Source organism: Serratia sp. CC22-02 (assembly GCF_900182895.1).
Taxonomy (GTDB): domain Bacteria; phylum Pseudomonadota; class Gammaproteobacteria; order Enterobacterales; family Enterobacteriaceae; genus Serratia; species Serratia nevei.
Window position 1 is genome coordinate 1 of the sequence record NZ_FXUD01000010.1, and the last position, 87689, is coordinate 87689.

The following is an 87689-nucleotide window of genomic DNA, read 5'->3' on the forward strand; positions in this document are numbered from 1 at the left end:
CAGGCAGGAACTGTGGGGCGTGGCGTTGGCTTATAACCTGCTGCGCTTCATGATGGCGCAGATGGCTAACAGCCTGAAGCATGTAGAGCCTTATCAAATCGGTTTTAAACAGGCTGCGTTATATCTGACGGCCCAACTGAGCCTGCTTCCGGCAGTTGCCCCAGGGAAAGTCCCGAAGATAATGAATGATATCCTGGCAATGGCGGGGAGCTTCGTACTTCCTTCTCGACGGCAAAGGCATTACCCACGGGCAGTAAAAAAGAAGCCGCAACGTTATACGTTGCGGCTTCCTCAAAAGCTTAACTGACAAGCATTACGCCTGAGGCGCCCTTTTCGTTGCTGCATGGCGTGAGGAATTAGACCTCTTCCATTTTGCCCAGCAGAGCGCGCAGGCGATCTTGCCATACGTGCTGTTCTTCTTTCAGCTGTTGGTTTTCGCGCACCAGCGCTTCGTGGTTGCCGGAGGCAGCCTGAACTTCCTGCGACAGAGAGTTGTTTTTGTCTTTCAGCTCTTCAATTTCCATCTGCAACAAGGTGATGGTATCAATCGCCTGCTGTACTTTTGCTTCCAGTTTCTCAAATACTTCAAATGACATGCTTCAGTCCCCTCATGATAGCAAGGCGTACATCTATAAGTAGCGGCCGCAACGTCGGCTGCAGCTACTGCGAATATTGCATCGCGCTCAGTGACGCGCGCCGTTACGGAAGGCGCGCCAGTCTCGATTCGTTAAAAACGATTGTAAGTAGCCAGTCTCCGCCTGTCTAGCAACATACCGGATCATCGCGCAGTCTGTTGCAATTTTCCTGCCCCCGCCATCAGCAAAAACTGAAAATCCCCGCCGCCACTGCAGCGAGTTGTTAACAACCCTCGTCAAACCACTGGTCAGATCACACTTTTATGGCTCAGAAAGAACACTAAACGACGCGAAATCGCTCAATTTTATGACGCGCCACACACATTTTGATTTCGCTATTTCTCGTTTATGTTCGTTAACGATAAATTTACATCACGTCCTTATTCAATAATTGGACGAGATGAAAAAAACTGTGCCCATAGGCCGGATGTATACCCAACTGAGCCTATAAACCAACAACCGCCGTTTTGCAGGACAACAACATTATGAGCCAAACCACCAGTCCGACATTAAAAGGCCAGTGCATCGCCGAGTTCCTCGGCACGGCGCTGCTGATCTTCTTTGGCGTAGGCTGCGTTGCCGCGCTGAAACTGGCGGGCGCCAGCTTCGGCCAGTGGGAAATCAGCATCATTTGGGGCCTGGGCGTCGCCATGGCCATCTATCTGACCGCCGCCATTTCCGGCGCGCATCTCAACCCTGCGGTCACCCTCGCTCTGTGGCTGTTCGCCTGCTTCGACGGGCGCAAAGTGGTGCCTTACATCATTGCTCAGGTCGCCGGAGCCTTCTGCGCCGCTGCCCTGGTCTATGGGCTGTACTACAACCTGTTCTTCGACTTCGAAGCGGCCCACCACATGGTGCGCGGCAGCAACGAAAGCCTCGAACTGGCGGGCATCTTCTCGACTTACCCTAACGCGCACATCTCCGTCGGCCAGGCCTTCCTGGTAGAAACGGTGATCGCCGCCATTCTGATGTGCCTGATCCTGGCGCTGACCGACGACGGCAACGGCATTCCGCGCGGCCCGCTGGCCCCGCTGCTGATCGGTATTCTGATTGCCGTGATCGGCGCCTCCATGGGACCATTGACCGGCTTTGCGTTGAACCCGGCGCGTGACTTCGGGCCGAAACTGTTTGCCTACCTGGCCGGCTGGGGCAAAGTCGCCTTCACCGGCGCACGGGACATCCCGTACTTCCTGGTGCCGATCTTCGCCCCTATCGTCGGCTGTGGCCTGGGCGCTTTCGGTTACCGCGCGCTGATTGGCCGCCACCTGCCGTGCGACGTCTGCGTGACGGAAGAAGAGCCTGATGCCAAGACCCAGCAGCGCAAAGCGTGATGGGTGCAGTTTTACACGGTTAACAACAGCAGGATAATTACCATGACTGTAGAAAAAAAATACATTGTCGCACTCGACCAAGGGACCACCAGTTCACGCGCCGTCGTGCTCGATCACGACGCCAACATCGTTGCGGTATCGCAGCGCGAATTCCCGCAGATCTATCCAAAGGCCGGCTGGGTTGAGCACGACCCGATGGAGATCTGGGCGTCGCAAAGCTCGACGCTGGTAGAAGTGCTGGCGAAAGCCGACATCAGTTCCGATCAGATCGCCGGCATTGGCATCACCAACCAGCGCGAAACCACCATCGTCTGGGAAAAAGAGACCGGCAAGCCGATTTACAACGCCATCGTCTGGCAGTGCCGCCGCACCGCCGACATCTGCGAGAAGCTCAAGCGCGACGGCCTGGAAGAGTACATCCGTCACAACACCGGCCTGGTGGTTGACCCGTACTTCTCCGGCACCAAGGTGAAGTGGATCCTGGACAACGTCGAAGGCGCCCGCGAGCGCGCCAAGCGCGGCGAACTGCTGTTCGGCACCGTCGATACCTGGCTGGTGTGGAAAATGACCCAGGGGCGCGTACACGTTACCGATTACACCAACGCCTCACGCACCATGATGTTCAACATCCACGAGCTGGACTGGGATGAGCGCATGCTGGAAGTGCTGGATATCCCGCGTGCCATGCTGCCGAAAGTCCGCCCTTCCTCCGAGGTGTACGGCCAGACCAACATCGGCGGTAAAGGCGGCACGCGTATTCCTATCGCCGGTATCGCCGGTGACCAGCAGGCAGCGCTGTACGGCCAGCTGTGCGTTCAACCGGGCATGGCGAAGAACACCTACGGCACCGGCTGCTTCCTGCTGATGAACACCGGCAAAGAAGCGGTGCGCTCGAAAAATGGCCTGCTGACCACCATCGCCTGCGGCCCGCGCGGTGAAGTGAACTATGCGCTGGAAGGCGCGGTGTTCATCGGCGGTGCGTCTATCCAGTGGCTGCGCGATGAGCTGAAACTGATCAGCGACGCCGCCGACTCCGAATACTTCGCCACCAAGGTGAAAGACAGCAACGGCGTCTATGTGGTGCCGGCCTTTACCGGCCTGGGCGCCCCTTACTGGGATCCGTATGCCCGCGGCGCCATCTTCGGCCTGACCCGTGGCGCCAACAGCAACCACATCATCCGCGCCACGCTGGAATCCATCGCCTTCCAGACCCGTGACGTACTGGACGCCATGCAGGCCGACGCCAACACCCGCCTGCAATCGCTGCGCGTGGACGGTGGCGCGGTCGCCAACAACTTCCTGATGCAGTTCCAGTCCGATATCCTCGGCACCCGCGTAGAACGCCCTGAGGTGCGTGAATCGACGGCGCTGGGTGCCGCGTTCCTGGCGGGCCTGGCCATCGGCTACTGGAACGATCTGGATGAAGTGAAGAGCAAAGCGGTGATTGAGCGCGAATTCCGCCCAAGCATCGAAACCACCGAACGCAACTACCGCTACAGCGGCTGGAAAAAAGCGGTGGCTCGTGCTCAGGCATGGGAAGATCACGAGTAATCTCGACGCTGCCGTTTCTCCAACAAGCGCTGCCTGCGGGCGGCGCTTTTTTTTGCCCCGCCCCGCCGCCACCGCGCTGTGATAGACTTTGCCGATATTTTCTTCCCTTTCTCACAGACAGGTTTGCCATGAAACGTGAATTAGCCATCGAATTTTCCCGCGTTACCGAAGCCGCCGCGCTGGCGGGCTACAAATGGCTGGGACGCGGCGACAAGAACGCCGCCGACGGCGCGGCGGTCCACGCCATGCGCATCATGCTCAACAAAGTGGATATCGATGGCCGCATCGTGATCGGCGAAGGCGAGATCGACGAAGCGCCGATGCTGTATATCGGCGAACAGGTCGGCACCGGCCAGGGCGACGCGGTCGACATCGCGGTCGATCCGATCGAAGGCACCCGCATGACCGCCATGGGCCAGTCGAATGCGCTGGCGGTATTGGCGGTGGGCGATCGCGGCACCTTCCTGCACGCGCCGGACATGTACATGGAGAAGCTGGTGGTCGGCCCGGCGGCGCGCGGCGCCATCGATCTCGACCTGCCGCTGGCGGAGAACCTGCAGAACGTCGCCGCACGGCTGGGCAAACCGCTGTCGCAGCTGACGGTGATCGTCTTGGCCAAACCGCGCCACGACGGCGTCATCGCGCAGATGCAGCAGCTGGGCGTGCGGGTGTTCGCCATTCCTGACGGCGACGTGGCGGCCTCCATTCTCACCTGCATGCCGGAAAGCGAGGTCGATGTGATGTATGGCATCGGCGGCGCGCCGGAAGGGGTGATCTCAGCCGCGGTGATCCGCGCGCTGGACGGCGACATGCAGGCGCGTTTGCTGCCGCGCCATGAGGTGAAAGGCGACAGCGCCGAGAACCGCCGCATCGGCGAACAGGAACTGACACGCTGCCGGGAAATGGGTATCGAGGCCGGTCAGGTGCTGCGCATGGACCAGATGGCGCGCAACGACAACGTGATCTTCTCCGCCACCGGCATCACCAAGGGCGATCTGCTGGAAGGTATCAGCCGCCAGGGCAACATGGCCACGACCGAAACCCTGCTGATCCGCGGCAAGTCGCGCACCATCCGCCGCATCCGTTCGACCCACTATCTGGATCGCAAAGACCCGGCGCTGCACGAGTTTTTGCTGTAAGCCGACAAGAGACCGCCCCCAGCAGCCGCTGAGGGCGGGTTCATCCCGCCACCGGCGTTTTGGCGGGCAGCAGTTTCCCACGCAACAGCAGCCACAGCGTCTTCACCATCAGGCCGACGAGCAGCAGGTTAGCCAACGCGAACAGCCCCCAGGCCAGCACTTGCATATCGGCCCCGCGCTGGCTCTGCAACAACCGCAGCGACGCGTTCGCCATCGCCGATAAGCCGAACGAGAAAGCCCACATGCCCGGGCTGAAGCCACCGGCAAAAAACCAACGCACCAACCGGAACATAAAAAACAGCTGCAGCAGGCCGTAGCCCAACAGGATTAAGGCGAACGTATCGAAGTCGTTGCCATTGACGCATAACCACGCGTAGCAGGCGACAAAGGCCGGAGCCAGCTGAATACCGATAACGCCGCGGGCGGCGGCCGGCAGCGCGGCCTTGGTGCGCAGACGGTGGATGATGGCGGGTTCGAGGGTCAGCCATGAAATCAAACCGGCTCCAAGAAACATCATGCCGATATCAGGGTGGCCGGCGGTGCCAAACGCCATCGCGCAGATAAAGTTAGCGGCCACCGTCGGCAGGTAGAATCCCGGCGTCGTGGCCTCCGACGCGAACTCGCCGCGCCACAACGGCGCACAGCGCCAGGCCGAGAAGATGAGCTGGCCGACGGAGCCCGCGACCATCAGCCCATTCGCCAGCGGCAGGCTATAGGGGTGCAGACCGATGGACACCAACACGCCGCCTGCCGGAAGCAGGCTGATAAAACTGAACTGAGTGTTGCTGCGAAACTCGTCACGCACCGCGCGTGGGTCAATCAGGCAGCGGCAGAGATAGATCAGCGCCAACGCCAGCCAGATAGCACTGCCGAGAAAGATGAGCGACTCACCCAGCCAGCCGGGCCCATAGCCGAGCGTGGCGGCGTATCGCCAGGCGCTGCCGAGGCCGAAAACCCCCAGAACCATCCCAAAGAAGCCGACGGGAACACGTTGAATGCACTGCAGTGATGACATAGCGAATAACCCGGAAAAATACTGTCGGTAAAGTGTATACCGATCGCCTCAGCGCAGTAATAACCTGGGTCAAACCGGCGGCAGGACCTTAGTCGTCTTGCAAGACTAAGGCCTGCGCCGGTTCAGGAAGAGGGTTATGCGGTATGCCCCTGATGTTGCATCCGGTTGGACAGCGGCCACCAGCACAGCAGGATCAGCAGCGCCATCGCGAACATCAGCAATCCGAGGCTGAACTGCCCGGTTTGCGGCAGCATGGCGGAAAGCCAGGTCGCGAGCCCCGATCCCATGTTCTGCATGCCGCCCACCAACGCGCCCGCCGCGCCGGCCAGGTAAGGGAACGGCTCCATCGCCCCGGTGGTCGCCAGCGGGAACAGCATGCCGGCGCCGAAGAAGAACAGCGCGGCCGGCACGATCAGCGTCCAGATGTTCATCACGCCGAACCAGCCCGGGATCCACATCATCGCCCCCGCCAGCAGGCAGCTAATCACCGAATGCCACATCAGGGTGTGGAAGGTCTTGCCGTCGCGCCCGGCGTACCAGGCGCCGAAAAACGCCGCCGGGATCGGCAGAATGAACAGGATGCTGACGGTCAGACCGCTCAGCCCCAATACGCCGCCCATCAACACGCCACAGCTGGCCTCGAATACCGCAATCCCCGCCAGCGCGCCGATCAGCATCACCAGATAGCAGCTGAAGGTGCTGTCGCCCAGCAGCTGGCGAAAACTGGCCAGCATGCGGCGTTTTTCCGTCTGCACCGGGCGGGTCTCCGGCAACCAGCGAAACATGGCGAAGGCGACGCAGGCGCACAGCGCCAACAGGAAGGCATAACAGGCGCGCCAGCCGAACACCATTGCCAATGCGCCGCCGATCACCGGCGCGAGCAGCGGGCTAACCAGAATCCCCATGTTCAACAGGCTATTGGCGTAGCGCAGCGCGGTGCCGGCATACAGATCGCGCGGCATGGTGCGCGCCATCACGCCCGCCACGCCGGTGCCCATGCCCTGAATCGCGCTGGCGGCGACCAGCATCGTCAGGTTGGTGGACAGCAGCGCGCCCAGCGCACCGACCAGGAAGATCATCATGCCGGTCAGGATCACCGGACGACGTCCGATACGGTCCGATATCGGACCGTAAATCAGCTGGGAGAAACCGTAGGTCAGCAGATACGCCGCCATCACCCGTTGCACGGCGCCGGTGCGAACCGACAGATCGTGGGCGATATCAGCAATCACGGGAACATAAATGGTTTGCGCCATCTGGCCGACGGCGACCAACAGGATAAGCATCACCAGCAGGTGAAAATTCTCTAGTTTTCTCATTATCTTCGTTAACGTTTCAACTCGTCACAGCGTCCCGGTATGGCCGTTGCAGCAGCCAGAACGGCGAGCAGCCCTCTATGGCGGCATAAACTAATCAAATCTGATTTTTTTAGCGAGTTTCAGGCAGATATTGATCCAGGTCACACTGGCAGCAAACCCGACCAGGCTCGTAAATTAAACTGTACGTCTAACGCTTTGGAGTTAAAAATAGCGCCCTTGCAGTAGCCGCGCTTTAGCATTTAATCGATAATTCTTTTCATCAACTTGAAATAAAATAACACCATAGGGATTTGGTTCATGAAAACACCTGAGCTGATTTTATTGCAGTTAAAGGCTCTCGGCCCGCACTCGGCCAAAATGCTGGCGGAGCGTCTGGACATTACGCCGATGGGCATCCGACAACATCTGCAATCCCTGGAAAAACGTGAGTTGGTTTGTTACGAAGAAGCGCGCAGCAAGGTCGGCCGCCCGACGCGCTACTGGTCGCTGACCGAGCGAGGGCACGCCTTTGCCGCCGCCGATCAGGAGCGGCTGCGGGCATCCGCGCTGCAGCTGTTTGGCGGCGCCGGGGTGGAGCCGTTGCTCAACGCGCGCGAAGAGCAGCTTTATCTGCGTTATGCCGAAGAGCTGTCCGCCGAGCGCAGCCATCAGGACCGGTTAGCCCGCCTGGTGCGCCTGCGGCAACACGACGGTTACATGGCCGAATTGTTCGACCACCCGCACGGCACGCTGTTGGTGGAAAACCACTGCCCGATTGGCGTGGCCGGTTCCAGCTGCAGCAGCCTGTGCAATTCCGAGCTGCAGCTGTTTCACCGCCTGTTCGGCAACGACTACCGGGTAGAGCGCACCGCGCACGCCATTTCCGGCTCACGACATTGTGCTTATTTGATTCGACCACGGGAGCTTTAGAGTATGGCTGAATGGGTAAACGGCAAGGTTACGCAGGTAAAACAATGGACCGACGGGCTGTTCAGCCTGGTGGTCAATGCCCCCATCGATCCTTTCACCGCCGGGCAATTTGCCAAGCTGGCGCTGGAGATCGACGGCGAACGGGTGCAACGTGCCTACTCCTACGTCAATGCCCCCGACGACGCCAATCTGGAGTTCTATCTGGTCACCGTGCCGGAAGGCAAGCTGAGCCCGCGCCTCAGTCAGCTGCAGCCGGGCTCGGACGTGATGGTAACCAAAGAAGCGGCCGGCTTCTTCGTGCTGGACGAGGTGCCCGACTGCGATACGCTGTGGATGCTGGCGACCGGCACCGCCATCGGCCCCTATTTATCGATTCTGCAGCAGGGCGCCGGCCTGGAGCGCTTCAACAACCTGGTGCTGGTGCACGCCGCGCGCTTTGCGCGTGACCTGAGCTATCTGCCGCTGATGCAGCAACTGCAGCAGCGCTACAACGGCAAGCTGCGCATCCAGACCGTCGTCAGCCGCGAAGAGGCGCCCGGCTCATTGACCGGCCGCGTACCGGCGCTGATCGAGGACGGCCGGCTGGAAGCGGCGATCGGTTTGACTATCGACGCCGAAACCAGCCACGTGATGCTGTGCGGCAACCCGCAAATGGTGCGGGACACCCAGCAAACGCTGAAAGACCACCGCCAGATGCGCAAGCACCTGCGCCGCAAGCCGGGCCACATCACCAGCGAACACTACTGGTAACCCGGCGAGGGTCAGCGGAACTTCACCGGTTCGGCTTCCGGGCCGAACCGGTTATCTCCCGGCGTGCCGACGAAGGCCCCCAGATCGATCATCATCATCACGATAATCAGCGTCGGAATGAAGCGCCCAACGCCCCATTGCCAGATCGGCGCCAGCATCTGCCAGTTCCCCGCCGCCAGCATCCACGCCAGGATCAGCAGCAGCGCCCACCAGCCGGCCTTGTTGCGATCGTGCAGGCGCTTGACCAGCACCGCCGCCGTCGGCCACAGCAGCGCCACGATAAAGAAGGCGATGGATTGGATGGCGACCAGCTGATAATTGGCCAGCGTAAACGCCGCCGCCATCAGCACCAACCACAGCCCCATCCAAATCCAGAAGTCGCGCCGCCCGATGCGGCCCTTAAAAGAAAAACACCACTGTTGTAACGTCATCGATTCCTGCGCTCTAAGCCTGCCCATATTCTGCGCCGCAGTGTAACATAGGCGCTGCCGGGCCGAGTTTTCCGCCTCGCATAACGCGGTGCGCCGCACAGCTTTCTCGTCAGCGAACCGATAATGGCGTGGGATCTTTGACAAGCCCCGCGGGTTATCGCTTTAATCGGAGCCATCTTTGTCCTTGATGCCATACGCCATGCTGAGAAAAACCCTCGTCATCGCCTGCCTGCTTCAGGTGGCCGCCAGCGCCTGGGCCGATCCGCCGCCCGCCGATGCGACGCCCGCCGCACCTTACCTGCTGGCCGGGGCACCGACGTTCGATCTGACGGTGGTCAAATTCCGCGAAAAATACAACCGCGATAACCCGAAGCTGCCGATTGGCGAATTCCGCGCCATTCCCGCCGCCGAAGACGATTCGCCGCTGCTGACGCGCGCCGCCAGCAAACTCAACGAAAACCTGTACGCCTCCACCGCGCTGGAGAAAGGCACCGGTAAAATCAAAACGTTGCAGATCACTCACCTGCCGCTGCAGCAGGCCAATGAAGAAAAAGCCGCGCGCGCCATCGCCATCAGCTACATGGCGGCGCTGATGCGCCAGTTCGAACCGGCGTTGACGGTGGAACAGAGCCAGAACAAGGTGAACAGCCTGCTGGAAAAAGGCAAAGGGTCGCGCTTTTACCAACAGCAGGTCGGCGCCATTCGCTATGTCGTCTCGGACAACGGCGATAAAGGCGTAACCTTCGCGGTTGAACCGATTAAGCTGGCGCTTTCCGAGCCGTAACGGCGCGGCATTTAATGACGAAAAGCAAAGCCTTCGCGCTTAATGATCTCTATACTGTTGGGCAGGTAAACTGCCGGTCCGGCAGTTGTCATTTCGACTCTCGCGTTTTCTAGTTGGAGGAAAAAACATGCGTCATCCATTAGTTATGGGTAACTGGAAGCTTAACGGCAGCACCCACATGGTCAACGAACTGATCGCCGGCCTGCGCAATGAGCTGAGCAGCGTTGACGGCTGTGGCGTCGCCATCGCCCCGCCGGTGATGTATCTGGATCAGGCCAAGCACGCGCTGGCCGGCAGCCGCATCGCGCTGGGCGCGCAGAACGTGGACGTTAACCTGTCCGGCGCCTTCACCGGTGAAGTTTCCGCCAACATGCTGAAAGACGTCGGCGCCCAGTACATCATCATCGGCCACTCCGAGCGTCGCACCTACCACAAAGAAAGCGACGAAGTCATCGCCGAGAAATTCGCCGTGCTGAAAGAAGCCGGCCTGATCCCGGTGCTGTGCATCGGTGAAACCGAAGCGGAAAACGCTGCGGGCAAAACTGAAGAAGTGTGCGCGCGCCAGATCGACGCCGTGCTGAAAACGCTGGGCGCACCGGCGATGAAAGGCACCGTGATCGCCTATGAGCCGGTCTGGGCCATCGGTACCGGCAAGTCCGCTACCCCTGCGCAGGCGCAGGCCGTGCACAAATTTATCCGTGACCACATCGCCAAACACGATGCCGCGGTTGCCGCTGAAATCATCATCCAGTACGGCGGTTCGGTGAACGACAAGAACGCCGCAGAGCTGTTCTCTCAGCCGGACATCGACGGCGCGCTGGTTGGCGGCGCTTCGCTGAAAGCCGACGCTTTCGCCGTGATCGTCAAAGCCGCTGCCGCAGCGAAAAAAGCCTGATTGTCTTAGGCTTGTCATAAAAAAACCCCGGCAAGCCGGGGTTTTTTATTGCCGCTCAGACGGCATCAGCGTTTGCTTATCTCGTCGAACACGCCGCCGGTGGCGAAGTGCACCTTCTGCGCTTCGGTCCAGCCGCCGAAGGTGTCATCCACGGTGAACAGCTTCAGCTGCGGGAACTGCCCGGCAAACTTGGCCGCCACCGCCGCATCGCGCGGACGGTAATAGTGCTGTGCCGCGATGGTCTGCCCTTCCGGCGAATACAGATACTTCAGGTAGGCGGTCGCCACGTTGCGGGTACCGCGTTTATCGACCACCTTATCCACTACCGACACCGTCGGTTCGGCCAGGATCGATTCACTCGGGGTGATAATCTCGAACTTGTCTTTGCCCAGTTCTTTCTCCGCCAACAACGCTTCGTTTTCCCAGGCGATCAGCACATCGCCGATACCGCGCTCAACAAAGGTGTTGGTCGCGCCGCGCGCGCCGGAATCTAACACTTCGACGTTCTTGTACAGGTTTTTGACGAAGTCCTGCGCCTTGGCCTTATCGTTGTTGTTGTGGTGCAACGCGTAGCCCCAGGCGGCCAGGTAGTTCCAGCGGGCGCCACCGGAGGTTTTCGGGTTCGGGGTGATCACCGACACGCCCGGTTTGAGCAGATCGGGCCAATCGTGAATCTGTTTCGGGTTGCCTTTGCGCACCAGGAAGACGATGGTCGAGGTGTAAGGCGCCGAGTTGTCCGGCAGGCGTTTGATCCAGTCTTTCTCGATACGCCCGCGTTCGGCGATGGCGTCGACGTCATAGGCCAACGCCAGCGTCACCACGTCGGCCTCGATGCCGTTGATCACCGAGGTCGCCTGTTTGCCGGAGCCGCCATGCGACTGGCGCACCGTCACCTTGTCGCCGGTTTCCGCCTGATAGTGCTTGCTGAATGCCGTGTTGTAAGCCTGATAGAACTCACGCGTCGGATCGTATGACACGTTCAGCAGTTGAATATCCTTCGCCATGGCGCCGGACGCCAACAGCACCAATGTCAGACCAACACCCCATTTACGCATCGACAGGCTCTCCCAGAAAATTAAGCGCAACCTCAATCGGTTGATTTAGCATCAGAGCCTGCCAGAAACTTTCCCGGCAATTAAAGAATAAAAAATTTTGGGATAGATGATTCCGGAATATATCGCCGACGGGCATAAAAAAGCCCCCGCGAGCGGAGGCTTTTTTGTCGTGCGGTGAGCGGCATATCAGTACAGTTTTTTCGCCGTTTCCAGCCAGTCACCCTTGAACGGACGCTTCATGTTTTCGATCGCGTCGATGATGTCGTGATGCACCATTTTTTCGTTCTGGATACCGACGCAGCGGCCGCCGTAACCCTGCAGCAGCAGCTCGATGGCGTAGGCGCCCATGCGCGAGGCCAGGATGCGGTCGTAGGCAACCGGCGAACCGCCGCGTTGAATGTGGCCCAACACGGTAGCGCGAGTTTCACGCTTGGTTTCCTGCTCGATGTGGCGCGCCAGCTCATCGATATCGCAGATGTGCTCGGTGATCGCCACGATGGCGTGTTTTTTACCCTTGGCGATACCGGCCTTGATTTCGCACACCAGATCTTCGCGATTGAATTCGATTTCAGGCAGCACGATGAATTCGCAGCCGCCGGCAATCGCCGCCGCCAGCGTCAGATCGCCGCAGTAACGGCCCATCACTTCCACGATGGAGATACGCTGGTGCGAAGAGGAGGTATCGCGCAGGCGGTCGATCGCTTCCACCACGGTTTCCAGCGCGGTGAAGTAACCGATGGTGTAGTCGGTACCGGCAACGTCGTTATCGATGGTGCCCGGCAGACCGATGCACGGGAAGCCTTCTTCCGTCAGGCGTTTGGCGCCCATGTAGGAACCGTCGCCGCCGATCACCACCAGCGCGTCGATGCCGCGATTCTTCAGGTTTTCAATCGCCTTGGCGCGCACGTTTTCATCCCTGAACTCCGGGAAGCGGGCCGAGCCGAGGAAGGTGCCGCCGCGGTTGATCATGTCGGACACGCTATAGCGGTCCAGCTGCTCCATGCGATCTTCGTACAAGCCAAGGTAGCCATCGTAAATACCAAAAACTTCCAGACCTTCTGAAAGCGCAGAACGCACAACGCCGCGGATTGCAGCGTTCATACCCGGCGAATCACCGCCGCTCGTCAGTACACCGATTTTCTTGATCATGACTACCTCTGAACTGTGTAGATGCAATTTCTTAAGAATTCTGTCTCCGCCGATCGTCTTGAAACCTCTCCGGCTGCAGAAAACCAGCTTTACGGCTTATTGCTGGATATTATATCAAAAACACCCAGCTGAATTGATTCAAGTCACGCAATATAACGGTAAAAATATCGCATGGCACGCTGAGCTAACTCAGATATTCATGATAATACTTCGATCTATGCCTCTATCTGATTATAGCTCCCAATGCCCCTGCCTACCCGGTGGCACCACGGAGCACGGATCCAGGTGAATGATGACGTCTGCCCCCGCAAAACGGTGCCGCAACGCCTGTTCCACCTGATCGGCCAACCGATGCGCCTCACGCAGCGGCAGCGTGTCTTCCATCTCCAGATGCAGCTGGATGAAACGCGTCGGCCCCGACTGCCGCGTGCGCAGATCGTGCGCGCCTTTCACCCCGGGCCAAGAGGAAACCACCTCGATAATCGCCTGGCGTTCGTCATCCGGCAACGCCCGATCCAGCAGCGACTGCACCGCTTCGTAGCCCATGCGCAGCGCGCTATACAGGATGTAAACGCCGATGCCCAGCGCGAACAGCGCGTCCGCCCGCTGGAAGCCGTACCAGCTTAGCCCAAGAGCGATAAGAATAGCACCATTCATCATGACATCTGACTGATAATGCAGCATATCTGCGCGCACTGCCTGGCTGCGCGTTTTTCTGACCACCCAACGTTGATAGGTGACCAGAATCAGGGTGCTGATCAACGCGATCACAGTCACGACGATCCCGACGCCGGGATCGCGCAGCGTTTGCGGCGCATACAAATGCTGGAAGCCGGTGAGGAACAGAAACAGGGCGGAGCCGGAAATAAACATGCTTTGCGCCAGCGCCGCCAGCGACTCCGCTTTGCCGTGGCCAAAGGTGTGCTCGGCATCGGCCGGCTGCAGCGAATAGCGCACCACCAGAAGGTTGGTCAGCGAGGCGGCAATATCGACCAGCGAATCCACCAGCGCCGCCAGCAGGCTGACCGAACCGGTGTGGTACCAGGCGACGATTTTGATCAACAGCAGCGACGACGCCAGCGCGGTAGCGGCCAACGCAGCGGACTTTACCAGGCGTGCATAGCGCTGTTCCATGAAGGGATCCCGGTCAAAAGGTGTGGCGCTCAATATAGCGAAATGTCGGATAAAAAAAACCCCGCCATCATGGCGGGGAAGACAGGGATGGTGTCTATGGCAAGGAAAAACAGGGGACTACTCAGTCGTACTTCACTTCTGGGCAGAAGCTTGCTGCAAACCAGAAATTTGTTGCTCCATCTGCTGCATACGCTGCTGATGTTTCTGGTCTAAAACACTTTTTTGCTCTGGCGTCAGCAGGTTATACATTTGGTTGCGCACCCGGGCCATTTCGACCTGGCGCTTGACCTGCTGTTGGGCCATCTTTTCCGCCTGGGCATACACGGCGGCTTCGTCAAATTTCTCTGCGGTCACCAGTTTATGCATGGCTTCCATTTCAGCTACATTGACACCAGGCAGATCGTGCCGGGCCTGGCGCATCAAATCGCGCATTTGCTGGCGCTGCTGTTCGCTGAGGCTGACACCGTCGAACATATGGTGCTGGCCGGGTATTCGGGTCATCGCGTCGTTGCCGGGAGGTTGGGCTGTGTCCGGTATAGTGTCGGCAGCGAAGGCAGCGGTCGAACCAATTGCCAGCAGTGATGCCATAACTAATGCGGTCACCTTACGCATTTCAACTCCTCAAGCTTTCTCACTTTGCGAATCAACGAGGAGCAGTGTACCGCTACACCTGAAAACCTGCGTCAGTGCATGTAAAACTACGTAAAGTCATGGAATGGCAACAGTTGATGACGTATTTTGCGTCTGGAGGTAAATCATAATGAACAAGATTCTGTTAGTTGACGACGACCGCGAGTTGACCTCGCTGTTAAAAGAACTGCTTGAAATGGAAGGTTTTAATATCGTCGTCGCGCACGATGGCGAGCAGGCGTTGTCGCTGCTGGACAGCTCCGTCGACCTGCTGCTGCTCGACATCATGATGCCGAAGAAAAACGGCATCGATACGTTGAAAGAACTGCGCCAACATCACCAGACGCCGGTCATCATGCTGACCGCGCGCGGCAGCGAACTGGACCGCGTGCTGGGCCTGGAGCTGGGCGCCGATGATTACCTGCCGAAACCCTTCAACGATCGCGAACTGGTCGCGCGCATTCGCGCCATTCTGCGCCGTTCCAACTGGAGCGAACAGCAGCAGCAGGTCGACAGCGGCGCCCCGACGCTGGATGTCGATGGCCTGCAGCTCAACCCCGGCCGCCAGGAGGCCAGCTTCGACGGTCAGGTACTGGATCTGACCGGCACCGAATTCACCCTGCTTTACCTGCTGGCGCAGCATCTCGGCCAGGTGGTGTCGCGCGAACTGCTGAGCCAGGAAGTGCTGGGCAAACGCCTGACCCCGTTCGATCGCGCCATCGACATGCACATTTCCAACCTGCGGCGTAAGCTGCCGGATCGCAAAGACGGGCATCCGTGGTTCAAAACCCTGCGCGGGCGGGGTTATTTGATGGTATCTGCAACATGATCAACAGTTTGACGGCACGCATCTTCGCCATTTTCTGGTTCACGTTAGCCCTGGTGCTAATGTTGGTGCTGATGGTGCCCAAGCTCGACTCCCGCCAAATGACCTCGCTGCTCGACAGCGAGCAGCGGCAGGGGTTGATGCTGGAACAGCACGTCGAGGCCGAGTTGCAAAACGATCCGGCCAACGATCTGATGTGGTGGCGCCGCCTGTTCCGCGCCATCGACAAATGGGCGCCGCCGGGCCAACGCCTGCTGCTGGTCACCAGCGAAGGCCGGGTGATCGGCGCGCAGCGCAATGAAATGCAGATCGTCCGCAACTTCATCGGCCAATCCGATAATTCAGATCATCCGAAGAAGAAAAAGTACGGTCGCGTCGAGCTGGTCGGGCCGTTCGCGGTGCGCGACGGCGAAGACAACTACCAGCTGTACCTGATCCGCCCCGCCAACAGCCCGCAATCCGATTTCATCAACCTGATGTTCGACCGGCCGCTGCTGCTGCTGATCGTCACCATGCTGATCAGCGCCCCGCTGCTGCTGTGGCTGGCCTGGAGCCTGGCGAAACCGGCACGCAAGCTGAAGAACGCCGCCGATGACGTGGCGCGTGGCAACCTGAAGCAGCATCCGGAACTGGAGGCCGGCCCGCAGGAGTTTCTGGCCACCGGCGCCAGCTTCAACCAGATGGTCAGCGCGCTGGAGCGCATGATGAACGCGCAGCAACGGCTGATCTCGGACATCTCGCACGAGCTGCGCACGCCGCTGACGCGCCTGCAGCTGGCCACCGCGTTGATGCGTCGCCGCCATGGTGAAGGCCACGAGCTGGCGCGCATCGAAACCGAAGCGCAGCGGCTGGATTCGATGATCAACGATCTGCTGGCGCTGTCGCGCGGGCAGCAAAAAGGCGAGCTGGCGCGCGAGCAGCTGAAGGCCAACGACCTGTGGGCCGACGTGCTGGACAATGCCCGTTTCGAAGCGGAACAGATGGGCAAGCAGTTGGAGATCACCGCGCCGCCCGGCCCGTGGACGCTGTTCGGCAACGCGAGTGCGCTGGATAGCGCGTTGGAAAACATCGTGCGCAATGCCCTGCGTTATTCGCACACCCGCATTGCCGTGGCGTTCAGCGCCGACAATCAGGGCGTGACCATCGAGGTTGACGACGACGGCCCCGGCGTCAGCGCCGAAGATCGCGAGCAGATCTTCCGTCCGTTCTACCGCACCGATGAAGCGCGCGACCGCGAATCCGGCGGCACCGGCCTCGGCTTGGCGATCGTCGAAGCGGCAGTCAACCAGCATCGCGGCTGGGTGAAGGCCGAAGACAGCCCGCTTGGCGGCCTGCGGCTGGTGCTGTGGCTGCCGCTGCATCATCAACGTCTGTCGACTAAGACAGAACAGTAAGAGTTTGCTATCCTGCGCCCCTCGTTCACGAGGGGCCTGCAACATGCTGAACATCGTTTTATTTGAACCCGAAATTCCACCCAACACCGGCAATATCATCCGCCTGTGTGCCAATACCGGCTTTAACCTGCACCTGATCGAACCGCTGGGATTCCCGTGGGACGACAAGCGCCTGCGCCGCGCCGGGTTGGACTATCATGAGTTCACCCGCGTCAGCCGCCATGCCGATTACGCTGCCTTTCTCGCCGCCGAAAACCCACAGCGGCTGTTTGCCCTGACCACCAAAGGCACGCCGGCGCACAGCGCCGTCAGCTATCAGGCCGGCGACTACCTGCTGTTCGGCCCGGAAACGCGCGGGTTGCCCGCCGACATCCTCGATGCGCTGCCTGCGCAGCAAAAAATCCGCATCCCGATGCAGGCGCAAAGCCGCAGCATGAACCTGTCGAATGCCGTATCGGTGGTGGTGTATGAGGCCTGGCGGCAGCTGGACTATGCCGGCGCGCTGATCAAGGCATAATCCGCGACGACGCGCCATACTGGAAGCATCATCGCTGCGATGTTCTTTCCAGGAACGGCACATGGCTTTCATCGAGGATATTGTCACCCAGCTTCGCCGCCTCGAGACGGCGCTGAACGAGGCGCTGCTGCGGCTGCAGCAGGCGCAAGACAGCGAAGCGCTGCACGACCTGCGCGTCTGTCTGCGCCGCATTCGCAGCCTGCTGCGCCCGTTGCGCGGCTGCCCCGGCGCAACGCGGCTCGATCGGGCCGCCGCCGAGTTGGGCAGGCTCACGACGCCGCTGCGCGATCTCGAGGTGCTGATCGCCGAACTGGCAAGCCATCGCCTCGATTGGCAGGCCAACGTGCGCCGGAGCGATCTTCAGGCTCGCTGCCGTCAACTGCTCGCCCATCCGCAGCTCATCGACTTTCCCTCGCTGTTGCACGCCTGGCCGCGCCGCTTCCGCCGCACCGCGCGACGCACCGCCAAATACCGCCTGAACCGGCGCCTGCAGCGCCAACAGCGGCAGCTGCGCCGGGCATTGGCCGATACCGGCTACGATCGCCACCATCTGCGGCTGCTGATAAAACGCCTGCGTTACGCCGCCGAAGCCTATCCGCAACGCCTTTCCCTCTCTGCCGAAGCGACGGCGGGCCTCAAAGCGGCGCAAAACGCCCTCGGCGACTGGCACGATCGGGAGGTCTGGTGCCTGCAGGCCGAGCATCAGGCGGATCTCTGGCCGTTGTTGCCCCTATGGCATGTTGAGCAACGCCAGGCGCTGGCCAGAGCGGATACCCTACTCGCCGCCTTATCACCGGCGCTGGCGGCGAAAACCGGCGGCGCATCACGATCCTGAAAAAAGGCCACGGCAGGGCACGCCCGGCCCCGAAAATGCCCGATGAGGCACAGATAATGCGCTATGTTTTGTAAGGGTAATCACCACTCATCATAGGAAACCATATGAAGAAACAACGCTTGAGCGTTGCCATGGCGGTTCTGGCAGCGGGCCTGTTGCTGGCGGGCTGTTCGTCCAAAGTCACCCAAACGTCTCAATATTCGGGCTTCTTGTCCGATTACAGCAAACTGCAGGAAACCACCTCGCCAAGCGGCCATAAAACGCTGCGCTGGATAGATCCAAACTACAAGGAATCCAACTACCGCGGCCTCTATTTCCAACCGGTGGTCTATTTCCCGGCGGAAAAACCGACCACGCGCGTCAGCCAGGACACGCTGAACAAAATCAAGGCGTATGCGACCCAGCGGATTAAAGCCGCGCTACAGAACCGCTTCACCATTCTGCCCAGCCCGGCAGGCTCACGTGTGTTAGTAGCCAAACTCGCCATCACCGCCGTTTCCGCCGAAAACGAAGACATGAAGTTCTATGAGGTGGTACCGGTCGCGGCGGTCGTTGCCAGCACCATGGCGGCGACCGGGCACCGGACGCAAAATACCGCGCTGTATATCGAAGGCGAGCTGATCGACCAAGACACCGGTAAAACGGTGATGGAAGTGGTACGCAAGGCTTACGGCAAAACCGTCAACAACGACAGCACGCCGGTCACGGCGGATGACGTCAAGGCGGCGATCGACGACATCGTTACCGATATCACCAACTTCCCGAAACAGGGCTGACCGCCGCCTGAAAAACACAGGGGGAGCCGAAGCTCCCCCTGAATGGCTGCGCAGACGGCACTCAAATGCCGTCGCCGTACTCAAAGCCGTGATTGGTGCCGTTGAAGTATTGGTCCATATCCATCGACGGCGTATCGCTCTCCGGACGCCCGACGATGCGCGCCGGTACGCCGGCGGCGGTGGTGTGCGGCGGTATCGCCTGCAAGACCACCGATCCCGCGCCGATCTTCGCGCCCTTGCCCACTTCGATATTGCCGAGAATTTTGGCGCCGGCGCCAATCATCACCCCTTCGCGGATTTTCGGGTGACGGTCGCCGCTGGTTTTACCGGTACCACCCAGGGTGACCGACTGCAGGATAGAAACGTTGTTCTCCACCACCGCCGTTTCACCGATCACGATGCCGGTGGCGTGGTCGAGCATGATGCCGCAGCCGATGGTCGCCGCCGGGTGGATGTCCACGCCGAAGGCGACAGAAATTTGATTTTGCAGGTAGATAGCCAGCGCTTGCCGCCCTTGCTGCCACAGCCAGTGACCGATACGGTAAGCCTGCAGCGCATGGAACCCTTTCAGGTAAAGCAGCGGCGTGGAGTATTTATCGACCGCCGGGTCGCGCAGCCGCACCGCGAGGATATCGCGCGCCGCCGAAACGATCATCTGGTTGTCGGACTTGTAGGCCTCTTCCACCACCTCGCGCACCGCGATGGCGGGCATGATCGGCGTCGCCAGCTTGTTGGCCAGCATATAGCTGAGCGCGCTGCCCAGGTTCTCGTGCTTGAGCAACGTCGCATGGAAAAAGCTGGCCAGCATCGGTTCACAATCAGCCAGTGCTCGCGCTTCTGATTTAATGCTGTTCCAGACCTGCTCCAACTCTTCTGACGACATCACATTCCCCTCTGCCTTGCCAAACGGGCCGCTTCACACGGTAGCGCGAAGCGGCCCAGGTCATTTGCGGGGTCAGCACGCTGCCCCGGCATATCGTTTTATGTCACGCGCTGGGTTTTTCGTCCTTTCGGGCTCGCCCCAGCAGGCTCAGCGCCGCTTCGCGGGCGTCTTTATGGCAGTAAAGCACCTGATAAATCTGTTCGGTGATCGGCATTTCCACGCCGTGCCGCTGCGCCAGTGCCAACACCTCTTTGGTATTGCGATAGCCCTCGACCACCTGGCCGATGCTGTCCTGCGCTTCCTGCACGCCTTTGCCCTGCCCCAGCATAATGCCGAAGCGGCGGTTGCGCGATTGGTTGTCCGTGCAGGTTAGCACCAGATCCCCCAGCCCCGCCATGCCCATGAACGTCGAAGGATCGGCGCCGAGCGCAGAACCCAGACGGCTCATTTCCGCCAGCCCGCGTGTAATCAACGCGGTGCGGGCGTTGGCGCCGAAACCGATGCCGTCGGACATGCCGGCGCCGATGGCGATCACGTTCTTCACCGCGCCGCCAAGCTGCACGCCGATGAAGTCGGGATTGCTATAGACACGGAAGCTCTTGCCGCAGTGCAGCAGCTGTTGCAGATCGTCGGCGAACTGCGCATCGGTCGCCGCCAGCGCGATCGCCGTCGGCAGGCCGGCGGCCAGCTCTTTGGCGAACGTCGGCCCGGAGAGCACCGCCAGCGGGATCGTCTCGCCCAACGCCTCACGCGCCACGTCCTGCAGCAACCGACCGGTTTCCGCTTCCAGCCCCTTGGTGGCCCACACGATACGGGCGTCCGGGCGCAGATGCGGCTTCAGCTGGCGCAGCACGTCGCCGAACACGTGGCTCGGCACCACCACCAGCACGTCGCGACTGGCCGCCAGCGCACGCGCCAAATCGGCTTCAAGCAGCAGGGTATCGGGGAAGGGAACGTCGGGCAGAAACGCCTGATTGCAGCGATCTTGCTGCAACGTTTGAATTTGCGCGGGGTTGTGCCCCCACAGCACCACGGAGTGGCCGTTACGCGCCAGCGTAATGGCCAATGCGGTGCCGTACGAGCCGGCACCGATGACAGTCATTGAAGCATTGACGGTGTTCATCAGGCATCCTGATGTGGTGCGGCACCTTCGCCTTCCGCCTGCTGCTGCAGATAGTTCATGAACAGCGCGTCAAAGTTGACCGGTGCCAGGTTCAGCTGCGGGAATGTGCCGCGGGAAACCAGGCTGGTGATGCACTCGCGCGCATACGGGAACAGGATGTTCGGGCAGTATGCACCCAGGCAATGCGCCAGCTGCGTGCCTTCGATGCCTGCTACCGAGAAGATGCCCGCCTGTTGCACTTCGCACAGGAACGCAGTTTCTTCGCCCAGGCTCGCCGTCACGGTTACGCGCAGTACCACTTCATACACTTCGTCAGCCAGCTGGCTGGACGCGGTATCCAGATCAAGTTTAACTTCCGGCTGCCATTCCTGCTGGAAAACCTGCGGCGCGTTCGGCGCTTCGAAGGAGATGTCCTTGGTATAAATACGTTGGATCTGGAAAGCCATTTCGGTGCTGTTTTGTTCTGACATGTGAGTAATACCCTTGGTTAAACGTCCTTATTGACACTCGGTGAACCGGCAAGCTGCTTAAAGCAGCGGATCCAGGCCGCCGCGAGCATCGAGTTCATATAAATCATCGCAGCCGCCGATATGCCGGCCGTCGATGAAAATCTGCGGCACCGTGGTGCGCCCGCTGCGCTCGATCATCACTTCGCGCTTGGCGTTATCGCCGTCGATGGCGATCTCGTTAAACGCCGCGCCCTTGCTGTTCAACAGCGCCTTGGCGCGATGACAGAACGGACAGGTCGCTTTGGTGTAGATATCAATGTTAGCCATGGATTGCCACCTCAAATAGGTTAAACGGTTACTTACCGCGCACCAGCGGCAGGTTTTCTCCGCTCCAGCCGGAAATGCCGTCTTTCAGCATAGTCACCTTTTCAAAACCGGCCTTGCTCAGGTTCTCCGCCGGCTCGCGGGAGGCGGTGCCGTTGGCGCACACGACGATGATCGGCTGCGCTTTGTGTTTTTCCAGCTCGCCCAGGCTGCCGTTTTTGATTTCGCTGGCGGTCAGGTTGATGGCGTTGGCCAGGTGACCACGGCGGAAATCGTCGCGGCTGCGGGTGTCGACCACCACGGCTTCTTCTTTGTTGATCAGGCGAATAGCTTCACCGCGGGCGATCTCTTTAACCTTGGAGAAACGGCTTTTGAAGGTCATGACGATCACGGCGACCAGCAGAGCGATCCAAGCCAGGCTCAGAATAGGGTGTCTGCTTACGAATGGCATAATTTCTTGCAGCATGGGGTGTAACAACTCCCGTCAGTTAAGGGATAAATAAGTCAAGGTTCCAGAGTATACCTGCCGAGTGCGGCAAATACAGCCAATAAGCAAGCGCGATTGTAGAAACTGCGGGCTGCGCTGAGAAATTCCCGACGTCAGAGCATAAAAGCCCGCGCGATTCGCCGCAACCTTGATCTCTTTGGGCTATTTATCGCCGCCGGCGGTGTAAAATCAGCCGGTTTTTCGAGGGTGAATAGCCATGCCTGCGGCGGGCGCATGGCTATTCGCAGCTTAAAAAGTTCATAAGAGGTCAATGCAATGTCGAGCAACAAAAAACCGATGGTACTGGTGATCCTGGACGGTTACGGCCATCGTGAAGAGCGGCAGGACAACGCGATCCTGAACGCCGGCACCCCGGTGATGGATCGCCTGTGGCGGGAGCAGCCGCATACGCTGATCGCCGCTTCCGGGCTGGATGTCGGCCTGCCCGATGGGCAAATGGGCAACTCCGAAGTCGGCCACGTCAACCTGGGCGCCGGGCGCATCGTGTACCAGGATCTGACCCGACTGGACAAAGCGATCGCCGACGGCGACTTCTTCGCCAACCCGGTGCTGACCGCCGCCGTCGATAAGGCCGTAGCGGCCGACAAGGCGGTGCATATCATGGGCCTGCTGTCGCCGGGCGGCGTGCACAGCCACGACGAGCACATCCTGGCCATGATCAAGCTGGCCGCCCAACGCGGCGCCAAAGCCGTTTATCTGCATGCCTTCCTCGACGGGCGCGACACGCCGCCGCGCAGCGCCGAAGCCCCGCTGCAACGCTGCCGCGACGCTTTCGCCGCGCTGGGCGTCGGGCGCATCGCCTCGCTGATCGGCCGCTACTACGCGATGGACCGCGACAACCGCTGGGATCGCGTGCAGCTGGTCTATGACCTGCTGACCGCGGCCAAAGGCGACGCCGTGGCCGAGGATGCGATCGCCGGCCTGCAGGCCGCTTATCAGCGCGGGGAAAACGACGAGTTCGTCAGACCGACCGTGATCCGCGCCGCCGGTGAGGCCGATGCCGCAATGCAGGACGGCGACGCGTTGATCTTCATGAACTTCCGCGCCGACCGCGCGCGCCAGATCACCCGCGCCTTCGTGAACGCGGATTTCGACGGTTTCCCACGCGCCAAACAGGTGCAGTTCGGCGATTTCGTGATGCTGACCGAATACGCCGCCGACATCGCAACCGCCTGCGCCTATCCGCCGGCGTCGCTGGCCAACACCTTCGGCGAATGGCTGATGAAGCACGACAAAACCCAGCTGCGCATCTCGGAAACCGAAAAATACGCCCACGTCACCTTCTTCTATAACGGCGGCGTGGAAACGCCGTTCAAGGGCGAAGACCGCGTGCTGGTCAACTCGCCGAAGGTTGCCACCTACGATCTGCAGCCGGAGATGAGCGCCGCCGAGCTGACCGACAAGCTGCTGAGCGCCATCCGCAGCGGCAAATACGATGCCATTATCTGCAACTACCCGAACGGCGACATGGTAGGGCATACCGGCGTGTATGAAGCGGCGGTCAAAGCGGTGGAAACGCTGGACGCCTGCATCGCCCAGGTGGTTGATGCAGTGCGCGACGTCGACGGCCAGCTGCTGATCACCGCCGATCACGGCAACGCCGAGCAGATGCGCGATCCGGCCACCGGCCAGGCGCACACCGCCCACACCAGCCTGCCGGTGCCATTGATTTACGTCGGCAAACCGGCGCGGGCGGTCGAAGGCGGCAAGCTTTCGGACATCGCGCCAACCCTGTTAACGCTGATGGGAATGGAAATCCCGCAAGAGATGACTGGTAAGCCGCTGTTCATCGTGGAATAATCCTTCTCCATGAGGGAGAAGGCGTTTTTTGCACTATCAAGGGTAACCCGAAGCGCAAACGCAGGCAGCCGACCGCTGCCTGAACGCACCGCGCCAAGGACGTTCACCGCCATGTGCGCCAGCGTATTTTGCGCTGGCGTCTTGCTGTTGCCGCTCGCCGGCCAGGCGGCGGAAGACAATAAATCCCAGCTGAAAGACATCCAGCAGAGCATCGCCGAGAAAGAAAAAGCGGTGAAGCAGCAGCAACAGCAGCGCAGCTCGCTGCAGGATCAGCTGCGTCAGCAGGAAAAAACCATCGCCCAGGCCAGCCGCCAGTTGCGCGACACCCAGGGCACGCTCACCCAACTGGGCAAAGACATTTCCGGCCTGAACGCCTCGATAGCCAAACTGCAAAAGCAGCAATCGACCCAACAAAACCTCCTCGCCAAACAGCTCGACGCCGCCTTCCGGCAAGGGCAGCACAGCGCCGTGCAGCTGATCCTCAGCGGTGAAGAAAGCCAGCGCAGCGAACGTATTCTGGCCTATTTCGGCTATCTGAACGAAGCGCGTCAGAAAACCATCGAAGAGCTGAAGCAGACCCGCGCCGAGCTGGCGAAGCAAAAAACCACGCTGGTGGCCAAACAGGGCCAGCAAAAATCCTTACTGGGCGAGCAACAGACGCAGCAGCAGAAGCTGGAGCAGGCGCGTGGCGCCCGCAAGAAAACGCTGACCGCGCTGGAAGCCTCGCTGGAAAAAGACCAACAACGCCTGGTGGAACTGCGCCAGAACGAAGCCCGCATGCGCGACAAGATCGCTCGGGCGGAGCGCGAAGCCCGTGCGCGCGCCGAACGCGAAGCGCGTGAAGCGGCCAAGGTGCGCGAACAGGTGCGCATCAAGGAGCAGCAGGCGAAGAAAACCGGCACGACCTACAAACCTAGCGAAGCCGATCGCTCGCTGATGGCGCGAACCGGCGGCCTCGGTCGTCCGGCCGGCCAGCTGATGTGGCCGGTGCGCGGCCGCACGCTGCACGGCTTTGGCGAACAGCAGCAGGGCGAGCTACGCTGGAAAGGCATGGTGATCGAAGCCCGCGAAGGCAGCGAAGTGAAAGCCGTCGCCGATGGCCGCGTGCTGCTGGCCGACTGGCTGCAAGGCTATGGCCTGATGGTGGTGGTCGAACACGGTAAAGGCGACATGAGCGTGTACGGCTACAACCAAAGCGCGTTGGTCAACGTCGGGGCGCAGGTGCGCGCCGGCCAGCCGATCGCTCTGGTCGGCACCAGCGGCGGCCAGGGAACGCCGTCGCTCTATTTCGAAATCCGTCGTCAGGGACAGGCGGTTAACCCACTGCCGTGGTTGGGAAGATAGATTTGCGCTATGTCAAAACCCGAACAGCTCTGTTAATAGGCTGTCTGCTGCAGGTTTACGCTGCGCAGGCAGGAAAACTCTCCATCGTCATCGATGACGTGGGCTACCGCCCTCACGAAGAAAACGCGGTGCTGCAAATGCCGACGGCGATCTCGGTCGCGGTGTTGCCCAACGCGCCGCATGCCCGCCTGATGGCCACCCGCGCCCACAGCCAGGGCCGCGAAGTCTTGATCCACATGCCGATGGCGCCGCTCAGCAAGCAGCCGCTGGAGCGCGATACCCTGCAGCCTTCCATGAGCAGCGACGAGATCCAGCGCATCATCCGCAATGCGGTGAACAACGTGCCCTACGCGGTCGGCATGAACAACCACATGGGCAGCGCCATGACCTCCAGCCTGCCGGGCATGCAGAAAGTGATGCAGGCGCTCGAAAGCTACCGCCTGTACTTCCTCGACAGCATGACCATCGGCAGCAGCCAGGCGACCCGCGCCGCGGCCGGCACCGGCGTGAAAGTGATCAAACGCAAGGTGTTTCTCGACGATACCGCGAACGAAGCCGACATCCGCCGCCAGTTCAACCGCGCGGTCGAATTGGCGCGGCGCAACGGCTCCGCCATCGCCATTGGCCACCCGCGCCCGGCGACGGTAAAGGTGCTGCAGCAGATGCTGCCGTCGCTGCCCGCCGATATCGTGCTGGTCAAGCCGAGCGCGCTGCTGAACGAACCGCAGGGCAACGCTGGCGGCAGCTACGTCCCGCCGCCGGTCAAACCGCAAAAACCGCAGCCGAAGAACCCGTTCAGCGGCGGCATCAAGCAGTGCAAGGTCAAACCGCCGAAGGAAAAAACCAACGCCGGCACCGCGCTGGGCGTCATCGCCGACAGCATCGCCAGCTCGCCGCCGGTGATCTTCATCAAGCGTCATTGGCAGCACTGGACGCAAGCCAAACCGCAAGCATAAAAAAAGGGCCGGAATTCCGGCCCTTTTCACGTTTGCCAAGATCAATCCCAGCTCAGCACCACTTTACCCGACTTGCCGGAGCGCATGGCGTCGAAGCCCTGCTGGAACTCGTCGATCGAGAAGCGGTGGGTGATGATCGGGGTCAAATCCAACCCGGACTGGATCAGCGCCGCCATCTTGTACCAGGTTTCGAACATTTCGCGGCCGTAAATCCCTTTGATAAACAGCCCTTTGAAGATGACCTGGTTCCAGTCGATCGACATGTCCGAAGGCGGAATGCCTAACATGGCGATACGCCCACCGTGGTTCATCGCATTGAGCAGCGTGCGGAACGCCGGCGGCGCGCCGGACATTTCCAGACCGACGTCGAACCCTTCGGTCATGCCCAGCTCGGCCATCACGTCGTTGAGGTTTTCCTTGCTGACGTTCACCGCGCGGGTCACGCCCATCTTGCGCGCCAGTTCCAGACGGTATTCGTTAACGTCGGTGATCACCACATGGCGGGCGCCGACGTGTTTGCACACCGCCGCCGCCATGATGCCGATCGGGCCGGCGCCGGAGACCAGCACGTCTTCACCGACCAGATCGAACGACAGCGCGGTGTGCACCGCATTGCCGAACGGATCGAAGATCGAAGCCAGTTCGTCGGAGATGTTATCCGGGATCTTGAAGGCGTTGAACGCCGGGATCACCAGGTATTCCGCGAAGCTGCCCGGACGGTTCACGCCCACGCCGACGGTGTTGCGGCACAGGTGCGTGCGGCCGCCGCGGCAGTTGCGGCAGTGGCCGCAGGTGATATGGCCTTCGCCGGACACGCGATCGCCGATGCTGAAACCTTTGACTTCCTGACCGATCGCCACCACTTCGCCCACGTATTCATGGCCGACCACCATCGGAACCGGAATGGTTTTTTGCGACCACTCGTCCCAGTTGTAGATATGCACATCGGTGCCGCAGATCGCGGTTTTGCGGATTTTGATCATGATGTCGTTGTGGCCCAGCTCCGGCTGAGGCACGTCGGTCATCCAAATCCCTTCTTCCGCTTTCAGTTTTGACAGTGCTTTCATGGTTTTACCTTATGCAATAACGCCAAGATCCTTACCGATACGTGTAAACGCCGCCACTGCGCGTTCGATTTGCTCCGGGGTGTGGTCGGCGGACATCTGGGTGCGGATGCGCGCCTGGCCTTTCGGCACCACCGGATAGAAGAAACCGGTCACATAGATGCCTTCCTTGAGCAACGCATTGGCGAATTCCTGCGCCAGCTTCGCCTCACCCAGCATGACCGGGATGATGGCGTGATCGGCGCCGGCCAATGTGAAGCCGGCGGCGGTCATTTTTTCGCGGAACAGACGCGCGTTAGCCCACAGGCGATCGCGCAGGGCGTCGCCCTCTTCCAGCAGTTCCAGCACTTTGATCGACGCGGCGACGATCGCCGGCGCCAGCGAGTTGGAGAACAGGTACGGGCGCGAACGCTGGCGCAGCCACTCCACCACTTCTTTCTTGGCGGCGGTGTAGCCGCCGGAAGCGCCGCCCAGCGCTTTGCCTAACGTACCGGTAATGATATCGACGCGGCCCATCACTTCGCAGTATTCATGGGTGCCACGCCCGTTGACGCCGACAAAGCCCACCGCGTGGGAGTCATCCACCATCACCAGAGCCTGATACTCGTCCGCCAGATCGCAGACCCCTTTCAGGTTGGCGATCACGCCGTCCATCGAGAATACGCCGTCGGTGGCGATCAGGATGTGACGCGCGCCGTCGGCTTTGGCCTGCTTCAGCTGTGCGGCCAGCTCGGTCATGTCGTTATTGGCGTAGCGATAGCGCTTGGCCTTGCACAGGCGCACGCCGTCGATGATCGACGCGTGGTTCAGCGCATCGGAGATAATGGCGTCTTCCGGGCCCAGCAGGGTTTCGAACAGCCCGCCGTTGGCGTCGAAGCAGGAGGAGTACAGGATCGCGTCTTCCATGCCCAAGAAAGCCGCCAGTTTCTGTTCCAGCTGCTTGTGGCTGTCCTGGGTGCCGCAGATGAAGCGCACCGACGCCATGCCGAAACCGTGGCTGTCCATTCCCGACTTGGCGGCGGCGATCAGCGCCGGATGATTGGCCAAACCCAGGTAGTTATTGGCGCAGAAGTTGATCACATGGCTGCCGTCGGCAACGGCGATATCCGCCTGTTGCGCGGAGGTGATGATGCGTTCTTCCTTGAACAGCCCTTCACTGCGAGTGGCGGCAAGCTGTTGTTCCAACTGCTGATAAAAAGACGCTGACATTCGGTTATCTCCAGGATTGGGCTATTTGCGGCATATTTTACTGATTTGTAACCAAACTGACGAGAATGCGCGGGAGAGAATATTAAAATTGCAGCAGATATCACGGCAAAAGGCGGGCTTCAATGGCAATGCGGGATATTCGGAGCCCTTCCGCTGTTTGCCGCGGCATGAAATGCTATGATAACCGCCATTGAGCGTGGGGCATTGTGCTCCACCAGCAGCTTAGCAGGGGTAACCCAATGATTATCGTCACAGGCGGCGCCGGCATGATCGGCAGCAACATCATTAAGGCACTGAACGACAAGGGATATCGCGATATCCTGGTGGTGGATAACCTGAAAGACGGCACCAAGTTCGTCAACCTGGTCGATCTGGACATCGCCGACTATATCGATAAAGAAGACTTTATTGCCAGCATCATGGCCGGCGACGATCTGGGCGATATCGAAGCGGTCTTCCACGAAGGCGCCTGCTCCGCGACCACCGAGTGGGACGGCAAGTACATGATGGACAATAACTATCAGTACTCCAAAGACCTGCTGCACTACTGCCTGGATCGCGAAATCCCGTTCCTGTACGCCTCCTCCGCCGCCACTTACGGCGGCCGCGAAGAGTTCATCGAAGAGCGGGAGTATGAAGCGCCGCTCAACGTGTACGGCTACTCCAAATTCCTGTTCGACCAGTACGTGCGCGAGATCCTGCCGGAAGCGGACTCGCAGATCTGCGGCTTCCGCTACTTCAACGTTTACGGCCCGCGCGAAGGCCACAAAGGCAGCATGGCCAGCGTCGCCTTCCACCTGAATACCCAGCTCAACCGCGGCGAAAACCCGAAGCTGTTCGCCGGCAGCGAAAACTTCAAGCGTGACTTCATCTACGTCGGCGACGTAGCGGCGGTTAACCTGTGGTTCTGGGAAACCGGCAAATCCGGCATCTTCAACTGCGGCACCGGCCGGGCGGAAACCTTCCAGGCGGTGGCCGACGCGGTGGTGGACTTCCACCAGAAGGGCGCGGTGGAATACATCGAGTTCCCGGAGAAGCTGAAGGGCCGCTATCAGGCTTACACCCAGGCCGATCTGACCAAGCTGCGCGCCGCCGGCTACGACGCACCGTTCAAAACGGTCGCCGAAGGCGTGAAAGAGTACATGACCTGGTTGAACCGCACCGCATAAGCTGAAGGAATTAACGCTGGGTATGAAAATACTGGTTATCGGCCCTTCTTGGGTTGGCGACATGATGATGTCGCAAAGTCTCTATCGCACCCTGAAGGCCGAATACCCGTCGGCGGAGATCGATGTGATGGCGCCGGCCTGGTGCCGCCCGCTGCTGGCGCGCATGCCGGAAGTCAATCAGGCGCTGGCGATGCCGCTGGGCCACGGCGCGCTGGGGCTCGGCGAGCGTCGCCGCCTGGGGCGGGCCCTGCGCGCCAACCGTTACGATCGCGCTTACGTTCTACCCAACTCGTTCAAATCCGCGCTGGTGCCTTTCTTTGCCGATATCCCGCAGCGTACCGGCTGGCGGGGTGAAATGCGTTACGGCCTGCTGAACGACGTCCGCGTGCTCGACAAGGCGGCCTTCCCGCTGATGGTGCAGCGCTACGTGGCGCTGGCCTATGACAAAGGCCGCATTCAGCGCGCCGACGATCTGCCGCAGCCGCTGCTGTGGCCGCAGCTGCAGGTGAGCGACGAAGAAATCGCCGACACCACCGCAGCGTTCAACCTGACCGGCAGCCGACCGATCGTCGGCTTCTGCCCGGGCGCAGAGTTCGGCCCCGCCAAACGCTGGCCGCACTATCACTACGCGACACTGGCTCAGCGGCTGATCGAGAGCGGCTATCAAATAGCGCTGTTCGGTTCGGCGAAAGACCACGAGGCCGGCGAACAGATCCGCGCCGCGCTGCAGGAAGACGCGCGCGATTTCTGCCTTAACCTGGCCGGAAAAACCCAGCTGGAGCAGGCGGTGATCCTGATCGCGGCCTGCCGGGCAGTGGTCAGCAACGACTCGGGCTTAATGCACGTTGCCGCAGCGTTGAACAAACCGCTGATAGCCTTGTACGGCCCAAGCAGCCCCGACTTCACGCCGCCGCTCTCCGACAAGGCGCGGGTCATTCGCTTGATCAGCGGCTACCACAAGGTGCGTAAGGGCGATGCCGAGCAGGGGTACCACCAAAGTTTGATCGATATTCAGCCGCAGCAAGTGTTGGACGCGCTGACGCCGTTACTTGTCGCCAGCGAGGAATAGTCATGCAGGTGTTAATCGTAAAAACCTCCTCGATGGGGGACGTGCTGCATACGCTGCCCGCCCTGACCGACGCGCTGCAGGCCATTCCCGATATCCGCTTCGACTGGGTAGTGGAAGAAGGCTTCAGCCAAATCCCCACCTGGCACCCGGCGGTGGATCGCGTGATCCCGGTGGCCATTCGCCGCTGGCGCAAGAACTGGTTCGGCAACGACACCCGGCAACAGCGCTGCGACTTCAAGCGCGCGCTGCAAGAACGCCGTTACGACGTGGTGATCGACGCTCAGGGCCTGATCAAAAGCGCCGCGCTGATCACGCGCATCGCCAAAGGCAACAAACATGGCCCGGACTGCAAGAGCGCGCGCGAGCCGTTCGCCAGCTGGTTCTACAACGTGCGCCATGAGATAGACAAACAGCAGCACGCGGTGGAACGCACCCGTGAGCTGTTCGCCAAAAGCCTCGGTTACGACAAACCGGGCAGCTACGGCGATTACGCCATCGCCGCGCGCTTTCTCAGCCGCCCGCCGGCCGATGCCGGGCAGTATTTGGTGTTTCTGCACGCGACGACGCGTGACGACAAGCACTGGCCGGAGCAGAACTGGCGCGAGCTGATCGCGCTGACGGCCGACAGCGGGCTGAAGATCAAACTGCCGTGGGGCGCAGAGCATGAACATCAGCGCGCGCTGCGGTTGGCGGAAGGTTTTTCACATGTCGAAGTGCTGCCGAAGCTCAGCCTGCAGCAGGTGGCCGAGGTGCTGGCCGGCGCCAAGGGCGTGGTCTCGGTCGACACCGGGCTCAGCCATTTGACCGCCGCGCTCGACAAACCCAACATCACGCTGTTCGGGCCGACCGATCCCGGCCTGATCGGCGGCTACGGGCAAAATCAGCACTCGCTGATTTCGCCGGAAAAAAGCATGGCGACAATCGACGCCGATACGGCATGGCAGGCGTTGCAAAAGGTTATAGCATGAAAAAACTGCATATTATCAACCTGGGTAAAATGGGCGGCGTCGAACGCCTGTTCCTGCAGTACATCAACGATACCACCGACGGCAGCAACCAGGTCTTGTGCATCAGCGGCGACATTGGCGAAGAGATCCGCCGCCAGCTGCCTGCGCATCAGCCCGTCACCTTCGCCAACCGCCTGATCAATGCGCTGCCGTTACGCTGCCCGCAGTTCCTGCGCAAATTTTTGCTGAAGTGGAAAATCGAGCGGGCGAACGCCGACGTGGTGATCGTCTGGGACCTGGTGCCGGGGCTGGCGGCCAAACCCAAACGCGGCAAACTGGTTTACTACGATCACGGCTGCTCCTGGCGTTACCCCAAGAATAAAAAGACGCTGAGTTTCTTCGCCATGCTGGACGGCGTCATTTCCGCCTCGCACGCGTCGAAGCGGGTGATGGAGCTGCGTTTTAATCTGCCTTGCCCAAATCACGTGGTGATCAACCGCATCAAGACGCCGGCGGGGATCGACACTGCGCCGAAAACGCTGTCGCAGCCGGTCAGGATCGGCACCGCTTCACGCCTGGTCAGCCTGAAAGGCATCAGCGTTTCATTATTAATGATGCAGGAACTGCTGCGGCGCGGGCATGACGTCACGCTGGAAGTGGCCGGCAAAGGGCCGGATCGCGCGGCGTTCGAGGCGCTGGCGGCCCGGCTTCAGCTCGGCGACCGCGTCACCTTCAGCGGTTATCAGGATGACGTCGCCGGCTTCTTCAATCGCACGCACATCTACATGAGCACGCCGATCACCGAGCCGTTCGGCTTGTCCTGCATGGAATCGCTCTATTTCGGCGTGCCGGTCATTTTCCCGCAGGTTGACGGCCAGCCGGAAGCGGTCAAGGACGGCGTCTGCGGCATTGGCTTGACGCCGTCGGTCACCGTCGAACAACACCGGCAGCTCACCAATATCGAGGTCGACTTCCCGCATGAGGTCTACGATCCGTTGACCGACAGCCTGGTCGCGCCCAAGCTGCTGTCGCATCTCGACTGTGCGGATGCGGTTGAGAAATTGCTGGCGCGCGAAACCTACCAGACTCTGAGCCGAAATGCGCAGCGCTATCCTGCGGAACATTTCAACTATGCTCAGTTCAAAGCTGAGTTCGACGACACGCTGCGATCCTTTATCGCTTAATTGAAACGTGAGCCGGAAAACACGCCCGATGCTAAAACACAGAACGCCGCACCCTGCCTTCAGCTATCTGATCTATCTGGGGTGCGCCATCGCTTTTTGCACCATCCCTTTCGGTTCCGCGACCGGACGCAATCTGTTTTACGTTTCCAGCTACATCGCCTTTATCGCCGTTTGCCTGTACCCGCGCTACTACTTCAGCAACGCGAGAAATCTGCTGCTGCCCGCACTGATGTTCAGCGTGGGCATGGGAACCATCCTCTGGATGCATCACTTCAAACAGCCGGGTGAGTACATCAATATTTATCGCTCTTATATGTCGACCGGCAAACTGCAGCTCGCGACCGCTTTCATTTTGCTGATCGCGCTCAATGAGCGGTTGTGCATGCAGCGCCTGCTGATCGTCGTGGCTCTCGCCACCGGCTTGGCGGTCAACGCCTATTCCCTCTATCAGGGATTGCGGCTGGATATCCCGCGCGTAGAGCTCAACTTCGATCGCGCCACGGTCGCCGCCTACCTGATGACCGCCATCGATCTGGTGATGATGCAAGCCATCCTGATGCTGCGCACCCGCTACCGCCTGGCGTTGTACATCGCTGCGTTCCTGCTGTCCTTCTCTGCGCTGGTGCTCACCGGCACGCGCGCGGCCATGTTGGTCTACCCGGTAGCGGTCTGCCTGTCGCTGCTGGCGACCAAGCAGCTGGTTTCCAGGAAACACAAACTCGCGTTGGTGGCCTCGGTACCGCTGCTGCTCGTAGCCTGCGGCCTGGTGTTTAAACCGCAGATAGAAGAACGCATTCAGGCCTTTGAGACCGATATGCGTCTGATGGATCAGCCACAGACTGAAAACTCGATCATTTCACGGCTGTCGATGCAAACGCTGGCATGGCGCACCGGTTCACAAGCCCCTTGGGGCCAATCCGCCGAACAGCGCGGTGAAGAGATCCGTGCGATGGTCGCACAGCAACCTCGCCTGTCTGGCGTCATGCCCTACATCAACGTCCACCTGCACAACGAGCTGCTGGAAACCTACTCGCTCAAGGGCATCTGGGGCGTACTGCTGCTGCTGGCGCTCTATATCAGCCTGTTCTTCTCTTCCTTCCGGCCGCAGCGCAACGCGCTGCTGCTGAGCGTCAGCGCCAGCCTGTTCGTTTACGGCCTGAGCGACGTCATCTTCTTCAGCACGGAAGGCACCGTCATATTCTGCCTGGCGCTGATCGCCGCCGTTCTTTCCGTCCCGAAACAGCCCCCTGTTCAGGAGCCCACCCCGTGAATCCTCAGGAGCCGCTGCTCAGCGTTATCGTGCCGTTTTATAATAATGAAGCGTTCGTTATCGCTGCGCTGGATTCGTTATTTGCGCAGATTAGCGACGATATTGAGGTGGTGATCATCGATGATGGCTCCACCGACGCCTCCGGCGCGCTGGTCAGCCAATATCTGGCGCAGCGGCGGCACCCGCGCGTGGTCTTTACTTCACAGCCCAACGGCGGCATTGCGCACGCCCGCAATGTCGGCTTACGGCTGGCCACCGGCCGCTATCTCACCTTCCTCGACGGCGACGATCTGCTGAGCGACGACTATCTGGCAATCCTGCGGCCCCTGCTTACCGCCGGTGAAGATGACCTGATCGACTTTAATTATCAGAAGTTCACCGAGCATCCGCCGACGCCGGATAACCGCGCGGCGCAGCCCGTAGCCTACGACTTTTCACAGTTGGGGCTCGGCTGCCTGCAACCGCTTTTCGCACGCTCGATGTGGCATCTCTGGAGCCGCGTGTATAAACGTTCGCTGCTGGAAGGGGAAACGTTCGAAGACGGCAGGCGCTATGAAGACGTGATTTTCACGCCTTTTCAGTATTTCAAAACCCGCCGCATCGCCCATCTGGACTGCGAGCTCTATTTCTATCGGGATAACAGCCAAGGCATCACTCGCAATATCAAACCCAAAGATATTGAAGATCTGCTGTTCGCCATGGAGAAGATGCTGCATTTTGTGGCGCAGCATCCCGGGGATGAGCCGCTGCGCCGGTTGGCCGCCCTGATGCTGGCCAACTGCTTTTCCGAGGTGAAAAGCATGTCGAAGGCGGTATACGGCTATTATCATTACGCGCCGGCAACGCTGCACATCCTGCGCCGCGCCGCCGATATCTGCCACAACAGCGACGTGCCGGGCAAAAAAGTCCGCCAGATGCGCTATGCGCGAGTGGATACCTTTCTTTCGAAGCTGCGCGGGCGCAAGCCGCACTAACCGCATCGGCCGGGCGGCCGATGCGTCGTTGCTCCCTCAGCGCGCTAAAGGCACGTGCGCGACCAGCTCATCATAAATCCGCTGCGGCTGGATGACCCCCATCGGGCTTTCCGCCTCCAGCGGCATCGTATAGCCGGTACGCGACACCTGAATGATGCGGTGCAGTTCAGCATCCTGAATCGGGCCGGTGGAGCGTGAGTCGGCGGTCACGAACAGGCTGATGGTTTTCACCTTCAACGCCACTGCCAGATGCAGCGGCCCGGTATCGCCGGTGACCAGAACATGGAAACTGTCGATCAACGTCAGCAAGCCTTGCAGCCCCGTTTTACCGATCTGGTTATCCACGCAGGCCTGCGTTTGCGGGCCGATCAGGCTCATAAACTGTTTGGCCTTGCCGTCGTCGAACGGTGCGCCAATCAGCACGATGCGCACATTGGGGTGCTTCGCCACCAGCTCATCGGCCAGCCGCGCATAGTGCGAAACCGGCCAGCAACGCGACTCTGTTGACGCCCCCAGTTGAAAACCGATGGTGGGATGCTCGCTGCTTTTGACGCCGCGCTGATAATCCACGGGAATTTCCATCGTCGGATCGTCGCTGCGGCAGCCTAAGATGGAAATCAGCTCCAGTTTGCGGCGTACAAAGTGGCCGTAATAATGGAAGATATAATTGGTCAGCCAAGGCTCCAGCCCGCAAATGCCCGAGCTGTAGTTATCCCTGATAATGTACTTCGCCCCGGCCAGTACGGCGCTGATGATGTCATAAGGCAGGTGGGAGTGCAGAATCAGCGCCAAATCCGGCTGATGTTCGCGCAACGATTTCAGCAATGGGCGTATCGTCTTGATCTTGCTGTCCCAATACACCACGCGATCGTAATAACGGCCGTTTTCCACCAGCTCGCGGTTTTTCTTGTGCACCACCAGCGTGATGTGCGCATTGGGGTAGCGTTCCCTCATCGCCCTCAATGCCGGCGTGTTGAACATGAAGTCGCCCAACGCCGTGGTGGAATAGATAACGATATTGTCAAACTGCTGGGCGCCGTCGAACGTCGCCTTATCCTGAAAACGGCCGTACTTCGCCGTATAGCGCCGCAAGAACCAGTCGGCAACCTTGATTTTCCATTTCTTCGACATGTGCGTGCTTAGTTCGCTTTAAGTTGATAATACTCGGCCAGCGTCATGCCCACCGTACGCTGCTGCAGCCAGTCAAACAGCTGCTCCAGATCGCGGTACAGCCCTTCGATATCCTGCTCGGTTTTGAACGTCGGGCTGCCGCCCGGCATAAATTCGGAGGAGTGCAGCATAAATTCGACGTAGTCATGCCCCTGCGCCAGCGACGCCTCAGCCACGCTTATCATCTTGGCCACGTTGCCGCCACTCGGCCGCAGCCAGTTGACGGACGGCGAACGCCGCTTGCCGCGCAGCCGGTCATAACCTTGCTTGAACGCGTTCATCAGCGCCGAGTGCTTGTACTGAATGCTCATCGGCACTTCCAACAGCGGCGAAGCGCCCGGTTTGGCAATGTTCTGCGGATCGATGAAATAAGCCTGCGACGGGAACCGGGTGTAATCGGTGCCGCCGTTGCCCTGCGGATTGCCCGGCGAAAACTGCCAGTTGACCCGCGGCGTCACCGAACAGTCCACCTGATAGCCGTATTCCAGCAGCAGCGAGGCATAATATTCGTTGAACGCCCAGCGGCCGGCGCGATGGCTGAGCATTTTGGTCTGGAAGGCATCTTCCAGCAGCTTGGTCATGTGATCGACCTTGGCGCGGATCTGATCGGCGGGATACTCGATCAAATAAGGCTTGTGGCGCCAGTCGTCGTCGGTGAGCGGCGTCAGCGGCGGGCTGTTCCAGGCGTGCAGGTGCATGCCCACTTCTCCCGCGCCGCGGGCGATCACGTCGCGCGCGAACTCGACGTAAGCCGGATCCATCGCCATTTCATAGTTGGTAAGATAAACCGGTTTGAAGGCGTATTTTTCGCACAATGCCTGAAAGCGCGGCAAGAAACGCGTGTTTTCGGTCGCGATGCGATCGTGGTTTTGCCACAGATTATCGCCTTCGGTATCAATGGTGATGAGAAACGCCGGTTTAGTCATGAATATCGAGCCTGATATCAACAGAATACACTATGTTACGCAGGCCGTTTCGCCAGGGCAAACGACTTTGCTGCCTGGTTTGGACAACGTTGAATCGCATTCGTCCCCGGCCCGGCGATTTTTTTGCGGCCCGGCAAGAAAACCTTGCAACAGTAGCCACATGCGATCGGGTCATTTAGAATCAAAGATTGGTTTCCCAGAAAGCGACTCATGATGAACGACGCGCCAGCCCCAACTTCCGCCCCATCCATACAGCGTATTTTGATCATAAAACTGCGCCATCACGGCGATATGCTGCTGGTCACGCCGGTCATCAGCAGCCTGCGGCAAAACTACCCGCAGGCGCAGATCGATGTGCTGCTGTATCAGGAAACGCAGGAGATGCTGGCCAGCAATTCGGAACTGTCGACGCTGTTCGCCATCGACCGCCAATGGAAAAAACAGGGCACCCGCGCGCATCTGGGGCACGAGCTGGCGCTGCTGCGCCGCCTGAAGGCGCAGCGCTACGATCTGGTGGTCAACCTGGCCGATCAGTGGCGCAGCGCCATTATCACGCGCCTGACCGGCGCGCGCATCCGTCTGGGCTTCGATTTCCCCAAACGCCGCGGCTTCCTGTGGCGCCACTGCCACACGCAGCTGGTGCCGGTCGACAATCACGCCCACCTGCATACCGTCGAACAAAATCTCTCGCTGCTGGCGCCGCTGAACCTGCCCGCGCTCAGTGATCATGTGACCATGAGTTACGATCCGCAGGATTGGCAGGCCTGTGAGCAACGGTTGCAGAAACAGGGCGTCGCCGGCAGTTATATTGTGGTGCAGCCCACCTCGCGCTGGTTCTTCAAATGCTGGAGCGAAGAGAAAATGGCCGCCACCCTCGCCGCCTTGCAGGCCGATGGCCATCAGTTGGTGATCACCTCCGGCCCCGACGCCAGAGAACAAGCCATGGTAGAACGCATTTTGGCGCTCTGCCCGCCGCAGGGCGTGATCTCGTTGGCCGGCCAGCTGACGCTGCGCCAACTGGCCGCCCTGATCGACCACGCCAAGCTGTTTATCGGCGTGGATTCGGTGCCGATGCACATGGCCGCCGCGCTGCAAACGCCGTGTGTGGCGCTGTTCGGCCCTTCCAAGCTGACTTTCTGGCGGCCATGGCAGGCTACCGGCGCCGTGATCTGGGCCGGCGACTTCGGCGAACTGCCCGATCCGGACGCCATTGATACCGGCACCGACGAACGGTATCTCGACCTTATTCCTACAGACGCGGTGATTGCAGCCGCGCGGAGCACGCTGGCATGAAAGCATTTCGTTTGGCGATCGTTCGCCAAAAATACCGCCCGGACGGCGGGGCCGAACGTTTCGTTTCCCGCGCCCTGGAGGCGCTGGAGCAACAGGATCTCGATCTGAACGTCATCACCCGCGAATGGCAGGGTGACGCCAATCCCAACTGGCATATCCACCTGTGCAACCCGTTAAAACTCGGCCGCATCAGCCGCGAGCGAGGCTTCGCCGTGGCAGCCAGGGCGCTGTGGCAGAAAGAGCGTTTCGATCTGGTGCAAAGCCACGAGCGCATTCCCGGCTGCGACATCTACCGCGCCGGCGACGGCGTACACCGCCGCTGGTTGCTGCAACGCGCGCGTCTGCTGCCGGAATGGCGCCGCAAATGGCTGTTCTCCAATCGCTATCACCGCTATGTGATGTGCGCCGAACGCGCCATGTACGCCGCGCCGGAGCTGAAAGCCGTCATCTGCAACGCCGAGATGATCAAGCAGGAAATCATCGCCGACTTTGGCGTGCCCGCCGACAAAATCACGGTGATCTATAACGCCATCGACAATCAAAAATTCCCGCCCGCCGACGAGGCCCTGCGCCAACGTCTGCGCGAGCAGTATCAGATACCACAACGGGCGCACTGCCTGATCTTCGTCGGCTCCGGTTTCGAGCGCAAAGGGCTGGCCGCCGCCATCCGCGCCGTGGCGGCGACCGATAGCCATCTGTTGGTGGTCGGCAAAGACAAGGCCGAAAAACGCTACCGGGCGCTGGCACAGTCGCTGGGCTGCGGCGAGCGGGTTCACTTTATGGGCGTGCAGAAGCAGACCTTGCCGTTCTATCAGGCCGCGGACGCGCTGCTCCTGCCGACGCTGTACGATCCGTTCCCGAATGTGATTCTGGAAGCGATGTCGTGCGGCCTGCCGGTTATCACCAGCACCACCTGCGGCGGCGCCGAGTTTATCACCCCCGGCCAGAACGGCTTCGTGACCGACGCGCTCGACGTACCGGCCATCACAGAGGCCATTCGGGCGCTGCCGCGCCAGGCGCTGGGATCATCCATGGGCGAAGCGGCGAGATTGCGCATTATGACGGCTACGCCGGCGCATCTGTCCGAACAGCTGATTTCCCTCTATAACCGGTTACTGGATTAGCTATGCGTATTCTGATGATCATCGACGGCCTGCCGGGAGGCGGCGCGGAAAAAGTGGTGCTGACCCTGTGCCAGGGCATGCAGCAACAGGGGCATGACGTCAGTCTGATCTCGCTGCGCGACGTCTGCAATTACCCTATCCCGTCAGGCATTGATTATCAGGTGGTGGCCGATCGCAGCCGTGCCCCCTGGCGCAAGCTGACCGAGCTGCCGCGCCGCGCCGCCGCGCTGGATCGGGCAATAGCCGAACACGAGCGCCAACGCGGCGCGTTCGATCTGGTGTTCTCCAATCTGCATAAAACCGATCGCATCGTCAGCCGCAGCAAGCGGTTGGCCGCGGATCGCCTGTGGTTCTGCATTCACGGCATTCTCTCCACCTCCTATCTCGGCCACCGCAAGGGCCTGGATCGCTGGCTGAAGCAGCGCAAAATCGCCAACGTTTACCAAGGGAGAAATATCGTCGCCGTTTCACGGGCGGTTGGCGACGATCTGCAGCAGAACTTGCCGATTCGCCCACGCCGGCTGGCGGTCATCAACAACCCGTTCGACATCGACGCCATCCAGCAACAGGCGGCGGCGCCTTGCGAACTGGCTGGCCAGGACTATCTGGTGCACGTCGGCCGCTTTCACACCGCCAAGCGGCATGACCGTCTGCTGAAAGCCTATGCGCACTCGGGCATTCAGGCACCACTGGCCTTGATAGGCACCGGGAATGATGCCAGAGTCGCCGAGGTCAAACGTCTGGCGACAGAGCTGGGCATCGCAGAGCGCGTGCTATTCCTCGGTTTCCAGGCCAATCCCTACCCGTTTATTCGCCATGCTTCGCTGCTGGTGCTCAGCTCCGACAGCGAAGGGTTTGGTAACGTGCTGGTGGAATCGCTGCTGTGCGGCACGCCGGTGGTCAGCACTCGCTGCCCGGGCGGCCCTGCGGAAATTCTGGAAAAAGCTGGCATGGCTAACGCGCTGGCGGAATTAAACGAAGCGTCGCTGGCAGAAAAAATGGCGGAAATTTACGCCAATCCGCCGCAGATAAATCAACAGCAATTGCTGAGTTATGGGCTGGAGCCTATTTGCCGTCAATATATTGAGCTGAAAGAAAAATAATAGAGAAATAAATAAGGCAGGGGATACCTGCCTTATTTTATTCGTTAGCTGAGCGCCTGCATTTTCTGCCAAACCTCATCGACAGAAACATCTTCACAGTGCCCCGACTCACTCTGCAAAATATGATGACGGCCGGTCCATGGATGCCAGGAGGCTTTATCGGTATCGCCAAAGAACACCACCATGTCCTTATTCAGCGCGGCGGCAAGATGCATCTGCCCACCGTCGCTGCACAGCACCCGGTCGCATAAATCGAACCCGCCCAACAGCTCGCGCACCGAGGCCGTCGGATAAAGCGCGACGCGTTCGTTTTGGCACAGCGCCAACAGCTGTTCGGCGCGCTGCTGGTCGCCGATGTCGTCCGGCGCCAGCGTGCCCTGCGGCGACCAGAAGATCAGCACACCGGTGTGGGGATCGGCAACCAGACGGTTGATGATTTCGGCATAGCGTTCAACCGGCCAACGCCTTTTCGGGCTGCGGCTGCTGATGTGCACGGCGCATACGCGCTCGACCGGTGGCAGACGCTCCTGTAGCCGTTGCGCCGCCAATTGCCGCTCTTCAGGCGTCAGAAACACCCGCACCGGCGGGATCGGAATGGATTGATCGGTTATCGCCGATAAATAGCTGTAGGTATGTTCGACCTGATGTTGACCGTGGAAATCGTCCTTGCGGAACGGGCGATGGATATCTTTCGTGCCCAAATCGGCGCCGATGATATGAGTGGCGCCGGCCATTTTCGCTAAACGCAGGCTGTATTTGCAAGGCACCGGGTTGGCCAGAATGACCGCATCGAACTTTATTTTTCGCAGCTTCAGGAAGATCATCAAGCGTTCGAAATAAACGCCCAACGTCGTTTCATTTTTCGCCTTGTGCTTGGCCTTTTTATAGACAAAGACTTTCTCGAGATGAGGATTGTTTTTAACAACGTCCTGGCTGACTTTATTGATCAGCAGATAAACTTTAGCGTCCGGATAGGCAATTTTCACCCCTTCAATCAGAGGCGTGGTGCAAACAAGATCGCCGATGTTGTCGCGGCGAATAATTAAAATATTCTTCATTCCGAGCCTGTCGGCGAAATCGCTCGCCGGTTGTCTGAAACTGACACCCAAGGTTACCAAATTAGCGCCTTTCCCTTCCAGTTATGGTACTATTCCGAATAACCCATATAAATGAAATTGATAGAATGTTGCTGCGTTTATATCAGGTACTACTCTACCTCATCCAACCCCTGATCTGGCTCCGCTTACTGCTGCGCAGCCGCAAAGCTCCAGCCTACCGTAAACGCTGGGCGGAACGCTATGGCTTCTGCGCCGGGAAAGTCGTGCCAGGCGGCATCATGCTGCATTCTGTCTCCGTCGGCGAAACGCTGGCGGCCATCCCGTTGGTACGGGCACTGCGCCACCGTTACCCCGCTTTGCCGATAACTGTGACCACAATGACCCCAACAGGTTCAGAACGCGTCCAGTCCGCTTTCGGCAAAGACGTACATCATGTCTATCTGCCCTACGATCTGCCCGGTTCCATGAACCGCTTCCTCGACCAGGTGAATCCCAAGCTGGTGATCATCATGGAAACCGAGCTGTGGCCTAACCTGATTAACGCGCTGCATCAGCGGCAGATCCCCCTGGTGATCGCCAATGCGCGCCTGTCGGCCCGCTCCGCCGCCGGCTATAAGAAAATTGGCGGGTTCATGCGCGATATGCTGCGCCGCATTACGCTGATCGCCGCACAGAACCAGGAAGACGGCGATCGGTTTATCGAACTGGGCCTGAAGCGCTCGCAGCTGGCCGTAACCGGCAGCCTGAAGTTCGATATCTCCGTCACCCCGGAACTGGCCGCCCGCGCCGTTACGCTGCGTCGCCAATGGGCGCCGCGCCGCCCGGTGTGGATCGCTACCAGCACCCATGACGGTGAAGAAACCATCCTGCTGGAAGCACACCGCAAACTGCTGGAAAAACACCCCGACCTGCTGCTGATCCTGGTGCCGCGTCACCCGGAACGCTTCCCGACCGCCAAAGAGCTGGTGCAGAAGGCCGGCTTCAGCTACACCCTGCGCAGCAGCGGCGAAATCCCGTCCGGCAGCACCCAGGTGGTGATCGGCGATACCATGGGCGAGCTGATGCTGCTGTACGGCATCGCCGATCTGGCCTTTGTCGGCGGCAGTCTGGTGGAACGCGGCGGGCACAACCCGCTGGAAGCCGCCGCGCACGCCATCCCGGTGCTGATGGGCCCGCATACCTTCAACTTCAAAGACATCTGCGCCAAGCTCTCGCAGGCCGAAGGCCTGATCACCGTGACCGACGTGGATTCGCTGGTGAAGGAAGTGGAAACCCTGCTGACCGACGAAGACTACCGGCGCTACTACGGCCGCCATGCGGTGGAAGTGTTGTATCAGAATCAGGGAGCGTTGCAGCGCCTGCTGCAGCTGCTGGAACCGCACCTGCCGCCCCGGAGTCACTGAATGAGCAGCCGCAAAAGCCTGTCGGTGGTGATGATCGCCAAAAACGAAGCCGGGCTGTTGCCGGACTGTCTGCGTTCGGTCGAATGGGCCGATGAAATCATCGTGCTGGACTCCGGCAGCGAGGACGACAGCGTCGCCGTCGCCGAAGGCCTGGGCGCCAAAGTCTTCACGCACACCGACTGGCAAGGGTTCGGCAAGCAGCGTCAGCTGGCGCAAAGCTATGCCAGCCATGACTACGTTTTGATGATCGACGCCGACGAACGCGTCACGCCCGAGCTGCGGCAATCCATCGAGCGGGTGTTGAATGCGCCGGACGACGGCGCCGTCTACAGCTGTGCGCGGCGCAACCTGTTTCTAGGCCGCTTCATGCGCCACAGCGGCTGGTATCCCGACCGCGTCAACCGCCTGTACGCCAACCAACGCTATCGTTATAACGACGATCTGGTGCACGAATCGCTGAACATCGGCGGCGCCAAAGTGATCCCCCTCAGCGGTGATATGCTGCACCTGACCTGCCGCGACTTCTTCGCCTTCCAGCGCAAACAGCTGCGCTACGCCGAAGAGTGGGCCACGCAGCGCCACCGGGCCGGCAAGCGCTGCGGCTATCTGTCTATCCTGACCCATACGCTCGGCGCCTTCGTCAAAACCTGGCTGCTGCGCGCCGGCTTCCTGGATGGCAAACAGGGGTTGCTGTTAGCGGTGGTCAACGCGCAATATACCTTCAATAAATATGCCGCATTATGGGCATTGGGCCGCAACTACTCAGAGAAGTGAATCATGACCAGCAAAGCCATCTATCCCGGGACCTTCGATCCCATGACCAACGGCCACCTGGATTTAGTGACGCGCGCGTCACTGATGTTCGATCACGTGATTCTGGCCATCGCCGCCAGCCCGAGTAAAAAGCCGCTGTTCAGCCTGGATGAACGCGTGGCGTTGGCGACGCAGGTCACCTCGCATCTGGACAATGTGGAAGTGCTGGGCTTCAGCGAGCTGATGGCGCACTTCGCCGCTCACCAAAATGCCAATATCCTGGTGCGCGGCCTGCGTGCGGTGTCTGACTTTGAATACGAATTGCAGCTGGCGAACATGAACCGCCATTTGATGCCGACGCTGGAAAGCGTGTTCCTGATGCCTTCCGAAGAGTGGTCGTTCATCTCCTCCTCACTGGTGAAGGAGGTCGCCCGTCACGGCGGCGATATCGCGCCTTTCCTGCCTGACGTGGTCACCCAGGCACTGATGGCGAAGCTCGCCGCCGAGTAATGCTCAGCGCTGGCAGCGGCGGCAAAAGAAGGTGCTGCGCTGCCCGTGCTTGGCGGATTCGATCGGCGTGCCGCACGCGCGGCACGGTTCTCCCGCCCGCCCGTAAACCTGCAGCTCCTGTGCGAAATACCCCGGTTTGCCGTCCGACTGCAAAAAGTCGCGCAATGTCGTGCCGCCCTGCTCGATAGAACGCTGCAACACCGCCTTGATGGTCTTCACCAGCAGTTCCGCTTCGGCTTTGCTCAAGGATCCCGCCGGACGATCGGGCAAGATCCCGGCGCTGAACAGCGATTCGCTGGCGTAAATATTGCCGACCCCGACCACCAGCTTGTTATCCATCAGCCACGGTTTAATCAACGTGCGCTTATTGCGTGATTTTTCATACAGGTAGTCGCCGTTGAACGCTTCGCTCAGCGGTTCCGGCCCCAGGTGCACCAACACGCTGCTGGTCGCCAAATCTTCGCACCACAGCCAGGCGCCGAAACGGCGCGGATCGGTATAGCGCAGGATCATGCCGTTGCTGATCACCAGATCGACGTGGTCGTGTTTGCCGGCTTCATCTTCGTTTTCCTCGCGCAACATGCGCAAGCTGCCCGACATGCCCAGGTGCACGATAATCCAACCGTTCTCCAGCTCGATCAGCAGGTATTTAGCCCGGCGCTGCACGCTGAGCACCGGCCGATCGCTCAGCGTCAGGATCTGCTCGGAAACCGGCCAGCGCAGGCGCGCGTTGCGCACCACCGCATACTGAATGCTGTGGCCGACAAGATAAGGCTCTATACCGCGTCTGCTCGTCTCAACTTCCGGTAATTCAGGCATCTGGCTTCCCCTCCGACGTTTTCTACCCTTTATAAAACAAAAAACCCGGCCAAGGCCGGGTTTTTCATTAATCCACTAAAATTATTTAATTTTAGCTTCTTTGTATACTACGTGCTGACGGACAACTGGATCGAATTTCTTCAGTTCCAATTTTTCCGGCTTAGTACGCTTGTTCTTCGTGGTGGTATAGAAGTGACCAGTACCAGCAGAAGAAACCAGCTTGATCTTCTCGCGAACACCTTTAGCCATGATTCAGTTCCTTAATACTTCTCACCACGGGCACGCAGATCGGCCAGAACCGTCTCAATACCCTTCTTATCGATAACACGCATACCTTTAGCAGATACACGCAGAGTTACAAAGCGCTTCTCAGCCTCAACCCAAAAACGGTGTGAGTGCAGGTTAGGCAGAAAACGGCGTTTGGTCGCGTTCATTGCGTGGGAACGGTTGTTACCGCTCACCGGGCGCTTGCCAGTAACTTGGCAGACTCGGGACATGTCTATTCTCCAAAAATCAAATCAGCTCGAGCTTCGTATAGGGTATGGCCGCCTCGTCAGGCTTTTAGAGCCCATCTCAGCAAACTTCATACTGAGGAGACTCTCGTCATCAGGTAGAAACCACACATCAGGTCAGAAACCTGCTGAGATAGGCTCTTGCGCCAAACCCAAGATTCTCAAAGGTGGCGTAGTATACGCTCTGAAGCGTAAGTGCTCAAGTCCCGAACAGCTAAAGATCCCACAAGGATCGCGAAAAAATCGCTTAAAGCCATCCGCGCTCGGCAAAAGAGACGCATTCACCCCGACCGATCACCAAATGATCAAGCACTCGGATCTCCAATAACTGACAGGCTTTCACCACCTGTTCCGTTATCAAACGGTCGGCATGACTGGGTTCAGCCTTACCCGAAGGGTGATTATGCGCGAGAATCAGCGCGGCGGCATTAGCCTTCAACGCTTCACGCACAATTTCTCTCGGGTAGACGACGACGCTGCTGATGGTACCAGCAAACATCTCCTGATGGCGAATAACCCGGTGCTGATTGTCTAAAAACAATACCAAAAAGACCTCACGCTCGCGATGCGCCAGCAGGCTTTGCAGATAATGCTGGGTGACGCGCGGATTGAGCATGGCGTTTTCCTGCGACAAATGGCTGGAAAAGAAGCGCAGCGCCAGCTCGGCAATCGCCTGCAGCTGCGTATAGCTGGCGTCCCCCAGGCCTTTTTGGCTGCAAAAAGCCTGATGATCGGCCGACATCAGGTGATAAAGCGAGCCGAACCGGCGCAGCAGCTGCTCCGCCAGCTGCATCACGTGCACGCCGGGCAGCCCGGTACGCAAAAAAATGGCCAACAGTTCTGCGTCGGACAGCGCCGCCGCCCCCTGCATCAACAGCTTTTCACGCGGCGCCAGCGCGCCCGGCCAGCACGCCACAATCGGGTTGCTCATCGTGTTCCTCCCTGAAAGGGCTACAGCATGCCATGTGCTGCCCGGCACGTTCGACAGGTGTTTGATAACATTGCGAAGTGTTTCGCAAAGCACAATGTAACGCCCTGCAGCCATTGCGGAATCGCTCACCTGAACGGCGGATATGCTAAAATGGCGCATCTTTCGGCTTTAAATCGGACAATGATGATGACGGGACTTTCCGGCAAACATATTGTGCTTGGCATCAGCGGCGGCATCGCCGCCTACAAATGCCCAGAGCTGGTGCGCCGCCTGCGCGACAGGGGCGCAGAAGTGCGCGTGGTGATGACCCACGCCGCCAAGGCGTTCATTACGCCACTGACGCTGCAGGCCGTTTCCGGCTACCCGGTGTCCGACGATCTGTTGGATCCCGCCGCCGAAGCCGCCATGGGCCACATTGAGCTCGGCAAGTGGGCGGATCTGGTGATTCTGGCGCCGGCGACCGCCGATCTGCTGGCGCGCGTCGCCGCCGGCATGGCCAACGATCTGTTGACCACCGTCTGCCTGGCGACCGACGCCCCTATCGCCGCCGCCCCGGCCATGAACCAGCAGATGTATCGCGCCGCCGCCACGCAGGCCAACCTGCAAACGCTGCAGGCGCGCGGCATGCTGCTCTGGGGGCCGGACAGCGGCAGCCAGGCCTGTGGCGACGTCGGCCCGGGCCGCATGCTGGATCCGCTGGACATCGTCGACCTGGCGAACGCGCATTTCTCCGCCCCGCAGGATCTGCAACATTTACAGGTTATGATCACCGCCGGCCCGACGCGTGAGGCGCTGGATCCGGTACGTTTCATCAGCAATCACAGCTCCGGCAAAATGGGCTTCGCCATTGCCCGCGCCGCCGCCGCCCGCGGCGCGCAGGTGACGCTGATCGCCGGGCCGGTCAGCCTGCCGACGCCGCCATCGGTCACCCGAGTGGACGTCACCAGTGCGCTGGAGATGGAGCAGGCGGTGCAACAGCGCGCCGCGCAGCAGCAGATTTTCATCTCCTGCGCCGCCGTGGCCGATTACCGCCCCGAGCAGATCGCCGATGAAAAAATAAAAAAACAGGGTGATGAAATCGTCCTCAAGATGGTAAAAAACCCCGATATCGTCGCCGGCGTGGCGGCGATGACCAAAAATCGACCGTTTGTCGTGGGGTTTGCCGCCGAAACCCAGAATGTGGAAGAATACGCGCGGCAAAAACTGGCGCGTAAGAAGCTGGATTTGATTTGCGCTAACGATGTATCGCTTGCAGAGCACGGGTTCAACAGCGACACCAATGCCCTGCATCTTTTTTGGCAGGATGGAGAAAAGCGCCTGGCGCTGAGCGACAAGGCACTCCTTGGCCAACGTTTAATAGACGAGATAGTCAGCCGTTATGATGAAAAAAATCGACGTTAAGATCCTCGACCCGCGCATCGGTCAGGATTTCCCGCTACCGACCTACGCCACGCCGGGCTCCGCCGGTCTCGACCTGCGCGCCTGCCTGGACAGCGCGGTGGAGCTGGCGCCGGGTGAAACCACGCTGTTGCCTACCGGCCTCGCGATCCACATCGCCGACGCTGGCCTGGCGGCGGTGATCCTGCCGCGCTCCGGCCTGGGCCACAAGCACGGCGTCGTGCTGGGCAACCTGGTCGGCCTGATCGACTCCGATTATCAGGGCCAGCTGATGGTGTCCGTTTGGAACCGCGGCCAGAAACACTTCACCATCGAGCCGGGCGAACGTATCGCGCAGATGGTCTTCGTGCCGGTGGTGCAGGCCGAATTCAACCTGGTGGAAGAGTTCGACAGCAGCGAGCGCGGCGAAGGTGGCTTCGGTCACTCGGGGCGCCACTAAGCGCCACCCAATGCACGATGGCCGGCAGGGAAACGTCGCCTGAACCTTGCCTTTCCGGGGAGAAGGATGTCTCTGCGGCAAGGTTTTACCGCGACAATTGCAGCGCACACCAGGCAGCGCGGAAAAAGGCCGTTAAGGCCGCTGACCCCAGCATCGTAAAAAAGCTATCACATAAGCCGCACAGAGCCTGCTCTGCAGCGGCCGGTGCGCGGGTTTCCGTCAGTTAAGTTTTAGCAAGGGTCTAATCAGACATGGCAGAAAAAGAAAAGACGAAAAGGAATCGGCGCGAGGAAATATTGCAGGCGTTAGCCCAGATGCTGGAGTCCAGCGACGGCAGCCAACGCATCACCACCGCCAAGCTCGCCGCGAACGTGGGTGTTTCTGAAGCTGCGCTGTATCGGCATTTCCCCAGCAAGACACGGATGTTCGACAGCCTGATCGAGTTTATCGAAGACAGCCTGATCACCCGCATCAACCTGATCTTGCAGGACGAGAAAGAGACGTTTAATCGTCTGCGCCTGATTTTACTGCTGATTCTGGGCTTTGCGGAACGCAACCCGGGGCTGACGCGCATCATGACCGGCCACGCGCTGATGTTTGAACAGGATCGCCTGCAGGGCCGCATCAACCAGCTGTTCGAACGCATCGAGGCGCAGCTGCGCCAGGTGTTGAAAGAGCGTAAATTGCGCGAAGGCAAAGGCTTTATCGTCGATGAAACGCTGCTGGCGAGCCAGCTGCTGGCCTTCTGCGAAGGCATGTTGTCGCGCTATGTGCGTTCGGAATTCCGCTATCGCCCAACGCAGGAATTTGACGCCCGCTGGCCGCTGTTGGCGGCCCAGCTGCAATAAAGATAACGCCGGGCATGCCCGGCGTTTTTACTTACACCCCGTACTGCTCGCGGTAAGCGCGCACCGCCGCCAGGTGGTCCGCCATTTCCGGTTTCTCTTCCAGATAGGCGATCAGGTCCTTCAGCGTCACGATTGAAATCACCTTGCAGTGATAGTCGCGTTCCACTTCCTGAATGGCGGAGATATCCGCGCGGCCGCGTTCCTGACGGTCGAGGGAGATCAGCACGCCCGCCAGCGAAGCGCCGCTGGCGCCGATGATTTCCATCGACTCGCGGATCGCGGTGCCGGCGGTGATCACATCGTCTACCAACATCACGCGCCCCTGCAGCGGGCTGCCTACCAGCGAACCGCCTTCGCCGTGGGTCTTGGCTTCCTTGCGGTTAAAGCAGTAAGGCACGTCGCGCTCATGGTGTTCCGCCAACGCCACCGCCGTAGTGGTGGCAATAGGAATACCTTTATAGGCCGGGCCAAACAGCAGGTCGAAATCGATGCCGGAGTCCATCAGGGCTTCGGCGTAGAAGCGCCCCAACAGCGCAAGATCGCGCCCGGTATTAAACAGGCCGGCATTGAAGAAATACGGGCTGGTGCGGCCGGACTTCAGGGTGAACTCGCCGAATTTCAATACCTGCTTGTTAAGCGCGAACTCGATAAACTGGCGCTGATAGGCTTTCATTACTGCTTCTCCTCGTCTGAATCTGCTTGGGTCTTGTCATTACTGCCGCCCGATCGTCGGGCATAAAAAAGGCGACTTCTCAGTCGCCTTAAAAAATCAGTCCGCCAGCGCCGCTTTCTGCGCCTGGAAGATGGTTTCGATGCCCCCTCGGGCCAGCGCCAATAGCGCCAACAGCTCATCGTGGCTGAACGGCTCGCCTTCGGCGGTACCCTGCACTTCAATCATGCGGCCATCTTCCATCATCACTACGTTCATGTCGGTTTCCGCCGCGGAATCCTCCACATACTCCAGATCGCACAGCGCTTCGCCATTGACGATGCCGACGGAAACCGCCGCCACCATGCCCTTCATCGGGTTGGCTTTCAGCTTGCCGTTGGCCACCAGCGTGTTCAGCGCATCGGCCAGCGCCACGCAGGCGCCGGAGATGGAGGCGGTGCGGGTACCGCCGTCGGCCTGCAGTACGTCGCAGTCGAGGGTGATGGTGAATTCACCGAGCTTTTTCAGATCCACCGCGGCGCGCAGCGAGCGCGCGATCAGGCGCTGGATCTCCAGCGTGCGGCCACCCTGCTTGCCTTTGGCGGCTTCACGGGCATTGCGGCTGTGGGTGGAGCGCGGCAGCATACCGTACTCGGCGGTGATCCAACCTTGCCCCTGGCCTTTCAGGAAGCGCGGAACGCCCTCTTCTACCGTGGCGGTGCACAAGACTTTGGTATCGCCAAACTCAACCAGCACTGAACCTTCAGCGTGTTTGGTATAGTGACGGGTCAGTGTCAGGGGGCGAACTTGCTGTGGTGCTCTGCCTGCAGGACGCATGGGCTCTCTCCGGCTTCAAATCAACTATTGGCTGCGCATTATACGGGCTTCGTGACGTAATGCCTATCCTGCCCGCAGCCGCGACGCTATAATCGCCCCATCTTTTCCTATTACGGGTACGCATCAATGATCCGCAGCATGACCGCCTACGCCCGGCGTGAAATCAAGGGTGAATGGGGCAGCGCAGCCTGGGAGCTGCGTTCCGTTAACCAGCGCTACTTAGAAACCTACATCCGCCTGCCGGAACAATTCCGCAGCCTGGAGCCGGTGATCCGTGAACGTATCCGTGGCCGCCTGACCCGCGGCAAAGTCGAATGCAACCTGCGTTTCGAACTGGATCCAAGCGCGCAAAGCTCGCTGATCCTGAACGAAAAACTGGCCAAACAGCTGGTTGAAGCCGCCAACTGGGTGAAAATGCAGAGCGACGAAGGGGAAATCAACCCGATCGACGTGCTGCGCTGGCCGGGCGTGATGTCCGCGCAGGAGCAGGATCTGGACGCCATCAGCGCCGAGCTGATGCAGGCGCTGGACGGCGCGCTGGATGACTTCATCGTCGCACGCGAAAGCGAAGGCGCCGCGCTGAAAACGCTGATCGAACAACGCCTCGACGGCGTCAGCGCCGAAGTGGTCAAAGTGCGCGCCCAGATGCCGAACATCCTGCAATGGCAGCGCGAACGCCTGGTCAGCAAGTTGGAAGAGGCGCAGGTACAGCTGGAAAACACCCGCCTGGAGCAGGAGCTGGTGCTGATGGCGCAGCGCATCGACGTCGCCGAAGAGCTGGATCGTCTGGAAGCGCACGTGAAAGAGACGCACAACATCCTGAAGAAGAAAGAAGCCGTCGGCCGCCGCCTCGACTTCATGATGCAGGAGTTCAACCGCGAATCGAACACCCTGGCCTCCAAGTCGATCAATGCCGACGTCACCGCTTCCGCCATCGAGCTGAAAGTGCTGATCGAGCAAATGCGCGAGCAGATCCAGAACATCGAGTGATCCTGCCCCGCACGCCATCAAGCCCGCGCCAAGCGGGCTTTTTTATGGCTGCAGCTCAGCGATAAGCGGCCACCTGTTCTTCGCCCATCAGCCCCATTTTCTGCAGCTGCACCGCAATGCTCCAGGTTGAGCGTTCAAACTCATCGCTCAGCGCTTCCAGCGTCGCCCCGGCCGCATGGCTCTCACGCAACCTCAGCTTTTCCTCTTCCGGCCAAGGGAAGTAGGCATTGGCCGGCCGCCCCTCGGCCAGATTCTTCTGCCGCTTCTCCTCCGGCGTCAGCCGGGCTTTTTTCTGCAGTTCGGCTTCACCGTCGAACTCGTTGGCCAACGCGAACAGCAGGCGGATAGCCTCCGGCGCGCAGGCCGCCGAAGCCGGTCTCAATAGCTCGCCGGTGTCGGGATTAATCCCGTTGGCCAGCGCCCTGAGCAACGTGCCGGTATTCATTGTTCGCCTCCTTATCCGAGAAGATGCGCCGGTCATGGCGCCTTGTTCAGGCATTTTTCTTTGCCTCCCTCGAGAAAACCACGCTTTACGCCATGAAAAAGCACCAGTTGCGAGCCAGATTCCAGGCGTTTGCACGCGAGTGACAGTGATTGCATCAGGTTGCGAGCCGGCAGGCCCCTGGGGAACCGGCTCACCGGGAAGCTTATGAAAAACTGCCGGACAGCGCGTGTGGATGACATTTGGCAAGATATCCCGCATGCCATAAGTATTTTGTTCTAATTATCACGCAAGGTAATGAAAGGACGTCGATGCTGTGGCTAAATGTGTTTTTTCTCTGCCCGTGAACCGTACGGACCGTTTATGCCACAAATTCTGCAATTTATTATGGCTCTGGTGGTGATCATCGCCCTGGCGCTGCTGGTCAGCAATAATCGCAAGAAAATCCGCCTGCGCTATATCATCCAGTTGCTGGTGATCGAGGGCGCGCTGGCCTATTTCTTCCTGCACTCCGCCAGCGGGCTCAGCGTGATCAAACACGTCGCCGGCTTCTTCGACACCCTGCTCGCCTACGCCGCCCAAGGATCGGAGTTCGTGTTCGGCGGCATGAGCAAGGATGGCCTGGCGTTCATCTTCCTCGGCGTTTTGTGCCCTATCATCTTTATTTCCGCCCTGATCGGCATTTTGCAGCATTTCCGTATCCTGCCGCTGATCATCCGCCTGGTCGGCACCCTGCTATCCAAGGTCAACGGCATGGGCAAGCTGGAGTCGTTCAACGCCGTCAGCACGCTGGTGCTGGGGCAGTCGGAGAACTTCATCGCCTATAAAGGCATCATCGGCGATATCTCGCCGCGCCGCATGTACACCATGGCCGCGACCGCCATGTCGACGGTATCGCTCTCCATCGTCGGCGCCTACATGTCGATGATCGACGCGCAGTACGTGGTGGCGGCATTGATCCTTAATATGTTCAGCACCTTCATCATTCTGTCGATCATCAACCCGTATCAGGTCGAAGACGAGCCGGAGCTGAAGCTGAACAAACTGCATGAAGATCAGAGCTTCTTCGAAATGTTGGGCGAGTACATTCTGGCCGGCTTCAAGATTGCGATGATCATCGCGGCGATGCTGATCGGCTTTATCGCGCTGATCTCCGCCGTCAATGCGCTGTTCTCCGCGGTGCTCGGCATCAGCTTCCAGCAGATCCTCGGCTATGTGTTCTATCCGCTGGCCTGGCTGATCGGCATCCCGGCGGAGGAGGCCCTGAAGGCGGGCAGCATCATGGCGACCAAGCTGGTGGCCAACGAATTCGTGGCGATGATTGAGCTGAAGAAAATCGCGGCGGAGCTGTCGCCGCGCGGGCTAGGTATTCTGTCGGTGTTCCTGGTGTCGTTCGCCAACTTCGCCTCCATCGGCATCGTCGCCGGCGCCATCAAGGGGCTGAACGAGCAGCAAGGCAACGTAGTTTCCCGTTTTGGCCTGAAGCTGGTTTATGGCTCGACGCTGGTGAGCCTGCTGTCAGCGGCCATCGCCGGCCTGGTGCTGTAATCCCCACTCCCGGCCGCATGGCCGGGAGTTCGCTTTAAAACGCCACGCACACCGGCGCATCCACCCGCATCACCGAATCCTGCGCAAACTGCTGCTTATAGCCGCTGCGCAGCGCCTCGATATTCGCCTCGCTCTCTTTGCCCGGCGCATGGATCAACAGCAGCGCCTTGCTGTTCTCGCGCGCCAGCTTGCCGTCGTGGCCCAGCCACTGCCCTTTGGCATCAAAGACCGTCAGCCCGTCTTTAAAACGCGGCGTCACCTGGCTGTCGACGAAGGTTTGCCACTCGGCGGCGGTGATCGCCGGCCCCGCCGGGCGATTCAGGCCGAAGTAGAGCGTTGTTTGCATCATCGGATCGCCGGTGTGGCAAGCCGGAGCGGGTGACACAGCCTGATGGCCTGGCGCCACGCAGCCGCTCAGCAGCAGGGCGGCCACCACGGCGCCGGCGGCCAGTTTCGGGGAGTTTTTCATCTGCAGTCTCGGTTTCTCGGTTGAAGGATTAGCTGCAAAAAGCATAGTCAGCGATGGAAACCAGCGCGAAATTTCTAATGCTTTTATCAACAGCCAGATGTTAAAAAAGGCTGGTTATCGGCAATAAAAACGGAGTTTGGATTAGCTAAATTAATCCGAAACACCATCAGTGAAAAAAACTCAGTGGCGCGCGCCATCGGCGGCGATTACCCTGCCGGCCATCATTCTGACGCAAGTACGCTGTGAATCCCTTATGTTACTGAGCATCCTTTATATCATCGGCATCACCGCCGAAGCCATGACCGGCGCGCTGGCGGCCGGCCGCCGCCAAATGGACATGTTCGGCGTGATCATCATCGCTTCGGTCACGGCGATCGGCGGCGGGTCGGTGCGCGATATGCTGCTCGGGCATTTTCCATTGGGCTGGGTCAAACACCCGGAATACATCGTCATCGTCGCGATAGCGGCGATCGTCACCACCTGGGTGGCCCCCCTGATGCGCCATCTGCGCCGCCTGTTCCTGGTGCTCGACGCCGTCGGCCTGATCGTCTTCTCCATCATCGGCGCGCAGGTGGCGCTGGATATGGGGCACAGTGCGATTATCGCCGCCATCGCCGCAGTGATCACCGGCGTCTTCGGCGGGGTGCTGCGCGACATGTTCTGCAACCGTATCCCGCTGGTTTTCCAGAAAGAGATCTATGCCGGCATCTCCTTCAGCGCCGCCTGGCTGTATATCGGCCTGCAACACCTCAGCCTGCCGCACAATCTGGTGGTGATCCTCACGCTGGTCGCCGGCCTGAGCGCGCGCCTGATCGCCCTGCGCTTCCGCCTCGGCCTGCCGGTGTTCAACTACCAGCATCCGGATCACTGATCTCGGGGCGGCAACGCGCCGCCGCCGAGGCCAAAACTGCAGAAATGTTGCCCTTCGACGCGCAAATTCGCTCATTCGCCGCTTTTTCCGCGCAAAGCGGCGGGCAAAATGCGAGCTAACGCTGCACCCGGCGCGTTAGCCGTGTATACTGTGCGGAGAAAATACACATCCGCTGTTATTGGCATATCAACCGTTATCAACGAACATCATCATGGCTCAAGGCACGCTTTATATTGTCTCTGCTCCCAGTGGCGCAGGTAAATCAAGTCTGATTCAGGCTTTGTTAAAGACGCAACCGCTGTACGACACGCAGGTTTCGGTTTCGCACACCACGCGCGACAGCCGCCCGGGTGAAAATCACGGCGAACACTATTTCTTCGTCTCGAAAGACGAATTCCGCCGGATGATCGAGCAGGACGCGTTTCTTGAGCACGCCGAAGTGTTCGGCAACTATTACGGCACCTCGCGCGCCGCCATCGAACAAGTGTTGGCGACCGGCGTAGACGTGTTTCTGGATATCGACTGGCAGGGCGCGCAGCAAATCCGCGCCAAAATGCCGCAGGCGCGCAGCATCTTCATTCTGCCGCCGTCGAAGGAAGAACTGGGCCGCCGCCTGCGCGGGCGCGGGCAGGATTCCGAAGAGGTGATCGCCAAGCGCATGGCTCAGGCCGTGGCGGAAATGACGCATTACGCGGAGTACGATTACCTGATTGTGAACGATGATTTCGATCTGGCGCTGTCCGATCTGAAGACCATCATTCGCGCCGAACGCCTGCGTTTGGGCCGCCAGTTGCTGCGGCATGACGCTTTAATCAGCAAACTATTGGCAGACTGAAGGCAGTTTCAGTATCATGCCCAGTCTTTTCGTCACCTGTGGAGTAGCACAAATATGGCACGCGTAACTGTTCAAGACGCTGTAGAGAAAATTGGTAACCGTTTTGACCTGGTGTTGGTCGCTGCTCGTCGGGCGCGTCAGATCCAGACCGGCGGCAAAGATGCACTGGTTCCGGAAGAGAACGACAAGTACACCGTTATCGCCCTGCGCGAAATCGAAGAAGGCCTGATCACCAGCCAGATCCTCGACGTGCGTGAGCGCCAGGAACAGCAAGAGCAGGAAGCCGCAGAGATTCAAGCGGTTACCGCGATTGCTGAAGGTCGTCGTTAATTAGACTGCGAGTCCGCCTTGTACCTGTTTGAAAGCCTGAATCTGCTGATTCAACGTTACCTGCCCGAGGAGCAGATTAAGCGCCTCAAACAGGCATACCTCGTCGCGCGCGACGCGCACGAGGGCCAGACACGCTCCAGCGGTGAGCCTTACATTACTCACCCGGTCGCCGTGGCCTGCATCCTGGCGGAAATGCGTCTCGATCACGAGACGCTGATGGCGGCATTGCTGCACGACGTCATCGAAGACACCCCAGCCACCTATCAAGATATGGAACAGCTGTTCGGCAAGAGCGTCGCCGAACTGGTTGAGGGCGTCTCCAAGCTCGACAAGCTGAAGTTCCAGGACAAGAAAGAAGCGCAGGCGGAAAACTTCCGCAAGATGATCATGGCGATGGTGCAGGATATCCGCGTCGTGCTGATCAAGCTGGCCGACCGTACGCACAACATGCGCACCCTCGGTTCGCTGCGCCCCGACAAACGCCGGCGCATCGCGCGTGAAACCCTGGAAATCTACAGCCCGCTCGCCCACCGTCTGGGTATTCATCACCTGAAGACCGAGCTGGAAGAGCTGGGCTTCGAGGCGCTGTACCCGAACCGTTATCGCGTGATCAAGGAAGTGGTGAAAGCCGCGCGCGGCAACCGCAAAGAGATGATTCAAAAAATCCTCTCCGAGATCGAAGGGCGGCTGACCGAAGCCGGCATCGCCTGTCGCGTCAGCGGGCGGGAAAAACACCTCTACTCCATCTACCTCAAGATGCACCTCAAAGAACAGCGTTTCCATTCCATCATGGATATCTACGCGTTCCGGGTGATCGTGAAAGAGGTCGATACCTGCTACCGCGTGCTCGGCCAGGTGCATAGCCTGTACAAACCGCGCCCGGGGCGAGTGAAAGATTACATCGCCATTCCCAAGGCCAACGGCTATCAATCGCTGCATACCTCGCTGATCGGCCCGCACGGCGTGCCGGTCGAAGTGCAGATCCGCACCGAAGACATGGATCAGATGGCTGAGATGGGGGTGGCCGCGCACTGGGCTTACAAGGAAAGAGAACAGGGCGAAACCGGCACCACGGCGCAGATCCGCGCCCAGCGCTGGATGCAAAGCCTGCTGGAGCTGCAGCAAAGCGCCGGCAGTTCGTTTGAATTTATCGAGAGCGTCAAATCCGATCTGTTCCCGGATGAGATTTACGTTTTCACCCCGGAAGGCCGCATCGTCGAGCTGCCCGCCGGCGCCACGCCGGTCGATTTCGCCTATGCGGTGCATACCGATATCGGCCATGCCTGCGTCGGCGCGCGCGTCGATCGTCAGCCATATCCGCTGTCGCAGTCGCTGACCAGCGGCCAGACCGTCGAGATCATCACCGCACCGGGCGCGCGGCCCAACGCCGCCTGGCTGAACTTCGTGGTCAGCTCGAAAGCGCGCGCCAAAATTCGCCAGATGCTGAAGAATCTCAAGCGCGACGACTCCGTTGGCCTCGGCCGCCGTCTGCTCAACCACGCGTTGGGCGGCAGCCGCAAGCTGGCCGAAATCCCGCAGGAAAACATTCAGCACGAGCTGGACCGCATGAAGCTGGCGACGCTGGACGATCTGCTGGCGGAAATCGGCCTCGGCAACGCCATGAGCGTGGTGGTGGCGAAGAACCTGCAGGGCGATCAGTCCAGCCTGGGCGCTTCCTCCGGCGTGCGTAACCTGGCCATCAAGGGCGCCGACGGGGTGTTGATCACCTTCGCCAAGTGCTGCCGTCCGATTCCGGGCGACCCGATTATCGCTCACGTCAGCCCGGGCAAAGGGCTGGTGATCCACCATGAATCCTGCCGCAATATTCGCGGCTATCAGAAAGAGCCTGAGAAGTTCATGGCGGTCGAGTGGGATAAAGAGACCGAGCAGGAGTTCATCGCCGAGATCAAGGTGGACATGTTCAACCACCAGGGCGCGCTGGCCAACCTGACGGCGGCGATCAACGCGGCCGAGTCCAATATTCAGAGCCTGAACACCGAAGAGAAAGACGGTCGGGTTTATAGCGCCTTTATCCGCTTGACCACCCGCGATCGCATCCATTTGGCAAACATTATGCGTAAAATCCGTATCATGCCGGATGTGATCAAAGTTAACCGCAACCGAAACTAGCGCTTATGAGTCCTGAACGCTATGCGCGGATTTGTGAAATGCTCGCGACCCGGCAGCCGGATTTGACGGTCTGCCTGGAGCAAGTGCACAAACCGCATAACGTCTCCGCCATTATCCGCACCGCCGACGCCGTCGGCGTGCATCAGGTCCACGCCGTGTGGCCCACCACCCGCATGCGCACCCTGGTTTCCTCCGCCGCCGGCAGCAACAGCTGGGTCAGCGTCAAAACCCATCGCTCCATCGGCGACGCGGTCGGTCACCTGAAAGCGCAGGGCATGCAAATTCTGGCCACCAATCTGTCTGCGCGCGCGGTCGATTTCCGCGAGGTGGATTACACCCGGCCCACCTGCGTGCTGCTCGGCCAGGAAAAAACCGGCATCACCGAAGAAGCGCTGGCGCTGGCCGATCAGGACATCGTCATTCCGATGATCGGCATGGTGCAATCGCTCAACGTCTCCGTGGCCTCGGCACTGATCCTGTATGAAGCGCAGCGCCAGCGGCAGAACGCCGGCCTGTATCGCCGCGACAACAGTATGCTGGATGAAGAAGAGCAGCAGCGTCTGCTGTTCGAAGGCGGCTACCCGGTGCTGGCCAACGTGGCCAAGCGCAAAGGGCTGCCACGCCCGCAGATTGACGAGCAGGGCCAGGTGATCGCCAGCGCCGAATGGTGGGCGGCCATGCAGGCGACGGTGCGCAAATGAAAGGCCGCCTGCTGGATGCTGTCCCACTCACCACGCTTTCCGGGGTTGGCGCCAGCCAGGCGGGCAAACTGGCCAAGCTTGGCCTCGAGACCATTCAGGATCTGCTGCTGCACCTGCCGCTGCGCTACGAAGACCGCACTCGCCTCTACCCGATCAACGATCTGCTGCCGGGCATCTACGCCACGGTAGAAGGGGAAGTGCTGCGCAGCGACATCAGCTTCGGCCGCCGCCGCATGCTGACCTGCCAGATCAGCGACGGTACCGGCATCCTCACCATGCGGTTCTTCAACTTCAACGCCGCGATGAAGAACAGCCTGGCCACCGGCCGCCGCGTGACCGCCTACGGCGAGATCAAACGCGGCAACCACGGCGCGGAGATCATCCATCCGGAATACCGCATTCAGGGCGAAGCCAGCGAAGTCGAGCTGCAGGAGTCGCTGACGCCGGTCTACCCCACCACCGAAGGGGTGCGGCAAGCCACGCTGCGCAAGCTGACCGATCAGGCGCTGGAGCTGCTGGATACCTGCGCCATCGCCGAACTGCTGCCGTCGGAGCTGAGCGGCGGCCTGATGAGCCTGCCGCAGGCGCTGCACACCCTGCATCGCCCGCCGCCGGACATCCAGCTGGCGGATCTGGAGCTGGGCAAACACCCGGCGCAAAAACGCCTGATCCTCGAAGAGCTGCTGGCGCATAACCTCAGCATGCTGGCGGTGCGCGCCGGCGCCCAGAGTTACCAGGCGCAGCCGCTGCTGCCAGACGATCGGCTGAAAAACCGTTTTCTCGCCCAGCTGCCGTTCTCGCCGACCGGCGCGCAAACGCGCGTGGTGGCCGACATCGAAGCCGATATGCAAAAAGACTTCCCGATGATGCGACTGGTGCAGGGCGACGTCGGCTCCGGCAAAACGCTGGTGGCGGCGCTGGCGGCGCTGCGCGCTATCGCGCACGGCAAGCAGGTGGCGCTGATGGCGCCGACCGAGCTGCTGGCCGAGCAGCACGCCAACAATTTCCGCCAGTGGTTCGAACCGCTGGGGCTGGAGGTCGGCTGGCTGGCCGGCAAACAGAAAGGCAAGGCGCGCATCGCGCAGCAGGAGGCCATCGCCAGCGGTCAGGTGTCGATGGTGGTCGGCACCCACGCCATCTTCCAGGAGCAGGTGCAATTTAACGGCCTGGCGCTGGTGATCATCGATGAGCAGCACCGCTTCGGGGTGCATCAGCGGCTGGCGCTGTGGGAGAAAGGCGAAGAACAGGGCTTCCACGCCCATCAGCTGATCATGACCGCCACGCCGATCCCACGCACGCTGGCGATGACCGCCTATGCCGATCTCGATACCTCGGTCATCGACGAGCTGCCGCCGGGCCGCACGCCGGTGACCACCGTCGCCATTCCCGATACCCGCCGCGCCGACATCATTCAACGGGTGAAGAGCGCCTGTCTGGAAGAGGGGCGGCAGGCTTACTGGGTGTGCACGCTGATCGAAGAGTCCGAACTGCTGGAAGCGCAGGCGGCGGAAGCCACCTGGGAAGAATTGAAAACCGCGCTGCCGGAGCTGAAGGTGGCGCTGGTGCACGGCCGCATGAAAGCGCAGGAAAAGCAGGCGGTGATGCAGGCGTTTAAACAGGGCGAGCTGCAGCTGTTGGTCGCCACTACGGTGATCGAAGTCGGCGTCGACGTGCCGAACGCCAGCCTGATGATCATCGAAAACCCGGAGCGGCTGGGCCTGGCGCAGCTGCACCAGCTGCGCGGCCGCGTAGGACGCGGCGCCGTGGCCTCACACTGCGTGCTGCTGTACAAAACGCCGCTGAGCAAGACTGCGCAAACGCGCCTGCAGGTGCTGCGCGACAGCAACGACGGCTTCGTCATCGCGCAGCGCGATCTGGAGATCCGCGGCCCGGGCGAGCTGCTGGGCACCCGCCAGACCGGCAGCGCCGAATTCAAGGTGGCGGACCTGCTGCGCGACCAGGCGATGATCCCCGAAGTACAGCGCGTCGCTCGCCATCTCCATCAGCACTATCCGGAGCACGCCCAGGCGCTGATAGAACGCTGGCTGCCGGAGAAGGCACGCTACTCCAACGCATAAAAAAGGGCGCCGCAGGCGCCCTTTTCATTATGACTCGTGATATCACCCCACCGCCGGGAACACCGGCAGCAGCAGATACAGCTTGATGACGATGGCATTGGCGATATCGATAAAGAACGCCCCCACCATCGGTACTACCAAAAACGCCACGTGCGACGGGCCGAAGCGATCGGTGATCGCCTGCATGTTGGCGATCGCCGTCGGCGTGGCGCCCATGCCGAAGCCGCAGTGGCCGGCAGCCAGCACCGCCGCGTCGTAGTTTTTACCCATCACCCGGTAGGTAACGAAGATCGCGTACAGCGCCATGACCAGCGTCTGCACCGCCAGGATCGCCAGCATCGGCAGCGCCAGCGAGGCCAGCTCCCACAGGCGCAGGCTCATCAGTGCCATCGCCAGGAACAGCGACAGGCTGACGTTGCCCAGCACCGATACCGCCCGCTCGAACACGGTATAGAAACCGGTGAAGGCCAACGTGTTGCTGAGGATCACCCCGACGAACAGCACGCAAACGAAGTTCGGCAGTTCAAACACCGTGCCGCTCAGCAGGCCGGCAATCAGCTGCCCCAGGCTCAGACAGATGGCGATCATGGCGATGGTTTCGATCATCACCAGCGAGGTGATCAGGCGACCGCTTTCCGGCTTCTCGAAGCCGCTCGGCTGCACGCTGTCTTCCGGGGTGCCCTCCGGCGTGGAGGAGTGCTTGACCAGATAGCGCGCCACCGGGCCGCCGATCAGGCCGCCCAGCACCAGCCCGAAGGTGGCGCAGGCCATGGCGACTTCCGTAGCGTTTTCAAAACCGTAGCGCTCGATGAACAGCTTGCTCCAGGCCGCCCCGGTACCATGCCCGCCCGACAGGGTGATCGACCCGGCGATCAGGCCCATCAGCGGATCCAGCCCCAGCATTTTCGCCATGCCGATACCGATGGCGTTCTGCACGATAAGCAACCCCAGCACCACGAACAGGAACACCACCAGCACCTTGCCGCCGGCGCGCAAACGCGCCAGGTTGGCGTTCAGGCCGATGGTGGCGAAGAAGGCCAGCATCAGCGGGTCCTTCAGCGACATGTCAAAACTGATTTCCCAGTTGACGAGCTTTTTCAGGGCTAACAGCAGGAGAGCCACCAGCAAACCGCCGGCGACGGGAGCAGGAATGGTATATTTTCGCAGCAGAGGAATGGTTCTGACGCACTTGCCCCCGAGGAGCAAAACCAGCGTCGCCGCGACTAACGTGCCATAAGTATCAAGATGAAACATCCAGGTACTCCATGTAAGGGAAAAGATCCAAATAAAAATAATAAGTTATAGAAAACCACTTAGTTTTTAAACTTGATGAGTGCAGGATTAAAAGTAAAAAACGCTGAGATGACAAGAAAAAATGAATGAAAATGCGACATAAGCGAGAAAGTCGGCAACATAATATTTACGCGCAACCGTTTGCTTTTGCGGGGCGGAGCATTAAAATGCCTGCTTTGCCGTATCTGGAAACGCCACACCATGAGCATGTCATCCTCCGAGCTTGATGCCGCGCGCCAAGCTGCCTCAGAACCCCGCGCCAGTGAACTGATTTATCGCCTGGAAGATCGCCCGCCGCTGCCGCAAACGCTGTTTGCCGCCGGCCAGCATCTGCTGGCGATGTTCGTCGCGGTGATCACCCCGGCCCTACTGATCTGCCAGGCGCTGGGCCTGCCGGCACAGGATACCCAGCACATCATCAGCATGTCGCTGTTCGCCTCCGGTCTGGCTTCCATTCTGCAAATCAAAACCTGGGGGCCGGTGGGTTCCGGGCTGCTGTCGATTCAGGGCACCAGCTTCAACTTCGTTTCGCCGCTGATCATGGGCGGTCTGGCGCTGAAAAACGGCGGCGCCGACGTGCCGACCATGATGGCCGCGCTGTTCGGCACCCTGATGGTCGCTTCCTGCACCGAAATTTTGCTGTCGCGCGTGCTGCATCTGGCGCGCCGCATCATCACCCCGCTGGTTTCCGGCATCGTGGTGATGATCATCGGCCTGTCGCTGATTCAGGTCGGCCTGACCTCGATCGGCGGCGGCTACGCCGCGATGAACGATCACAGCTTCGGCTCGCCGAAAAACCTGCTGCTGGCCGGCGCGGTGCTGGCGGTGATCATCCTGCTGAACCGCCAGCGCAACCCTTATCTGCGCGTGGCTTCGCTGGTGATCGCCATGGCGGTCGGCTATCTGTTGGCCTGGGCGATGGACATGCTGCCCGCCGACGCACCGGCGGCCCCCACGGCGGCGATCACCATCCCCACGCCGCTCTATTACGGCCTGGGCTTCGACTGGAACCTGCTGCTGCCGCTGATGCTGATCTTTATGGTCACCTCGCTGGAAACCATCGGTGACATCACCGCCACCTCCGACGTCTCCGAACAGCCGGTCAGCGGGCCGCTGTACATGAAGCGCCTGAAGGGCGGCGTGCTGGCCAACGGCCTGAACTCGATGCTGTCGGCGGTGTTCAACACCTTCCCCAACTCCTGCTTCGGCCAGAACAACGGCGTGATCCAGCTGACCGGCGTTGCCAGCCGCTACGTCGGCTTCGTGGTGGCGCTGATGCTGATCGCGCTGGGGCTGTTCCCGGCGGTGGCCGGCTTCGTACAGCACATTCCCGAGCCGGTCCTGGGCGGCGCGACCATCGTGATGTTCGGCACCATCGCCGCCTCTGGCGTGCGCATCGTGTCGCGCGAGCGTCTGAACCGCCGCGCCATCATGATCATGGCGCTGTCGCTGGCCGTCGGCATGGGCGTCTCCCAGCAGCCGCTGATCCTGCAGTTCGCGCCGGACTGGCTGAAAACCCTGCTCTCTTCTGGCATCGCCGCCGGCGGTATTACCGCCATCGTGCTGAACCTGGTGTTCCCGCAGGAACACGAGAAAAAGTAACCCGTCCATTGATGTTCAAACGGCCGCTTGCGGCCGTTTTTTATTGTCTATCAGACCATTGCCCTTGAGATGCCCGGCCAATTGCGGCATAAACAGGGTATCTTTTTTGACCGATGCGGATGTAGACGATGAAATTTATCGGAAAGCTGTTGCTGACGTTGCTGCTGCTGATCGTGTTGGCGGTGGTGGTGCTGTACCTGGTGGGGCAAACTCGCTGGGCGGCAGGCCGCCTGAGCGCCTGGATCAGCGACAACAGCGAATACCGCCTGTCGATAGGAAAAATCACCCATTCGTGGAGCCAGCCGGACCAGATCGCTCTGGAAGACGTGCAGCTGGCGCGCAACGGCCAGCCGCAGGCGCTGGTCGCCAAACGCGTCGATCTCGGCCTCAGCCTGCGCCAAATCACCGAACCGCGCTATTTCCACAGCGTCACGCTGCGCGACGGCACGTTGAACGTGCAGCCGCAGGCGGCGGCGCTGCCTGTACAGGCCGACGTGCTGCAGCTGAGCAACATGGCGTTGCAGTCCAACGATAGCGAGTGGCAGCTCAACGCGCAGCAGGTCACTGCCGGCATCACGCCGTGGCGCCCGCTGGCCGGCCATCTGCTGGGGGACAACAACCAGTTCCAGTTCAGCGCCGGTTCGATGACGCTGAACGGCATACCCGCCTCGAAGGTGTTGGTGCAGGGGGAGCAAAAACAGGGCCAGCTGCTGTTGAACAACTTCGGCGCCAATCTGGCGCAGGGCGACCTGACCGGCGTGGCCAGCCGCGCCGCCGACGGCAGTTGGCAGGTGGATCGCCTGCGGCTGAGCGGCGTGCGCATGCAGACCCCGTTGACGCTGGCGGAATTCATGCAGCGCTTTACCACGCTGCCGCCGGTCACCCTCAAGCGTTTCGATCTGATCGACGCGCGCCTGGAAGGCAAGGCATGGGCGTTTAACGATCTCGATCTGTCGCTGCAAAACGTCAGTATCGAAAAAGGCGACTGGCGCAGCGAAGACGGCTCGCTCAACGTCAACGCCGGCGACGTGATCAACGGCAGTTTCCACCTGATCGATCCGATCGCCACCCTGCGGCTCTCTTCCGCCGGCATCGCCATTCAGCAATTCACCACCCGCTGGGAAGGCGGGCTGCTGCGCACCTCCGGCAACTGGCTGCGCGCCGGCAAACGCCTGCAGCTGGATGAAGTGGCCATGGCGGCGCTGGAGTACACCCTGCCGATCGACTGGCGCGAGCTGTGGCTGAAACCGCTGCCGGACTGGCTGGCGGAGGTGTACGTCACTAAACTGACCACCAACCGCAATCTGATCATCGATATCAACCCGGCATTCCCGTTCCAGATCACCGCGCTGGACGGCTACGGCAGCAACCTGCTGCTGGCGCGCGATCGCCAATGGGGCATCTGGTCCGGCTCGCTGAACCTGAACGGCAGCGAAGCGACCTTCAACAAGATAGACGTGCGGCGCCCTTCGCTGGCGCTGAACGCCGACGCCAATCAGATCGCCGTCACCGAGCTCAGCGCCTTTATGCCTAATGGGTTGCTTGAGGCCAAAGCGACCGTCGATCAGCTGCCGGGCAAGCCGTTCCAGCTGACGCTGCACGGCCGATCGGTACCGATCAACACTTTGCAGCAATGGGGATGGCAGCCGGTGCCGCTGACGGGCGACGGCAACCTTGAGCTGCAGTTGAAAGGGCTGCTGAACAGCGACGGGCCGTTCAAAGCCTCGTTGAAGGGCAATCTGCAGGCCACCGCCGGCGACGGCCAAGCGGTGAACCAACAACTGCCGTAATGCACTGCGCGGCCCGCCCTCAGGGCAGGGCCGCCGCCTTATTCTTCCAGCGCTTCAGAACCGCCCTGATCCAACGGCACATCCGGCTCGGCCGGCAACACCATGTAGGTGCCTTCGAACACCGCGCCTTTATCCTCGTCGCCGAACAGATGTACTTCGGCGTGTACGCGCGCGCGGCGGCCGCGCGCCAGACGCGCCAAATCGCCGCTCAGCGAGCCGAGATCCGCCACCGCCCGCGGCCTGCCGGTGATCGGTTTGCTGTAGCGAATGTGCGCGTCCGCCAGAATGATGGTGCCGCCGAGATGGCGCTCGCGCAGCAGCAGCCAAATCAGCCCCCAGGCGGTCAGCGTCGCCAGCGAGAACAGGCTGCCGGCGAACAGCGTATGGTGTGGATTCTGGTTGCCGATCTCCGGCATGGTGGTGACGAAGCGCTGGCCGGTGTATTGGCTGATGCGCACGCCCATCTTTTCGCTCAGCGGGATATGTTCATACCAGGCCTGCTGCAGTTGGCCGCACCAGTCGGGGCGATGCAGGATATCGTCCAGCGTCGCTACCGGTTTGATCATCAAAAAGTGGCGGATCGGGGTGGTCTGCGGCGCAGTGATCTCCCCCTGATTGACGAACCCCAGCTTGGCGAAGAAGTCCACCGCGTCCTCACGGGCGCTACACACCACCCGCTTCACGCCCTCCTGCCGCGCAACGGACTCCAGCGTCATCGCCACCAGCGTCCCCAGCCCTTTATCCTGCAGCGTCGGGTCTACCGCCAGAAAACGGATCGCCGCCTCGTTGTCGGCATTGATGTACAGCCGCCCTATGGCGACGATTTTACCGGCCTCGTCCACCACCATTTGGTGATGGGCCATGGCGTCATAGGCATCCTTTTCCGAACCCACCGGCTGGTGCAGCGGCTTGCGCAGCATTTCCCAGCGAAACTGGTAATACTCCTTCAGTTCTTGCTCTGTTACGGGTACTCGTAGGTGATACATAGACGCCTGTTCTCCGAATGCTTAGACCTGTAGCCAGAATGTCACCGGACCATCGTTGACCAGCGCCACCTGCATGTCGGCGGCGAACTCGCCGGTCTGGGTCTCTACGCCGCGTTCGCGGCACTGGCCAACAAAATATTGATACAACCGATCGGCTTCCTGCGGCGCAGCGCCGCGCGAGAAGCTGGGCCGCATGCCCTTTTGGGTGTCCGCCGCCAGGGTGAACTGCGAAACGACCAGCACGCTGCCCCCGGCCTGCTGGACGTTGAGATTCATCTTGTCGTTCTCGTCGCCGAAAATGCGGTATCCCAACACGCGTTCGCACAGGCGCTGCGCTTTTTGCTCGTTATCGCCCTGCTCCACGCCCAATAACACTAACAAACCGGGGCCAATCTTGCCTACCGTCTCGCCACCCACCGTGACGCTGGCGTTTAACACCCGTTGAATCAACGCAATCATTCCTGCTGCCCTTCTGGTTTCTGTTCCTGTTGCTCCGCCTTCTGCCGGCGGTAGTCGCGGTATTCGCCGATGGTCACGGTGATTTCCGCGCCGAGTAACACGATACACCAGCTCCAGTAGACCCACAGGAATAAAATCGGGATCACCGCCAGCACGCCGTAAATCAGCTGATAGGAGGGGAACATGGTGACGTACAGCGCGAATCCCTTCTTGCCCAGCTCGAACAGCAATCCGGCCACCACCGCGCCAATCAGCGCGTCTTTGGGCGGCACCCGCACCGTCGGCACGATGCAATACAGCAGCCAGAAGGAGATGCACGACAAAATCAGCGGGAAGATGCGCAGCACCTGATCCACCAAACCGTTGACGCCGGTCTGTGCCAGCCAGTTGAGCGACAGCAGGTAGGAGCTGATGGCCATGCTGGCACCCACCAGCAGCGGCCCCAGCGTCAGCACCATCCAGTACACGGCGAAGGAGAAGACGATCGGCCGCTTGTTCTTGCTGCGCCAGATGGTGTTCAGCACGCTGTCCACCGAGGAGATCAGCAGCAGCGCGGTGACGATCAGCCCGCAGGTGCCGACGGCGGTCATCTTGTTGGAGTTGGCGACGAACTGTTCCAGGTAGTTCTGTATGACGTTGCCGGCGGCCGGCACGAAATTGGAAAAGATGAAGCTCTTCAGCTGTTCGCTGATGTCGGAAAACATCGGGAAAGCGGCGAACAGCGCGAACACCACGGTGACCAGCGGCACCAGCGACAGCAGGGAAACATAGGCGAGATGGCCCGCCAACATCGTCAGGCCATCGTGATCGATACGCTGGTACAGCAACCGTCCGAAGGTGACGCCGGGCTTAATCGCAGAGGGCAGCTTCTTGCGGCGGAAAAACGACATGGTCACTCCTTGATGTCAGTTGATACGCCTTAAGCTTAACGCGCCCTGCGCTCATTGGGCAAAATAGGCCGGCACTACGTCGCGATCGGTGACGTGCACCGTCTTGATCCCCAGCGCCTGCGCGGCGAGGACGTTCGCCGGGTGATCGTCGAAGAACACCGCGTCGGCGGCGGCGGTGTTTTCCGCAGCCAGCACATGTTGATAGATATCGGCCTCCGGCTTGCGCATGCCGAGATCTTGCGACAGATAAAGATGATCGGCGGCGGCGGCCACTTCAGGGTAGTGCTGCGGCCAGTAGTTGCAGTGCAGACGGTTGGTGTTCGACAGCACCACCACCCGGTGACCCTCGTTGCGCAGGCGCTGCATGATGTCGATCACTTCCGGGCGCAGCGCGACGAATACCGCCTGCCAGCCGGTGGCGAATTGCTCGAAGCTGAGCGCGATGCCCATTTCATCGCACAGCTTGCCGGCGAAGTCTTCGTCGCTGATTTCACCGCGTTCATGTTGCTGGAACACCTCACCCATGGTGAAACGATCGGACAGCACCGCCAACGGCGTGCCGCTCAAATTGCTCCACACGCCCAGCACACGCTTGAAATCGATATCGACGATCACATTACCTAAATCAAAGATATACAGCATAGTCCTCTCCTGATGGGCCGGTGAGATTTCACTGTAGCGGGAAAAGGAACAGCTGAACAGGGAGCGAACGGAAAAGCGCATAGCGCGCCGCACAAACGGGGAACAACAGAGGAAAAAACTCAGGGCGCGAGAACCGCGCCCTAAGCATGAGACACTCAATCAGCGATTAAGCGTCTTTAGGACCGCGGCTGGCACGCTTACGATCGTTTTCCGTCAGGTGACGCTTACGGATACGGATCGAGGTTGGCGTCACTTCTACCAGTTCGTCGTCATCGATGAACTCCAGAGCTTGCTCCAGGGTCATTTTGATGGCCGGAACCAGGGTAGTCGCTTCGTCAGTACCGGAAGCACGCATGTTGGTCAGCTTCTTACCGGTCAGGCAGTTTACGGTCAGGTCGTTAGAGCGTGAGTGAATACCGATGATCTGGCCTTCATACACTTCTGCACCGTGGCCCAGGAACAGCTTGCCGCGATCCTGCAGGCCGAACAGCGCGAACGCTACCGCTTTGCCCTGGCCGTTGGAGATCAGCACGCCGTTCTGACGCTGGCCCACTTCGCCCGGACGCACGTCGTCGTAGTGGCTGAAGGTGGAGTACAGCAGGCCGGTACCCGAAGTCATGGTCATGAATTCGTTACGGAAGCCGATCAGACCGCGGCTTGGGATCACGTAGTCGAGACGCACGCGGCCCTTACCGTCCGGATCCATGTTTTTCAGGTCGGCTTTACGCTCACCCATCGCCTGCATCACGGAACCCTGATGCTGCTCTTCGATATCCAGCGTTACGTTCTCGAATGGCTCCTGCTTGCGGCCATCGATTTCACGGAAGATAACTTTCGGACGGGAAACCGCCAGCTCGAAACCTTCGCGACGCATGTTTTCGATCAGCACCGACAGGTGCAGTTCGCCACGGCCGGATACGCGGAAGGCGTCCGCATCGTCGGTTTCTTCAACGCGCAGCGCTACGTTGTGTACCAGCTCTTTATTCAGACGGTCAAGGATCTGACGCGACGTTACGTACTTACCTTCTTTACCGCAGAACGGCGAGGTGTTGACGTTGAAGAACATGGTTACGGTCGGCTCGTCGACGGACAGCGCCGGCAGCGCTTCTACGGCGTTGGTGTCGCAGATGGTGTCGGAGATGTTCAGCTCGCCCAGGCCGGTGATGGCGATGATGTCGCCCGCTTCCGCCAGGGTGCTGTCGATACGCTCCAGACCCAGGTGGCCCAGCACTTTGCCCACTTTACCGTTGCGAGTTTTACCTTCGCTGTCGATGATGGTGACCTGCTGGTTCGGCTTCACTTTACCGCGCTTGATGCGGCCAATGCCGATAACGCCCAGGTAGTTGTTGTAATCCAACTGGGAGATCTGCATCTGGAATGGCGCTTCCAGCTCAACCTGCGGCGCAGACACGTGGTCGACGATCGCCTGATACAGCGGGGTCATGTCTTCCGCCATGTCGGTGTGGTCGACGCCGGCGATGCCGTTCAGCGCAGAAGCGTAGATGATCGGGAAGTCGAGCTGCTCGTCGGTCGCGTCGAGGTTCACGAACAGGTCGAACACCTGATCCACAACCCAGTCAGGGCGCGCGCCAGGACGGTCAACCTTGTTGATGACCACGATCGGCTTCAGACCGTTGGCGAAGGCCTTCTTGGTCACGAAGCGGGTTTGCGGCATAGGGCCATCCATTGCATCCACAACCAGCAGCACCGAGTCAACCATCGACATCACGCGCTCTACCTCGCCGCCGAAGTCGGCGTGTCCTGGGGTATCCACGATGTTGATACGGTAACCGTTCCAATTAATGGCGGTGTTTTTTGCGAGGATGGTAATCCCACGCTCTTTCTCCAAATCGTTGGAGTCCATTACGCGTTCGGTCGCTTCCGCACGCTCTCCGAAAGTACCGGATTGTTGCAGCAGCTTATCAACCAGGGTGGTTTTACCATGGTCAACGTGGGCAATAATGGCGATGTTACGCAAATTTTCGATCACAGCTTTGCCTCGGGCATTAGAAATAGCGCGCTATTGTACACGTATTAAGCGAGGGACTAAACAAGATCACAACCATCTCTTATAAACAACCGCGTACCGGTCAGTTTGTGATCCCTTTCACGGTGCAAAAAGCCGCAATCGTTGCACTTTTGCACCATTTCGGTGCCCGCGCCCACCCTTATTGCACCATAACAGTGCAATTTATCGTTGATGGTGCATACTGTGGCTGGGTAAAACCCGCGCAGAGAGGCGATAAAAGCCTTTTCTAAAAGTTGGCACGCTTTTCGCTTTAGTCTTTTCAAGGCGAAAAAAAGCCAGTTCCACAGATTCGTTCCACGACGACGACAATGATAAACCGGGAGAGTTAAGTATGTCCGCTGAACACGTTTTGACGATGCTGAATGAGCATGAAGTGAAATTCGTAGACCTGCGTTTCACTGACACCAAGGGTAAGGAACAACACGTGACTATCCCGGCTCACCAGGTAAACGCCGACTTCTTCGAAGAAGGTAAAATGTTTGACGGCTCCTCTATCGGTGGTTGGAAGGGCATCAACGAATCTGACATGGTGCTGATGCCGGACGCCAGCACGGCGGTTCTGGATCCGTTCTTCGAAGAACCTACGCTGATCATTCGCTGCGACATTCTCGAGCCGGGCACCATGCAAGGCTACGATCGCGACCCGCGCTCCATCTCCAAACGCGCCGAAGACTTCCTGCGCTCCTCCGGCATCGCGGATACCGTGCTGTTCGGGCCAGAGCCTGAGTTCTTCCTGTTCGACGACATCCGCTTCGGCAGCAGCATCCGCGGTTCCCACGTGGCCATCGACGACATCGAAGGCGCCTGGAACTCCGGTACAAAATACGACGGCGGCAACAAAGGCCACCGTCCGGCGGTGAAAGGCGGTTACTTCCCGGTTCCACCGGTCGACTCTTCGCAGGATCTGCGTTCCACCATGTGTCTGACCATGGAAGAGATGGGCCTGGTGGTTGAAGCGCACCACCACGAAGTGGCAACCGCCGGTCAGAACGAAGTGGCAACCCGCTTCAACACCATGACCAAGAAAGCCGACGAAATTCAGATCTACAAATACGTGGTGCACAACGTGGCGCACGCCTTCGGCAAAACCGCGACCTTCATGCCGAAGCCTATGTTCGGCGACAACGGTTCCGGCATGCACTGCCACATGTCGCTGTCCAAGAACGGCACCAACCTGTTCGCCGGCGACAAATACGGCGGCCTGTCTGAAACCGCGCTGTTCTACATCGGCGGCATCATCAAGCACGCCAAAGCGATCAACGCCCTGGCCAACCCGACCACCAACTCGTACAAGCGTCTGGTGCCAGGCTACGAAGCGCCGGTGATGCTGGCTTACTCCGCCCGTAACCGCTCCGCGTCCATCCGTATCCCGGTGGTCTCCAGCCCGAAAGCGCGCCGCATCGAAGCCCGCTTCCCGGATCCGGCGGCTAACCCATACCTGTGCTTCGCCGCGCTGCTGATGGCCGGCCTGGACGGCATCATCAACAAGATCCACCCTGGCGACGCCATGGACAAAAACCTGTACGACCTGCCGCCGGAAGAAGAAGCCGAGATCCCAAAAGTGGCCGGCTCGCTGGACGAAGCAATGGCCGCACTGAACGAAGACCGCGAGTTCCTGACCCGCGGCGGCGTGTTCACCGACGATGCGATCGATGCCTACATCGAACTGCGCAAAGAAGAGATGGACCGCGTTCGCATGACGCCACACCCGGTTGAGTTCGAACTGTACTACAGCGTCTAAGCCCTACCCGCGCCGTCTGCACAGGCGGGCGGCGCCCACATTTTTGTTATCGCTTTTTTGTTGCCGTGGAAACTTTCAGCCCATCTTCGGATGGGTTTTTTTCTCCACCGTATTTTCTGCAAAACTATTCCATACCGCGCCGATCCCGGATGGAGTAGGATAGATGCACTAAAAAGGTGCAGGAGTCTGCTGTATGGCAACTGGCAAGCTGCCCGATGCTGGGCAGATCCTCAATTCACTCATCAACAGCATCCTGCTGTTGGATGACTCACTGGCGGTTCACTACGCCAACCCGGCGGCACAGCAGCTGCTGGCGCAAAGCTCCCGCAAGCTGTTCGGCACGCCGCTGCCCGATTTGCTCGGTTATTTTTCGCTGAACGTCTCTTTGATGCGCGAAAGCCTGCGCGCCGGTCAGGGCTTCACCGACAACGAAGTGACCCTGGTGGTCGACGGCCGCGCGCATATCCTTTCCCTGACCGCTCAGGCGCTGCCGGAAGGCTATATCCTGGTCGAGCTGGCGCCGATGGACAATCAGCGCCGCCTGAGCCAGGAACAGCTGCAGCATGCCCAACAGGTGGCGGCTCGCGATCTGGTGCGCGGTTTGGCGCACGAGATTAAGAATCCGCTGGGCGGCCTGCGCGGCGCAGCGCAGCTGCTGGCCAAGGCGCTGCCCGATCCGGCGCTGACCGAATACACCAAGGTGATCATTGAGCAGGCCGATCGGCTGCGCAATCTGGTGGATCGCCTGCTCGGCCCACAGCGGCCCGGCCAGCACATTACCCAGAGCATTCATCAGGTCGCGGAGCGCGTCTGCCAGCTGGTGTCGCTGGAAATGCCGGATAACGTCACGCTGGTGCGCGACTACGATCCGAGCCTGCCGGAAATGGCCCACGACCCGGATCAGATTGAACAGGTGCTGCTGAACATCACCCGCAACGCGCTGCAGGCGCTGGGCGAGGCGGGCGGCACCATCACGCTGCGCACCCGCACCGCGTTTCAGATTACGTTGCACGGCACCCGCTACCGCCTGGCGGCGCGCATCGATGTCGAAGACGACGGCCCCGGCGTACCGGCGCAGCTGCAGGACACGCTGTTCTACCCGATGGTCAGCGGCCGTGAAGGCGGTACCGGCCTGGGATTATCCATCGCCCGCAATCTTATCGATCAGCATTGCGGAAAAATTGAATTCAACAGTTGGCCAGGTCATACCGAATTCTCGGTCTACCTGCCCATTCGTCAGTGAGGTTTGCTATGCAACGAGGGATAGTCTGGATCGTCGATGACGATAGCTCCATCCGCTGGGTGCTTGAGCGTGCGCTCACCGGCGCGGGCCTGAGCTGCGCCACCTTCGAAGGCGGCAATGACGTGCTGGAAGCCTTGGCCACGCAAACCCCCGACGTGCTGCTGTCCGATATCCGCATGCCGGGTATAGACGGCCTGGCGCTGCTCAAGCAGATCAAACAGCGCCATCCGATGCTGCCGGTGATCATCATGACCGCGCATTCGGATTTGGACGCCGCCGTCAGCGCCTATCAGCAAGGGGCCTTCGACTACCTGCCGAAGCCGTTCGACATCGACGAAGCGGTGGCGCTGGTCGAGCGCGCCATCAGCCATTATCAGGAGCAGCAGCAGCCGGTGCGCAGCCAGCCGGCCAGCGATCCGGCGGCGGACATCATCGGCGAAGCGCCAGCGATGCAGGACGTGTTTCGCATCATCGGCCGGCTGTCGCGTTCGTCGATCAGCGTGTTGATCAACGGCGAATCCGGCACCGGCAAGGAGCTGGTGGCGCATGCGCTGCACCGCCACAGCCCGCGCGCCAAGTCGCCGTTCATCGCCCTGAACATGGCCGCCATCCCCAAGGATCTGATCGAGTCCGAGCTGTTCGGCCACGAGAAAGGCGCCTTCACCGGCGCTAACCAAATCCGTCAGGGCCGCTTTGAACAGGCCGACGGCGGTACACTGTTCCTCGACGAGATCGGCGATATGCCGCTCGACGTGCAAACGCGCCTGCTGCGGGTGCTGGCGGACGGCCAGTTCTACCGGGTCGGCGGCTATGCGCCGGTGAAGGTCGACGTGCGCATCATCGCCGCCACGCACCAGAACCTGGAGCTGCGGGTGCAGGAAGGCAAGTTCCGCGAGGATCTGTTCCACCGCCTGAACGTGATCCGCGTACACCTGCCGCCGCTGCGCGAGCGCCGTGAAGACATCCCGCGGCTGGCGCGCCACTTCCTGCAGATCGCCGCCAAAGAGTTAGGCGTCGAAGCCAAGAACCTGCACCCGGAAACCGAAACCGCGCTGACCCGCCTGCCCTGGCCGGGCAACGTGCGCCAGCTGGAGAACACCTGCCGCTGGCTGACGGTGATGGCCGCCGGGCAGGAAGTGCTGATCCAGGATCTGCCGGGTGAGCTGTTCGAAACCGCCGCGCCGGAAAGCCCCAGCCACAGTCTGCCGGACAGCTGGGCCACGCTGCTGGCGCAGTGGGCCGATCGCGCGCTGCGTTCCGGTCATCAAAACCTGCTGTCGGAAGCGCAGCCGGAAATGGAGCGCACGCTGCTCACCACCGCGCTGCGCCACACTCAGGGGCACAAACAGGAAGCCGCGCGCCTGCTGGGCTGGGGGCGCAATACCCTGACCCGCAAGCTCAAAGAGCTGGGCATGGAATAGGAGCAGGATGGATGATGAAAAACGCAGTCCGGCGCACAAAAAAACGCCAATCGCAGGCTTTACAGCCGGTGCGGGCGCAGTATGATCGTGTCGCACACTCTGGAGGTTGACGATGCTGGACTCATTCATCGTATTCATTTCTCAGGGCGCGGAGCTGGGCTCCGCTGCCAGTCACACCCCGCAGGCGGCGGTTGCCGCGGTGTTGTGCGCCGCGCTGATTAACTTCTTCAGTTAAAAAAACAGCCGCATCAGCGGCTGTTTTTTCATCCTCAAATCACCCGTGAGAATTGCTGGCTGCGCGCCTGTTGCCGCAGATAGCGGTCAAAACACATGCAGATATTGCGGATCAGCAAGCGCCCGCGCGGCGTGACGCGGATGCCCTGCTCGTCCCGCTCCACCAGCCCATCGCGTTCAAACGGCGCCAGCAGCTGCAAGTCTTCGGCGAAGTAAGCGGTAAAGTCGATGCCGTATTGCCGTTCGAGCGGCTGATACGCCAACCGGAAATTGCAGATCAGGGTTTTGATCAGATCGCGCCGCAGGCAATCGTCGTCCGTCAACGCCAGCCCGCGCCACAGCGCATTACCCTGCGCCTGTACGCTGTCATAGTAATGCTTCAGCTCTTTCTGGTTCTGCGCATAGCTGTCGCCTAGCATGCTGATGGCCGACACGCCCAGCCCCAGCAGATCGCTGTCGCCCTGGGTGGTGTAGCCCTGGAAATTGCGGTGCAGCTTGCCTTCGCGTTGGGCGATTGCCAGCTCGTCGTCCGGGCGCGCAAAGTGATCCATGCCGATGAACTGATAGCCGGTGCCGGTCAAGAAAGCGATGCTCTGCTGCAGGATATCCAGCTTCTGCTGCGCGCCCGGCAGATCGGCGTCTTTGATTTTGCGCTGGGCAGCGAACAAGTTCGGCATATGCGCGTAGTTGAACACGCTGAGGCGATCGGGATTCAGCTCAGCCACCCGCTGCAGCGTGAAAGCGAAGCTTTCCGGCGTCTGTTTCGGCAGGCCGTAGATCAGATCGATATTGGTCGAGCGGAAGCCCAGCGCTTTAGCCCGCTCAATCAGGGCGAAGATAAAGGCCTCATCCTGCTCGCGGTTGACCAGCTGCTGCACCTGCTTGTCGAAATCCTGCACCCCCATGCTCAGACGGTTAAAGCCTTCTGCGCGTAAATGATCGAGCACATCCAGCTCTATCTCGCGCGGATCAACCTCGATCGACATCTCCGCATCGGGCAGGAAATCAAAGTGTTCGCGCAGCAACGCCACCAGCCGGCTGATTTGCGCTTTATCCAGATAGGTCGGCGTACCGCCGCCCCAGTGCATCTGGCCGACCTTACGGCCGGCGAACAGCGGCGCACGGCTGGCGATCTCTTGCGCCAAAACGTTCAGGTATTCGTCGGCCTTGTGCGTCTGGCGCGTCACCAGCTTGTTGCAGCCGCAGAAGTAGCACAGCTTATGGCAGAAAGGGATATGCACGTACAGCGACAGCGGCCGCTCAGGGTAGCGCGCAGCGGCGCGTTGAAACGCCGCTTCGTCGTAGCGCTGGTTAAACTCCAGCGCCGTGGGGTATGAGGTATAACGCGGCCCTGAGTAGTTATATTTTTGGATCAGGGCCAAATCCCAGACAATCGTCTGCTCTGACATGCTCACTCCTTCCGATATCTTTTTCTACCGGGCCGGGAGAGGGGCGGTTGTCTGCGCTGTCTGGCCACGGAAGCGCTGCGAAAACGCGCTTTGCGCTTAGACAGCCGCCATAGTTTACCGAATAACCACAGCAGATAACACATCAAGAGTAGGGCTATTGTCGGGATTAGCCACATAGCGCGTTAAAAGGCGTCTTTCGGATTGCCGCCTTTCAGCAGCTTCAGAATATCTTCCTGCTTCTCTTCTTCTTCGTCGTCGTCTTCGCCCAGTTCGATGCCCAGCACGTCCATCAGCACATCGATGCGATCCAGCGTCTTGTCGACATACGCTTGCTCTTCCGCGTTCAGCGTTTCGCCGTCGTCGATGCGATCCAGCAGCGCGTTCAGGCGCTCGTCATTTTCCAGCTTCGCCAGCTCTTCTTCCGGCGACAGGCGCGGTTTCGCTTCGGCCTTTGGTTTCGGCTGCGGTTTGGCCTTCACTTTGGTCTCGTCGACCACCAGCGCAACCGGCACTTTACTGCCGATACGCGGATCTTTGGCTGCCGCCGCCGATTTGTTTTTCTGGCTGCCGGACTCGACCTGGGTGCGCGAACCGGAAGCGAGGCCACGGCGCTTTTTCAGGCGTTTGCGCTCGCGTGCTTCCTGATCGAGCTCCATACGGCTTTTCTTTTTCGTTTTTGACTTCGCCGCGCTGCCGCGAGGTGCTTTTGATGGCTGGTTCATAGCGTGTGCTCTTAGGTATGTAGATTCAGTATAGAATTGCGGCGGAATCTAGCAGAAAGCGGACAAAGAAAAAAGGCGGCAGGTTAAACCTGCCGCCTATTTCGCACCTTCTCGCGAAGGGTATTCCTGTTACGCGCTCCTTGCGTACATGCAACATCCCGGTTTTTCCCTCTGCTATAACCGCATTCCCTGCCACTACGTCCTTCATCCTGAAAGAAAAATCGTCCATGGCGCAATCCATTCGCATCCGCTCTTCCCGAGCGCGCTTCCTGCGGGCATCCAAATTGCCAATACTTCACCATCCGATGTGCCTGCCGCCTATTCCGGTGCGAAAGGGTCACTTCCTTTTGCGTTCATCCTGGCACTCATTGCACGCCCTGTGCGTTCCCTGAGATTTGTCATCCTTCCCGGATGTTCCCTAATCCTGCGCAACCCTGCGTTAACGGCTACTTTACGTTATTGTTGCGAAGGCTCAAGGCACCTGACGCCGATTTGGATGACATTTCCCTACAACGAAAAAACAACATGTTGTTTTTAAAATAAAAACAGAAATATCACTTTCGAATAAAGCGACATTACCCGCGATTCGAATGGCAAATGTCTCACAACCTACGCGCGGCATAACTGTCGTTTTATCGCGCCCCGCCGCTTAAAAACCGAGAAACACGCCATTTTTACCGCTGATGCAGTTATAATCGCCAACCAGTTAGCCATCCTCACGGAGACGAAAAATTTTGACCAGCAAGAACTACAACTATCATGTGACCCATTTCGTCACCAGCGCACCCGATATTCGCCATCTGCCGGGGGATGCAGGAATTGAAGTCGCCTTTGCCGGCCGTTCCAACGCCGGGAAATCCAGCGCGCTGAATACCCTGACCAACCAAAAAAGCCTGGCGCGCACCAGTAAGACGCCGGGGCGCACCCAGCTGATCAACCTGTTCGAAGTGGAAGACGGCATCCGCCTGGTCGACCTGCCGGGTTACGGCTACGCCGAAGTGCCGGAAGAGATGAAGCGCAAATGGCAGCGCGCGCTGGGCGAATACCTGCAGATGCGCAACAGCCTGAAGGGCCTGGTGGTGCTGATGGATATCCGCCATCCGCTGAAAGATCTCGACCAGCAGATGATCCAGTGGGCGGTCGACGTCGGCACCCCGGTGCTGGTGCTGCTGACCAAGGCCGACAAACTGGCCTCCGGCGCACGCAAGGCGCAGCTCAATATGGTGCGTGAAGCGGTGCTGCCGTTTATGGGGGATATCCAGGTTGAAGCCTTCTCGTCGCTGAAGAAGATCGGCGTCGACAAGCTGCGCCAGAAGCTGGATACCTGGTTTAACGAGATCCCGCCGGAAGTGCTGCCGGAAGACGAAGCCGGCGAATAAGCCCAGGCTGAACGCCAGAGCCGATGCCTCACCGCATCGGCTTTTTTATGCCCGCAGTTCAGCCACAGGCGGGATTTTTTGTTATCTAATTACAGTTCTGAAATAAAGCCATCATAAAAACTTATCGCCAGGGCAGGCTGATCTCACCAAATCACGGCGTTGAGGGAGCGGAAGCGGGAACGAAAAGCGGTGCGAAGAGATAGAAAAAACGTATGGCTTGCTGCTGTTTTTACAATAAAAAACGCCCCAGTCAATACTGACTGGGGCGGCTAAATATTCAGCCAAATCCGATTACGTGAAGTAAAAGGTCTGAAAGATAGAACATCTTACCTCTGTACCCTACGCCTGTAACTCTACATCATTTTTTCACAGGGCAAAAGAATTTTTTGTAGTTTACTTACACAATTTGCGGCACAAGAACGGCGAAGTTGGGGAAACTATCGCCGCATCTTGTAGCTTAATTACGAAAAATGCTTAGGTTCTCGCCAGTTAGCACATCCGGCGATAAACTGGCGATCAGTGCGCCTCATCCCAGTTCATGCCGACGCCCACGTCGACCTTCAACGGCACCGCCAGCGTCATGCTGCCCTCCATCAATTGGCGGATACGTTGGCTGGCTTCTTCGATCACCGACTCGTGCACCTCAAACACCAATTCATCGTGCACCTGCATGATCGCGCGCACCAGCGGCTTCTCCTGCCCTTGCAGCCAGGCGTCGACCTCGATCATCGCACGCTTGATAATATCGGCCGCCGTGCCCTGCATCGGGGCGTTGATGGCGGCACGCTCGGCCGCCTTGCGGCGCATGGCGTTGCTGGAGCGGACGTCCGGCAGATACAGGCGGCGCCCATCCAGCGTGCTGACATAGCCCTGTTCGGAAGCCTGCTGGCGGGTACGCTCCATGTAGTCCAGCACGCCCGGGTAACGCTCGAAGTACAGATCCATATAGCGCTGGGCTTCCCCACGCGGGATCCCCAGCTGACGCGCCAGGCCGAAGGCGCTCATGCCGTAAATCAGACCGAAGTTAATCGCCTTGGCGCTGCGGCGCTGTTCGCCGGTCACTTTATCCAACGGCACGCCGAAGACTTCCGACGCCGTGGCGCGGTGAATGTCTTTCCCTTCGGCGAAGGCCTTCAGCAGCCCTTCATCCTGTGACAGATGCGCCATGATGCGCAGCTCGATCTGCGAGTAGTCGGCCGCGACGATGCGGTAACCTTCCGGCGCGATAAAGGCCTGGCGAATGCGTCGCCCTTCGTCGTTGCGCACCGGGATGTTCTGCAGGTTCGGATCGCTCGAGGAGAGACGCCCGGTCGCGGTCACCGCCTGATGATACGAAGTATGCACCCGGCCGCTGACCGGATTGATCATCAGCGGCAGCTTGTCGGTATAGGTGGTCTTCAGCTTCGCCAGGCCGCGGTATTCCAGGATCACCTTCGGCAGCGGGTAGTCCAGCGCCAGCTCGGCCAGCACTTCTTCGTTAGTGGAGGGCGCCCCGCCCGGGGTTTTCTTCAGCACCGGCAGCTTTTGTTTTTCGTACAAGATAGCCTGCAGCTGCTTGGTCGACGCCAGGTTGAACGGCTCTTCCGCCAGCTCATGGGCCTGCGCCTCCAGTTCCGCCAGACGCTTGGCCAGCTCCTGGGAGTGGGCCGACAAAATGGCCGGATCGATCAGCACCCCGGTGCGTTCAATATGCGAGAGCACCGGCAGCAGCGGCATTTCAATCTCGTTGAACACCGTCAGCAGCTCTGCGCTCTGCTTCAGCTGCGGCCACATCGCCAGGTGCAGCTGCAGCGTGACATCCGCGTCTTCGGCAGCGTAAGGCGCCGCCTGCTCCAGGGCGATCTGGTTGAACGTCAGCTGGTTCTTGCCCTTGCCGGCGATTTCTTCGAAGGTGATGGTTTTGTGGCCCAGATAACGATCGGCCAGGCTGTCCATATCATGACGGCCGCCGACGCTGTCCAGCACATAGGACTCCAGCATGGTGTCGTAGGCGATACCGCGCATCTCAATGCCGTAGCGCGCCAGCAGGCTCATATCGAACTTCAGGTTTTGCCCGACCTTCAGCGCTTTATCGTCCTCCAGCAGCGGCTTGAGCGCTTCCAGCACGTAGGCGCGATCCAGCTGTGGCGGGGCATCCAGATAATCGTGCGCCACCGGCAAATAAGCCGCTTCGCCCGGTGCGATCGCGAAGGACAGGCCGATCAGGTTGGCGGTCAGGGTATCCAGGCCGTCGGTTTCGGTATCGAAGGCAAACACGTCGGCCTTTTTCAGCCGCGCCAGCCAGTCGGTAAAGGTCGCTTCATCCAGGATAGTGATATACCCCTCCTGGGACAGCTTGGCCTCCGCCAGCGCCTTCGGCGCTTCCGCCGCGGCGGCCGGTTTGGCAGCGCCGGCAGCTTTCGCACCCGCGCCTTTCTTGTTTTCCAGCCATACGCCGGCTTCCACGTCCGCCAGCCAGCGTTTGAACTCGTACTGTTTGAACAGCTGTTGCAGCGTATCGACATCCGGCTCGGACACCGTCAGCTCAGCGCAGGTCAGATCCAACTCGACGTCGGTTTTGATCGTCGCCAGCTTATAGGAGAGATACGCGACCTCTTTATTCTGCTCCAGCTTGGCCGCCATAGTTTTGGCACCGCGGAAGCTCAGCGTGGCGATGCTCTCCAGATTGCCGTACAAGGCATCCAGCCCACCGATGCCCTGCAGCAACGCCTGGGCGGTTTTCTCGCCCACGCCCGGCACGCCGGGAATGTTGTCCGATGAATCGCCCATCAACGCCAGGAAGTCGATGATCAGCTCCGGCGGAATACCGTACTTGTCGCACACTTCCTGCGGGCCGAGGATCGTGTTGTTCATGGTGTTGATCAGGGTGACGTTCGGTGTCACCAGCTGCGCCATGTCTTTGTCGCCGGTGCTGATCAGCACCGCGTGGCCGGCCTTTTCGGCCTCCAGCGCCAGCGTACCGATAACGTCGTCCGCCTCAACGCCGGGCGTCACCAGCAGCGGCAGGCCCATCGCCTTGACCATGCTGTGCAACGGCTCGATCTGCGCTCGCAGATCGTCCGGCATCGGCGGCCGGTGCGACTTGTATTCGGCGAACAGCTCATCGCGGAAAGTCTTCCCTTTGGCATCAAACACCACGGCAACGTGGCTCGGTTGATACTGCAGCAACAGGCTGCGCAGCATATTCAGCACGCCGTACATCGCGCCGGTCGGCTCGCCCGCCGAGTTAGTCAGCGGCGGGAAGGCGTGATAAGCGCGGTAGAGGTAGGAGGAACCGTCAACCAGGATTAGTGGGTTTTCTGCAATCTGGGCCATAGCGTTTCTTTATCGTGATCGGACATAGGGGTAAGCATGCCATAGCTGGCCGCCGGAGACGAACCTTAGCGTGCATTACGGACGAAAATGATGTGATGGGGCGTGAGGATCCGCAAGATCTTACCTGTGGATAACTTTGTGCATAGAAAAGAGACCGAATTATAACGCTCCGATTATCGTTATAACGGCGAATAAAATTCCTATTTAAATCACCGCGTTAAAAGAACGAATTCCGGCGACGCTTTATTACTGGCTTTTATTGGATTTGTGGATATAACTTTCGCCGGATTTTAATCGCACTATTAATCAAATTCGGCGCCTCAATTACCCTAGCACAAGCTGGGAAAGTTGCACGAAAACTCAGCAAATGGTTATCCGATGAGACGAAAAACAGTCATTTTTAGCGGCGCTTTACCCCGGCGATTTCTGTTAAAATATGTTTTTGTTCATGCGCTTCGGCATGCAACGATGTTCTCAACAACCGTCAGCCCATAACCATGCCAAGATTGTTAACGCCTGTTATCTTTATCATTTCCGTCATACTCACGATTCTGGTGACGGTGTTGTGCTCCATCCCCATCACGCTGGCCGGCATCGTGAAACTCCTGGTGCCCATTCCCGCCGTTTGGCGATATATCTCGGCTTTTGCCGATTTCATGATGTGGTGCTGGTGTCAGGGGCTGGCCCTGTTATTGCGCATTAACGGGCAATTGCGTTGGGATATTGAAGGGCTGGAGGGGCTGGATCGAAAAAACTGGTATCTGCTGATCAGCAACCACGAAAGTTGGTCGGACATTGTCGTATTATGCGTGCTGTTCAGAAATCATATTCCAATGAATAAGTACTTCCTCAAGCAACAGTTAGCCTGGGTGCCTTTTGTCGGTCTGGCCTGTTGGGCGCTGGACATGCCATTCATGAAACGTTACTCCCGCGCCTATTTACTCAAGCATCCGGAGAAACGCGGCAAGGATATCGAAACGACGCGCCGTTCCTGCGAAAAATTCCGTCAGCGTCCAACCACCATCGTCAATTTCGTCGAGGGTTCGCGCTTCACGGAAGCCAAGAAAATTAAAAGCAATTCGCCGTATCGCAATTTGCTGGCGCCCAAAGCCGCCGGCATTGCGTTTACGCTCAGCGCACTGGGCAATCAGTTCGACAAAGTGTTGAACGTTACCCTGCTCTATCCGGAAAATAACCAACGGCCCTTTATGGATATGCTGTGTGGGCGGCTGACGCGTATCGTGGTAAGAATAGAAACGCTGCCGATCGATGAAACCCTGCACGGGGACTACTTCAACGACAAACAGTTCAAGCGGCGCTTCCAGCTGTGGCTGAATACGCTGTGGCAGGAAAAAGATCGGTTGCTGGATAAATTGAAGCGGCAATACGGGTAAAAAAAACGCCGGCAATGCCGGCGTTTTTCATGCTGAATCAGGCTTATTTCTGCTGGCTAAGGAATTTAACCACGTCGGCGAACTGCTTCACGTACGCGTCCATCGAGCTGGTGTCCAGGCCATCGTTTTTAACCATGTATTTGCCGTTCACGAATACCGCCGGCACACCGCGCAGCTGCAGATCTTCCGCGGCTTTCTCCTGTTGAACCACCAGAGATTTCACCACGAAGCTGTTCCAGGCCGCGTCATAATCAGCGGCGGTCACGCCCGCTTTCACGAAGACGTTACGGATATCGTCCGGCGTTTGCACGGTCTGGGTTTTCTGTACCGCTTCAAACATCAGCGGGCTTACTTTGTCTTCCACGCCCAGCGCCATCGCAACCGCCCATGCCTGAGTCAGCTGTTTGCCCAACGGCCCCAGGAACTCCACGTGGTACTTGGTCATTTTGGTGCCGGCAGGCAAGGCCTTCTTCACGTTTTCAGACACGTGATAGACCTGCTCGAACTGGTAGCAGTGCGGGCAGTAGAAGGAGAAGAACTCCAGCACCTGCGGCTCGCCGGTCACCGGCTTGTCCAGGGTCACGTACTGAGCGCCATCGCTAAACTGTGCCGCCGAGGCGCTGAATGCCATCACCATGCCAACGAGCGCCAACCATATTTTTTTCATAAGACTAAACTCTCCATTGTGTTAAAGCTTCAATACATTGGCGTCAGCTGCAGAGGAGGCTCCTGCAACAGCTTAACCTGCTCGGTGAAGGCCGCAGTCTGAGACAACCAGAAATCAGACTCCACCATCCACGGAAAACTCTTAGGAAAGGCCGGATCCTGCCAACGGCGGGCGACCCAGGCCAGGTAATACACCATGCGCATCGCCCGCAGCGGCTCGATCAACGCCAACTCACGCTGATCGAACTCGGCAAATTCACCGTACGCCTCCAGCAAGACGTCCAACTGCATCAGTTGATCGCGGCGTTCGCCGTGCAGCAGCATCCACAAGTCCTGCACCGCAGGGCCATTACGTGCGTCATCAAGATCGACGAACAGCGGGCCGTCGCGCCACAAAATATTGCCCGGATGGCAATCACCGTGCAAACGGCGCGGCTGCCAGTTCAGATGCCAGTGCGGCTTGATCGCCGCGATCAGGTTATCCGTCGCCTGCAGGAACCCCTCACGCTGCGCTACCGGCAACAGCTCGCAACCGGCCAACACCTGACGCGGGGCGGTGAGATACTCTTCAACCCCCATCGTCGGCCGCTCGGCGAACAAACGCTCACCACCGACCTGATGGATACGCCCCAAGAAGCGACCCACCCATTCCAACTGATCCAGGTTGTCTATCTCGTACTGCCGCCCGCCCACGCTGGGGAACAGGGTAAAGAAGAACCCAGCGTGCGTATGCAGCGTAGCGCCTTGCAACGCCAACGGCGCTACCGCCGGGATCTCCGCCTTCGCCAGATCCAGAGCGAACTGGTGCTCCTCACCGATCTGCGCAGCGCTCCAGCGCTCCGGGCGGTAAAACTTCACCACGTAGCGCCGGCGATCTTCGTCCATAAACTGATAGACGCGGTTCTCGTAGCTGTTCAGCGCCGTCAGACCGGAGTCGACGCGCAGGCCAACCCCTTCTAGCGCGTCCATAATCAAGTCGGGCGACAGAGTGTCGAAATTAAAAGCAGAGTTATTCATAACGTTCGTTTGATCGCTGACAGCACGGTGCCGGGAATGAGAAATAGTAGCATTAATGGCGCGTTTCACGAGCTATGCTTTCTCGCACCGCACGAAGGTCAGTCCTTAATAACCCCGCGAGCGCGCAACAGCGCCGTTTTAAAATCTTCTTCGTAATCTTTCTTCAGGCCCGGGATCTGATCCGTGCCGGCGCTGCCGCGCATTTTCAGGTGGTAAATAAGAATATCATCGCTCAGCTCGGACAACTCGCCCTGGAAGCCCGCTTCCTTCGCCAGTTTTTGCAAAAACTGCATCAAATTGAGATCGGGATCTTCCTGCCAGGCCGGGTGCAACAGCTCGATCAACTCATTTACGCGATGCGTTTTCATCTCAATATCGTCCAATAGCATGAATAAACTCACAAAGTAACAGGCTTACCCACGCAGTGAAAGAACCGGCTTGTCAATAAAGGTAAATCCTGATGTCACGCCGGCTTTAGCGCTACAATCAGCGCATCGACAAGGCGGGATAAACGAGATGCATAAAGAAATCAGCGGCGTAATTTTGGCCGGCGGGCGAGCCACGCGCATGGGCGGTGAGGATAAAGGCCTGGTGTCGATTGGCGGTATCGCACTCTATCAGTATGTTCTGGCCCGGTTACGGCCGCAGGTGGCTTCCGTCGCCATCAGCGCCAACCGCAATCAGGCACGCTACCAGGCGAGCGGTTTGCCGGTGATTGGCGATCTGACGCCCGATTTCGCCGGGCCGTTGGCCGGGATGCTCGCCGGGCTCAAGCAATCTCCCAACGAGTGGGTGGCCTTCGTCCCTTGTGACGTCCCCGACTTTCCCGCCGACTTAGTCGCGCAGCTATGGCAGCAAAAAGGCGCAGCGCCAGCGGCCTTTGCCAGCGATGGTGAACGAGATCACCCTACGCTGGCGTTATTGCATACCCAAACAGCGCCGAAGCTGGCTGACTATCTGACGCGGGGTGAACGCAAGCTGATGCTGTTCTTGCATCAGATTAACGCACAACGCGTGGTGTTCAGCGGTCAACAAGCGGCATTTCATAACCTGAATACGCCGGAAGACTGCCGGAATTGGCAGCAAGCACGCGAGCTAAAGAAATGAATCGTTCATTGCCCCCCTTACTGGCCATCGGTGCCTATAGTGGAACGGGAAAAACCACCCTGCTCAAACAGTTGATCCCGATGCTGAAACAGCGCCAGGTGAGGGTTGGGTTGATAAAGCATACGCATCATGACATGGATGTGGATACGCCGGGCAAAGACAGCTATGAGCTGCGCAAAGCGGGTGCCGACCAAACGCTGGTCGCCAGCGATCGTCGCTGGGCATTAATGACCGAAACGCCGGAACAACAACCTTTGGACCTGCGCTACCTGGCAGAACGTTTTGATGCCGATAAGGTCGATTTGATTCTGGTGGAAGGGTTCAAACATGAGCCGGTCAGCAAGATCCTGCTTTATCGGGCTGAGATCGGCAGACCGTTGGAAGGCATGCTGGATCAGTTTGTCGTGGCGGTAGCCAGCGATCGGCCGCTATCCATCGCGGCTAAGCAATTGGATCTCAATCAACCGGAAAGCATCGCCGATTTTATTGTCGAGTGGTTGAACGGCGCAGCGTAGCTGCGCTTTTTTGCGTTTTACGCATAGCAAAAAGCCCTGAACGTCAGTTCAGGGCTTTCGGCTTTATTTGATGCCTGGCAGTGTCCTACTCTCGCATGGGGAGACCCCACACTACCATCGGCGCTACGGCGTTTCACTTCTGAGTTCGGCATGGGGTCAGGTGGGACCACCGCGCTATTGCCGCCAGGCAAATTCTGTTTCATTCCAACCGCGCCACTCTCGTGCCGCCATCAGAACCAATCTGTAAACAAGCTGAATATTGTCTTGGTCTCACCAAAACACCTTCGGTGTTGTAAGGTTAAGCCTCACGGATCATTAGT

General features: G+C 59.7%; 87 protein-coding genes, 1 rRNA gene and 1 pseudogene. 49 read left to right on the top strand and 40 right to left on the bottom strand.

All coding sequences use genetic code 11. The features are described from left to right. Positions 1–307: pseudogene (locus QOL81_RS23305) on the top strand (IS4 family transposase); the annotation flags it as partial. 49 nt (positions 308–356) lie between these two features. Here the strand turns inward: QOL81_RS23305 and zapB are convergent. Then, the gene (gene zapB / locus QOL81_RS23310; protein WP_004931092.1) at positions 357–596 is read right to left on the bottom strand and encodes a septal ring assembly protein ZapB; all 240 of its coding nucleotides are present in this window, start codon (positions 594–596) and stop codon (positions 357–359) included. A 524-nt stretch (positions 597–1120) separates the two neighbouring features. Here zapB and QOL81_RS23315 point away from each other — a divergent pair. The 3 genes from QOL81_RS23315 (at position 1121) to glpX (ending at position 4656) form a co-directional block, all read left to right on the top strand. Continuing rightward, positions 1121–1966, top strand: coding sequence for an MIP/aquaporin family protein (locus tag QOL81_RS23315; RefSeq protein WP_038872721.1), 846 nt, complete (start codon positions 1121–1123; stop codon positions 1964–1966). A 42-nt stretch (positions 1967–2008) separates the two neighbouring features. Continuing rightward, positions 2009–3517, top strand: a complete 1509-nt coding sequence (gene glpK / locus QOL81_RS23320; RefSeq protein WP_019452234.1) for a glycerol kinase GlpK — start codon at positions 2009–2011, stop codon at positions 3515–3517. Positions 3518–3645: 128 nt separating this feature from the next. Further along, on the top strand, positions 3646–4656 hold the full coding sequence (gene glpX, locus QOL81_RS23325; RefSeq protein ID WP_070913792.1) for a class II fructose-bisphosphatase: 1011 nt from the start codon (positions 3646–3648) through the stop codon (positions 4654–4656). A gap of 40 nt (positions 4657–4696) precedes the next feature. On the opposite strand, the gene tehA is transcribed toward glpX, so the two are convergent. Further along, positions 4697–5671, bottom strand: a complete 975-nt coding sequence (gene tehA, locus QOL81_RS23330; protein ID WP_060424970.1) for a dicarboxylate transporter/tellurite-resistance protein TehA — start codon at positions 5669–5671, stop codon at positions 4697–4699. 134 nt (positions 5672–5805) lie between these two features. Further along, complete coding sequence (emrD, locus tag QOL81_RS23335; protein WP_004931102.1) at positions 5806–6990, bottom strand: multidrug efflux MFS transporter EmrD; 1185 nt, start codon at positions 6988–6990, stop codon at positions 5806–5808. Between the two features lie 297 nt (positions 6991–7287). Here emrD and QOL81_RS23340 point away from each other — a divergent pair, with 297 nt between their 5' ends. After that, positions 7288–7899, top strand: coding sequence for a helix-turn-helix transcriptional regulator (locus QOL81_RS23340; RefSeq protein ID WP_060424972.1), 612 nt, complete (start codon positions 7288–7290; stop codon positions 7897–7899). 3 nt (positions 7900–7902) lie between these two features. Further along, complete coding sequence (gene fpr, locus QOL81_RS23345; RefSeq protein WP_047729616.1) at positions 7903–8649, top strand: ferredoxin--NADP(+) reductase; 747 nt, start codon at positions 7903–7905, stop codon at positions 8647–8649. Between the two features lie 11 nt (positions 8650–8660). Here the strand turns inward: fpr and QOL81_RS23350 are convergent, their stop codons facing one another. Continuing rightward, complete coding sequence (locus QOL81_RS23350; RefSeq protein ID WP_019452229.1) at positions 8661–9080, bottom strand: DUF805 domain-containing protein; 420 nt, start codon at positions 9078–9080, stop codon at positions 8661–8663. Positions 9081–9279: 199 nt separating this feature from the next. Here QOL81_RS23350 and QOL81_RS23355 point away from each other — a divergent pair, with 199 nt between their 5' ends. Together QOL81_RS23355 and tpiA are read left to right on the top strand one after the other, a co-directional pair. Next, the gene (locus QOL81_RS23355) at positions 9280–9864 is read left to right on the top strand and encodes a DUF1454 family protein (protein ID WP_047729614.1); all 585 of its coding nucleotides are present in this window, start codon (positions 9280–9282) and stop codon (positions 9862–9864) included. A gap of 127 nt (positions 9865–9991) precedes the next feature. Further along, the gene (gene tpiA / locus QOL81_RS23360) at positions 9992–10759 is read left to right on the top strand and encodes a triose-phosphate isomerase (RefSeq protein ID WP_004931113.1); all 768 of its coding nucleotides are present in this window, start codon (positions 9992–9994) and stop codon (positions 10757–10759) included. Between the two features lie 65 nt (positions 10760–10824). Here the strand turns inward: tpiA and QOL81_RS23365 are convergent, their stop codons facing one another. From QOL81_RS23365 to cpxP, 4 genes are all read right to left on the bottom strand, one after another. Beyond that, on the bottom strand, positions 10825–11814 hold the full coding sequence (locus QOL81_RS23365) for a sulfate ABC transporter substrate-binding protein (RefSeq protein ID WP_060424973.1): 990 nt from the start codon (positions 11812–11814) through the stop codon (positions 10825–10827). Between the two features lie 186 nt (positions 11815–12000). Continuing rightward, positions 12001–12963, bottom strand: a complete 963-nt coding sequence (pfkA, locus tag QOL81_RS23370) for a 6-phosphofructokinase (protein ID WP_004931116.1) — start codon at positions 12961–12963, stop codon at positions 12001–12003. 231 nt (positions 12964–13194) lie between these two features. Further along, the gene (fieF, locus tag QOL81_RS23375; RefSeq protein ID WP_033649885.1) at positions 13195–14097 is read right to left on the bottom strand and encodes a CDF family cation-efflux transporter FieF; all 903 of its coding nucleotides are present in this window, start codon (positions 14095–14097) and stop codon (positions 13195–13197) included. 132 nt (positions 14098–14229) lie between these two features. Beyond that, entirely contained in the window at positions 14230–14709 is a 480-nt protein-coding gene (gene cpxP / locus QOL81_RS23380; RefSeq protein ID WP_004931122.1) for a cell-envelope stress modulator CpxP, read from the bottom strand. A 148-nt stretch (positions 14710–14857) separates the two neighbouring features. Between cpxP and cpxR the strand changes: the two genes are divergently transcribed. The 5 genes from cpxR to QOL81_RS23405 all read left to right on the top strand — a co-directional run bounded on the left by cpxR (position 14858) and on the right by QOL81_RS23405 (position 19075). Then, positions 14858–15556, top strand: a complete 699-nt coding sequence (gene cpxR, locus QOL81_RS23385; protein WP_004931124.1) for an envelope stress response regulator transcription factor CpxR — start codon at positions 14858–14860, stop codon at positions 15554–15556. After that, entirely contained in the window at positions 15553–16947 is a 1395-nt protein-coding gene (gene cpxA / locus QOL81_RS23390) for an envelope stress sensor histidine kinase CpxA (RefSeq protein WP_047729612.1), read from the top strand. The genes cpxR and cpxA overlap by 4 nt, the downstream gene beginning before the upstream one ends. 43 nt (positions 16948–16990) lie before the next feature. Beyond that, positions 16991–17464, top strand: coding sequence for a tRNA (uridine(34)/cytosine(34)/5-carboxymethylaminomethyluridine(34)-2'-O)-methyltransferase TrmL (trmL, locus tag QOL81_RS23395; RefSeq protein WP_004931130.1), 474 nt, complete (start codon positions 16991–16993; stop codon positions 17462–17464). A gap of 61 nt (positions 17465–17525) precedes the next feature. After that, on the top strand, positions 17526–18299 hold the full coding sequence (locus QOL81_RS23400) for a CHAD domain-containing protein (RefSeq protein ID WP_060424975.1): 774 nt from the start codon (positions 17526–17528) through the stop codon (positions 18297–18299). A gap of 104 nt (positions 18300–18403) precedes the next feature. Then, complete coding sequence (locus QOL81_RS23405) at positions 18404–19075, top strand: DUF3313 domain-containing protein (RefSeq protein ID WP_038872629.1); 672 nt, start codon at positions 18404–18406, stop codon at positions 19073–19075. Positions 19076–19136: 61 nt separating this feature from the next. On the opposite strand, the gene cysE is transcribed toward QOL81_RS23405, so the two are convergent. From cysE to QOL81_RS23430, 5 genes are all read right to left on the bottom strand, one after another. Beyond that, positions 19137–19958, bottom strand: a complete 822-nt coding sequence (cysE, locus tag QOL81_RS23410; protein WP_004931135.1) for a serine O-acetyltransferase — start codon at positions 19956–19958, stop codon at positions 19137–19139. 103 nt (positions 19959–20061) lie between these two features. Continuing rightward, complete coding sequence (gene gpsA / locus QOL81_RS23415) at positions 20062–21081, bottom strand: NAD(P)H-dependent glycerol-3-phosphate dehydrogenase (protein WP_038872626.1); 1020 nt, start codon at positions 21079–21081, stop codon at positions 20062–20064. Further along, positions 21081–21551: a protein-export chaperone SecB gene (secB, locus tag QOL81_RS23420; protein ID WP_025304678.1), complete on the bottom strand. Its 471-nt coding sequence runs from the start codon at positions 21549–21551 to the stop codon at positions 21081–21083. The genes gpsA and secB overlap by 1 nt, the downstream gene beginning before the upstream one ends. Positions 21552–21608: 57 nt before the next feature. After that, the gene (gene grxC, locus QOL81_RS23425) at positions 21609–21857 is read right to left on the bottom strand and encodes a glutaredoxin 3 (protein WP_004931142.1); all 249 of its coding nucleotides are present in this window, start codon (positions 21855–21857) and stop codon (positions 21609–21611) included. A gap of 28 nt (positions 21858–21885) precedes the next feature. Further along, positions 21886–22320: a rhodanese-like domain-containing protein gene (locus QOL81_RS23430; RefSeq protein WP_038872623.1), complete on the bottom strand. Its 435-nt coding sequence runs from the start codon at positions 22318–22320 to the stop codon at positions 21886–21888. A gap of 297 nt (positions 22321–22617) precedes the next feature. Between QOL81_RS23430 and gpmM the strand changes: the two genes are divergently transcribed. Genes gpmM through QOL81_RS23445 form a run of 3 tightly spaced genes read left to right on the top strand, consistent with a single transcriptional unit; the run spans position 22618 to position 26462 of the window. Next, positions 22618–24162: a 2,3-bisphosphoglycerate-independent phosphoglycerate mutase gene (gene gpmM, locus QOL81_RS23435; protein ID WP_070913795.1), complete on the top strand. Its 1545-nt coding sequence runs from the start codon at positions 22618–22620 to the stop codon at positions 24160–24162. 9 nt (positions 24163–24171) lie between these two features. Beyond that, on the top strand, positions 24172–25506 hold the full coding sequence (envC, locus tag QOL81_RS23440; protein WP_049201812.1) for a murein hydrolase activator EnvC: 1335 nt from the start codon (positions 24172–24174) through the stop codon (positions 25504–25506). Between the two features lie 2 nt (positions 25507–25508). Beyond that, positions 25509–26462, top strand: a complete 954-nt coding sequence (locus QOL81_RS23445; protein ID WP_070913796.1) for a divergent polysaccharide deacetylase family protein — start codon at positions 25509–25511, stop codon at positions 26460–26462. Between the two features lie 41 nt (positions 26463–26503). On the opposite strand, the gene tdh is transcribed toward QOL81_RS23445, so the two are convergent. Together tdh and kbl are read right to left on the bottom strand one after the other, a co-directional pair. Next, on the bottom strand, positions 26504–27529 hold the full coding sequence (gene tdh / locus QOL81_RS23450) for an L-threonine 3-dehydrogenase (RefSeq protein ID WP_025304682.1): 1026 nt from the start codon (positions 27527–27529) through the stop codon (positions 26504–26506). 9 nt (positions 27530–27538) lie between these two features. Beyond that, entirely contained in the window at positions 27539–28735 is a 1197-nt protein-coding gene (gene kbl, locus QOL81_RS23455) for a glycine C-acetyltransferase (RefSeq protein ID WP_070913797.1), read from the bottom strand. Between the two features lie 239 nt (positions 28736–28974). Between kbl and rfaD the strand changes: the two genes are divergently transcribed. From rfaD to QOL81_RS23485, 6 genes are read left to right on the top strand one after another with little or no spacing between them, the layout of a single operon-like run. Continuing rightward, entirely contained in the window at positions 28975–29904 is a 930-nt protein-coding gene (rfaD, locus tag QOL81_RS23460; protein ID WP_060424984.1) for an ADP-glyceromanno-heptose 6-epimerase, read from the top strand. Between the two features lie 22 nt (positions 29905–29926). Then, a complete protein-coding gene (gene rfaF, locus QOL81_RS23465) occupies positions 29927–30973 on the top strand; it encodes an ADP-heptose--LPS heptosyltransferase RfaF (protein ID WP_060424986.1) in 1047 nt (348 codons plus the stop codon). Positions 30974–30975: 2 nt separating this feature from the next. Further along, the gene (gene rfaC, locus QOL81_RS23470; protein WP_047729607.1) at positions 30976–31941 is read left to right on the top strand and encodes a lipopolysaccharide heptosyltransferase RfaC; all 966 of its coding nucleotides are present in this window, start codon (positions 30976–30978) and stop codon (positions 31939–31941) included. Further along, the gene (locus QOL81_RS23475; protein ID WP_060441455.1) at positions 31938–33104 is read left to right on the top strand and encodes a glycosyltransferase; all 1167 of its coding nucleotides are present in this window, start codon (positions 31938–31940) and stop codon (positions 33102–33104) included. Before rfaC ends, QOL81_RS23475 begins: the two co-directional genes overlap by 4 nt. Before the next feature lie 28 nt (positions 33105–33132). After that, positions 33133–34374 (top strand): O-antigen ligase family protein, encoded by a 1242-nt coding sequence (locus tag QOL81_RS23480; protein ID WP_070913798.1) that lies wholly within the window; start codon positions 33133–33135, stop codon positions 34372–34374. Next, entirely contained in the window at positions 34371–35348 is a 978-nt protein-coding gene (locus QOL81_RS23485; protein ID WP_070913799.1) for a glycosyltransferase family 2 protein, read from the top strand. The genes QOL81_RS23480 and QOL81_RS23485 overlap by 4 nt, the downstream gene beginning before the upstream one ends. Before the next feature lie 36 nt (positions 35349–35384). On the opposite strand, the gene QOL81_RS23490 is transcribed toward QOL81_RS23485, so the two are convergent. Further along, a complete protein-coding gene (locus QOL81_RS23490; RefSeq protein WP_060441452.1) occupies positions 35385–36479 on the bottom strand; it encodes a glycosyltransferase family 9 protein in 1095 nt (364 codons plus the stop codon). 8 nt (positions 36480–36487) lie between these two features. Continuing rightward, positions 36488–37444: a polysaccharide deacetylase family protein gene (locus QOL81_RS23495; protein WP_060441451.1), complete on the bottom strand. Its 957-nt coding sequence runs from the start codon at positions 37442–37444 to the stop codon at positions 36488–36490. 210 nt (positions 37445–37654) lie between these two features. Between QOL81_RS23495 and rfaQ the strand changes: the two genes are divergently transcribed. The 3 genes from rfaQ to QOL81_RS23510 are packed head-to-tail and all read left to right on the top strand — an operon-like array spanning position 37655 to position 40964. Beyond that, positions 37655–38737 (top strand): putative lipopolysaccharide heptosyltransferase III, encoded by a 1083-nt coding sequence (gene rfaQ, locus QOL81_RS23500; protein WP_070913800.1) that lies wholly within the window; start codon positions 37655–37657, stop codon positions 38735–38737. Next, the gene (locus tag QOL81_RS23505; RefSeq protein ID WP_049270058.1) at positions 38734–39861 is read left to right on the top strand and encodes a glycosyltransferase family 4 protein; all 1128 of its coding nucleotides are present in this window, start codon (positions 38734–38736) and stop codon (positions 39859–39861) included. Before rfaQ ends, QOL81_RS23505 begins: the two co-directional genes overlap by 4 nt. 2 nt (positions 39862–39863) lie before the next feature. After that, complete coding sequence (locus QOL81_RS23510) at positions 39864–40964, top strand: glycosyltransferase (protein WP_060425001.1); 1101 nt, start codon at positions 39864–39866, stop codon at positions 40962–40964. Positions 40965–41008: 44 nt separating this feature from the next. Here QOL81_RS23510 and QOL81_RS23515 read toward each other — a convergent pair whose 3' ends face one another. Further along, a complete protein-coding gene (locus QOL81_RS23515) occupies positions 41009–42022 on the bottom strand; it encodes a glycosyltransferase family 9 protein (protein WP_049201837.1) in 1014 nt (337 codons plus the stop codon). Between the two features lie 125 nt (positions 42023–42147). On the opposite strand from QOL81_RS23515, the gene waaA reads away from it, so the two are divergent. From waaA to coaD, 3 genes are read left to right on the top strand one after another with little or no spacing between them, the layout of a single operon-like run. Further along, positions 42148–43425: a lipid IV(A) 3-deoxy-D-manno-octulosonic acid transferase gene (gene waaA / locus QOL81_RS23520; protein WP_025304695.1), complete on the top strand. Its 1278-nt coding sequence runs from the start codon at positions 42148–42150 to the stop codon at positions 43423–43425. Further along, positions 43426–44199 (top strand): glycosyltransferase family 2 protein, encoded by a 774-nt coding sequence (locus tag QOL81_RS23525; protein ID WP_038872579.1) that lies wholly within the window; start codon positions 43426–43428, stop codon positions 44197–44199. It begins immediately after the preceding gene. Between the two features lie 3 nt (positions 44200–44202). Beyond that, entirely contained in the window at positions 44203–44688 is a 486-nt protein-coding gene (gene coaD / locus QOL81_RS23530) for a pantetheine-phosphate adenylyltransferase (RefSeq protein ID WP_004931181.1), read from the top strand. A gap of 3 nt (positions 44689–44691) precedes the next feature. On the opposite strand, the gene mutM is transcribed toward coaD, so the two are convergent. From mutM to radC, 4 genes are all read right to left on the bottom strand, one after another. Continuing rightward, a complete protein-coding gene (mutM, locus tag QOL81_RS23535) occupies positions 44692–45507 on the bottom strand; it encodes a bifunctional DNA-formamidopyrimidine glycosylase/DNA-(apurinic or apyrimidinic site) lyase (RefSeq protein ID WP_070913802.1) in 816 nt (271 codons plus the stop codon). An 81-nt stretch (positions 45508–45588) separates the two neighbouring features. Further along, complete coding sequence (gene rpmG / locus QOL81_RS23540) at positions 45589–45756, bottom strand: 50S ribosomal protein L33 (protein ID WP_002442576.1); 168 nt, start codon at positions 45754–45756, stop codon at positions 45589–45591. A gap of 11 nt (positions 45757–45767) precedes the next feature. After that, positions 45768–46004, bottom strand: coding sequence for a 50S ribosomal protein L28 (gene rpmB / locus QOL81_RS23545; protein WP_004931195.1), 237 nt, complete (start codon positions 46002–46004; stop codon positions 45768–45770). Positions 46005–46266: 262 nt separating this feature from the next. Then, the gene (radC, locus tag QOL81_RS23550; protein ID WP_025304698.1) at positions 46267–46950 is read right to left on the bottom strand and encodes a RadC family protein; all 684 of its coding nucleotides are present in this window, start codon (positions 46948–46950) and stop codon (positions 46267–46269) included. Between the two features lie 183 nt (positions 46951–47133). On the opposite strand from radC, the gene coaBC reads away from it, so the two are divergent. From coaBC to slmA, 3 genes are all read left to right on the top strand, one after another. Then, on the top strand, positions 47134–48351 hold the full coding sequence (gene coaBC / locus QOL81_RS23555; protein WP_049201884.1) for a bifunctional phosphopantothenoylcysteine decarboxylase/phosphopantothenate--cysteine ligase CoaBC: 1218 nt from the start codon (positions 47134–47136) through the stop codon (positions 48349–48351). Further along, positions 48329–48787, top strand: coding sequence for a dUTP diphosphatase (gene dut / locus QOL81_RS23560; protein ID WP_016929680.1), 459 nt, complete (start codon positions 48329–48331; stop codon positions 48785–48787). The genes coaBC and dut overlap by 23 nt, the downstream gene beginning before the upstream one ends. Positions 48788–49038: 251 nt before the next feature. Continuing rightward, positions 49039–49635 (top strand): nucleoid occlusion factor SlmA, encoded by a 597-nt coding sequence (slmA, locus tag QOL81_RS23565; RefSeq protein WP_004931203.1) that lies wholly within the window; start codon positions 49039–49041, stop codon positions 49633–49635. 31 nt (positions 49636–49666) lie between these two features. On the opposite strand, the gene pyrE is transcribed toward slmA, so the two are convergent. Both pyrE and rph read right to left on the bottom strand, forming a co-directional pair. Next, positions 49667–50308 carry an orotate phosphoribosyltransferase gene (gene pyrE, locus QOL81_RS23570; protein WP_004931204.1) on the bottom strand — a complete coding sequence of 214 codons (642 nt, stop codon included), beginning with the start codon at positions 50306–50308 and terminating at the stop codon, positions 49667–49669. Positions 50309–50404: 96 nt separating this feature from the next. Continuing rightward, positions 50405–51121 carry a ribonuclease PH gene (rph, locus tag QOL81_RS23575; RefSeq protein WP_025160305.1) on the bottom strand — a complete coding sequence of 239 codons (717 nt, stop codon included), beginning with the start codon at positions 51119–51121 and terminating at the stop codon, positions 50405–50407. Between the two features lie 126 nt (positions 51122–51247). On the opposite strand from rph, the gene QOL81_RS23580 reads away from it, so the two are divergent. Then, the gene (locus QOL81_RS23580) at positions 51248–52111 is read left to right on the top strand and encodes a YicC/YloC family endoribonuclease (RefSeq protein WP_015379441.1); all 864 of its coding nucleotides are present in this window, start codon (positions 51248–51250) and stop codon (positions 52109–52111) included. A gap of 55 nt (positions 52112–52166) precedes the next feature. Here the strand turns inward: QOL81_RS23580 and QOL81_RS23585 are convergent, their stop codons facing one another. Beyond that, on the bottom strand, positions 52167–52556 hold the full coding sequence (locus QOL81_RS23585; protein ID WP_194572574.1) for a hypothetical protein: 390 nt from the start codon (positions 52554–52556) through the stop codon (positions 52167–52169). A 360-nt stretch (positions 52557–52916) separates the two neighbouring features. Here QOL81_RS23585 and QOL81_RS23590 point away from each other — a divergent pair, with 360 nt between their 5' ends. Then, the gene (locus QOL81_RS23590; RefSeq protein ID WP_004931212.1) at positions 52917–54101 is read left to right on the top strand and encodes a NupC/NupG family nucleoside CNT transporter; all 1185 of its coding nucleotides are present in this window, start codon (positions 52917–52919) and stop codon (positions 54099–54101) included. 34 nt (positions 54102–54135) lie between these two features. Here the strand turns inward: QOL81_RS23590 and QOL81_RS23595 are convergent, their stop codons facing one another. Beyond that, positions 54136–54570: a DUF3574 domain-containing protein gene (locus tag QOL81_RS23595; RefSeq protein WP_055317175.1), complete on the bottom strand. Its 435-nt coding sequence runs from the start codon at positions 54568–54570 to the stop codon at positions 54136–54138. A gap of 253 nt (positions 54571–54823) precedes the next feature. Here QOL81_RS23595 and QOL81_RS23600 point away from each other — a divergent pair, with 253 nt between their 5' ends. The 6 genes from QOL81_RS23600 (at position 54824) to recG (ending at position 61515) form a co-directional block, all read left to right on the top strand. Beyond that, positions 54824–55441, top strand: a complete 618-nt coding sequence (locus QOL81_RS23600; RefSeq protein WP_025304704.1) for a trimeric intracellular cation channel family protein — start codon at positions 54824–54826, stop codon at positions 55439–55441. Between the two features lie 211 nt (positions 55442–55652). Continuing rightward, positions 55653–56276 carry a guanylate kinase gene (gmk, locus tag QOL81_RS23605; protein ID WP_004931218.1) on the top strand — a complete coding sequence of 208 codons (624 nt, stop codon included), beginning with the start codon at positions 55653–55655 and terminating at the stop codon, positions 56274–56276. A gap of 54 nt (positions 56277–56330) precedes the next feature. Continuing rightward, positions 56331–56606, top strand: a complete 276-nt coding sequence (gene rpoZ / locus QOL81_RS23610) for a DNA-directed RNA polymerase subunit omega (RefSeq protein WP_004931221.1) — start codon at positions 56331–56333, stop codon at positions 56604–56606. A gap of 18 nt (positions 56607–56624) precedes the next feature. After that, positions 56625–58736 carry a bifunctional GTP diphosphokinase/guanosine-3',5'-bis pyrophosphate 3'-pyrophosphohydrolase gene (gene spoT / locus QOL81_RS23615; RefSeq protein ID WP_019452189.1) on the top strand — a complete coding sequence of 704 codons (2112 nt, stop codon included), beginning with the start codon at positions 56625–56627 and terminating at the stop codon, positions 58734–58736. Between the two features lie 5 nt (positions 58737–58741). Beyond that, complete coding sequence (gene trmH / locus QOL81_RS23620) at positions 58742–59437, top strand: tRNA (guanosine(18)-2'-O)-methyltransferase TrmH (RefSeq protein WP_060425007.1); 696 nt, start codon at positions 58742–58744, stop codon at positions 59435–59437. Further along, complete coding sequence (gene recG / locus QOL81_RS23625; RefSeq protein ID WP_060441442.1) at positions 59434–61515, top strand: ATP-dependent DNA helicase RecG; 2082 nt, start codon at positions 59434–59436, stop codon at positions 61513–61515. Before trmH ends, recG begins: the two co-directional genes overlap by 4 nt. 42 nt (positions 61516–61557) lie before the next feature. Here recG and gltS read toward each other — a convergent pair whose 3' ends face one another. Next, positions 61558–62769, bottom strand: coding sequence for a sodium/glutamate symporter (gltS, locus tag QOL81_RS23630; RefSeq protein ID WP_038872558.1), 1212 nt, complete (start codon positions 62767–62769; stop codon positions 61558–61560). A 240-nt stretch (positions 62770–63009) separates the two neighbouring features. Between gltS and QOL81_RS23635 the strand changes: the two genes are divergently transcribed. Beyond that, positions 63010–64410: a nucleobase:cation symporter-2 family protein gene (locus QOL81_RS23635; protein ID WP_019452186.1), complete on the top strand. Its 1401-nt coding sequence runs from the start codon at positions 63010–63012 to the stop codon at positions 64408–64410. Between the two features lie 128 nt (positions 64411–64538). Continuing rightward, positions 64539–66200 (top strand): AsmA family protein, encoded by a 1662-nt coding sequence (locus QOL81_RS23640; RefSeq protein ID WP_102985147.1) that lies wholly within the window; start codon positions 64539–64541, stop codon positions 66198–66200. Between the two features lie 38 nt (positions 66201–66238). Here QOL81_RS23640 and fabY read toward each other — a convergent pair whose 3' ends face one another. The 5 genes from fabY to typA form a co-directional block, all read right to left on the bottom strand. Beyond that, the gene (fabY, locus tag QOL81_RS23645) at positions 66239–67186 is read right to left on the bottom strand and encodes a fatty acid biosynthesis protein FabY (RefSeq protein WP_004931235.1); all 948 of its coding nucleotides are present in this window, start codon (positions 67184–67186) and stop codon (positions 66239–66241) included. 21 nt (positions 67187–67207) lie between these two features. Continuing rightward, entirely contained in the window at positions 67208–67645 is a 438-nt protein-coding gene (gene dtd, locus QOL81_RS23650) for a D-aminoacyl-tRNA deacylase (protein ID WP_025304712.1), read from the bottom strand. Next, a complete protein-coding gene (locus QOL81_RS23655; RefSeq protein WP_049201866.1) occupies positions 67642–68535 on the bottom strand; it encodes a virulence factor BrkB family protein in 894 nt (297 codons plus the stop codon). The genes dtd and QOL81_RS23655 overlap by 4 nt, the downstream gene beginning before the upstream one ends. Before the next feature lie 51 nt (positions 68536–68586). Next, positions 68587–69177, bottom strand: a complete 591-nt coding sequence (gene yihX, locus QOL81_RS23660; RefSeq protein ID WP_060425015.1) for a glucose-1-phosphatase — start codon at positions 69175–69177, stop codon at positions 68587–68589. A gap of 166 nt (positions 69178–69343) precedes the next feature. Beyond that, complete coding sequence (typA, locus tag QOL81_RS23665) at positions 69344–71167, bottom strand: ribosome-dependent GTPase TypA (protein WP_004931243.1); 1824 nt, start codon at positions 71165–71167, stop codon at positions 69344–69346. A 370-nt stretch (positions 71168–71537) separates the two neighbouring features. Between typA and glnA the strand changes: the two genes are divergently transcribed. The 4 genes from glnA to QOL81_RS23685 all read left to right on the top strand — a co-directional run bounded on the left by glnA (position 71538) and on the right by QOL81_RS23685 (position 75846). Then, a complete protein-coding gene (glnA, locus tag QOL81_RS23670) occupies positions 71538–72947 on the top strand; it encodes a glutamate--ammonia ligase (protein ID WP_019452181.1) in 1410 nt (469 codons plus the stop codon). Positions 72948–73140: 193 nt separating this feature from the next. Next, on the top strand, positions 73141–74190 hold the full coding sequence (gene glnL, locus QOL81_RS23675) for a nitrogen regulation protein NR(II) (protein WP_004931246.1): 1050 nt from the start codon (positions 73141–73143) through the stop codon (positions 74188–74190). 8 nt (positions 74191–74198) lie between these two features. Continuing rightward, complete coding sequence (gene glnG / locus QOL81_RS23680) at positions 74199–75611, top strand: nitrogen regulation protein NR(I) (protein WP_015379452.1); 1413 nt, start codon at positions 74199–74201, stop codon at positions 75609–75611. 112 nt (positions 75612–75723) lie between these two features. After that, complete coding sequence (locus QOL81_RS23685; RefSeq protein WP_015379453.1) at positions 75724–75846, top strand: YshB family small membrane protein; 123 nt, start codon at positions 75724–75726, stop codon at positions 75844–75846. Positions 75847–75880: 34 nt separating this feature from the next. Here the strand turns inward: QOL81_RS23685 and hemN are convergent, their stop codons facing one another. Next, positions 75881–77254 (bottom strand): oxygen-independent coproporphyrinogen III oxidase, encoded by a 1374-nt coding sequence (gene hemN / locus QOL81_RS23690; protein WP_060425017.1) that lies wholly within the window; start codon positions 77252–77254, stop codon positions 75881–75883. A gap of 182 nt (positions 77255–77436) precedes the next feature. Then, entirely contained in the window at positions 77437–77976 is a 540-nt protein-coding gene (yihI, locus tag QOL81_RS23695) for a Der GTPase-activating protein YihI (RefSeq protein ID WP_071890410.1), read from the bottom strand. Positions 77977–78710: 734 nt separating this feature from the next. Between yihI and yihA the strand changes: the two genes are divergently transcribed. After that, positions 78711–79355 (top strand): ribosome biogenesis GTP-binding protein YihA/YsxC, encoded by a 645-nt coding sequence (yihA, locus tag QOL81_RS23700; protein ID WP_019452177.1) that lies wholly within the window; start codon positions 78711–78713, stop codon positions 79353–79355. A 277-nt stretch (positions 79356–79632) separates the two neighbouring features. Here the strand turns inward: yihA and spfP are convergent, their stop codons facing one another. Together spfP and polA are read right to left on the bottom strand one after the other, a co-directional pair. Beyond that, positions 79633–79680 carry a small protein SpfP gene (spfP, locus tag QOL81_RS25820; RefSeq protein WP_071892919.1) on the bottom strand — a complete coding sequence of 16 codons (48 nt, stop codon included), beginning with the start codon at positions 79678–79680 and terminating at the stop codon, positions 79633–79635. A gap of 191 nt (positions 79681–79871) precedes the next feature. Continuing rightward, a complete protein-coding gene (gene polA / locus QOL81_RS23705) occupies positions 79872–82670 on the bottom strand; it encodes a DNA polymerase I (protein WP_070913806.1) in 2799 nt (932 codons plus the stop codon). Between the two features lie 497 nt (positions 82671–83167). Here polA and yihG point away from each other — a divergent pair, with 497 nt between their 5' ends. Beyond that, positions 83168–84064 (top strand): 1-acylglycerol-3-phosphate O-acyltransferase, YihG family, encoded by an 897-nt coding sequence (yihG, locus tag QOL81_RS23710; protein WP_015379457.1) that lies wholly within the window; start codon positions 83168–83170, stop codon positions 84062–84064. Between the two features lie 43 nt (positions 84065–84107). Here the strand turns inward: yihG and dsbA are convergent, their stop codons facing one another. From dsbA to QOL81_RS23725, 3 genes are all read right to left on the bottom strand, one after another. Then, positions 84108–84731 carry a thiol:disulfide interchange protein DsbA gene (gene dsbA / locus QOL81_RS23715; protein ID WP_004931264.1) on the bottom strand — a complete coding sequence of 208 codons (624 nt, stop codon included), beginning with the start codon at positions 84729–84731 and terminating at the stop codon, positions 84108–84110. 29 nt (positions 84732–84760) lie between these two features. Next, positions 84761–85747, bottom strand: coding sequence for a serine/threonine protein kinase (locus QOL81_RS23720; protein ID WP_060441436.1), 987 nt, complete (start codon positions 85745–85747; stop codon positions 84761–84763). A gap of 98 nt (positions 85748–85845) precedes the next feature. After that, positions 85846–86115: a YihD family protein gene (locus QOL81_RS23725; RefSeq protein WP_004931268.1), complete on the bottom strand. Its 270-nt coding sequence runs from the start codon at positions 86113–86115 to the stop codon at positions 85846–85848. Positions 86116–86263: 148 nt separating this feature from the next. Between QOL81_RS23725 and mobA the strand changes: the two genes are divergently transcribed. Together mobA and mobB are read left to right on the top strand one after the other, a co-directional pair. Continuing rightward, the gene (gene mobA, locus QOL81_RS23730; protein WP_060441435.1) at positions 86264–86854 is read left to right on the top strand and encodes a molybdenum cofactor guanylyltransferase MobA; all 591 of its coding nucleotides are present in this window, start codon (positions 86264–86266) and stop codon (positions 86852–86854) included. Then, positions 86851–87369, top strand: coding sequence for a molybdopterin-guanine dinucleotide biosynthesis protein MobB (gene mobB / locus QOL81_RS23735; RefSeq protein WP_060425412.1), 519 nt, complete (start codon positions 86851–86853; stop codon positions 87367–87369). The genes mobA and mobB overlap by 4 nt, the downstream gene beginning before the upstream one ends. A gap of 72 nt (positions 87370–87441) precedes the next feature. Here mobB and rrf read toward each other — a convergent pair. Further along, positions 87442–87557: ribosomal RNA gene (gene rrf, locus QOL81_RS23740) — 5S ribosomal RNA — on the bottom strand. Positions 87558–87689: the final 132 nt, after the last annotated feature.

What these genes read in the sequence shown, in the direction of transcription:
- slmA (WP_004931203.1), top strand. Translation starts at nt 49,039, where the DNA reads ATGGCAGAAAAAGAAAAGACGAAAAGGAATCGGCGCGAGGAAATATTG.
- tdh (WP_025304682.1), bottom strand. Translation starts at nt 27,529, where the DNA reads ATGAAAGCACTGTCAAAACTGAAAGCGGAAGAAGGGATTTGGATGACC.
- QOL81_RS23720 (WP_060441436.1), bottom strand. Translation starts at nt 85,747, where the DNA reads ATGAATAACTCTGCTTTTAATTTCGACACTCTGTCGCCCGACTTGATT.
- pyrE (WP_004931204.1), bottom strand. Translation starts at nt 50,308, where the DNA reads ATGAAAGCCTATCAGCGCCAGTTTATCGAGTTCGCGCTTAACAAGCAG.
- QOL81_RS23600 (WP_025304704.1), top strand. Translation starts at nt 54,824, where the DNA reads ATGTTACTGAGCATCCTTTATATCATCGGCATCACCGCCGAAGCCATG.
- QOL81_RS23580 (WP_015379441.1), top strand. Translation starts at nt 51,248, where the DNA reads ATGATCCGCAGCATGACCGCCTACGCCCGGCGTGAAATCAAGGGTGAA.
- QOL81_RS23595 (WP_055317175.1), bottom strand. Translation starts at nt 54,570, where the DNA reads ATGAAAAACTCCCCGAAACTGGCCGCCGGCGCCGTGGTGGCCGCCCTG.
- coaBC (WP_049201884.1), top strand. Translation starts at nt 47,134, where the DNA reads ATGATGACGGGACTTTCCGGCAAACATATTGTGCTTGGCATCAGCGGC.
- fieF (WP_033649885.1), bottom strand. Translation starts at nt 14,097, where the DNA reads ATGGAACAGCGCTATGCACGCCTGGTAAAGTCCGCTGCGTTGGCCGCT.
- cysE (WP_004931135.1), bottom strand. Translation starts at nt 19,958, where the DNA reads ATGTCGTCAGAAGAGTTGGAGCAGGTCTGGAACAGCATTAAATCAGAA.
- QOL81_RS23340 (WP_060424972.1), top strand. Translation starts at nt 7,288, where the DNA reads ATGAAAACACCTGAGCTGATTTTATTGCAGTTAAAGGCTCTCGGCCCG.
- cpxR (WP_004931124.1), top strand. Translation starts at nt 14,858, where the DNA reads ATGAACAAGATTCTGTTAGTTGACGACGACCGCGAGTTGACCTCGCTG.
- QOL81_RS23495 (WP_060441451.1), bottom strand. Translation starts at nt 37,444, where the DNA reads ATGACTAAACCGGCGTTTCTCATCACCATTGATACCGAAGGCGATAAT.
- trmL (WP_004931130.1), top strand. Translation starts at nt 16,991, where the DNA reads ATGCTGAACATCGTTTTATTTGAACCCGAAATTCCACCCAACACCGGC.
- tehA (WP_060424970.1), bottom strand. Translation starts at nt 5,671, where the DNA reads ATGTCATCACTGCAGTGCATTCAACGTGTTCCCGTCGGCTTCTTTGGG.
- cpxP (WP_004931122.1), bottom strand. Translation starts at nt 14,709, where the DNA reads ATGCGTAAGGTGACCGCATTAGTTATGGCATCACTGCTGGCAATTGGT.
- yihX (WP_060425015.1), bottom strand. Translation starts at nt 69,177, where the DNA reads ATGCTGTATATCTTTGATTTAGGTAATGTGATCGTCGATATCGATTTC.
- trmH (WP_060425007.1), top strand. Translation starts at nt 58,742, where the DNA reads ATGAGTCCTGAACGCTATGCGCGGATTTGTGAAATGCTCGCGACCCGG.
- mutM (WP_070913802.1), bottom strand. Translation starts at nt 45,507, where the DNA reads ATGCCTGAATTACCGGAAGTTGAGACGAGCAGACGCGGTATAGAGCCT.
- zapB (WP_004931092.1), bottom strand. Translation starts at nt 596, where the DNA reads ATGTCATTTGAAGTATTTGAGAAACTGGAAGCAAAAGTACAGCAGGCG.
- glnA (WP_019452181.1), top strand. Translation starts at nt 71,538, where the DNA reads ATGTCCGCTGAACACGTTTTGACGATGCTGAATGAGCATGAAGTGAAA.
- QOL81_RS23640 (WP_102985147.1), top strand. Translation starts at nt 64,539, where the DNA reads ATGAAATTTATCGGAAAGCTGTTGCTGACGTTGCTGCTGCTGATCGTG.
- QOL81_RS23480 (WP_070913798.1), top strand. Translation starts at nt 33,133, where the DNA reads ATGCTAAAACACAGAACGCCGCACCCTGCCTTCAGCTATCTGATCTAT.
- mobB (WP_060425412.1), top strand. Translation starts at nt 86,851, where the DNA reads ATGAATCGTTCATTGCCCCCCTTACTGGCCATCGGTGCCTATAGTGGA.
- QOL81_RS23525 (WP_038872579.1), top strand. Translation starts at nt 43,426, where the DNA reads ATGAGCAGCCGCAAAAGCCTGTCGGTGGTGATGATCGCCAAAAACGAA.
- QOL81_RS23590 (WP_004931212.1), top strand. Translation starts at nt 52,917, where the DNA reads ATGCCACAAATTCTGCAATTTATTATGGCTCTGGTGGTGATCATCGCC.
- mobA (WP_060441435.1), top strand. Translation starts at nt 86,264, where the DNA reads ATGCATAAAGAAATCAGCGGCGTAATTTTGGCCGGCGGGCGAGCCACG.
- grxC (WP_004931142.1), bottom strand. Translation starts at nt 21,857, where the DNA reads ATGGCTAACATTGATATCTACACCAAAGCGACCTGTCCGTTCTGTCAT.
- QOL81_RS23315 (WP_038872721.1), top strand. Translation starts at nt 1,121, where the DNA reads ATGAGCCAAACCACCAGTCCGACATTAAAAGGCCAGTGCATCGCCGAG.
- tpiA (WP_004931113.1), top strand. Translation starts at nt 9,992, where the DNA reads ATGCGTCATCCATTAGTTATGGGTAACTGGAAGCTTAACGGCAGCACC.
- rfaF (WP_060424986.1), top strand. Translation starts at nt 29,927, where the DNA reads ATGAAAATACTGGTTATCGGCCCTTCTTGGGTTGGCGACATGATGATG.
- QOL81_RS23350 (WP_019452229.1), bottom strand. Translation starts at nt 9,080, where the DNA reads ATGACGTTACAACAGTGGTGTTTTTCTTTTAAGGGCCGCATCGGGCGG.
- rpoZ (WP_004931221.1), top strand. Translation starts at nt 56,331, where the DNA reads ATGGCACGCGTAACTGTTCAAGACGCTGTAGAGAAAATTGGTAACCGT.
- fabY (WP_004931235.1), bottom strand. Translation starts at nt 67,186, where the DNA reads ATGTATCACCTACGAGTACCCGTAACAGAGCAAGAACTGAAGGAGTAT.
- coaD (WP_004931181.1), top strand. Translation starts at nt 44,203, where the DNA reads ATGACCAGCAAAGCCATCTATCCCGGGACCTTCGATCCCATGACCAAC.
- QOL81_RS23405 (WP_038872629.1), top strand. Translation starts at nt 18,404, where the DNA reads ATGAAGAAACAACGCTTGAGCGTTGCCATGGCGGTTCTGGCAGCGGGC.
- glnG (WP_015379452.1), top strand. Translation starts at nt 74,199, where the DNA reads ATGCAACGAGGGATAGTCTGGATCGTCGATGACGATAGCTCCATCCGC.
- QOL81_RS23400 (WP_060424975.1), top strand. Translation starts at nt 17,526, where the DNA reads ATGGCTTTCATCGAGGATATTGTCACCCAGCTTCGCCGCCTCGAGACG.
- recG (WP_060441442.1), top strand. Translation starts at nt 59,434, where the DNA reads ATGAAAGGCCGCCTGCTGGATGCTGTCCCACTCACCACGCTTTCCGGG.
- QOL81_RS23475 (WP_060441455.1), top strand. Translation starts at nt 31,938, where the DNA reads ATGAAAAAACTGCATATTATCAACCTGGGTAAAATGGGCGGCGTCGAA.
- fpr (WP_047729616.1), top strand. Translation starts at nt 7,903, where the DNA reads ATGGCTGAATGGGTAAACGGCAAGGTTACGCAGGTAAAACAATGGACC.
- rpmG (WP_002442576.1), bottom strand. Translation starts at nt 45,756, where the DNA reads ATGGCTAAAGGTGTTCGCGAGAAGATCAAGCTGGTTTCTTCTGCTGGT.
- QOL81_RS23365 (WP_060424973.1), bottom strand. Translation starts at nt 11,814, where the DNA reads ATGCGTAAATGGGGTGTTGGTCTGACATTGGTGCTGTTGGCGTCCGGC.
- QOL81_RS23430 (WP_038872623.1), bottom strand. Translation starts at nt 22,320, where the DNA reads ATGCTGCAAGAAATTATGCCATTCGTAAGCAGACACCCTATTCTGAGC.
- dsbA (WP_004931264.1), bottom strand. Translation starts at nt 84,731, where the DNA reads ATGAAAAAAATATGGTTGGCGCTCGTTGGCATGGTGATGGCATTCAGC.
- rfaC (WP_047729607.1), top strand. Translation starts at nt 30,976, where the DNA reads ATGCAGGTGTTAATCGTAAAAACCTCCTCGATGGGGGACGTGCTGCAT.
- cpxA (WP_047729612.1), top strand. Translation starts at nt 15,553, where the DNA reads ATGATCAACAGTTTGACGGCACGCATCTTCGCCATTTTCTGGTTCACG.
- emrD (WP_004931102.1), bottom strand. Translation starts at nt 6,990, where the DNA reads ATGAGAAAACTAGAGAATTTTCACCTGCTGGTGATGCTTATCCTGTTG.
- hemN (WP_060425017.1), bottom strand. Translation starts at nt 77,254, where the DNA reads ATGTCAGAGCAGACGATTGTCTGGGATTTGGCCCTGATCCAAAAATAT.
- QOL81_RS23725 (WP_004931268.1), bottom strand. Translation starts at nt 86,115, where the DNA reads ATGAAAACGCATCGCGTAAATGAGTTGATCGAGCTGTTGCACCCGGCC.
- rpmB (WP_004931195.1), bottom strand. Translation starts at nt 46,004, where the DNA reads ATGTCCCGAGTCTGCCAAGTTACTGGCAAGCGCCCGGTGAGCGGTAAC.
- QOL81_RS23585 (WP_194572574.1), bottom strand. Translation starts at nt 52,556, where the DNA reads ATGAATACCGGCACGTTGCTCAGGGCGCTGGCCAACGGGATTAATCCC.
- yihG (WP_015379457.1), top strand. Translation starts at nt 83,168, where the DNA reads ATGCCAAGATTGTTAACGCCTGTTATCTTTATCATTTCCGTCATACTC.
- QOL81_RS23685 (WP_015379453.1), top strand. Translation starts at nt 75,724, where the DNA reads ATGCTGGACTCATTCATCGTATTCATTTCTCAGGGCGCGGAGCTGGGC.
- QOL81_RS23510 (WP_060425001.1), top strand. Translation starts at nt 39,864, where the DNA reads ATGCGTATTCTGATGATCATCGACGGCCTGCCGGGAGGCGGCGCGGAA.
- QOL81_RS23515 (WP_049201837.1), bottom strand. Translation starts at nt 42,022, where the DNA reads ATGAAGAATATTTTAATTATTCGCCGCGACAACATCGGCGATCTTGTT.
- QOL81_RS23655 (WP_049201866.1), bottom strand. Translation starts at nt 68,535, where the DNA reads ATGTCGTTTTTCCGCCGCAAGAAGCTGCCCTCTGCGATTAAGCCCGGC.
- glpX (WP_070913792.1), top strand. Translation starts at nt 3,646, where the DNA reads ATGAAACGTGAATTAGCCATCGAATTTTCCCGCGTTACCGAAGCCGCC.
- yihI (WP_071890410.1), bottom strand. Translation starts at nt 77,976, where the DNA reads ATGAACCAGCCATCAAAAGCACCTCGCGGCAGCGCGGCGAAGTCAAAA.
- gltS (WP_038872558.1), bottom strand. Translation starts at nt 62,769, where the DNA reads ATGTTTCATCTTGATACTTATGGCACGTTAGTCGCGGCGACGCTGGTT.
- radC (WP_025304698.1), bottom strand. Translation starts at nt 46,950, where the DNA reads ATGAGCAACCCGATTGTGGCGTGCTGGCCGGGCGCGCTGGCGCCGCGT.
- rph (WP_025160305.1), bottom strand. Translation starts at nt 51,121, where the DNA reads ATGCGTCCTGCAGGCAGAGCACCACAGCAAGTTCGCCCCCTGACACTG.
- kbl (WP_070913797.1), bottom strand. Translation starts at nt 28,735, where the DNA reads ATGTCAGCGTCTTTTTATCAGCAGTTGGAACAACAGCTTGCCGCCACT.
- gpsA (WP_038872626.1), bottom strand. Translation starts at nt 21,081, where the DNA reads ATGAACACCGTCAATGCTTCAATGACTGTCATCGGTGCCGGCTCGTAC.
- waaA (WP_025304695.1), top strand. Translation starts at nt 42,148, where the DNA reads ATGTTGCTGCGTTTATATCAGGTACTACTCTACCTCATCCAACCCCTG.
- QOL81_RS23635 (WP_019452186.1), top strand. Translation starts at nt 63,010, where the DNA reads ATGAGCATGTCATCCTCCGAGCTTGATGCCGCGCGCCAAGCTGCCTCA.
- QOL81_RS23490 (WP_060441452.1), bottom strand. Translation starts at nt 36,479, where the DNA reads ATGTCGAAGAAATGGAAAATCAAGGTTGCCGACTGGTTCTTGCGGCGC.
- dut (WP_016929680.1), top strand. Translation starts at nt 48,329, where the DNA reads ATGATGAAAAAAATCGACGTTAAGATCCTCGACCCGCGCATCGGTCAG.
- secB (WP_025304678.1), bottom strand. Translation starts at nt 21,551, where the DNA reads ATGTCAGAACAAAACAGCACCGAAATGGCTTTCCAGATCCAACGTATT.
- glpK (WP_019452234.1), top strand. Translation starts at nt 2,009, where the DNA reads ATGACTGTAGAAAAAAAATACATTGTCGCACTCGACCAAGGGACCACC.
- dtd (WP_025304712.1), bottom strand. Translation starts at nt 67,645, where the DNA reads ATGATTGCGTTGATTCAACGGGTGTTAAACGCCAGCGTCACGGTGGGT.
- glnL (WP_004931246.1), top strand. Translation starts at nt 73,141, where the DNA reads ATGGCAACTGGCAAGCTGCCCGATGCTGGGCAGATCCTCAATTCACTC.
- envC (WP_049201812.1), top strand. Translation starts at nt 24,172, where the DNA reads ATGAGGGAGAAGGCGTTTTTTGCACTATCAAGGGTAACCCGAAGCGCA.
- rfaQ (WP_070913800.1), top strand. Translation starts at nt 37,655, where the DNA reads ATGATGAACGACGCGCCAGCCCCAACTTCCGCCCCATCCATACAGCGT.
- QOL81_RS23355 (WP_047729614.1), top strand. Translation starts at nt 9,280, where the DNA reads ATGCTGAGAAAAACCCTCGTCATCGCCTGCCTGCTTCAGGTGGCCGCC.
- gpmM (WP_070913795.1), top strand. Translation starts at nt 22,618, where the DNA reads ATGTCGAGCAACAAAAAACCGATGGTACTGGTGATCCTGGACGGTTAC.
- pfkA (WP_004931116.1), bottom strand. Translation starts at nt 12,963, where the DNA reads ATGATCAAGAAAATCGGTGTACTGACGAGCGGCGGTGATTCGCCGGGT.
- rfaD (WP_060424984.1), top strand. Translation starts at nt 28,975, where the DNA reads ATGATTATCGTCACAGGCGGCGCCGGCATGATCGGCAGCAACATCATT.
- gmk (WP_004931218.1), top strand. Translation starts at nt 55,653, where the DNA reads ATGGCTCAAGGCACGCTTTATATTGTCTCTGCTCCCAGTGGCGCAGGT.
- QOL81_RS23505 (WP_049270058.1), top strand. Translation starts at nt 38,734, where the DNA reads ATGAAAGCATTTCGTTTGGCGATCGTTCGCCAAAAATACCGCCCGGAC.
- polA (WP_070913806.1), bottom strand. Translation starts at nt 82,670, where the DNA reads ATGGCCCAGATTGCAGAAAACCCACTAATCCTGGTTGACGGTTCCTCC.